The organism is Sporomusa aerivorans (assembly GCF_041428895.1).
GTDB classification, from domain to species: domain Bacteria; phylum Bacillota; class Negativicutes; order Sporomusales; family Sporomusaceae; genus Sporomusa; species Sporomusa aerivorans.
In genome coordinates this window covers 822229-937571 of record NZ_CP156926.1, presented here as the reverse complement: position 1 = coordinate 937571, position 115343 = coordinate 822229, and the positions used below count along the sequence as shown (strand labels likewise).

The following is a 115343-nucleotide window of genomic DNA, read 5'->3' as shown; positions in this document are numbered from 1 at the left end:
GGTACAAAATACACCATTATGGACATTGATAAATTCCCCGGCACTATCTAATGCCAATTCCGTAACCGCTGTTAACTTCTCGCCATAAAAACGGCTTGCCAGTTCCAGCAGAACCGCTTCTCCCATACATAAACCAGTCATAAGCGATATATCACCGTGAATGGGTTGCGAAACAAAATAAGCAGGAGTTTGCTCAACCTCATTGCCCGTTCCTGAGATATACGGCGTAGCATCTAAAAATCGGACAATGTTGCGCAGTGTTAAGCCTAAATAGTAGTATAATAATTCAGCTTTGTCGCCTGCGGCGGAAAAGTCCACTAACTTTTTTAAGACTAAAGTATCTGCTGCAGCCTGGTCCTGCTCAGTAATGCAATATTCCGCACGGAAATCCGCCAGGGCTTTCTCAAGCTCAGCCAAGGTCATAAAGCCCTTATCAGTAATTGCCTGCATGAGGGAAAGATTTCCCTTGCCCTGTATAGTCAATAGTGCTTCTACTTGCTCATGCGTAAGATAACCCAGACTTTCTGCCAAGGTTCCGAACTTTTGATCCTTAATCCGTTGCAGACTATGCACTTCTTCCACTTGCGCCGCAGTCATCAGGCCCGCGTTGACTGCCAGCGTCCCTAATCTTACTTTAACTGCATGTTCCTGCCTGAGTATCTCACAGAGCTGGTCATAAGTAAGCAGTCCGGTATTCAATAAATAATTTCCCAAAGAATGATGCAACATTGCGCTCTCCTCTTTCTACAATATTTTTTTATTTTTCTGCAGCCAGGCTATTCTGCTCCAATACCATTTGAACTACTGCTAGTAAACGGTCTTCCTTTATCGGCTTAATAATATAGTTTTTTGCGCCATTTTGCAGGGCATCCAGAACAACGTGTTTTTGCCCTAATGCACTTACCACAATAATATTGGCGTTAGGATCAGAGGCGGTAATCCGCTTAATGGTTTCCACGCCCCCTATCCCCGGCATAGTAAGGTCCATTGTTACCAGCTCCGGACGGCATTGGGAGTAGCATGCAATAGCCTGCTCGCCATTAATCGCCTCTCCTACTACCTCATGTCCTGCATTTTCCAGCAGCTTGCGTAAAGTCATCCTCATCATCAATGCATCATCCACAATTAAAACTCGCGCCATTTGTATCTTCCTTTCTTACCTTAGTAATATTTTTTAGTATATTAAGCTTAAATTCACATTTCCCAGACTGGTATAAAAGACCCATGTCGGTGTTTCAACCTGCGGATACTTGACAGAAGCATCTTCTGCTAAAATACTGACCAATGTTTCGGCAGTGATTGTACCAAGCCCACCGGGAATGTCCCTGGTTGCCTGCCCAAAGATTTTCTGAGCATGCCGGAGTAAAGCGTTTTCCATTCTCTCATCGGAAGTTTCTTCCCCGCTGTCAGGCTGACCCAGTTTTTCGAATAGATATTCTGCAACCCTCTGATCATAACTTAAGAGAATTTTTCCGTTCAGAATCCCTTTCACACCAAGGAAGTTGGAGAACTTACGCAAATTAACCTTGCCGCTTTCCCCTTCTCCCAGATAGGTAATGCGGGTAACCTGTAAACCAGCGTCATATAAACTGACTTTAGCTGCTTCAAGCAGTGCTTTACTCATGTGCTGAATGGTACCGGTAAAACTTTCTGCTGCGCTATCAAAAGGCAGGAAAAAATTAAATTGCGTACCTTTTCCCAAAGCAGTATGTACGTTAACGGAACCGCCGAGTTTGTCCAGTTCCGCCCTGACAGCGCCAAGCCCCACGCCGCGTCCTGCCAGTTCATCAATATGGCTCGCTCCGGAAAAGTTATCGGCAAAGATAAACTGAACCCAATCTTCTGCCTGCAGGGAATTTGCCTCGTCTTGTGTACAAATGCCTTTTTCCACTGCAATATCACGGATTCTTGCCGGGTCGATACCTCTGCCGTCATCGGCAATCAAAAAATGCAAGCCAGCCTCGCTTTCCGTAATGGAACAACGAACAGCGCCAAACTCCTCTTTGCCATTCTCCAGCCGCTCCGGCACACTTTCCAGTCCATGAACGACAGAATTACGGAAAACATGTCCCAGTGATTGTATAAAATCATAATATTGCATAGGGTCAACCAGGGTCTCGCCTCCCTCAATTGCGAATGCATGGACGGCTTTTTCATTCCGCTCCGCCAGACTGCATACATATTCCGGATAAGACTGCAGCAATTCTTTTATCGGCCGATAACGCAAACGTCTGAGATCGGCCAGCAGTAAGCCGGACTCTGCAGGCGGCAGCAGATGCTGTACTTTCTCTTCGATCGCCAGTAGACGTGTATTGTCAATCACCAGCGTATTTTCCCGCTGAAAAAAGTTCTCGCCCAATTTATCCTGCAATATGTCCAAATCCTCATTGAGCCAGTTAATCATTGTTTCCGGTGTATAGCCACTCATCTGTGCAAGCAACTGCGGCCTGTCCAAACCGGCTGTTTCATTTGTGCGCAGGTTGTCCAGCCAACTTTCCAAATCATGCAGTTTGGACATTATGCGTCTCATACGCAATTGGCCAAACGCACCTTTAAAGGTATGGATTATGCGAAACAAGGCTGTCAATATCTCGCCTGCCGGTTTGTTCTCCCGTAATAAGCCGGGCAGCTCTTCCTGACAGAAGCTGCGATACTGATTAACTGTGGCAAAAAAATCAGTCGAGTGTGTCACCACATGAACAATCATAGCCAAAGTATCTTTTTCATCCCGGACTTGATTTTCCATCTCCTTTTGAATCGTCAGGTCGGTAAGAATGAGCATAATTTTCGTTTGGTTTGACTCAGCTGCCTGCTGAATTAATTTATAAGCGACACCAATATAGCAGCTGCCTAATACGATTTCCTCAGGCAGCAGGGTAAGATAAGTTTCTCGCAAGAATTTATTCTTCTCCTGAAAAATTTTGCCAAAGACGGCTTCCAGAAAAGCTTGCTGGTCATCCTCGTCAGGATACAACAAGCGGGCTATGGACTCCCCGGCGAGATCACGCTGAAAGATGGCCGTACACTCCGCACTATATTCCCGGCTGACTTTGAGATCTTCCCCGAAGGAAAGAAACCCCTGTCCCGCATGGTCTAATAAATTCCGCAACGCTGCCGTCCGCTCAGTTACTGTTTGTTCCAGTTTCTGATTCCACACGGACAACTGGTCATGCGACTCCTGCACTTCTTCGTACATTTTTTGCAACGCATCCAGCGTACCGTTAATAGCCTGCGTTAAAGAGCCCATCTCATCGCGGGAATATATTTGCCCCCGGATGGCAAGGTCGCCTCTGCCGACACCTTTCATTACATGATCCAATTGGTAAACGCCTTTACGCACCGACATATCGAAGCCTAAGAAGAGATAACAGACAATTAGCAGGATTCCTCCCGAAAATATAATTATGGCATTTCTGTACTGCGTATCTTTAGCAATGCGCGCAGCCAGCATTTCGTCAATAACCTGCAGTTCTTCCTTATGTAAAACAACAGCATGATTAAACGCCTGACTGCCGGTAATGGTTAACAGTTGCCGGGGGACAGGCAAGCCTTGCTGTCCAACTGTTTTTTGTTCAAAATTCCAGGAAAAAATCGGTACAGCATCCGTGAGAGCTGTGTATAGCGACCCCAGCCTGGTTTTGATATTGTCATTATGGCGAAAAACGATCCGCACATTATAATCTGCCTGTTCCATAGAAGAACGGACCAAACCGATCACTTGCAACAAGTGATTTCTGTTCTCCGTTGAAAGATCTTCATCAAATAAATCAACTGTTAATCCCTGCGCTACACCTAATGTGTCCACCAATCCGGGCATCTTACGCAGTACGGAATCGACTAGATAGGCGATATCGGAATCGGAGTCCATAGCCAGATTGGCTCCGTACCCGGCTTGCTGCATTAGATCTGTCACTTCCCTCAGCCAGCGGCTATCCAAGTCAAAGGCAACCTGCGCCCGTTCCGCCTCAAACTGCATAGCATCCTGCTTACGGGCAAGCCAATCCTGCCGCAGCGTCTGTAATTTCCAACCGGCATCCAGCTGACTCGCGCTACCTTTTTCGATTGCCTCTACTTCATTCAATGCTGCGTCCACTTTAGCTTGTTGCGTCCGCAGCTCACTTTCCAGCGAACGGTTACCGCGTAAATAAGCATAATGGATATTGCGATAAGCCTGCCCCTCCTCAAATACCTCGAGCACGGCTTGGATAAACTGCACGCCGCTCCGCTCCTGCGCGGCCATCTCAATATTCTTATTAAGATTAGACACTAGCATGTAGATCAGTACAGCTGCCTGCAAAATGATTAATATACCAATTACAGCAAATTTATAGGCATACTTTAACCGGTTCATCAACTGAACTGCGGGCGCAAAAAAATACTTCATTCTATGTAACCCCTAAATAAAATTCCATTTGCGGAATAATTTTAAAGCTCATATATAATTGTAAAAAAATTATGCGGGGAATAGGTGAAATTTACGTTAACTTATAATTAAATTTATGAATTGATAAAAGATATTTTTGCTGCTATTGCAAAAAAAAAAGCCGCATCCTCGGCGGATACGGCTACTTTACACTTACAATAGGATTTTTCCCCGGCTAAGAACGGGGAAGCTTATAATACATACAAACCAGCGATAACAAAGTAACAACACCAACTGAAATGAGGCTATATACAGCAGCATGTAAAAACATTTTTGCTCCCACCCCCAAGTTCAAAACGTAATGAAGTATCTTCCTTCCTATGCTTTTTCACTTATTTCGCCATCAAATGCCCGATGTTTTGTGACGATCAACTTAATTCGCCACTGATCATCAACCCATTCAATGTATTCGGCATTGTTAAAATTCTGCAAAACCTGCTCATACACGGCTTTTCCCGCTAATAGCTGCAAATGCCTATCCTGCGGAATTGAAGGTTCCTTCAATTGCCTGACAATAGCATTATAGCCATCAATAGTAGCCAGCAGAGCCGTTTTAAGTTTTCGTTCCATCCCAACTCCACCCCTTCGTTTCCCGGCTGCCTTGCCAGGCATAACTTTAATTCAAATGCCGGCCCTCACAAACCGAGAGTGTTTTTACTCTAAAGGGTTGATATAATTTTATCTTAAAATTATTCTATTCTGGTTAAGAACTCGTAAATATCAAATTAAAAATATTTTTCACCCCACAAGCAGTAACAGCATGCCGTTATTTAACAGCCAGCCTGTCCTCTTCCCGAGGACAGGCTGTTTTAACCTAGGTATGCATCGGCTTCGGTGCGCAGGGCACAATCGGCGTCTTACGGTCAGGTATGACTTTAGCCAGCAAAGGAGCGCTGCCAAAATCAATAATGGCGGTAACAGCAGCCACAGCGAACGCCAGCAGCCATTCAGAGCTGCGCAGTGCGGTTGTGCCAAAAACAGAGTGCAGGGAAGGCAAATGGATTGAACCTATCACCATAGCCATTGATATAGCCACAGCGGCAAGGAGTAACGGATTACTCAGTAAACTAACCTTGCCTGCTTCTTTTTCCAGCCGGCAGTCAAAGATATGGATGAATTGACTTATCGCCAGCATAGCCAGGTTTAAAGTCCGGGCCGCAATCACATTGCCACTGGTGAATAGCTTCCAGGCATATAAGCCTAAACTGACTGTACCGATGATAATTCCCCTGGTTACTACTTTGCGGCCCAGCCCCCCTGAGAAAACGCTGTCATCCGCGCTGCGTGGCGGCTGATCCATGATATCCTTTGCCGGCGGATCATTGACTAGCGCAATCGCCGGCAAGCCATCACCCACCAGATTAATCCACAGCAGTTGAATCGGTATTAACGGCAATGGCAGACCGGCCAGCGCAGCCAAAAGCATTAAGATAACTTCACCGATGTTGGTAGCGATTAAGTACCGGATAGCCTTGCGAATATTGGCGTAAATAGAACGGCCTTCTTCCATGGCCCGGACAATGGTGGCAAAATTGTCATCGGCTAACGTCATGCAGGCTGCTTCTTTAGTTACATCGGTACCGGTTATGCCCATGGCAATACCAATATCGGCGTTCTTGACGGCAGGTGCATCGTTGACCCCGTCTCCGGTCATGGCCACTACATACCCTTTGGCTTTTAGAGCTTTGACAATCCGCAGTTTATGGTGAGGCGAAGTACGGGCATAGACAGCAACCTTTCCTGCAGTATCCGCCAGCTCGTTATCTGACATGTTATCAATTTCCTGCCCTAAGACAACCCGGTCATTAGCAGTCATCAGCCCAAGCTCGCGGGCGATCGCCCGCGCCGTATTCGGATGATCACCTGTTATCATAACCACCTTGACACCTGCCCGGCGGCATTTTTCAATAGCAGCCGGCACTTCCGGCCGCGGCGGATCTATCATTCCCATTAGACCGCAGAAAATCAGATTCTTTTCTAAATTCCCCTCATCAGAGTAATCCTCGGCAGTTTCGATGTGCTTATAGGCTATAGCTAACACTCGCAAGGCCTGGCTGGCCAGTTCATCGTTCTTTTTGAGCAGTTCACAGCGGATATGCTCATCGATTGGAACCGCCACACCCTGCGGCGATAGATAATGGGAACAAACATTTATCAACGCATCCGGAGCGCCCTTGCAATATAAGACTGCCGCTCCGTCCTGGGTCTGACAAACAACAGACATCATTCTCCGTTCTGATTCGAAAGGGATTTCTTTAACCCGATTAAACTTGGTTTCTAATGCTTCAGTTTGTATACCCGCTTTAGCCGCAGCAACCAGCAGCGCTCCCTCGGTTGGATCACCATCAACCGACCATTCGTTCCGCCGCGCCTTTATATTTACCAGTTTTTCCTTTGGTTTCCTGGCCGAAATCAACTTGGCGTTATTGCAGAGGCTTGCCGCCAATAATGTTTTCATCAAATCCGGATTCGCGTCATGGTTCACAATTGCGCCATCATAAGAGAATTGGCCTTGCGGCGAATAACCTTCGCCGCTTACCCGCCACATTTTATCGGCAGTATAAATGGCCCGCACCGTCATTTGATTTTGCGTTAACGTCCCCGTCTTATCAGAGCAAATAACACTGGCGCAACCCAGCGTCTCAATAGAAGATAGCTTACGAATAATGATATTTCGTTTACTCATGCGCTGTACTCCCATCGCCAGGGCAATGATAACAATGGCGGTAAGTCCCTCGGGAATGGCAGCTACCGCCAGACTGGCCGCCGTCTGCAGCATATTCAGAATTCTTTCTCCCCGCAGCAGGCCTATCAGAAAAACCACGCCGGAAACGCCTAAACAGCCATAAACCAGATATTTACCCAGTTCCTCCAAACGGCGCTGCAAAGGGGTTACTTCACCGCCCTGCTGATTGATAAGCTCGGCAATTTTACCCATTTCGGTTTGCATACCGGTCGCCACGACAACAGCAGTCGCTTTTCCTCTTGTTACGCTGGTACCCATAAACAGCATATTTTTCCGGTCGCCTAATGCCAGTTCATCCTGCCCGACAAAATCCACTAACTTCTTAACCGGCAGCGTTTCGCCAGTTAACGAAGATTCCTCTACTTCAAAATTGGTCGCAGTCAGCAGTCGGGCATCGGCCGGGACCCGGTCGCCGGCTTCCAGAGCAATAATGTCTCCGGGTACTAAATCCAGCGCCTTGATCTGCGAGCTTTTCCCGCCCCGGATGACCTTAGTCATGGGTGCGGCCATTCTTTGCAGCGCCGCGATCGAACGCTCCGAACGGCGTTCCTGGACAACGCCAAGCACAGCATTGGCAACAACAATGGCTACTGTAAGCAGCACATCCTTGGTTTTCCCCAGGAAGAAGGATATTCCCGCCGCTCCCAGCAATACCTTAACCATAAAATCTTCGAACTGTTTTTTAAGCAACTCCCAAAAACTTGGTCTTTTTCCCTCTGCTAACTCATTTAGCCCGTATTTTCCCCGTCGCCGGACAACTTCCTGCCCGCCTAAGCCATACCGCGGTGAAACCTCAATCTGATCGCATACGTTGGTCAGGGGCATTGTATACCAGGCAGGACTCTTACTTTGGCCTGCCGGCTGCGCTGCTACCGGTGTCAGGGCGATTGAACCTGCAGTCTGGCCAGCCGCAGCAAACTGCTGTAGGTCAAAACTCCCCTGTTGGCTGCTCGCTCGGTTGCGCACTGAGAGCAGCCGGGCAGAATTGGCAATAACGCCAAGCGTACTGACATTCAGCAGTAACGCTGCCGCTAACGGCGAAATAATATTGGCCGCTGCCAGGGCAATCCCCGCGACGTTAATCCCTACCGCAAAAGAAAGATTCTGACGGATTACTTTGTTGGTGCGCTTGCCAATGGCAATCATCTGCGGCACCTTTCTCGGGTCGTCCCCGACAATGGCAACATTGGCCGCCTTCAAGGCAAGCTCCGGGCAGTCGTCAGCCATAGTTACACCAATATCAGCCGCTGCCAGGGCCGGTGAATCGTTAATCCCGTCCCCTACCATCATAACCGGATAGCCCTTATGCCTCAGCCGGGTAACCTCCTGAATTTTATCTTCCGGCTTCATAGCACTCCAGTAGCGCTTAATCCCCAGCTCATCAGCCACTACCGTGCCCGTATTTTCTGAGTCCCCTGTCATTAAGCCGATATGCGGTATCCCGACGACTCGTAACTGTTCAACAGCCTGACGGCTTTCCGGGCGTATATGCTCCTTTACGCCAATTAACCCGATAAGCTTTTTATTGGCGGCAATATAAACAACGCTATTGCCAAGGTGTTTCATCCGTAAAGCGCGGGCCTTGCTTTTCTTTAGATCTATCTGTTCATTTTGCATGAGCGCTTCATTGCCAATTATAATATTTCGCTGCTTGATGCTGGCACGCACGCCATAGCCAACCAGGACTTCACTGTCGGCCGGGAGCAGCGTAAGCCCTTTACGCCCGGCTTCCTTAACCACCATCCTGGCCAGGGGGTGGCAGTTGTTTTGTTCAGCCGAAGCTGCCATCAGTAATACCTCCTGGTCACTTTGTTTTTGATCCAGCGATACTACTTCCGTAATTGTCGGATCCCCGGTTGTCAATGTGCCGGTTTTGTCCCACAGAACCACCTCTGTCTGCCCCGCCAGCTCCAGACACTGGGAATCCTTTATGTATATACCTTTGCGGGCTGCGTCAGCTACCGCAGTCCCCAATGCCGTATTCTTGGCTATAGATACGGCAATCGGGCAGCCTGCCAGTAATACTGTTAATGCACGGTAGAAATCGCGGGTAATTAGCAAGATAAAGGCGGCAATCCCCATTGTCAAAGGCATCAATTTCTGGGCGTAATAATCGCCCGGTTGCTGTAGTGATCCGCGGGTAGCCGCAGCCTGCTCAACCATTTGGAGCATGCGGGCCAACGAAGTATCTTTGCCGGCGCTGGTAGCCCGGATGGTAAGCCTTCCCGCTTGAATCAGCATCCCGGCATAGATGGCGTCTCCTGCATTCACGCCGACCAATTCGCTCTCACCATTTACCGCCGACTGCTTGACAATAGCTTCGCCATATGTAATTTGACCATCTACCGGAACCCGTTCTCCGGCCTTTACTATTACGCTGTCGCCAATGTTTACCTTTTCGGCCGCTACCAGTTTAAGCTCGCCGTTAGCCAAATGCCTGGCTATCAATGCTTTGTCCGACAGCATCTTATTGATCGCATGCCGTGAACGGGTTTGCATTATATAGTGAAATAAGTCGCTAAGGTATACAAGCCCCAGAACCGAAAGTCCGGTTATACTTTCCCGCATGGCCAACAGGGCGAGGGTTGTCATAAAAAGCAATAAGTCTGAGTTAATCTTTTTCTTCCGGGCCAGGGTATCTAACCCTCTTCTTAATAACGAGTAACTCCCGATAATGGTCGTAAAGGCAGCCAGGTAAAAGATTCTTGCTGATGATGCCAGCGGTGAACGCCCGACAAGCAACCGTTTGGCAAGTAACCCTGCAAGAACCCCGCCGGTCGCTAATACGTAGAGCTTCTTCACACCTCCCGGCTCGCTCACGCTCTGACTGGCTACAGGTACAGAGACTGCCTTCTCTTTATTCTCCGGTTTTACTTGCCGCCCCGCGTAATGTTCCACCGACTTTTCGATTTCCTGGCATAGTACCGGGAAACTAATTATGGCTTGATCAAAATAAATAAGAGCGCGTCCGGTCATAGAATTTGCAGTTATCGATCTAATACCCGCGACTGCACCGAGCTGCCGGACAAGCTGGGTTTCCAGCCTGGTGTTTTTTCGCAGACCGGGAATAGTTATTCTTAAGCGTCCCGGCAAAAGCCGGTAATCATTTTCCGCAAGCAAATCAAGCATTACGAGTTCCCCCTAGCCAAATTTGAAAAGTCATATCAGCTATTGTATCCATGCTGACAATGCCCTATGTGTAATTATTAACTTTAAATTAACACTACTACTCTGCATAGAAGGCTTGACATAGGGAAAAAATGAAGAAAAAGACAAGGGGGGGTTTTTTTTGTACAACATCGTTCGCTGGGGCTCTCGTGTTTTAGCCCAGGCTTCCCCGGTTATGCTTGTCGCCACAGGCGCTGCCTTAGCTTTGGCTCTGCCGCCTGTCCGTAAAGGGCTGCGCTCGGCTGCAATACTGGCAACCCGGGGTATTTTAAACATTTCTGACCAAGTACAGCATACCGGTGCCGCTATAAAGGAAGAAGTGGAAGATATTGTGGCCGAGGCACGCGAAATTCAACCTGCCGAAGCCTTATCGAACCAATTTAAAGAACTCAAAAATGACACCAGAAAACAGCTCCGGCAGATGGCAGTTACTGCAACAGGCGGCGCGTTAGCCCTTTCCGACCACGCGCAATCCCTGCGCCAAAAAGTCCAGGGAATGGTAGACGAGGCCAAGGAAGAACACCTGAACAAAAAGGACGAAAACCGTACTGAAGCGCATGATGGTTTGGAACCTGTATAGCCTCGTAAAGTACTTCGAATCTTACAAACGCCAGAGAATATTTTAATAGCAGCCAACCTAAAGAAAGACACTTTATGCGCTAGCGCGTAAAGTGTCTTTTCTTATGCCTGAGGCTGTAGCCTTGGCCTTAAAATTGACATGAATGCTATTATTCCAGCAAAAAAAGACAAAGTACTACATTTAACATTTAGTTAACAATATTTTACATGACGTGAATTGTAGGGAGTTTATATCTATGATACGTTTAAATAAAAAGAGTATTTATCTAAGGAGGAAGCTCATGGGAAAATGGATTCATAGTATTAAAGCAATTTTCCTTATTAGCGTACTAAGTGTAGTTGGCATAGTTTTTTCTATCCAGTTTATTGCTTCCATCGTCCAGTTCCGCCATTCACTTGAAGCTAACGTCAATGACACCATGAAATCCAAAGCAGGTGAGCTTGAAAATCAAATTGCCGGCCAACTGAAACAAGTCGGCAAATATACGGAATTGCTTGCCTATACCATGGAATCAATACCACAGCAAAATCCCGACATAATACTCAGCACAATTGAACGGTTTATTCCCTCCAACAAGCTTATAGTAGGCGCCGGTTTTTGGTTTGAGCCTTACGCATTTCGCTCTGACATAAAGTATTATGGCCCCTATAAATACCTGGATGACAAAGGAAAAATCATCTTAACCTGGGACTACAGCAATGAACAATATGATTACTTTAAATATGACTGGTATAAAAATACGCTTACCGCCGATAAAAATGTTGTCTGGAGTGAACCGTACCTGGATACCGTAACCAATATTCCCATGCTAACAACTTCCAGCCCCGCGCGAAAAAACGGCAAGGTATTCGCGGTCACAACCGTGGATATCGGCATTAATGAATTAACCAATTATGTCCGTGAATTAAAAGTCGGTACTACAGGCTACGCCTTTTTGCTAAGCGGCCAAGGCTACTACCTGGGACATAAAACTAAGGAAAAAGACTTAAAGGATAGAATTTCCGATGAGTCCGATTCTTCCCTAATCGCATTGGGAAAAACCGTACTGGCGGCTGATGGCATCCATACAACCAAAGCAGTTGTTGACGGTGTTCCTGCATTTATTGCTTATGGCCCCATTGCCGACACAGGCATGAAAGTGGTGTTGGTTTATCCTGAGGCCGAAGCATACGCCGGTGCAAATAAGGCCTTACTTTACAATTCGCTGATTGGGCTAGTTGGCTTTATAACCATTGTAAGCGTAATACTGTTGCTGTTCTCCCGGCGGATCGCAAAACCAATTACGACCCTTATCAAGAGTGCAACCAACATCGCGCAAGGCGATCTATCGACCAGGATTGAAGTGACAACAAAAGACGAAATTGGTACTTTAGCCGAGAACCTACAAGCTATGACCCACAGCCTGGGTGCGCTTGTTCAGAAAGCAGCCCGCTCTGCCGAAACAGTTGCTTCAGCAACGGAAGAACTGACAGCGCATGCTGACGAATCAGCCAAAGCGGCCGGCGAAGTGGCTGCTGCCATGGTCAGGGTTTCGCAAGGATCTACCCGCCAGGCATCAGTTGTCGATGAAAGTATGCAGGCGGCGATGAATATGTCCCAAAATGTCCAGCATAGTATATCCCTGAGTATGGCAGCTTCCGAAAAAGCCCAGTTTGCAAGCCAGTCGGCTGTGAACGGTTCAGCAACTGTAGAACAGGCGGTAGGGCAAATGCAAATAATTGAACAGGCCGTGGTAAAATCCTCAGAGATAATTGTCCGGTTAGGCTCCCGCTCCGAAGAAATAAAGCGGATAGTCGATACGATTTCGGGAATTTCATCCCAAACCAGTCTCTTAGCTTTAAATGCGGCGATTGAGGCGGCAAGAGCCGGCGAACAAGGGCGCGGCTTCGCAGTTGTTGCTGATGAGGTAAGAAAACTGGCCGACCAATCACAGACAGCGGCTAAAACAATTGAGCAATTGTTAAATGAAGTGGTCATAGAAACGGAATCTGCCGTTGACACAATGCGGACAGGTGCAGAGCAGGTGCAACAGGGCGGGCAGGCGGTTAGAAGCGTAGGCGCAGCCTTTGAATTTATCTCAGCAACAGTTGCCGAAGTTGCCGGACAAATAAAGGATGTGTCTGCTGCCGTCAATAACATGGGAGTCTCTACAAATGACATTATTGGCTTTATGAAAAGCATTGACGAAGAAAGCGATCAGTTGTCGTTAGAGGCCTCAGCCGTGTCAGCCGCCGCCGAGCAGCAGGCAGCAGCCATGGATGAAGTCAAAAACGCCAGTCTTGCCCTGGCGCATATGGCGGAAGAGCTGGACGAGAACATTCGTCAGTTCCGCCTGAGCTAATCAGGAAACAAAATTAAAGCAGCCTGAGTCCTAGTTGCCTAAGGATTCAGGCTGCTTAATTCTACACATGGCTGCCCTTTCCGGTCATAAGCAAGAAAAAAAGCAGGCTATTTAAATAGCCTGTAAGTTGACTCGCTCCCGGGGTACTGTTCTTGTCTTATAAAAACCATTTATTTTAACAGTATGTTCCAAGGACGTAAAATAGCTTCCATAGATGCTGTCGTACATCTCGTAAAAAACCTGAGCCGCTTTATTGCGCATAAGCAGCTTAACTCTATGTGTTACGTTAAATAAAATACCAGCCAGCTCTTGTTCCAGCTGCAAACGATATTGCTCTACCAGTAGCTTATGGTCACAGCCCACTATGCTTAGCGCAATAGTTCCCAGCTTTATCTTATTTAATATTTTTCTGATTGACGGATTCAAGACTATTTTGCTTAAGGCTTTTTCCCAGGTTTGATCACCTGCTTCGGCTGCTATCTCAGCAATTAGCAGGGTATTCCTGCACTCATCAACACTGCTTACCATTTGGCTAATTACAGCCGAATCTGCAGCAGAATATTGAAAAGCGGCGATATCGACGGATACAGCGCCAAAACATTCTTTTAGTTCAAGCTGAATGCTATGTTTCATATTCTCAAGCAACGTTGCTAGGGCTAAGGGATTTAGAAACTCTTGAAACAGGCAATTCGCAACTTTAGTTTTTCCTTGTAGAATATTAGAAGCATATAATCCAAGACATTCTGTCTCTTTCTCGATAAATTCCTTAACCAGCGCTTCGATTGCAAGGTGACAGTGTTCAACAGCCAGGGCAGTTTGCATTTCTCTCTGCCAGCGGTTACGTGCAATAGCTTCTAATAATGCTTGTTTTAGATAACGCCGTTGTTGTTTTACAATGTTGTGGGCAGCCAGGGGACGAAAGCGTCCTGACCTTTTCATGCCACTATGTAAAACATTTGCGCTGTAATTGTTATTACTGTGAACTAAAAGCTGCAGCATTTTTCTTCCCTGCTTTCCCATAAAATATGACTACTCACTAAGCATATTATAAGTAAGATGTATAAAGGCAGGGTTAAGGAATGATTAACGTTATATTAAATTTGATCAGCCTCACTTAGCTCGGTTACCCGGACCGATTCCGCAATTCCTGTTTACGTTCTTCTCCGGCTGGGCACCGCTTCGCTAGCTTCGAGATATTTGCCGCAATGACGACTGCGATTATCAACTATCGCCATTGATATGTTCATAATCAACCCGTCGAATGGCATCCATCCCTAATAACCGGGATATTTCGCGAATAATATCGTAATCCTGGTCTTCAACAGGAACGAAGCTACCAAACTCTGCAGCAAAAATCCCCAAAGCGCCTTCTTCCTGATTGGCGCTAAAAAAAGCTTCTTTTACTTTCGCCTTACTATCCGCCGAAAGACCTGCCCGGTAAGCCCAGACGGTACCGGAGCCGGGTATTGCCTCTGATGTCTGGATGATACGATAGTCGTTATCTCCCACCATTCCCTTTTCCCGCATATTACCTAAAATAATGCTTGAAACCGCGGCGGCGTCAACTGACCGCTTTTTTACTGCCTGAATCGCTGCTTCATGATGGCCAAGAAATACTGCCGATTTTATATCCTTGTCCGGATCTATACCATATTTCAACAGCATTGCTTTTGGTATCAGATAACCGGAGGTTGAACCCGGGTCGGTAAAAGCCAGACTATGCCCGGTTAACTGTCGGACACTCTCAATACCTGTTTCCGGATGAACAATAAGCATACTGTAATACACTTTGCCGCTCTTATTGTTCTCAGTACCGGCAAAAGCCTGGGCGCCGGCGATTTTCTGCGCCAGGATGTATGAAAACGGTCCGAACCAGGCGACATCAATTTGCTTTTGATACATTTTGCTGATAATACTTTTATAATCCTGTGTTACTGTTAATTCAACCCGGTAGCCGGTTTTCTTTTCCAGATACGCCATGAGCGGCTGCAACTGGTCTCGTGTCTTTTCAACACTTTCGCCTGGGCAGGCTCCTATATGCAGTACCGGACGATGGTCCACCGGCAACGTGACTGCCGGGCGCGTCGAGAATGCACAGCCACCGCTCATAATAAGGATTGCTATACAAAGACCAAACCACGCCCTCTTTAGCCAGTAATTACGGTTCAAATTCACTCGCAAATCCCAGACCTTAAGACAACCCCTTATGGCTAAGCTTTTAATCATGGCTCGCATTCCTGCCTGTTACCTTCATTTTCAGCATCTCCACAGCAGCAAATATTTCGATTCTCACCTGACCGCACCTTAAAAACATTCCTCTTTTTAGACTCTAGACGTAATAAGACTTTCTAATTATCATTGTAAGTCTATTCCTCCCGTTGTTTTGTTAAATTAGTATAAAATTTAAGTTAAATTTTGCAATTCATCCGCTCTTTAATTAAATTGACGAAATCAAAAATACAGCGCTGCATAAGCAGCTAAAATGAGTGTGACCCCGGGATACACCCCGGGGTCACACTCATCATTTTAATAAAAGAACTCAATCTTCATCATATAGGTTTTATCCAGTTTATTAGAGGTTAAATCGGTTAATCCCCTGTTCTTAATCTTGAAATCCTGATATTCCAGCGAAGCTATTACATTTTTGGCAACCACGTTTTGATAGGCCAAATACAATACATTGACATTATCTGTGCCATGCAGGTAAATATTATACGGCTGAGCGGTATTGGCGACGGCTGTAACGTCGAAAGCGCCTGCACCGCCAGGAATAGCGCCGGCATCAATACTGCGATAGGATACCATCCAGGCATCACTGCCCACCTTGGACGGATTAACAAGATTAACTGCCGGGAATATCACGTCCGGTCCCTTGCTGTTGCTGAGCTGGACAACCCAGCCTTTCGGATTATCGGGCAAACCGGCCGCACCATTGAGGGTAGTACTCACATAGTCTCCCAGGAGAGTATATTTCCCCATTTTATAGGTAACTCCGGCTGTCCACCCTTGGGAGCTTTTAAAACTGCCTACATTGGTATTAAGCGAACCCGAACCTGAGAATACTTCCGTATTTGAGCCGCTGGCCGGAGTATAAGTAGTACTGGTTCCTTTAATATCCGCCCAATAGTAACCGGTTTTTAAGTTGAAATTATCGGCCAGCTTAACATCAAGCTGACCTGTAGTCAGTTGATTGGCGTCCCCGTTTGTGCCGGCTGACTTGATATTTCCTGTCCAGCCTTTAAAATTTACATCACCGAGCTTTTTAGAGAGCGTAACACCATCTACATTGCCGGCCTTGCCAAATATACCGTTAGTATAGAAATCAAGCGCCGAACGGCCCACCCGCATACTGTCCAGACCAAATAGATTCTTGGCGGTCACATTCATCAAGTCCAGGCTTATTTCCGAACCCGAGCTATATTCAGCATTACCGAACTTATTGCTGGTATTGGTCACAAGGCGCCCGGTCCAGGCAAGATCGTCGTTAATGTTGCCCCAAAACTTTATCCGCTGCCGGAAATCGAACCGGTCAGATCCATTCAACTTCTTACCGCCGGCCGGCGTAGGATTATCGCTCACAACCCGCATGCGGGTTTCTCCGCCGATCCAGGTGTTGGTCTTGGCCTCCACTTTGGCTACCCTGGCGCCAAGCCGGTTGAGTTCAGCCGCAAACTCTGAAGACAGCTTATCAATGAGTTGTTTATTATCCTCGTCTGCCCCCTCAAACTTATCCATGGCCTTGGCGACAATAAAGGCCATTTCATACCGGCTTAGCGTCTTGTTCCCCTGGAAGGTTTTATCGCTGTAGCCATCGACAATTCCGGCCTTGGCCAGTTTGGCTACCGCATCGTACGCCCAGTGGCCTGCAGGAACATCACTAAAGGATTGTGTAACGGCGGCATGTACAGGATTAGTCAGGGCCGGCATACCGGCCAGCGTGACGCTGAGCAGGGTCAGTGGAATAATAGCAAGCCATTTTTTAGTCTTTTTCATAAATACTCCTCCCACCTTTGAACTAAGTTTGCCTGGAATTTTGGGCTATCAGGGCAGTCTCTTCTTACTGCCGGTATATTTTTTTACTGATAGTTACGGCAGCCAGAGCATCGGGGGCATAATAATCGGCCCCGGCATACTCCCGGACTTGTTCATTACAAGGAGCACCGCCAATGATCACCTGCACATCCCGGCGGATACCGGCCGCCTCCAGGGATTCTACGACGGTCTTCATCTCCGGATAGGTAAAATTGAGCAGTGCGCATAAGCCCAGCGCTTTGGCCCCTGTTTCTTTTATCTTTTTAGCAAACTCTTCTGTAGGTACATCCACCCCCATATCAATAACTTCAAAGCCTGACCCGCGCAGCAGGCTAATGACGATATTCTTGCCGATGTCGTGGATGTCACCCTTGACCGTACCGATGATTACTTTTCCCGCCGACTCCTTCTGAGCAGTTCCTTGCAGCAGCGGTTCCAGTTTCTCCATGACGGCGGTAAGAATCTCACCGGAAAAAATCAGTTCGCTCAGGAAGTATTGACCGGCCGAGAACAATTCTCCGACCGCCACCATACCCGCATTGCATTCACTAATAATATCAAGCGCCGAAGTGCCTTTTTGCACAGCCTGGTCTACCAGCTCATATACCGATTCTTCATCCAGATCCCGTAATGCGTCTGCTATTTGCCCCATACTTAGCCTCTCCCTTTCATCCAGATAGTCTTTCTCTTAAAACGCCCAGTTCCACATCCAGTTGAAGGCCATTGCCTCAAGATTATCCCACGGCTTCCTGATCATTTCCTCATCGCCCGTCACCCCGCCAAGTTCCCTCGCTCGGACTTCCCACGGCGTAATCCGGTATTGCTTGGCAATGGTGTCAATATCGGCTTTCGGTTCAGCCGGGGCTTTGGGTGCGGGTTTTAGATTCCTGTCATACCAGCCGTATTTCATAATAGCGTCAATCATGGCTCTAAAGTTCTCAGGTTTGGTATCGTAGGGAATGTTGCATCCGCCGTTGATGATAAAGCCGCCGCCTTTACCGACTGTTTCGCACAAATGGTGAACTTGTTCAGTAACCTCCTGGGGCGTCCCCAGAATAAACATGGAATCAGGAATACCGCCGGAAATGGCTTGCTGGTGACCGAAGTCGGCTTTGGCCTTAAATACATCCCCCTGGGTATCAATATCGCAGATTACTTTACCTTTAGGCAGTTCCAGGAAATGGTGCCAGTGCTGGCGCCAGTCGCCTTCCAGATAAGCCCTGACAGTATAACCGGCGTCAATGATTTTTTCCAGCGTCTTTTTGAAAGACGGCCAATAGAAGGTATCAAATTGTTTCGGTGACATAAAGCAGGCTTTGTGAGTCGGTACGAAAATAGGGTAGCGTCTGAGCGGATCGGCGGTAGACAAAGCAAACCGGACCATAACGTCAACCAGTACATCGCAGGCTGCCAGCACCTGTTTCGGCCGGCGGTATGTATCCGTTAAAGCTCCTCGCAACCCGCGCAGCACGTCGCCTAAAACATCAAACGGAGCAACAAATGCGCCGGTAGTCGGCTGGGGCATCCCGCAAACGGTCTGCAGCTGAATGGAACGGTTTCTCATAATATTGGCTGTCATCATTTGCGCCATGCCGGCTTTCAGAAAAGCCATATGGGATCGGTTTGACCCATGGTCGGCATATTCACCCAGAACCCGTGGCAAAAACTTCTCTAACATAAACAAGCCCGGATCCTTAATCAAGAGATCATATTCATCGGCCTGCATGTACTCTTCTTCCACAAATTGAAATTGCTGGCGTACAGGCAAATCCCGGCCTGGCAGCTTATAAGTCCGGCAGCCGACCGCATCATACAGCGGCGCCCACACCCGGTTGCTCCGGAGTGCATCCACTTCGGGAAAATCCTTAATAAACGTCATTTCGGCCTGCAGCCATTTATCCGGGTCATAAATAATCTCCTGATTGGTGCACCCGGAATAAACTTCCGCCAGATAGCAGGAGCCGGAAGCAATAGGTATCCGGTCAGTCGGCTCCAGCGCAATGGTAGCCTGATATCTGCCTAACCGCTCATCATAAAGTTTTTGCATATCTGTTGGCATTCGGCTTTCCCTCACTTTGCTTGTAAATTAATTGGTCTTTCAGCCGCAGGGGGACGCAAAGGCAAAAGAACTAAAATACCGATAATGGGTCCGGCCGCCATCATGTACCATACAGTGCTAAAGCTTCCGGTTAAATCGATAACGCCGCCTAGCACAAGCGGTCCTATCATGGAAGCAAGCTGGAAGATCAAATTGGTTATGCCGTTGGCGGTCGCCGCCCATTCTTTGCCGGCGAATTCCGATACCATCAGACTAAGATGCGGATTGGCGGCGTAGGAGCAAAAGCCGTAAATAAAGCCGGCAATATTCAACATGGATAAGGTCGTTTGTGAACCAAAATAGATCGTTAGGGGCGCGCTTATGGCATAGGCCAGAAGCACAATATTTTTGCGGTTGCCTAATCTGTCCGAAATCCAGCCTGATATCACCGGTGCGATTACGCCGCCAACGCTGTACCAGATAAGAACCATTCCCGCCTCTTTGACGGAAAAACCGAGCTTCTTAATATACGCATTCGCCCAGGTTGCCACACCCAGTTCCATCCACATCAGGCAGAACCCGGCGACTGCCACGAGAACGATATTCCTGTTGGCAAAAAACACTTTGAAGCCGCCAAAAAACGACTTTTCACCTTTGGGCTCATCCGAAGTCTTCACTAAGAAGTAAATCAGTATTCCCAGCAGGATCGTGGCAATTCCAATCCACTGAAAAGCCCCCTGCCAGGAAAACGCAGCATTAAGGGTAGGCACAAGATAGTTTGCGGCCAGTAAACCGCCGGACGGAGCCGCCAGTAAGAACCCGAAAGCCGTGCCGCGTTCCTGCGGCGGGAACCATTCCATTAATGCCCGGGCGCAGCTGGCCATGATGGCGCCGGCTCCCAGACCGGTAACAACCCGCAGGGTAAAGCCCATGTCAAAAGAGGTTATTGACCCCATTGCCCAGGTTGAAATGCCCTCAATGACCAAACTCACACCCAGAATGGTCCGCACGCCAAAGCGGTCGGCAAGCATCCCCGCCGGTACCTGGGTAATAACATAGCCGAAATAAAAAGCCGTCATATAGGCCCCGGCCTGAGACATGTTCATTTGCAGTACAGGTACAACAACAGGAATGAGCGGCGGCCATGCAAACCGGGCCAGAAACGTTAGCAAGAAGCTGGCAAACACAAGGGCCATAATGACCCATCGGTATTGACTGTACTCTTTCTCTTTAACCTGGCTGTCCATACATATCCCTCCTTGATATATTTTCAGCGTAACTACTGCTGCCTCCCTTATTCATCACCTCCTGATCTCAGCACACGCAATCGGCTCAATGTGTAGTTGCGCACTTGTCTACTCAAGTATTCTATAAAAACCATCAGTTTCCTGCTTAAATTTTCAATAAATTTATAATATTGTAATTTATTTTATTGGTTTTTAATATCCCATTGCACCACTTTAACCGCTAGTGGCTCACTCTGCCGCCTTTTTGCAGTGGGCCGCCAATTAGTATAAAATAGAAGTAAAAACTAAGGAGTGTACAAGCTATGTCCTTTTGGCTGGCCAAAACAGAACCTGAGACGTTTAGCTACGCCGATCTCGAACGTCTGAAAAAAGATATGTGGGATGGCGTCCGCAACTTTACGGCCGCTAAGCATATCAAAGCCATGCAGCCCGGCGACCTGATCCTGATCTATCACTCCGGCAAGGAAAAAGCCATTGTCGGTGTAGCCGAGGCCGTATCCGCGCCTTATCCTGATCCCACCGCCACCGATCCCCGTTTTGTCACCGTTGATATTGTTCCCCGCTATCGCCTTACTCGACCTGTCACCCTGCATGAAATCAAAGCCCTGGACGAATTTGCCGACTGGGAACTGGTTCGCCAGTCCCGCCTTTCGGTCATGCCTGTGCCGGCAAACCTCTGGCAGCTGATTATGAATTTAGCCGGCCAGCCCTAGTACCGTGGGGAACAACAAAAGACCTGCAAAATCTGCAGGTCTTTTGTCATCTGACATACTTCGCTCTCCATAATAGAGACAGTCTTTTTTACTCTGTTAGAACGAATACTGGATACTGCCGTGAACATAGGCGCCAAGCAGCGGCACATCCTCGTCGGTCTTATTAAAGATATTATCAATACCTAGCCGCAGCTTATGATGGTCGGAAAGCTTCTGCGACAGGGCGACATTCCAGACAGAGTAGGATTTATTGCCGCCGGGCGATACAAGATACTTGCCGAAGGTCTGACTCTGCAGGCTGGCCGTAAAGCCTTGCTGATCATGATAAGACAGTCCTGACAGCAGCACGTGCCGGGCCCGGTTTTGCAGCCGCTGCCCGGTTGCATCATTAACGGCCTCCAGATAGGTATAGCTGTTTGTCCAGGATAAGCGGTCGGATAACTCCCGGGTAAATTCCGCCTCTACCCCTTTAATCGAGGCTTTGCTGATGTTCTGATACTGCTTATTAGTCCCTGAGAGCGTGACCAGGTCAATCATGTCGGTAACATCATTATTAAAGAAGGTGAGCTTACCGGTTTTTTTTGTCCAGTCCTTCTCGATCGAGATATCATAGGATTGGGAAGTCTCTGATTTTAAATTGGGATTTCCCTGTTGCGTTGATGCGCTCTGATAAAGCTGGTTGGGGGTTGGGCTGCGGAAGCCCTGGGCCACATTCATTTTGAGGCGCGTATCATCACTTAGTTTATAGGTAAGTCCCAGTTTGGGGCTGAGATTGCTTTCAAACTTGTTGCTGTCATCGTAGCGCACCGACATAATCGCCAGTAATTTGTCGTTCACGTTCCACTCGTCCTGCACATAGGCTGCCGAATAGTTGAGATGGGCGGTTGAGCCTGTCTTAATTTGGCCGCTGGGGTGGACAACAGTAAAATATCCTTCCCCCGTATTGACGGCCGTTCCGCGGAATGTTTCCGGCCGGTATTCGGCGCCGAACGTCAGCCGGTGCTGGGGATTCAGGGTCTGGGTGTAGCGGCCTTCATACACGTTAACAGTGCGTTTGGCCCGCACCCAATTAGCCAGGGTGGCGGCATTGTATTGATCAAGACTTTTCTCCATGACCGACTGGTAATAACGCAGGAATATTTCTTTATCATCCTCTTTTTTGCTGTAGGCTAGCGCATGTTCGTCCCGTTCGACATAATCCCGGGCTTTCAATACTGCCGCCGCCGGCTTCACATACTCATACGTCGCTTCCTCGGTATAGCCTTTGGAAAAACTGACTGTCTCACTGGCCGATAAGCGGTAATCAATTTCCGCATTGAGATTTTTCCGGGTCCCGTATGGCTCATATGTTAGGCCGTTGCTTTTAAACAACGCATCATTTTCCACCTTCGATCCGGAAATCCTAACCGAGAATTTGCCTATCTGACCGGAGTCGTAAGCAAAACTATACCTGTCTTTGCCATCCCGGCCGCCGCTGTATAACCCGCTGCCAATATCAAACGTTACGGATTGCTGCTGCGATTTTTTCGTGATGATGTTGATAACCCCGCCAAGCGCTTCGGTACCGTAGAGCGAACTGACCGGTCCGCGGACAATCTCGATACGTTCAATATTCTCCAGTGGAATCCGGTCCAGTTCATAATTTTGGTCAATCTCCGAGGCCAGGCGTTTGCCGTCAATCAGAATCATGGAAAAGCGGGAGTCAAAACCGCGGATGGAGACGGCTTCACGGCTGGCCGATGTGCTGCTGCGCGTCAGTTGAATGCCGGTGGCATAGCGCAGCACATCCTCTAAGGTTTGTGCTCCTTGATTTTCGATGGTTTGCCTGGTAATCACCTGTACCGCCGACGGTAGGTCCTTGGCGCTTTTTTCCGTCCGGGTCGCGGTGACGACAACTTCGTCAAGTGTAAAATTGTCTGCCGGCGCATTTTCGGCATAACCGGTTGCCGAAATAAGCAGCATGGCTGCCACTGCCAGCAGTGCTCTTTGTCTTTTTTTCATCCATAATTCCCCCATACATACATAAAATATGTCATCATGCCCGCAAACTACGCTTGCTTCATGAAAACCAGCCATAGAGCAGACTTAACCCCATCTGAAGGTTAGTCGTCGGATAAAAGAGTATAATGAAACAGGCTCAGCGCTTCCCGCGCGATAAAGAAGACCGCAATTTCTTCTTTCAGGTGCTGTAACCGCTCTGTTTCCGTGGCCGTAATCGTACCATCATGGGTTTTGTCGGCCAAGTCCAGAAACTCCTGGGGAACTAAGCCGTGCCGCAGCCATACAATCATCGTTCTACCCGCATAGGTAACTATAAAATAATATTTGCCGTCCTGGCCGTCCGCGGCCGACGGTGCATCCTTATCTCTGGCTATTTGCTGATCAATCGACAAGAGTCCCAGAGTTTTCGCCCGTGTAGCCATTTCAATCCCGTCAACAATCCCTGGTCCGTTTACGCCAAGCACAATCTGAAACCGGCCCCGTACCAGTGTGCCGTCTGTTAACACCGCACTGACCAGTTCCAACAGCTTATAGGCCATGGCTACACCGCCAATAAATGAGCGGCCATGATATTTGATCATGTCCTCATAGGTAATATGGAGCAGGGTATTATGGTCTTTCATGCACAGCATTTTTCAGTCTCCCTTCTGTCTTTTCATATTTATTAGTACCAACAACGATAGCATAGTTTCCATCGTTATCCACCACACTGTTCAGGTCATAAAGTCCGGTAACTGCAGTGTCTGCTTAAAAACAGAAAATAAGTGTTCCCCGGACTGCCGGCTCTTCACCGCCGCCGCCGGCGCCAGCTTTGACCATTTGCTGTCAACCGGCGCCAGCCCCGCTTTCTGCCTTTCACTGATGCCGGTGCCGCCTTCACAACCGGCCCGGCAGTTATATAGCTCGGCAAAATTCGGCAATGGTTCTTTCGCCAAGGCCATTTGCTCATATTCATCCAGCCAGCGGTACACTTTGTCAGGACCGCCTATTTTAACAAACCGGCGCCCTGGTAAATGAGCTGCAATACTTTCACTGACGCCGCCGTAAACCCCCAGAGTAAGCCCTGCCCCTTCCGTCCGGTCGTCAAAATCCGCCGCTGCGTACCTGGACAAGTCAATATTGTGGCTGGCAAGATACTGCTGCAATCGGCTAATAGTAACGTTGTAGCCCTGCGGATTTAAGGCTTTAATTTCTTTTCGCTTAGCGATGCACGGCGACAGAAAGGCCAGCCTGTCGGTAAGCTGCCGGTACTTTCGCAAGTAGATCACGGTGCAAAGTACCGGACTGTGCACCGGTATGAGATACGGCTTAAGGTTTGGCTTATGCCGCCGGATATAATCCGTCACGGCTGCGCAGGGAGAAGATAGAAAGGCGGCCTGTTCGTTACACCGCATTAATTCTGTATAAGCCCAGATGGTTATATCCGCCCTGAGCAGTACATTGTGAAAAGACCTTACTCCCAGGCTGCGCAGATATCCGAATACTTGCCGGTAATCGGCAAAACTGTTGATGGCCACCGGCGCCGCCAGCAAAGCGATTGGGACCCCGTTACGCACATCGCTGATAAATCGTTCGGTGTCATCCGCATAATCGATGGCCGCCGCCGGGCACTGCGGCAGGCACGCCCCACAGTCCACACAGCCGCTGCCGGCTATGAACGGGCCTTCCTCCCCGGTCTCGTGCGGGCTGACGGGACATTCGCCGACACATAGCCGGCAGCCTGTACAATGTCTCTTTGAAACCACCATGCCAGCGCCTGCTTCTCCCTTACCCCAGACTGGAATTGAACAGTTTTCTGCGCACTGCAAAGAAAATCGCCCCCCCTCCAAAGCCGGTAATCCATTGCGGCCAGCCCAGCGTCATTGTCAGCATAGCCGCCATTTTACCGGAAATCCCGATGTATTGGATAAGACCCGCAACCGTTAAATAAACGATCATAAACTTAGCGGTTGTCGCCACACTCACAGCCAGTATTCTGTTTTGCCCTGCCAGAATCAGATACCCGCTCACGTAGGCGATATTAGCGGCAGCAACCGTTAGAATAAGTACAGGTACCGGCAGCACCTGCTGCAGATACGCCACTACCGGTGCAGCAACGGCCAGAACCATTGCGGCTTTCCAGCCTACCGTTGCGGCGGCTAGCAGCAGACAGGCGTTTACCAGACTGCCGATAATGTATACGGACACAAAAGCCGGTATTGGCAAGTAAAGCCGCAAGGATTGGAAAACAATCACGAGTGCAAGCAATAGCGCCGTCCGGTTCAGTTTTCTTAAGCTCATACTTTCGCCTCCTGATCGAGCTGACTAAGAAAATATTTTTCGATAATGAATTTCATTATCAATTGATTTTTTCAAAATTATACTATACCATAAAAATAAATACAGTATCTGGTGATACACTTTCAATTTTTGGGGAGAAATGCCATGAGTGCGTTGCTGCATGCCCTGCGACAGTCTGTATTATTTACCACAAAGACCCCTGACGAAATCGCAGGCCTATTAGCTAAGATTAACTACCGGATCCGGGAGTTTAAAGAAAATGAAATTATATTTTCCATCAACCAGCCTGCCGACACCTTGGGCATCATTCTCGAAGGCTCTGTAGATGTAAAAAAGGACTTTCTGTCCGGCAAGGTAATCACCGTTACTACCCGCGGGCAATTTGACCTGCTGGCCGATGCCGCCATGTTCGCCGGCACGCAGTATTATCCGGGAACCCTGTTTGCCTGTAAACCCAGCAGAATATTTCTGCTGCACAGAAAATACCTGCTGCAGCTCTTTACTCTTGATCAAGCCATTATGTTAAACTTTCTCTGCTCAGTTTCCAACCGCATGCTGGCTTTAAATCAAAAAATTGAGATCCTTTCCCTGTCCTCCATTCAAAGTAAAATTGCGCACTTTCTCATTACCGAAAGCCAAACCCGGCGGTCTAAGGTCATTACACTGCCATTTTCCAAAAAAGCCTGGGCCGAGCATCTTAATGTCTCCCGCACTTCCCTGTCCCGCGAACTAAAGCAGTTAGCGGCAGCCGACTTAATATCATTCCATAACCGCACCATCCATATTAACCAGTTAGACAAACTGAACGAATTACTCACCGAGCAATAATCCTCAAAACACTGTCCCTGTCCCCATGTTTTTGAACTGCCTCTTAGGTAAAACTCGGGGACAGGGACCATGTTTGGCTTTCGTTTCTGCAGGCTGCGCGGCCGATTATAAAGGCGGCATGCTGTTGAACCGCCTCTTATATTCCGCGACGGTAATGGTTATTAAAACTAAGAAACAGCCGCATGTTCATCACTGACAAGCAGCTGTTTCTCTCCATTGTGAATATCTAAACTGTGGATTTCCGTTTCAATCAGAATTCATACTTGGCACTTACACTGACGGTGCGCGGATCACCTGGCTTGATATAATCGGCATACTGGTATTCCCAGTAGCGCCTGTTGGTTACATTGTTCACGGCAACGCGCAGAGTCACATCTTTACCATGAATACGCGCGGGATAAATCGCCCCAATGTTGACTATAGTATAGCCCGGTACCTTCAAATCATTCGCCGCTCTTAGCATCGTCTCGCCGGTGTATTTCGCATCAGCGAAAAGTTTCAGCCCGGACACCCTGGGAACATTGTAAGCCACTTGTGTTGTAGCTACAAAATTGGGCGCTCCGGCAACCCGGTTGCCCTTGTAAGCAAAGCCTTGGTCATACGATGAGTCAAGCCACATCAAGTTGCCTCCCAGTTCCCACCGTGCTCCCAGGCGGGTGCTGGCGCCAAGCTCCATCCCCTGGTAAATGGCTTTGCCGTCTTGTACATAATAGTTGCCGCTGTTTGCATATTCTGCGCCACGTTCTATGCGAAAGAGCGCCGCGGTTGTACTCCACCGCCCCTGCTCGCTTTTAAGCCCGACCTCATATTGTTTGCTCTTCAAAGGATTCAGCAACTGGTCACGGTTTGCATAGGTTGTGCCTACTGTGCTGCCCGGCTCCAGGGATTGAACATAACTGGTGTAGAGAGTAGTATTGGGCCGGAGTTTATACATAACCGCCATAGTCGGAGTTGTCACGCCGTTCTTAACATAGCGCGCCGTAAGTGCGCCGGCAGTATCATAGGAACGCTGCTCATAGTCTGTATAGCGTAAGCCGGCCAATACCGACCACCGTTCGGAGAACTGCATGGTATCACTTGCGAAAATGGATTTCTGAGCGATATCACTGTTTCGATATAAATCGAAATCAATTGAACTATAATAGCTATTGTTGTTGGGGGAATAAATATTCCCACTGCCGAGAAAGCCCCAGAAGCTATTGCTGCTGTAGTTATTTACCTGGCGCTGATTGGCAGCGCCTAGTGTCAGCTGGTGCGTAACAGGTCCGGAAGTTATCTTTCCTTCCAGCATTGCCTGCCAATAATAAAACTGGTGAGCTTCACGGCTGTCGCTTCGGTAGTCGTTATAATCCCCGGTACTATTTGCCAGGTAAAGGGTACCCTCGTTGCGGTTCCGTGTCGATTTGTTGTAACTATAGCTGCTGCTCAACTTCCAGTCAGGATTGATTTGATATTGCAGACCGGTTGTATAGAGCTGTAAATCCGTATAAAGATGCTGATCATCACCGGCCAGATTCTTGCTGTCGCCGCTGATAACGCTCGGTAAGCCGCTGCTGGTATAAAGCCCTGTATAAATCGACGGTGTTTGCCCTTTCGATTTGCGATTTTGGTCAAGCATTTCGAAATTCCAGGTCAAATCCGGTGTTAGCTTGGCATCCAAAGCCAGAGAGAAGGAATCACGGTCAATTGATCCGCCATTATAAACGCCGCCTTCTTCATGGGTTGCATTAAGCCGGTAGCCAAACTTATTATCTGCACCGAAGCGTTCCCCCACATCAATATGTATGCTTCTGATACTGTCAGACTTGTAGCCGGCATCGACACTGTGAACAGGTGTATCAACCGGTTTCTTGGTAACATAATTGACAACTCCTCCCGGTGAACCAAAACCATACATAAAGCCGGACAAACCTTTTAGAAGTTCAACTTTCTCAAAGTGGTCATAAGGCAAAGTAACACCATAACTCATGAACGGCATACCATTCAGCTTGTATGCGTTTTGCCAGTCCAATAGCAGTCCGCGCACGCTTAGGTAACTGGCCCAAGCGTTGTAGCCATCACCATTGTTCGAAACAGAAGCGTCGGTAGCAAATACATCACCCAGCTTGGCAACCTGCCGGTCAGCCAGTTCTTCACCACTGACGACCGTAACAGAAAATGGTGTATCAAGCAGCGACCGGCTCCCTAAAGCTCCATTTGCGGCTTTTTCTGTTAGATGGGATTTTGCCGTCACCGGGTCAGCCGTTACCACCACCGGATCAAGATAAAACTGGTTCTTTTCTCCTGTCTGCTGGTCTTGGGCAGTTCTTTCCTCACCGGCCTGTTCTTTCGCCGCCTCGGCCCCGTGAGCTACGTCCGCTGCTTGCAGTAATAAAGTTCCACTTAGTAAAGCGCATAGAAGCACTTTCCCTTTACCTGCGGGTTTTCTCTTTCTCATCTAACATCACCTTTACTTGTTTCATTCCGCTCGCGTTTTCCAGTATAATGACACCGGTATTGCGGTTGCAGCCAATTGACTGAATAAGTCGTTTTCCTGGCGGTTATCAGCCGCTTGCCGGCGGAGAGAGCATAATTGCGGCGACTGCTGCAGATGCAATACTACCTTTTCTTTATCTGAGTGTTTTACTATTTTGATATTGATTATCATTATCGATAAATATTATAACCGTGCGCTATTTTCCAGTCAACAATTATTTATCAGGTACTTCAGCAGCATGACATTACAAAGAAAAACACGGCTGCGCGGGCCCATGGCAAACACGTACAGCCGCTGCTGCTCTTATCCGGGAGAAAAAGTTGCCCTGCCAACAGGCTGAGAAACCGCAGGGACAATCCCCTGCCTCTCATATTGACAAGCTTAGCCAGAGTATACTATACTTTTAATTGATAACGATACTCGTTATCAAATTGCAAAAAAATTATACCCCTGCAGGGGAATAAACCTTCACTGTCAGCCCGTAATTCCAGTTTGGACAAAGGATAATGAAGCTTACATAGCAACAGCCAATATCCATCTGAATGTTTGATGGAGTATTGGCTGTTGCTATAACCTCTGCTATCAGAATATATACCGCAGATTTCCCCGCAAAAGAAATGTCAGGAATTCGTTTTTTCCGTGGAGGATTTTATGGTAAATGCCAAACAGCCAGAGCTTGTGACAAATAAAAACCATAAACAGCATTCAAACGTCCTGCTCATTCTGGGGAGCGGCATTGCAGCTTTGCTGCTAGGAATAGTGCTGGCTTTATCTACAGGAGCGGCAGACATTCCGCTCGCAACAGTCGGTCAGGCCCTTGTAAGCTACGACCCCAATTCCACTCCACACCAGATTATTCATGACCTGCGTATGCCCCGGATTGCTGCCGGCGCTTTAGTGGGAGCGGCTTTCGCCGTGGCGGGAGCCATTATGCAGGGAATGACCCGCAATCCTTTAGCCGATCCCGGCTTATTAGGCATTAATGCCGGAGCCAGCTTCGCATTAGCCCTTTGTTTCGCCTTTTTCCCTGCGCTTCCCTTTGACCTTCTCATTCTCTATTCGTTTGCCGGCGCTGCCGCCAGTGCAGCGCTGGTATACGGGATTGGTTCACTGGCCAAAGGCGGGTTGAATCCGCTGCGGCTGACGTTAGCCGGGACGGCCGTAGCGTCGCTGTTCATTGCCTTAAGCGGCGGAATAGCTATCTACTATCGGGTCGATCAAGACCTGGCCTTTTGGTACGCCGGCGGGATAGCCGGTATTAAGTGGCTGCAGGTAAAAATGATATTTCCCTGGATCCTGGCGGGCTTGATCGGATCCTTAATTTTATCCAGGTTTATTACGCTGCTCAGTCTTGGCGAAGAGGTGGCAACCGGCCTTGGTCTGCAAGTAGGTGTTGTAAAATTCTGCGGTATCCTGTTAGTGCTGATTTTGGCTGGCGCCAGCGTATCGACGGCAGGGTCGATCGGTTTCGTAGGCCTGGTAATTCCTCATATCGCCCGCTATCTGGTAGGAGCAGACTATCGCTGGATTATTCCCTGCTCAGCAGTGCTGGGGAGCCTGCTCCTTGTCCTGGCCGACATTGGGGCCCGGCTGATAAATCCGCCCAATGAAGCACCGATCGGCGCAATTATAACATTGCTGGGAGCCCCGTTTTTCCTTTATTTGGCACGCCGGCAAAGGAGCGAAATATAATGCGGCAAGTTATGATCCCTGTCTCTGAGCAAGCCAGGCAGAGACGTGGCCTTGCCGTTCTGGCGGTTTTAAGTATGCTGCTCACAGCGTTCTTCGTTTTCAGTGTGACAATTGGGTATGTTCAGTTCACTCCGTTAGAAGTGCTGAAAACACTTTTCGGCGGAGGCACGCCCAAGGAAGCTTTGATTTTGCTGGATTTACGTCTGCCACGTATTTTGCTTGCGTTACTGGTGGGCGCAGCCTTGTCGTTATCAGGCTGCATTCTGCAGGGAGTCACCCGCAACGCACTTGCTGATCCGGGAATTCTTGGCATTAATGCCGGCGCCGGCATGGCGGTTGTTCTGTTTGTTGCTTTCTACCCGTTGTATGCCGGAGTATCAGTATTTCTGCTGCCTTTCATTGCCCTGGCCGGCGCAGGCCTGACGGCAAGTCTCATCTATACTCTGGCATATAGAAAAAATCAGGGTTTATCACCGGTTTCACTAATCCTGGTGGGTATTGCGGTAACAGCGGGACTTTCCGCTGCCATGCTTATCTTTACTCTACGGATGAATCCTAATGATTATCACCTCATCACGATCTGGCTGGCAGGCAGTATTTGGGGCAGTAACTGGAGTTACGTCCTGGCGCTGCTGCCCTGGCTAGTAGTGCTTATTCCGGTTGTGATTTCTAAATACCGTATTCTCAATGTACTTGCACTGGGCGATCAAGTGGCCGTTGGTTTAGGAGCTGCCCTGGAGAAAGAACGTTATATGCTGCTCGCCGCCGCTGTCGGTTTGGCCAGTTCCTGCGCCGCCGTCTGCGGGGGAATTAGTTTTGTAGGCTTAATTTGCCCTCATTTGGCGCGGCAGCTGGTAGGAAACCGGCATCAGTGGCTTCTGCCGGCTGCAGCCTTATCCGGCAGTCTCTTGCTTGTCGCAGCCGATTTATTAGCCCGTACCCTGTTACAGCCGGCGGAAATACCGACAGGTATTGTCATTGCCATTCTTGGTGCACCTTATTTCCTGTATTTGCTGGCCAGATCCAAAGCTTAATAAAACATCCGAAAGGAGCAATCTACATGCCGGAAAAATTTGAGGTCAGGCATCTGGATATCGCCTATGATGAAAGACTGATTGTAAAAGACCTGAATATACATATCCCTATGGGGAAAATCACAGTCCTGGTAGGAGCTAACGGCTCCGGCAAGTCCACCATCTTAAAAGCAATGGCCCGGTTAGTAAAACCGAAAGGCGGGGGTGTCTTTTTGGATGGCGAGTCCATCCATCACAAGTCTACCAGGGAAGTGGCCCGGCAATTGGCGATATTGCCCCAGAATCCCTCTTCCCCCGAGGGTATGACCGTATATGAACTCGTCAGCTATGGACGATTTTCCAGCCAAACAGGGTTCGGTTCGCTCACGCCGGACGACAGACAAATCATCGCCTGGGCGATTGAAGTAACAGGAATCGCCGCTTTCTGCGAGCTTCCGCTAAACCAATTATCAGGTGGTCAGCGCCAGCGCGCCTGGATTGCCATGGCACTGGCGCAACAGACCGACATCCTGTTTCTTGATGAGCCTACTACCTTCCTGGATATGGCCCATCAGTTGGAAGTACTCCAGCTCTTATACCGGCTAAACCGGAAAGAAAAGCGAACCATCGTGATGGTGGTTCATGACTTAAACCATGCCGCGCGTTATGCGGATCATCTGATTGCTGTCAGGCAGGGAAAAGTCCTGCAGCAGGGTGCGCCCCGGCAGGTGATGACTCCCGAAGTGCTGCGGGAAATATTTGGCGTCGAGGCAGATATTTTTCCTGATCCCAGAACCGGAATTCCCCTCTGTATACCGTATGGTCTGTCCACTATGCCGGCAAACTTTTAACACGCCGGCTTCCCTGAACTGACCTGGCAGAAATCTTGTACTCGTTAGGGAGGCTAACTATGCTTCGGGGAAAAGCAATATTTATAATCAGCTTATTTGCTATTGCCGCTGCCATCATTTTCTGGCTACTTTACCATAAAGGCCAGGCGCTCTGGCCTGCGGCTCAATCATTGACAAAAACCGCTGCAACACTGACTACAGGCGGACCTCCCGTTAAACCGGCTATGAAACGAGTCCGGACTGCACAGGGAGAAATTGAGATCCCGGTGGAACCCAAACGTATTGTCGCACTTTACTATCTGGGACATCTGCTAACGCTGGGCGTTACCCCGGTAGGGGCCAGCCAGGCCGAGTTAGAATATACCTTTCTTAAAGAGAAGGTTGCGGGGATTGCCAATGTCGGACAGTCCCTTGAAAAGATTGCCGCTTTGGAACCTGATCTAATTATTGCCATTGACAGACAAAACTACGAACAGCTTGCCAAAATTGCCCCCACTGTGGTCATTCCCTGGGATCATAAGGATGTTTATGAGGAATTGCGGGAACTGGCGGCTTTGCTGAACAAAAACCAGGCGGCGGAGACATGGATTACGGCTTTTGAGATAAAGGCTGAAAGAGCCCGGCAAAAGCTGGCTGGAGCCATTGCGGCAAGCGAGACGGTAGGCATATATGAGATTTGGGGTAAAGGCGTTTGGCTTATAAATATAGATTACGGCAGGGGCGCCCGCAACCTATATAAAACCTTTCAGCTTAAGCCGCCGGAAACGGCCGCAAAGTATATAATTGCGAAGGGCGACGGCATAAATCTTTCTTTGGAAACACTGCCTCAGTATGCGGCCGACCATATGTTTGTGCTTGTTTCTCCGGCGCAAGGCGGACAAAAGCAAGCCGGAGAAATCATGGAGAGCGATATCTGGCGAAACCTGCCTGCTGCTAAAAACAATCATATCTACGAGATTGACCGTAAAGAATTTTGGCCCAATGATCCAATCTCTTTGGAAAATCAACTGGACATTCAACTGGAAATGTTACTGTCGCGAAATAAAAAATAAGAAACACTGTCCCTGTCCCCGTGTTTTATCCATGGGCAAAACAAAAAACCCGCATAACATTTTTAGCGGGTTTTTAGGCTGACTCACAGTATTATTCTTTAAAAAAGGTCACATTAAGGGTGATAATTGGGTGTACGTTACATATCCCTTTTACCTGCGGACCTGCGCCTGGTAATGTGTGTGCAATAAATGGTGCGATTTTTTGCCCAGAGGTTCTCCCAGCCAGGTAGCATATAATTCCTGCACGGCCGGATTTTCGTGAGATTTGCGGATAGTTGCAGCTTCATCACATTCATAAATTGCGGCCATCCGTTGCTTGCGAATCTCAGGCGAGGTGGACAGCGGCTGGCCGCCCCCGCCGATACAGCCGCCGGGACAAGCCATGACTTCGATAAATTGATAGTCACCTTCACCTTTACGTATCTTGTCCAATATGATGCGGGCATTAGCCAACGTATGCGCAACCGCCACCTTTATTGATTTTTCACCGATAGTAACAGTTGCTTCCTTCATACCTTTAAACCCTCGTACATCATTAAATTCAATACAATCCAGCGGCTTACCCGTCAATATCTCGTATATCGTCCTTAAAGCCGCCTCCATCACCCCGCCGGTAGTGCCGAAGATGACGCCGGCGCCGGTAGATATACCTAATGGGGCATCAAACTCTTCCGGTTTCAACTTGCGGAACTCAAGTCCTGCCTCTTTGATCATCCGGGCTAATTCCCGCGTTGTCAGAGCGTAATCAACATCCCGATATCCACTGGACTGCATCTCTTCCCTGCCAGCCTCCACCTTTTTGGCAGTGCAGGGCATTATCGATACCGATACAATATTTTTGGGGTCGATATGAAATTTCTCGGCATAGTAGGTTTTTACAAGTACACCGAATATTTGTTGCGGGGATTTGGTTGTCGACAGATGCTCAAGCAATTCAGGATACATGAGTTCGACAAAATTGACCCAGCCGGGACTGCAGGATGTAATCATCGGCAGCGTTCCGCCATGAGTCAGCCGCTCGATAAATTCGGCCCCTTCCTCCATAATCGTCACATCGGCCGAGAAAGCGGTATCAAAAACCTTGTCAAAGCCAAGCCGCCTTAAAGCTGCCACCATTTGACCGGTTACAACCCGTGTGCCCGCATCCCCCAGATCTTCACCTAAGGCTACGCGAACCGCCGGGGCTGTTTGCACAACCACATGCTTGGCCGGATCATTTAGTGCGGCCCATACCTCTTTGGTATCATCTTTTTCCACAATGGCCGCAGTTGGACATACATTGGCGCATTGCCCGCAAAAGGTGCAGGCAGCCTCGTGCAGACCGGCGTTGAAGGCAGGCGCGACGGTGGTATGAAAGCCTCTGTTGGCAAAGGTATATACATTGACTCCCTGGAGTTCACTGCAGGCGCGAATACAGCGGCCGCAAAGTATGCATTTATTCTGATCCCGGACTAAAGCCGGATTGTCCGCATCCAGCCGGTAATTCTTCTTTTCGCCGTCGAACCGTACTTTACGAATACCACAGTCGGCAGCGATTTTTTGTAGCTCACAATGTAAATTCCGTTGACATGAGAGACAATCTTCCGGGTGATTGGCTAAGAGCAGTTCAACCACGGTTTTGCGGCCTTCACGTACATTAGGGGTGTTGGTTTTAACGACCATCCCTTCACTCACGGGAAAAACGCAAGAAGCTACAAGACTGCGCGCCCCCTCAACTTCAACCAGGCATATCCGGCAAGAACCTTCAGGTTTGTATTCAGGATGGTAACATAACGTAGGGATTTTTATGCCGATACTGCGTGCGGCTTCTAAAATAGTAGACTCTCCTGGTACTTGTACCTGTTGTCCGTCAATCGTTATATTCACCAGATCCAGCTAAATCACGTCCCTTCCGTGTAAAACCTCGTTCTAACCAGAAAAGCTTTAGATAGCCTACTACTATTATTTTGCTGGCAGGTTGATTAATACAAGGTAGTATCTGTATGCATTGTTAAACTCACCGTGCTTTAGCAATATTAGTCCTTAAAATAAAACAACCGGCTTGGTGTATGAGGAGTTGTTATATAGCCTTATTCCATCTGCCGGTTTCAAACCGCCACCACATTATTGCGCTCCGGACGAGGAAATCGGCCGCGGTTATCCACCAGGCCACTGTAATGGGCAGCTTCCAAATGGTGATACATAAATAGATCAGCGGCAGACGAACCAGCCAGATGCCTACTGTCGTCACATACATCGGCCACTTAGTATCGCCTGCCCCGCGCAGCGCCCCGCCCATGACATAGTTTAGAGCAAGGGTCGGCTGTTCCACTGCCGCTATTTTTACACACAACGAACCCCAGTAGAGGACTTCCGGATCTTTTATAAACAAAGCCGTCAATTGCTCAGAAAAAAAGAAAAATATTGCCCCCATGAGGCTCATAAGGCAAAAGCCAATCGAACGGGTCAGCTTAACAAACCGGGCGGCGCGGTGCGGTAAGCCCTGACCGAGCGAAATTCCTACCAGGGTCATCGCGGCCACAGAAAAGCCGAACCCTGGCAAAAAAGAAATTGATTCGACTTGCATAGCTATTTGATGGGCGGCGAATTGAACAGTGCCTACTCCTACCAGCAAAAAGGTGAAAACAATCCGGCCGCCTTGCATGGCAGCCTGTTCGAGCGCAGCCGGTATGCTCACCCGCAATATGCGTTTAACCTGGTCCTGACGGAATGTAAATATATCAGAAAATCGTAAATCGACCAGCGGAGTTCGCATCAGCATGATAACAGCCAGCGTTCCGCCCAGTGTCTGCCCCAAAACAGTTCCCCACGCCGCCCCGAATGCTTCCAGGCGCGGCAGGCCAATTCCATTAATCAGAAAATAGCTTACAACAATATTAGTCCCGTTATTAAGCATACTGACCCAGAAAGAATCAATGGTTCGCCCCACTGCCCGTAAAATAAAATTACTGACAGCCATAATCAGCAGTACCGGCGTAAACAGGAACATCATTCTCAGAAGATCGCTGGCTAGGCCGGCAACCGCGGCATCTGCATCCAATACGGTAAAGATTGCTGCTGCCGATGCATAACCACAAGCGGCAAGAATTGTTCCCAGTATGGCCGCAAGCATGACCGCCTGGCCGGCTATACTCCGCACCGCCTGATAGTTGCAGGCTCCCGCTTCGCGTGATATGATAGCCGCAGCTCCGGTACCGGCAGCAGCAAATGTTAACGTTGCCGCTATTTGCATCATAAGAGCCAGACTGACGGCTGCCAGGCTGACAGCCCCCAGATGCCCCACCATTGCAGTCACCAGTGTCCCGGCCAGCATCTGTCCTGACATATCGAGAATAACCGGCCAGGTCAGCGACCAGATTCGGGTCCGCATATATTGATTAACAGGAAGCATCAGTAACCTCCGAATTCGCCTAAGGATATTAGCCCTATAGCTATAGGTATAAAAAATCTTGACGTTGCGCTACTGGTAAAATCAGGAATGGAAAACAAAAAACAAAAAATCCGGTATTAACCCGGATGCAAAAATCATATCTCAGCTCTGTTTATAGTTATTAATCAGGGTGCTACCTTGCACCAGCGCTGTCAATGCCCTGCAGTTGCCCCAGGAACTGGCTGTAGCGCCCCGCAATCGTTTTTGTCCACCATTCGAAGATATTTAGCCACTTTATTATAGAAAATTATAATAATATTACTACTATGCGTCAAGATATAATTTTAAAACCGTGCGCTGAAGGCAACTATGCCCGTGCCTGCGTGTCAGGTGAATACGTCTGAGAAACACTGTCCCTGTCCCCGTGTTTTTACTGTTTCCCTCTCAATCGTCATTGTCCGGACGGTACTGACTTTCATCTTCACCGGTGCGTTTGGCCGCCGGCTGAGCTAAGAGCTCCAGGGGACTGCGCTGCTGCACGGTTGCTTGATCCAGAACTTTGAAGCTATAGCCCATGACGATACTGAATATTGACGAGGTAATATAATTCGAAAGCGCCGTGTTAAGCGGGGCCGGGATAGTTCCGGGAGTTTGAAACAGTGCAGTTAGTAAATAGATTACAAAGTATGGCGTAGTACCCAGCATCCAAGCCTTAAAAATAAGCTTGCGGCTGGTGACCAAAACCAGGAAATAAGCAAACAGGGAGCCGACAGCGCCGCACCAGCCAATATGAATGAATACTGAAAACAAGTGCTCGCCTGTACTGAACGGAGGCACATGACCAAAGATAAGAATTGCCGCCCAATCCGGCAGCCGCAGTGTAGTAAATCCCAAGGAATAGGAAAGATGGCTTAGTGCAGTTGCGACAACCCCGCCGATAGTTCCCGCCACAAAACCTCGATATAGTCTATCCTCCATTGTTGACGCCCCCAAGTTTGTAGTAATATTAGTATGTTGGCGGAGCGGCAGCGTTATGCAGTGCGACCGGATTGGCAGCGCGAGCGAAAAAAACAAGGTCCCTGTCCCCGTGTTTTACGAAAAAACGGTCAAAATAATTAAATGATGAGCCATAACTATAGTTTCAGTTTATTGTACAATAGTAAATAGTTATTTCACCTTAACGCCTTATTGCCTTATAGTAATACATAATATCATCGGAGCAGGAAGAGGAGCAATGGATATGAAAGAGCAAAAACCACACATCATTATCATCGGCGCAGGTTTTGGCGGTATTCGGGCAGCACGCAAATTAAGCAAATCAGACGTTCGGATTACACTCATTGATAAACATAACTATCACTTATTCCAACCATTACTATATCAGGTTTCAACAGCGACTTTGTCGATCGACGATATTGCCTATCCCGTGCGGGCAATGATCAAAAACCAGAAAAGCATTCTGTTCCGGATGGGCGAAGTTACTAAAGTGGACTTTGCTGCCAAGACTGTATTTATTGATACTAACGAACTCAGCTACGATTATCTGATATTGGCTCCCGGGGGAACAACCAATTTCTTCGGCCTGGACTCCATTGAGGAAAACAGCTTTGGTTTAAAAACGCTTGATGAAGCAGTAAACCTGAGAAACCATATACTGCATAAATTTGAACTGGCCTCTTATGAAACTGACCCTGCCAGGCGGCGCGCATTATTAACGTTTATTGTCGTCGGCGGCGGACCGACCGGCGTGGAGTCTGCCGGGGCCCTTTCAGAATTAATTTATCTTGTGATGGCTAAGGAATACCATACTCTTAATTTCAAAGAAGTGCGCATCGTGCTTGTGGAAGCCTCTGACAAAGTACTGGCCGCAATGCCGGAGGAACTACGCGAGGCAACAATTGAAAAACTAATCCGCAAACATATTGAAGTCCGTCTTTGTGTACAAGTTACTGAGTACGATGGGCAACGCCTTACTCTCAAAGGGGGCGAAATCATCCCGACCCAGACGGTAATATGGGCTGCAGGCGTAAAGGCGTCTTCCCTGGCGGCTCAGCTTAGCTGCCAGCATGATTCAGCGGGACGGATCATAGTTAATGAACATCTGCAGATACCTGATTATCCCGAAGTGTTTGCCATCGGCGATGCTGTCCATTTTCAGCAGGATGCCAGACCTTTACCCATGGTTGCCCCCGTAGCCATTCAACAGGCGGACACTGCGAGCAAAAATATAGCAAGCCTCCTTGCCAACAGGGAGTTGCAGGAATTCACGTACAAAGATGTGGGCAGCATGGCCACCATCGGCAGAAATGCCGCAGTGGTAAGTATGGGCAAACTAAAACTGGACGGCTTTATCGCCTGGGTAATCTGGTTATTTGTGCACATTTTACGGCTGGTTGATTTTCGCAACCGTTTTGTTGTATGCACGAAATGGGTTTGGGAATATTTATTTTACGAACGGCTTGTCCGGCTTATTACCCGTCAATAGCCAATTATCCCTAAAACATGAACCGGATTGCGAAGTAAGCCAATAATTCCGGTTGAATGGGATCAACAGCCAGCTAAGTAATCAAAATACTACTTGTACGACAGTAAAAAATGTGCTCCTTTGCTAGCAAACATACTATTGCAGCCAAAGGAGCGCATTCATTTTCCAAGCTTGATATTAGTGCTTCACCGGAGTTCCCTCAGCCCGGCTGGTAACACCGGTTTCGGGTCGAAGCGATTGTTCGGGCTAAGCGACTTCCGTCGGTTCTTCCGCTGTTTGATTTGATTTTTTCATTGCTGCGTAGAAAGCCACGATTGCGAAAACAATCAATATGCCGGCTGACACTTCACATAAGAACCGGTATGATGTAATGCCTGTAGTCGTTTGTATAATAAGCTGAACAAATGGCGCCAGTAAGAATCCGATATGAATACCGCTGGTTACGAACCCATATGCTGCATCCCTGTGGGCCTGTTCCACTCTCTGTGATGTTAAGTTCAAAATGTAAGGTGCAAGCATGCCAGAGCCAAAGCCAATCAAAAGGTTGGCGATAGATTGCGTTTCAAAGGAATGCGTAAAAGCCATGACTACGTAGCCGGCGGCAAAAATGGCTGCGGATATGGAAACGATATATTCTTTTGTTTTCTTGTAGAATTCAGGGAAAATGGCGCCGGATATAATGCTGGCGCCTCCCGGCAGGCAGATTGCTATGCCAATCATCCAGGGCAAGCCGATATTTTCCGTAGTCATAAACAAGGCCATGTTTTCAATATTAAAGGCAAAAAATATCCAGTTAACCGTCATGAAAGCAACTAAGGCATATACAATCTTGGGGATATTTTTACTTGGTAAATGCTGATCGGCTGCTGCCACGTGCTGCGCACTGGGGGGAGATTTTGGCAGGCCAAACATGGCAACCACCATGATGACAAGACAAACGGCAAAACATAAGAACGGATAGTTCCAGCCAAGCAGTAAAATGAAACCCACGGCAATACTATCAAGTACATTGGCAATGTTGGCCACACTGGTAGCTAAGCCAAGCATCCTTTGCCTTTCGGTACCTGTAAAATATTCGGCAATCATTGCATTCGGCAAAGGCAGTACAAGTCCAACTCCAATACCGGTAATCAAGCGGGAGATCAAAATCTGATTCATAGTTTGCGCCCAAAACGGCACTATGCCGGCGACGCCATAAATGAACAGACCTAAGAGTATCAGATTCTTTTTATCATATTTTTTCGCCAGTTTGCCGGCAATGACACTCATTGGAATTGATGTAAAAAACGGCATGATAACAATTAGCTGCAATTCGAAAGTTGAAGCACCGGGAAACGCTGCTGCCACCGAACCTAAAATAGGCGCAACTACAGAGAGTTCATATATCCAGACAAACGGTATCAACAGCATTGTAAAAACATTAAATTTTGTCAGTTTTAAATTTTTCATATATCCTCCTGCTATTTTTGTATTTCATTCAGGTTTAAAGAGGAGATCCTGGTTTTTCAGCTTTTGGGAGTATGCTAAGTTTGTAGCAGTTAAAACCTGAGGAAGGCAGGCTTTTGTGAATTTTCAGAATGAAGGGCACACAAAACAGGTGCAGCCGCAATACCGGTAAGAATCATATGCTGCTGCACCTGACTTATGCTTAACGAGCTTGGTTGACGAACCGTATTGGCCGGTTCGTCTGCTACTTATTTAGAATCCGCCATACGGATACACTCTGTCCGGAACCGGATTCAGATCATCTTCATCGATTTCGGCAACGCAGCGTGCCATGGAGCCATCGCCCAGGTACCAGCGCAGCGGGAAGCAGTAGAATCTGAAGCGCTTACCAGCAACCTTATCCAGATCGCCGCCAAGATTTTCAACACCGACGACGCCGTGCCCCAGCATGTACTTATGGCAGGGCTCCCAGGTGCCCCAGCAGCCGATAGCTTCCAGCTTGCCGAATTTTTTATCGTAGGCTTCTTTACCATGAACTTTGATATAAGTTTCTTTATCAAACTCGGCATATGCTTCAATACCGAACTGTTCGATATACTCTTCGGTGATAGGTTTGCCGGAAGCGCCTAAGAGGTTCATACGGGTCATGCCGTTGTTGCCCATTGCGGTGTGGAGAGGATGGTCCAGAGCCTGGCTATCCATAGCAACGCACTTAACCTTGTGCTCCACAAACCACTTGCCGGCATCGATGCCGGTACCAGAGGAGTAATGATAATACTCCTTGGAGTCATCGAACTTGCGATGCATACCGGTGTTCAGGCAGACAATCATGCCTTCCAGCTCGCTCGGCTTGATACCTACTTTTTCACAGGCGGCTTCAAGATGCTTGGGTCCAATCAGACCCCAGCGCTCAATCTCGATGGGGAGGCAAACGGCGTCGCCGGTGTATGCATCAACAGGCATCTCATGAGTGTAACGGGCTCTTCTGCCGTCGAATTCTACCTCCATAACGTGACGGGGAGCGTCGCAGTGCGTACCGGTGTGCATAGTGCAGGTGATCTTCTGCGTCAGAACGCCGCCCTTGGCCATAGTATGTGCATTATCGATTACCGGTTTTTCAAAATAAGGCCAGCGGGGAATTTCTGCGCTGAAGGGGTGTGTCAGATCAACAAATATTTTCTTACCCATAATAATAAAACCTCCCAGATTCTCTTTTAATTTATTTTGTTTATTAACAAGCCCAATAACCGCCTTCAACGGCGACATTTGCCCCAGTCATAAAATCACTGGCGCTGGAAGCCAGGAAAATGCAAGGTCCGATAAAATCCTCCGGCTCACCCAGACGCCCAATTGGCAGACGTTTTAAGAAGTTTTTATAAACGGCGCTTTCCGGGTCAAACATCCACTCCGTTAAATCGGAACGGAATACAGTCGGGTTAATTGTATTCACATTAATTTTGTATTTTTCGCTCCATTCGCAAGCCAGCGACTGTGCCATAAGGTCAATGCCGGCTTTGGCCGTGCAATAGCCGGTATAGCCGGCCATGCCATTTTTGGAACGGGCTGAGGACACCAGAATTAGTTTTCCGCCTTTGCCTTGCTCAACCATTTGCTGGCCGGTATATTTGCAGAACAGCCAGGTTCCCTGTACATCAGAAGACATAATTTTTTGCCATTCCGCTAAATCCTGCTCGAGAATGGGCTGGGCGTGATTGTAGCCTGCGGCGGTGACCAAGACATTGATTTCCCCGAATCTGGCGACGGCCTCCTTGACAATCCTGATAACGTCAGCCTCTACGGCCGGATCGCCGGTGGCGTAACCGCACTCAATTCCCTGCGCTTCCAACCCGGCGCACAAAGCTTTGCACTTGTCATCGCTGCGCCCGGTAACAAAGACTTTCATTCCTGCCAGACCGTAGCCAAAAGCAACAGCCCGGCCTAAAGATCCGGTTGCGCCTGTAATCACTGCTATTTTCCCTTTTACATCGAACAATTTGTTGACGAATTGTTTGTCAATCATGCTATTCTCCCTTTCATAGCGTTATGCCCGCTAACCTTATTAATAGCTAATAACGACTAAAACGGTGGCTATCTCATTGGTTTCGTTTATCATTTCCCTGCCTTCGTTTGGTCCAATAAACAAAGAGTCATTCTTCTTGAGAACAAATGTCTCCGTCTTGGACTTTACGGTGATTTCACCGTCGATAATAAAATAGATTTTTTCTGTTGGCGAATCTTCATAAGCGTACTCCGCACCGCCGCCAGGCAAGAAATACGACATCCCCATCCAGAATTTCGTGGCGCCCGTTTCTTCTGTACCTTGCAGCTTCATGGATCGCATGTCAAAATGTTTGGGCGCAAGATAGGGTTTAACATTGGCTAATTCAACCTTTTTCATGATAAATCCCTCCGTTTTTATAATAACGTCTCCATCTACCTTAGATGCCGGTATCACACTACACTTCCATTTCCTTCAGCTCAACAGAAATACTGTACTCTGCTTCGGTAGCTTCCTTGATGGTTTTGAGACTTACCCCGGGTGCGGTCTCCGTTAAAACCATTCCCTGCGGAGTTAATTTGAAAACACAATAGTCGGTTACAATCATATCGACAGCGCCGGCTGCAGTTAACGGCAGGGTACATTTCTTCAATATTTTGGCGACGCCGCCTTTGCCGACATGTTCCATAGCAACAATTACCCGTTTGGCGCCAACCACAAGATCCATAGCTCCACCCATACCAGGTACAATTTTACCAGGAACTGTCCAGTTGGCCAAATTGCCCTCCTGGTCAACCTGCAAAGCACCCAAGACCGTGGCGTCAAGATGTCCGCCGCGAACAATGGTAAAAGACATCGAGCTGTCAAAGGTTGCGCCGCCCTGTACTATTCCTGCCGGCTGACCACCGGCATTCGTCAGATCAGGATCAATTGTTTCCCCTGCAGGTCCGAGACCGACAAAACCATTTTCAGAATGCAGAATCACTTTCTTATCATTAGAAATGTAGTTGGCAACAAGCGTAGGAATACCGATGCCCAAATTCACTACATCGCCGTCATTAAGCTCTTTGGCGACCCGCCTGGCAATAAGCACTCTATTCTCCATAAACCTTCCTCCAGTCTCCCGCTAAGCTTGAACAATATAATCGACGAAGATTCCCGGCACCATCACTTCGTCAGGATCAATTTCACCCGCGGCTACAATGGTGTCGACTTCCGCAATAACAACATCGGCTGCCGTAGCGATGACCGGATTAAAATTCCGTGTTGACCTTCTAAATACCAGGTTTCCTTCCATATCGGCTTTGTTGGCCTTTACCAGAGCGACATTGGCCCGCAAAGGTTTTTCCAATAAAAAATTCTGGCCGTCAATGCTGATAGTCGGCTTGCCTTCGGCAACGATGGTCCCCACACCGGTTGCTGTGAGAACTCCGCCCAAACCGGCGCCACCTGATCGAATCCGCTCAATCAACGTGCCTTGCGGCGACAGTTCCACTTCCATTTCGTTAGCATTCATCTGGCGGCCTGTTTCAGGATTTGTGCCAACATGCGAAACAATTGCCTTTTTTACCTGCCGGTTCACGATGAGCTTGCCAATCCCCCGGTCTGGGTAGCCTGTATCATTAGCTATGACGGTTAGTTCCTTATACTCCTTATTAACCAGAGCGTCAATCAGTTTCTCCGGCGTTCCGTTGGCCAGAAAGCCGCCGATCATTACTACAAAGGAGTCTTGCACCTTTTCCACAGCCTGTTCTATGTTGATTATTTTTGACATTGTTGCCCCCTCAGTTACTAAAGTTTGAAGTTTGTCTATTCAGCCTTGTGCAATATTAATAGCAAAAACCGTGCCAAAAGGTAAAATAGTTGATTGATAATTTGATATTTTTTTATTATAGCGTAACTTTCTGATAAAAATAAACAACCACACTTTGTATGCCTTTTTTTGACCAAGTCGCAAAACAGCGTAATTTTTCAGCCCGGAAATAGCAGTTGATGATATTTATCATCACATTTTTAAGAAAATTAATACACTTTTATAGCAATGGCAATCCTTTTTAAAAGATGAAAAAACGCATCACTATTGATGCGTTTTTTCATCTTTTAAAACAATCCCCAGCCTCTTAGCCTTCTTCACAATGGTGGACTGATCGACTTTCAGTACCTTGGCCGCTTTTCTTGTACTGCCGCACAAGGCTAGCGCCTTTTCAATAGTCTTTTTTTCTATATTGTTTACAATCTCTTTAAGTCCCATTTCCTCTATAACCAGTTCGGACATATAGGAAGGATGTATGTTTAGCAAATTGCCGATCTGTTCATTGCTGATTGCCCTGCCCGGTTCAGACACGATAACAAGCCTTTCGATAATATTCTGCAACTCGCGGATATTCCCCGGCCAGGAGTATTGGCGCAGCATTTCAAAGCCAAGAGGTTCAATAACCGCGTTTTTACTATATTTCGAATTATATACCTCCATAAAATGGCGGGCTAAAATTTCGATGTCTTCCACGCGGGAGCGCAGCGGCGGAATATGGATAGGAAACACATTCAGGCGATAATACAGATCTTCCCGGAAGCGGCCCTGTTTTACCAGTTCTTTTAAGTCACAGTTGGTAGCCGACAAAATTCTCACATCCAGTTTAACCGGCTTCGCCCCGCCAATACGGGTTACCTCCTTATGCTGGATAACCCGGAGCAGTTTGGATTGCAGCTCCATAGGCATATCGCCAATCTCATCAAGCATAATGGTTCCTTTATCCGCGAGCTCAAACAAACCGGTCTTCCCGGTACTGGTAGCGCCGGTAAAGGCTCCCTTGGCATAGCCGAACAACTCGGCTTCCAGCAGATTAGACGGAATAGCTGCACAATTAACCTTAATAAACGGACCATTCTTTCTCACGCTGTTTTGATAAATTTCATCGGCTATTACTTCTTTCCCTGCGCCGGTTTCACCCGTAATCAAAACCGTAACATCCAGGCTTGCCACCTGCTCGATACTCTTGATGACCTGCCGGGTTTCCAGGCTATTGCCGATCAGCTTCTTTTGAAAATGGAGTTTTCGTAGATGTTCCACCTCCAAAGCACTTTTTATTTTATCCTTTTCTACGGCTTTGATTTGTTTTTGCGACGCTTCCAGATTAGCCTTCATTTGCAGCAAATCCGTAATTTCCCGGTCAATTATAACTACCTTCTTTACATTACCTTCGTCATCAAATACCGGACTGCCGGTAACCAGCATTTTCGTTCCGTTTCTTAAGCTTTCCCCCATAGCGTTAACTTGTTTTTTTTGTTTTAAGACTTCCGGGGTTACCGCATTGAAATAAACGCCTTCCTGTAAAAGCTCATCAACATACTTACCCAGTACTTCCTCCGGCCGAATCCCGGTAATCCTGGTATAAGCTTCATTGACGTACAACGTTTTCCCCTGACCGTCAGTAATATATATTCCGTCATACAGATGATCGCCGATCTCCCGGAAATCCAACTCCTTCGTCTCAGTAAGCTCATCAAGCACTTTCTTTAAACCTGTTGAAATTTCCCGGTATGCCGAGACATCCCAATGCTGTTTCTCTATTTTGCTGATAAGACCTTTTAGAATTGTTTCGCTTGTATTCCAGTTACTTCTCATAGTTCCCCCCAAAAAACACTGGTTTTCTGACCTCTCTCACTTCGTTAAACAAATAATACCCAATCCTGGCCAGGAAGTAAACACATGTCTATCAGATTATTCTGGCACAAAAATTGCATGTATTTTTAGCTGAACGCTTAACAACTGTCAGTTGCAGGCGACCAGCGCACAAGCCTGCGCAACTAAAAAACAGGAGGTTTAAGAATGAAAGAAGTTGTTATCGCCGCCGCCCAGCGGACAGCCATAGGCAGTTTCAATGGCAGCCTTGCCCCCTTATCGGCCCAGGACCTTGGCAGCAGGGTCATCCAGGCCACCCTGGAAAAAATCAATGTTGCCCCGGGTATGGTTGACGAAGTTATTTTAGGCAACGTACTCCAGGCCGGTCTGGGGCAGAATCCAGCCAGACAAGCCGCGCTCAAAGCCGGACTGCCTGTGGAAGTACCCGCTTACAGCATAAATAAGGTTTGCGGCTCCGGGCTAAAAGCTGTTAATCTGGCTGCTCAGGCAATTTTGGCAGGCGACGCGGAGGTCATTGTGGCCGGCGGTATGGAAAGCATGACCAATGCCCCTTATGTTCTCGACAGCAAAGCCCGCTGGGGATACCGCATGGGTAACAGCAAGGTGATTGATGTCATGATTCAGGATGGTTTGTGGTGCGCATTTAACGACTACCATATGGGTATTACCGCCGAAAATGTAGCGGAAAAATACGGTATTACCAGAGAACAGCAGGATCAGCTGGCTGCCGAGTCACAGGCAAAGGCCGTAAAGGCGATCGACAGCGGTGCATTTAAAGCGGAAATTATTCCGGTAACAATCAAAGGCAAAAAAGGCGATACCGTCATCGACACCGATGAATTTCCCAAACGGGATACAACCGTTGATACACTCGCAAAATTGCGGCCGGCTTTCAAAAAAGACGGTACGGTGACTGCCGGCAATGCTTCCGGCATTAATGACGGCGCCGCAGTACTTGTTGTTATGTCAGGAGAAAAAGCCAAAGCCCTGGGACTAAAACCGCTGGCGCGCATCATCGGCTACGGCTCAGGCGGAGTAGATCCGTCCGTCATGGGCATAGGCCCGGTGCCTGCGGTGCAAAACGCCCTCGCCAAAGCAGGTCTTACCATTGCTGATATCGACTTGTTCGAGGCAAATGAAGCCTTCGCTGCTCAATTCCTGGCCGTTGGCAAAGAATTGGGGCTTCCCAAAGAGAAAACCAACGTCAACGGCGGTGCAATCGCCTTAGGTCATCCGATTGGCGCCAGCGGCGCCCGGATTCTTGTATCTCTCCTCCATGCCCTTGAACAGCGTCAAGCCAAACGCGGCCTGGCCACACTGTGCATCGGCGGCGGTCAGGGAATTGCCACCATTGTAGAACGAATCTAAAAAAAACGACGAGGTGAATGATTATGGAAAAAACAATTATTACCGTAGCAACAACAGGCGCTTGGCCCACAAAGGAGCATAACCCCAATATCCCGCTAACCCCGCAAGAAATCGCTGAGGATGTATTCCAGTGCTGGCAGGCCGGCGCGGCTGTCGCTCACTTGCACATGCGGGACGATGAAGGCAAAGGCACCATGTGCAAAGAAAAGTTCCGGGAAACAGTCGAATTAATCAGAAGCAAATGCGATATTGTGCTCAACCTGACAACCTCCGGCGACTTACATGCCACCGATGAGACCAGAATGGCGCACTTAATTGAACTTAAGCCGGAAATGGCTTCTTATGACGCCGGTTCAATGAACTGGATGCACAACAGTCTGTTTCTTAATCCGCCACAGTTTCTGGAAAAGCTCGGCAAAACCATGATTGAAAATGGTGTAAAGCCGGAAATTGAAATTTTTGACGCCGGCATGATCTACAATTCTCTTTATTACATGAAGAAGGGCGTTATCGAGCAGCCGCCGCACTATCAGTTTGTCCTGGGAGCCGCCGGCGGTACGGCAGCCACCATCGAGAATTTAGTATATCTGAAAAGCTTGCTGCCCCAGGGGGCTACCTGGTCGGCATTAGGTATCGGCAACGGTCACGTGCCTATTATGTTTGCCGCCATCGCGATGGGCGGACATGTCCGTGTCGGCATGGAAGACAACGTCTACTATGCCAAGAATCAACTGGCAAAATCCAACGCCGAGTTTGTGGCCCGCTCCGTCAGAGTAGTCAAGGAAGCCAACCGTTCAGTAGCCACGCCGGCGGAGGCAAGAGAAATCTTAGGCCTAAAAAAGAGATAAACAGGAGATTACATTATGATTAACAATATTGGTGTTATCGGCGCAGGCACCATGGGCCATGGCATAGCCTTATCCTTTGCCCTCTATGGCTATGATGTCACCCTGTATGACGCCTACGCAAACCAACTGCAAAAAGCACTCGCAGAAATTACCGCTGAACTCGCCCTCCTGGCGGAGGAAAACTTCATTAAAACTGAGGAAATTCAGCCGGTTCTTGCCAGGATCAGGCTTTGCAGCGACCTGAAACAAGCCGTGCAGGACCGGGATTATGTAATTGAAGCCACACCGGAAATCCTGGACCTCAAACAAAAATTATTCAAAGAATTGGATGAGTTATGCCCTTGTCACACTATTTTAGCCAGCAATACATCCAGCCTTAAACTGGACAGTATGATGGCCGCGGTATCCGCCAAGCGCAAACAGCGTATGCTTGTCTGTCATTGGTATAACCCCGCTCACCTTATGCCCATTGTCGAACTGTCCTGCTTCGGCAATATGCCAATGGCAGTCTACACCGAAATTGAGCAATTACACATTGCCATAAAAAAACAAACTGTGAAAGTATTGAAAGATGTCCCGGGATTGGTAGCCAACCGGATTCAGCAAGGGGTTGCCCGCGAAGTCTTCTCGCTCATTGAGATGGGTGTCGCGGAACCGGCCGATATTGACAAGGCCCTCAAGTTCGGTCCGGCTTTCCGCTATGCTACCACCGGCCAGCTGGAAGTCGCCGATTTTGGCGGACTGGATATCTGGTGTGTTGTGGGTGATAACCTGCTGAAAGAAATGGATAGCCGCCAGGAGGCCAACGGCCTCTTGAAGCAAAAAGTAGCCGAAGGCAAACTTGGCGTTAAAACCGGTGAAGGCTTTTATAAATATGAGGAAGCAGAGCTCCCCCATATCAAAAAAGCCTTTATGAAAAAACTAATTCATCAGTTGAAAGCTTCCGAATACTATACCTAAAAAGGCGCTTTCCCTTACTGCCCCAAACTGTAAAGATAACACGGCTTGCGCCAAGCCTTTGGCGAAAGTTATACTTTCTATCAGGATTAAAAACAGCACCTGTAAAATGCACCCGTATGGGTGCATTTTACAGGTGCTAGGCCTTTTTCAGCAACTCTTCCGCCTGTTTCAATAACTGAACATCGCCGCACATTGGCACATCTTTGCAAGTCTGACTCATCAGGCACTTCTCACAGATGGAATCCGCCAGGCGAGTCAGTCCGGCAGCTACCTCTTCGTTCTGAAGCATACTGCCACCTCCCACAGTCAGTATACTCCCCCGTCTATAGGTGCACAATTATCACATTTAGGCTGTACGGCTATCCAATCTATGTTGTTGCCAGTATTTCGTCAAAAATAAACTTTCCGGACTTCTCATAAAGGAATATCCATTTTTTTACTTTCCAGTAAAAACAGGTTTCCGTTTTTCAACGAAGGCAGCCATGCCTTCTTTTTGGTCCGCTGAGGCAAAACATAAGCCAAACGTTTCCGCTTCATAAGCCACGCCTGAAGCAAGATCCATATCGAGTCCTCTATTAACAGCAGCTTTACATAGCTTAACGGCAACCTCGGCCCGGGACACAATCTTTTCAGCCATGGCCCTGGCGGCGCTAATTAGCTCGTCTGGCGGCGTAACTTTATTAACCAAACCAATCCGGTATGCTTCCTGGGCATCAATCATATCGCCGGTAAACAGCAGTTCCTTAGCCCGTCCCTTACCAACGAGACGAGGCAGGCGCTGCGTACCCCCAAAACCTGGCACGATGCCCAGACTGACTTCCGGTTGGCCAAACTTGGCCTTTTCGGACGCAAGACGGATATCGCAAGCCATAGCCAATTCGCAGCCGCCGCCCAGGGCAAAACCGTTAACAGCCGCAATAACCGGTTGTGGCAGGTTTTCCAGCTTATTAAACACCTGCTGCCCAAATTTGCCGAACTCACGTCCGGCCATAGCCGTGAGGCTTTGCATTTCCCCAATGTCCGCCCCGGCTACAAAAGCCTTGTCGCCACTGCCTGTCACAATGACAGCTTTTACATTTGCATCGCGGGCGATCTCATCCAACAAATCGTCCAATTCCTTAAGCAGTTCAGAATTCAGGGCATTTAATGCCTTAGGCCGGTTTAACGTAATCAAACCGATCCCCGCTTCACTTACATAGAGAAGATTCTTGTAGTCTTTCAAAACATGCACCTCCAAACCTTTCTCAATTATAGTCATAGAAGCCTTTGCCTGTTTTGCGGCCCAGGTAACCGGCCTGTACCATCTTCTTAAGCAACGGACAAGGACGGTACTTGGGATCGCCATATCCATTATACAACACTTCCATAATGGATAAAACGGTATCATTACCAATTAAATCCGCTAACGCCAACGGTCCCATAGGATGGTTGAAACCAAGCTTGGCTACCTGATCGATGTCTGCCGCGCTGGCCACCCCTTCCATCAGGGTATACACGGCTTCATTAATCATCGGTATCATGATGCGGTTTCCCACAAAGCCCGGAAAATCCTCCACCCGGACCGGAGATTTTCCCAGCTTTTCAGCCAGCGCCCTGACCATGGCAAAAGTAGTCTCACTGGTAGCCAATCCCTTAATAATTTCAATAAGTTTCATTACGGCGGCAGGGTTAAAAAAGTGCATGCCGATAACCTTGTCAGCCCGCTTGGTAAATGCGCCAATGGCCGTTATCGGCAAAGAAGATGTATTAGTCGCCAAAATAGTATGTTCCGGACAAAAGCTATCAAGTATCCGGAAGATTTCCCGCTTAATTTCTATGTTTTCGCTGGCGGCCTCAATAACCAGATCAACAGAGCACACTTCCCTGTTTAGGTCAACCGTTCCGGAAATACGGGTCATAGCGGCGGCTTTTTCCTCCGGAGCCATTTTTCCCTTTTCCACCAGCTTGTTCAGGCTTTTCTCGATAGCAGCCAATCCTTTTTGCACATATTCAGGCTTAATGTCACGCAGCGCAACGTTAATTCCCATTTGCGCCATTACCTGGGCAATTCCGCTGCCCATTTGTCCCGCCCCGATGATTAACACTTTCTGAATCTCCATAGCGACAACCTCCTTATACTAAACTATCCTGCCTGCTTTACTTTTTTAAATTCGTCGATCAAGGCCGGCAGCACTTCCATTACATCGCCGACAATCCCATAATCAGCGACTTTAAAAATAGGGGCATCCGCATCTTTATTAATGGCAATTACTATATCGGAGGACGACATCCCGGCAACATGCTGGATGGCGCCGGAAATGCCGCAGGCGAAATAGACTTTGGGCCCAACCGTCTTACCGGTCTGTCCTACCTGGTGCGGGTGAGGTTTCCAGCCGGCATCGATAACCGCTCTGGACGCTCCGACAGCGCCTCCCAGCACATTGGCCAGTTCCTCGATCAGGACAAAATTCTCCGGCTTGCACATGCCACGCCCGCCGGCGACAATGATTTCAGCCTCTTCCAGATTACAGGCCGCCGTACATACTTTAATAAGCTCAATGAGTTTGGTGCGGATATCCTGGCTCTTTACCCGGCCGGCAGCCCGGATCAGTTCGCCTGTACGGGAAAAATCCTGCTCCGGACGCTTAAAGACCTTGGGCCGGACTGTCCCCATCTGCGGGCGATGCTCAGGGCAGAGGATGGTGGCCATAATATTGCCGCCAAAAGCAGGCCGGGTCCAGGCGACAAGACCGGTCTCTTCATCGATCCCCAGATTAGTGCAATCAGCTGTTAAGCCTGTGCCAACCCGGCAAGCCACCCGGGGCCCCAGATCACGGCCGTCATTGGTAGCTCCAAGTAAAATAACCGAGGGCTTGTACGCATGAATCAGATCAGTAAACACAGCTGTATAGCCGTCAGTACTGTAGGTTTTAAATTCAGGCCCTTCCACAAGAAAGACTTTGTCGGCGCCGGCGGCGAAAACTTCCCTTGCAAGCGGCTCCACCTGCTCACCGATAAGAACGCCGGCCAGTTTTTGCCCCATAGCGTCAGCCAGTTTGCGTCCTTCTCCCAGCAGTTCGTAACTTACACTTTTTACTTGGCCTTCAGCCTGCTCAATGAAAACCCATACGTCTTTATAATCCGCTTTATTCATGCCTGCCGTAGTTTGTTCCGCTGCTTTGGCAATTGCATTTACAGGGCATGTATCAACACACGCCCCGCACATCGTGCACGCAATTGTTATAGAGGCTTTACCGGCCTCCATAACAATTGCGCCGAAGGGGCAAGCGCTTATGCATGCACTGCAGCCGATGCACTGTTCTTTATCCACTGTAACCGCCATGTTTGTAGCCTCCGTTATATAATCTTTGCATCTAATAATTTTTTAGTCAGCGCAGCCGCCGCTTCCCTGGCGCTGCCGGCCTGGATAATCTCGCCCTGAACCCGCTGCGGCGGCGTGAAAATACGGCGCACTTGCGTAGGCGAGCCCTTTAGACCAAGCTGCTCAGGATTAACCGTCATATCGCCCGCCGTCCAGACAGGGATTTGCTTGCGGTTGGCCTTCATGGTTCCTTTAACGGTCGGATAACGCGGCTCGTTAATCGACTTGAGCACAGTAAGCAGCACCGGGACCTGGGCTTCGATGATTTCATAGCCCTCTTCATGCTCCCTTTCCACCCGCACAGTTTGTCCTGTAACTTCAATCTTAGAAACACAGGTGACCTGCGCCATCATAAGGTGTTCAGCCATTTCCGGCCCGACCTGCGCGGTATCGCCGTCAATAGCCTGCTTGCCGCAGATAATCATGTCAACCTGCCCCAGCTTTTTAACGGCGGCAGCCAGGGTATAGCTTGTCGCCAGCGTATCCGCCCCGCCAAAGGCCCGGTCACTAATGAGCACAGCTTCATCCGCCCCCATGGCCAGGCATTCTTTGAGCGCTTCCGCAGCCTGCGGCGGGCCCATGGAAATAACAGTGACTTTGCCGCCATGCTTTTCTTTTAGCTGAAGCGCCGCTTCTACGGCATTTTTATCAAACGGATTAACAATACTGGGCACCCCCTGGCGAATGAGCGTATTCGTCGCAGGATCAATCTTTACCTCAGTAGTATCAGGTACCTGTTTCACGCAAACAACAATTTCCATACCCGTAAACCTCCTATACCCTTGGTCCGTTTTAGCGCAATACGCTGCCGGCAATAACCATCCGCTGCACCTGATTGGTGCCTTCGTAAATCTGGGTAATCTTGGCGTCCCGCATAAGCCGCTCTACCGGATATTCCCGGCTGTAACCATAGCCGCCGAAAATCTGCACGGCATCGGTGCTAACCTCCATGGCGACATCGGAAGCGTACAGCTTAGCCATCGCCGCCTCTTTGGCGTACGGCAGGCCCTGATCTTTTAAATAGGCGGCGCGGTAAACAAGCAGCCGTGCAGCCTCCACTTTGGTGGCCATATCCGCCAGCATAAAAGCAATCGCCTGATTGGCGGCAATCGGCTTGCCAAACTGTACCCGCTCCTTGGAGTATTTCACCGCATGATCCAGCGCCGCCTGGGCAATGCCCAGCGCCTGGGCCGCAACCCCGATCCGGCCGCCGTCAAGCGTAGCCATCGCAATTTTAAAGCCTTCGCCTTCTTTACCCAGCAAATTCTCTTTCGGTACTTTTACATCCTGGAAGATCAATTCATTGGTAATCGAAGAGTGGATACCCAGCTTGTGCTCTTTTTTGCCGAAAGAAAAGCCGGGCATACCTTTATCCAAAAGGAAAGCGGAAATTCCTTTAACGCCTTTTGTTTTGTCAGTCATAGCAAATACAACATACACTTCCGCTTCCCCGGCATTGGTAATAAATAGCTTACTGCCGTTTAGTACATAGTGGTCGCCGGCGTCGACCGCCACAGTCTGCTGGGAAGCGGCGTCAGTACCTGCATTGGGTTCAGTCAGACCGAAGGCGCCCAGTTTGGTACCTTCAGCCAGCGGTACAAGATATCTTTCTTTTTGCGCTTCATTGCCGAAAGCCAGGATCGGCCAGGCGCATAAAGAGACAGTCGCCGATAATGTAATGCCCACCCCGGCATCCGCCCGCGACAATTCTTCCACCGCCAGGATATAACTTAGTACATCAGCACCGGCGCCGCCATACTGCTCAGAAAAACAAATGCCGGTAAAACCCATTTCCCCCATGGCGTCGGCAAGCTCCCGGGAAAATTCTTCTTTCTCGTCGCGTTCGGCCGCCCCGGGCGCAACTTCTTTCCCCGCAAAATCACGCACCAGCTTTTGCATAACTTTTTGCTCTTCGGTAAGTTGAAACTCCATTACCATCATCTCCCGTCAAAATAGTGGATTATCTTACATACTTATTTTAAAGTGCAAAAATCGTGCCAATAGAAAAGTCCGTATAAACGTTAAAAATATCACATTTATTCCCTCTTTCGATGATATTTTTCATCAACTAAATACGAATGTGCCGTAATCATACAGCTACAACCGATGAAAAATGTCATGGAATAGATGAATTTATTCATCAAAATACTGCTTATTTTTCTGAATAAAATAGACTTAACCCCGCAGCGGGATTAAGTCTATTCTATATTTGGTTATCGCCTTGCCGAAGCGTCGCCGCTCAACAGCCACCGTTCAAGCGCCATACACAGGATTAAACCGACTATCATACCGTTTAACAGGATATAGCGAAAGACCGGCGGTAAATTGTTAAAAACCTGCTGGGGCAAAAACATGACGCCAACTCCAACCATCAGCGATATTCCCAGCACGTACATTTCCCTGTTGGTTAAGGTGACCTTGGAGAACTCCTCAATTCCCATCCCCAAAATCAGGCAAAAGACAACAAACATTACCGAATTGCCGACAGTTGGCGGCATGGCGGCGAAAAGCACGCCAACCTGCGGAAAAATGCCCAGCAGGGTGATGAGTACGGCCCCCACAATAAACGGTTTCCTGGAGGCCACACCGGTCATCGCTGTAAAGCCTATGGCCGAAGCATAGGGAATAAAACCAATTACAGCACCAAGACCGGCCAAAATATCCGATACCCCGGTAAATACAGCTCCCCGGTTGAACATAGCCGGTTTAAGAGGCTCACCCGTTACCGCGCTCATTCCCACAATACTGGCCACCAGATTGGAAAAAAGCAATACGCCCGCAATAACGCAAGCCAGAATAACCCCCAGGTCGAAGGTCGGCGCCCCCCAGGCAAATACACCAGGAACAATGGCGGCCTGCGTCTGGCTGTACTGAACATCGGGCGCAATCCCCAAAAGCAGCGCACTCAGCCAGCCGGCGCCGGCGCCGACAAGTACGGCAATGCTTTTAATAAAACCTTTGCCCCTGACAGTAATCCAGATGATCAGTCCGGTAGTGCCGGCAAAAGCCAGCAGGCTTCTGCCATCCGCCAGTTGACTGACGCTGCTTAAGCCTAACATTCCTTTCACCATGGCCGGGCTAAGCTGTAGGCACATGAGCACCAGAAACACACCGTTAACCAAAGGCGAAAACACTTTAGCCACCCTGCCGGCCATGCCGGTTGCCGCGATAATTATACAGACTATCCCGGCAACAATAAATCCCATTTCAATATCGGTACGTAAGACGGCCAGATCTTTGCCCATACCTGGCGCCGAAACAGCCAGCGTAATTAATACGCCATACCATAGGCCGGCCGGTCCCTCCATGATAGGAAACCGGTGACCCCAAACCGCCTGCAGTATGGAGACTATCCCGCACAGAATAAACGTCCTTTGGACCAGACTGGCTAATTCCGGCTGATTAAGCCCCAGATAGCCGCCGACAATAACAGGCAAAATGGCGGCGTTGGCCAAAAAGTAAGTCAAATGCTGAAGGCCGTATGATATGAGCTCCTTCACAGGCAGATCGTCGTTTAAGCCGTAGCGCATTACCGGTTGCGCCGCTGGCTTACTTTCTTCTTCCAATAGCCTCTTCCTTTCTCGAACCAGTTCCTACTGTCTAACCCTTTTATTTATTGCAATTTTCATGCCACGGTTAAGGCAACTTTGCTTTAACTTTGATCTTAGACTAATTTTTTCCTTCTCAGCAGTCAATTTAGCTGATAAACAATCACCAATCTAGCGCCAGCCGCAAAACACGGTCCCTGTCCCCATGTTTTTTCAGCTTCCATATATAAACAAATATTTAAGAAATGAGTTCAAAATACCGATAAATAACTGAGTTATAAATTTTCAAAGGGGGGACTCTTTTGATCCAAACCATTAGTAATAATCAGCTGAATTTGCTGAACAAAAATTCGACCTTAAGTAATGGAAAAAGTAAAACCGGCCAAGCAGCCAGTTTCGACAGTTATTTGCAAGCGGCCTCTGCCCAGACAACAACGGCTGCCGTTTCAGGGACAGATGATGATTATGTGATCAGCCCGGAAGATAAAGAAAAATATTGCGGTATTTGTACTTGGCCTGGTACTGGCAAAACGATCTACTACCCACCCGATAACGCTCCGGGAAGTGTCAAAAAGGCTTGGGTGGAAACGATGAAATCCCTGAGTGAAGAAGAGCGCTTCCAAGCTAAAACCACTATTCACTTAGCTATATCAGCAAATAAATCCGGAGACTATCTCAACTATGAAGAAGCCCAGTCCTATCTTTCCTCTTCAGTTTCTTCTATGTCCTCTTTGGAGGCTCTGTATCGCAAGTCCATTGAAAACAATCAAAGAGCGCTTGGTGATCCTTCAATGAGTAAAGCCAGCATCGAAGCCACTAAGAAAACAATAGAATTGGAGAAAAAAGTTCTGGACAGTTTAATGAAATATGGCAATTAAAAGAGAAAGCTTATCGCCAAACGCTTCGTGAAGAACGTTTTGCGATAAGCTTTCTCACACAGTTTAACGCCATCTAAGAGCTTTTTCATGCTCCATTTTATGAGCAAAGGGGCTGCCTCAATAAAATTTGCGACAGCCCCTTCTGAACTGTATTCTCACTGGTACTCCCGCCAAATAACCTTAAACCGCTGACTGCGGATTTCAAAGTGCCGCTGGGCGGAGTAAACCCGCCGCAGGGTTTCATTGCTTTGGCCGGCGACGCCATTTGGCCCCATCTCAGCCAGTACCTGCAGAATTTGAAAAGCCATCTCACTAAGACCAATTACATCTTTGGACCGGTGGACAACTGTCCCCAGATTCACCTGACAGGTAGCCCACAGTCCGGCCAGCTCCACTTCTTGCAGCAGCATCGCCATTTCTACGCCGTAATTGACCGGTATACGCATTTTCTGAAAATCTTCACGATAAATGGCGACCGTCCCGGCCAGTGGCTGGATATAGCCGGACAGTTGCGGCATAAAGGTATTAATCCAGGGGCGGGCTAAAATTTCCGTTACTCTCCCGCCACCCAGTTCAACCCCTGATGTCTCCACCTTAACAGGTCTGGCAAAATATCCTTTAGAAAACCGGATAGCGGGATCAGCAAACAGCGGCCCCAGCAAACCGTAAAAAAAGCGCGGCGTAATGCTTTCAATATCGGTATCAACCCACGCCAAAATATCGGCATCGGTAACAAACGCGCTTTTAAACATGGCTTCCCCTTTACCGCGATAACTCCCCAGTTCCGGGCGTACCTCCTGATGTATGAAAACAGGAATGCCATGGGATTTGGCAATCTCAACAGTATTATCAACCGAAGCCGAATCAATCAGGATTACTTCATCAATTAAACCGGCTTCCTTTACTTCCAGCGCCGTCTTAATGACATTTCCAACCGTTCTTTCTTCATTTAAGCTCGGTAATAAAACAGCAACTTTTTTGTTCAATTTCTTCTTATAATTACGCAATACGGCAAGCAAGGAAAAATCGCCGGCATCGTATGTCCGCTGCCTCACCCACCGGTATATCTCATCGCTCTCATCGGAATCCATCTCGGCATGCGGACCGCGGACAACAGTGACACTACCGCTGTATTGCTCCTTAACCTTTTGATAAAAAGGCTCTACCTCTGAAAAAGCCAACGGCGCGCCAAAAAACAGCATACTGTACTCATGACCAATGGCCTTGACTAAATCGGCCACCGACGCGTCTCGCCGCCACTTCACCGCTACACTGTCAAACATAGCATTCGCCGGCGCCACCACGGAAGACAAAAAAACAGCTTCTAACTCCGGCAGCCTTTCTTCCAAATGAAAAATCTTTAAATGTTTCACACCAGAGGCCGCTAAAACCTCCAAAACCGCTCTGGCGTTGACTCCTCCCCGCAAAACAGCTGCCGCTTCGCCCTCTTTCCAGCCGTCAGTTACTACCATTATGCCGTCATTTTTCATGCTTTTCTCACGAAGAATTTCAAAATCCTCTGTAAAAAAATCAACAGCAGTCTCATCAATTGGACGCACAAAAGGCCAGGTGTTATTTTTGTTATTGCTCATATACTATCCCCCATTGCTTCTATTCTTCCATATTTTCGATTGAGTCATAACTAACCGTTCCGTAACTCAATCCATAGAGGTAGCCAGGCACAAAAACCGATCTAGCTGCTGCTGACAAAACAGGTGAAGCCTTTGCGTCAGACTCCACCTGTTATTTTTATGGCAACATATGCTTTTGAAAGCAGTGTCAATACAAACAATTCTTATGTAAGTACAAGTTGTTTGTAGATTTTATTATACTAATTTTTTTTATGAAATGCAATAAGTTTCTCTTTTGAACTGTTTATAAAGAAAACACGGCTTGCGCCGAGCCTTTGGCGAAAGTGGAATCCGATGTTGCCCTTATCCAGGCGAAAGTTATACTTTCTATCAGGACCAGAAAACAGGCTAAGCCAAACGCTGCTGCCTCGGCTGCGGGTGTCGTAAGCCAGATCCCCACATTGCCTGCCATATAGTAAATGAAAGCCCCCGGCACACGCCAGGGGCTGCAGACTGGGAGCAATTGCTACTCTTCCTTCAATTTACGGAGAAGATTCAGGACTTCAATGTATAACCAAATGAGTGTTACTAACAGACCGAAGGCGCAAAACCACTCATAATCTTTCGGCAGTCCCTGGCGAACGCTTTGGCTGATATTCTCGTAATCAACAAACAGGTTTAGGGTAGCTACGGCAATTACCACCAGGCTAAAAACAATCCCAACAATTCCGCCTTGATGTATCTGGGGAATACGAATACCAAAGAAGCTTAAGATAAACTCAATAATATACGTTATAGCAATCCCAAGCGTAGCCATAAAAACAGCCCGCATAAAGCCTTCGTTCACCTTCACATACCCTCTGGCGTAAATAAGCGCCGAGCTAATGGCAATACCAAAGGTTATCATGACGGCATTAACGACAATACCGTGATACGTTTTAGCAAATATAGCCGACACAGCTGCCAAAAACATACCTTCCAGGATAGCGTAAAGCGGCGATAGGAAGCCGGCCCACGTTGGGCGAAAGCTTATTGCCAGAGCCGTAATAAATCCCATTATTGAGGTAACCATGGCGGTAACTGGCGTGGCGTACCCCATTACCCAGGTTATCAGCGCCGAGGCTGTAACAATTCCCACCAGCGCAAGACTCTTTATGGCTACTCCTGTATAAGTGGCAGTTTCACTGCCATAGGCATGGAGTTCTCTTACTTTTGAAATCATTGGATTGGCCACAGACAAACCAACTCCTTTTAATTTATTTTAGAGTATATTATACCATATCTGCTGAAAAATGGCATACTCTTATCTTCCTCGACTGTTGATGCCTGTGCCCCTTGCATTGCGGTCAAAACCCAATCGCCGGCGTTCTCCCGGCCTGGCTAGCTAAACAATACTAATCTGCGGCTCCGTTAAACCCGGAATTTCGTTATGGCCGACTGTAGCTCCTGCGCCATTTGCGCCAGCGCCTGACTGGAAGTCGCCACTTCTTCCATCGAAGCCAGTTGCTCCTCGGTGGCGGCGGAAACACTTTGGGCTTCCCCTGCCGACTTTTTGCTGAGTTCATCAATTTTTTTCACCGAATGAACAATCTGCTGACTGCCGGTAGCCATTTGCTGAATGGCCGCCGAAATTTCCTTCACCTGTGCGGACAGTTGGTCTACCACAGCCATAATATCTTTAAAGGCCAGGCCGGCGGTATTAACCACTTCGGCCCCCCGGCGGACTTCCTCAGTTCCTTCGTGCATGGCATCGACTGCTTTATCGGTATCGCCCTGGATCTCACCAATCAATCCGGCAATTTTCTTGGCCGCCTCCTGGGACTGCTCAGCCAGTTTCCGCACTTCTTCCGCCACCACTGCGAACCCCCGGCCCTGTTCGCCGGCTCTGGCCGCTTCAATGGCGGCATTTAAGGCTAAGAGGTTAGTCTGCCCGGCAATACCGGAAATAGTATCCACGATTTGCCCTATTTCCTTGGAACGTTCGCCCAGCTTGGCAACAAACTGAGCAGACGTATTGACAGTATTCTCAATGTGATTCATTTGCTTAACCGCCTGCGCTACCTCTTTGTCGCCATTTTTAGCCTGGTCTGCGGCCAGCGCCGACTGGCCGGCCACTTGATTGGCATTGGCGGCTATCTGTTGAATACTCGCCGATATCTGCTCTACGACAGCAGAAGATTCATTAGCCGCCTCCATTTGTGCGTTGGCCTCTTCCGCCATATTCGTAATCGACGCGGTAATCTGCTGGGCAGCCTGGGCTGATTGTTCCGAGTTGGCAGTAAGCTCCTCACTGGCGGCAGCTACTTGTTCGGCATTAACACTTACCTGTTTTATGAGAACTTTAAGCTCTAAGACCATTGTATTGAAAGCGGAAGCCAGCAGGCCGATCTCATCCTGACGATCCAATTGTACCTGCTCGGACAGATCACCTGCCGCCACTTTCCTGGCCACCTCAGCCAGCCCGTTAATCGGCCGGGCTATGCTGCGAGCCGCTATAATACCGATCAAAATCCCCAGCGCCGCGGCAAACAAAGCGGCAAAAATCGCCACCGCCCTGGCCTGATAGGCCTTATCCTCGGCCTGATTCAATATATCTGTAATCTGCCGGGTACGTTCCGCCTGGTATTGCCCCAGCTTGTCATCGACTGATTTGGCCAAAGGGGCCAGCTCACTTTCCAGGAGGTGCAGAGCCTCTTCATTCTTGTTGGCCTGCATCAGTTCAACAAATCTGGTTTCTACCACAGAGGTAAAACGATCATCCAGCTTTTTTATTTCCGCGAGTAACTGTTGCCCTTCCCCGGTGGAGGAATCCTTAATCAGTTCGTCCTCAAGCCTGGCGCTTTCTTCAGAGATCTTTTTAAAATCATTCAGCAACTGGGGCTTTTTATAAATATAATAGCCCCGGACCATAGCGATTTTATCAGAAATATTATTATTAACCCGGTCAGTTTTCAGCATAGCTGGCAGATCCCGGTTATTGATAGTACTCGCCAGGGCTGCCACATTGTTTACAGACCATATAGTATACACAAAACCCGCTGCAGCCACCACAACCACCAACAAAAAGCACATAATCATTTTTGCCGTTAAGCTCATTCTCATCATTTGCTCTCCTCGTTTGAATATACTCCATGTTTACTGTTTCCCTGACCGGATTTACCGATTAGCCCTGTAACGATAAAGTAGACTTAGCTTCAGGCGGGGTTTTAACCCTATCTGAAGGTTAGTCGTCGGATAAATAAGCACTTTCTTACCACCACCCCCTGGAATAACGTAACACAATTGATTTATGTTACATTAGCTTGGATTTATAATTACTACATCAGCTAAATATTAAAGGGGATGAGTGTCAAACCATGGAATATGTAGAACCTATTCGTAACAAACAGCAAATTAACGCAGTGAAAAGCTATTTAAGAAAGCAAAATTTACGTGATTATCTGCTATTTGTGCTTGGCATTAACAGCGGTCTGCGGATTTCGGATCTACTGCTGTTAAAAATCAAGGATGTACAGACAAGAGACCGGATTGTAATCCGGGAAAAGAAAACCGGAAAAATAAAGGATTTTCCGCTTTCGGATACATGCAAAAAGACGATAAATGAATACCTTGCGAGTATTAAAAACGAAGGAGAATGGCTTTTCAAAAGCAAGAAAGGGAACAGACCCATTACCCGTATACAAGCCTATAGAATTATGAACCACGCCGCCCGCACTGTGGGTATTAAAGAAGCGATCGGTACACATACCTTGCGAAAAACTTTTGGTTACTGGGCATATAAAAGCGGTGTCGACGTAACCAAGATACAAAAATTGCTCAACCATTCGGCGCCTAGTGTAACTTTGGCGTATATTGGCATTACCAAAGATGAGTTAGATAATATATATATAAACCTAAATCTATAAAATTTAGCAAAATTTGATAGAAAAAGAGGAACCAGGGAAAAAATCGCGTATTATTAGCATAGGCAGCATGTAACACAAATCAATTATGTTACCATAAGCAGCCTTAGTTTTGCAGTTCAAACTGAGTATAGTTTCCTTCACTGTACCGCTTCTCTGCCTTAATGACTCTTATGTTACATAAAACAACTCCTTTGTCTCCACAATAATAGTATTCCTAATTATACAAATTCTCACAGTCTCCGGAAATGCCCGGACAATTTTTTTTTACATAACAGTCATTCAGACCGAAGAAATCCCGGTACCTGCCTAACGTCTGCCGCCAGCCGGCCGAAATGATGAAAGACCCTTAGCCGATTTCTCATAATGCGATAAACACAGCAGGCAAACAGCATCGGCACTGCTTAAAGCTGAAATACAAACAACCCGCCCTAAAATATGGCGGGTTGTTTCATTGCTATTGACAAGCCAAGCGTCAGGTAAAATTTCATTAATGCTTCCTAATTCCAAATATATAAATTTATGTTAAAGCGAATAATAAGGAGGCAATCCTTGCTTTTATAAGTTAGCGGCAATATATATTCAGTTACTTTATCACGCAAAGAACGTTTATAGATGTAGAAAACATTACCTAGCGAAAAAGGAGAAGTGCCATGAACAGAAATCTTGCCCGATTGACGATCGTACTGACACTGCTGCTAGTGCTGATAACTTCAGCAGGCTGCGCCGCCAACTCCTCCCCTACCCCTCCCGGCGCCAACCTGCCGCCGGCAAATCCGGCAAGCGACCCTAACCTCCCTGCCGGTTATGTAATCTTGGACCGGCAGACCGGAACTGTTACCGCGGATGGCAAACCCAGAGATATTTTACTTATTGGCAAAAGACCCAGCGCCAATAGCATTTTCACTGACGATCTTAGTATTTTAGTGAGGGAAGAGGCAAATCCCAATACGGTCACAGTAAAGCTGCCCAATGTGGGCGGCTATGACAGCAAACTCTTTATCGGCGACTTTGATGGCGATAAAGTGAATGACGTATTGGTTACTATTCCCACTGGCGGCAGCGGCGGTCTCACTGAGCATCGTATTGTCACATTTGCCGGTGAGCCGAAAATAATTTTTGGCTCAGAAGAAAACAAGGGGCTCCTTATCAATGGGCATTTCGCGGAAAGGTTCAAGTTTGAACTGCGGGAGCTTTCTACCGGGCGGACAACAATTATGGATCTAGCCCAGAAAAAAGATACGTATGTGGAAGCAGGCCTTTATAATAGCCAAGGAAAGCTGCTAAAGGAGCAAAGCGGCTCGGTGAATCCTTTTGGCGGACTAACGCCTTTTGATGTCGGGCGTGATGGAACATACGAACTTAGAGGGCAACAACGTATTACAGGAATGTACAATGCCGACTCGATCGGCTATATCTATTCCATCTGGAAATATGAGAACGGCAAATGGGTCCCTAAGCAGATTGAAGTAGCATCCGTTCTGCTGGCTTACGGCGAAAAATAAGTTGAAAAGATATCGACAGCTTTAAAAACAAACGTCATAAATTAGGGCTTCTATAAAGTAGTCTTAGAGCAGGTTAAGCGTCAGATAAAATCAGGTCCAGATAGTTATCCAGAATGCTAAGACTCTTACTTATTGTCGATTTAGGGTATTTATGGGTAATCTTGTAGCAAACTCTTCCCGGCGGTTGATCCAATAGCTGCTGGATTGCGAACTGGCCGGACTTAACAAAAGCGGCAGCTACTGATTTAGGCACAACACTCCATTGCTTGGGGTCCTGCAGGAGCGAGAATATCAGACCTGCAGTATCTACCCGAATACGGGACGAATTGAAAGTATCCCACCAACGGTCATGCCAGATTTGGTAAGAAGGGCTCCAATTCATGTATATTTCGTGGTCACAGTTCAGTTCGTCCGGATGAACCCCGGCTTCAAGGTTCCCGGCGGTTGCCCTGCGTAGCAGCACCATCTCATCAACAAAAAAGGGGGTAACCACTATATTGGGTACGGTTCTCTCCATTTTTACGAAAGCCACGTCTACCTCCCGGCGTTCTAAGGTATCATAGAGCTCTACAGAATGCTGCGTAACAAACTGAAGCCGCATTTTGGGCATGTGTTGGCACAGCGCCCGGTAAAGCGGCGGGAGAACATACGTATTCAAGCTGTTCGACCCGCCAACTGAAAGCCTTAACTGCGAGCCACTGGCCTGTAATATCTCCGTTTCACGTTTCAGCACCTGCCAGCGTTCCGCGATATTAACAAAGTTTTCGCCGAAAGGAGTCAGCGTGATTCTCTGTACTCCCTTGCTGCGTTCTACAAGAATAGCCCCCATATCCTTTTCCAGCGTTTTCAGCCGGTAACTGACAGTGGCCTGCGTTAGGTGCAATAACTCAGCAGCCCTCTTAAGGTTATGCGTCTGGACAATCGCTAAAAAAGCTTCAATACCTAAATAATTCATACTATCCTCCCAAATATAGAACATTTATATATTTCCTGGTAAATTAATTTGATTTACATTCTATAGTTCTATATTTAAAATTAACACGTAGTGAATATAAAATCAATTTACGCAGGACTACGGGAGGAAACCATCTTGACCAAGCCAACGGATCTAAACAGGAAACCTGTCATTGTCATCTCTTTGCTTACGGCGGCATGTTTGCTCGGCGACTCTATGCTCTACATCGTGTTGCCAGTCCACTGGCAGGACGTAGGCCTTGCTTCCCTCTGGGAAGTGGGTATTCTTCTGTCCGTCAACCGTATTGTGAGACTGCCTTTGAATCCGCTTGTTGGCTGGCTATACGGAAAAATGAGCAGCCGGAACGGTATCTTATTCGCCGGAATACTGGCTACCTGTACAACCCTCTCCTATGCAGCGGCCAAAGGCTTTATCCTTTGGCTCCTGTTGCGCTGTGTCTGGGGAATTGCCTGGACATTCCTGCGTCTGGGCGCCTATTTTACCATCCTGGAAGTTTCCGGCGACAGTAACCGCGGGTACTATATGGGTATGTACAACGGCCTGTATCGGTTGGGAAGCCTGGGAGGTATGCTCCTGGGCGGCTTTTTGGCCGACCGGTTTGGTATTGGTGCTACATCACTGTTCTTTGGAGCTTTGACCTTTCTGGCCATTCCGTTTGCCTTTCTCCTGATTCCCGCTACCAACCCCCGGACACAGGCGGAAAATAAGCCGGCGGGCTTACTGGCGATCGCTGCCAATCCCAATGTGACCTGGACATTATTAACCGGCCTGTGCATAGCAATGATTTATCAAGGAGCCTTCACTGCCACATTAAGTTACCTGGTACAGGTGCATAACTCTTCAACCATTCCTATCCTCGGTCTTTCTGTCGGCGCTGCCTCGCTGGCCGGAACACTGCAGGCCCTGCGCTGGAGCTGGGAACCGTGGCTGGCGCCGTGGTTCGGCAGAATGTCAGACGGCAAGTACGGCCGCCGCACCATCTTAATAGTAACTTTCGTCCTTGCGGCAATCCTTTTTCTGCTGATTCCGCTCAAGCTTCCTTTATGGATATGGGTGTTGCTCATTCTGGCAATACTCCTTACCGCAACCATCCTGACAACCGTCATTGACGCAATTGCCTGCGATGTTGCATCCTGTTCTGCGCAAAAAACGTTCATGACCGCGTATTCCTTTGCCATTGATGTTGGCGCAGCCATCGGCCCCCTGATCAGTTTTACTCTTAACGGGATCTGGGGACCGTATACTATATATTGGCTAATCGCCGGTATCCTGTTCATCCTTTCCCTAAAGTGGCTTGTCTGGCCGATCAGTATATATAGTAAGGATAACAAGTATATCGGGCAGGAATAAGGTCAGGCAAGCACAAAGAAGCTCCACAGCGGGAATAATATCCCGTTGTGGAGCTTCTTCAATTACAGGGAAGAGAACTTATGCTGAGCAGGCTTTCTTCTTCTTCCATTGCAGCTTAGTCACAGTCCATTCCACGACAACAAACAGTACGGGAATGATAAATATGCCAAGCGCCGTAGCTACTGTCATGCCGCCGACAACCGCCGTCCCCATCGCCTGTCTTGCGCCCGCCCCGGCGCCGCTGGCCATCGCTAATGGCAGACAACCGATAATAAAGGCGAAAGAGGTCATCAGAATCGGCCGGAGCCTTAGCACGGCCGCTTCGATAGCAGCCTCAACCGGTTCCATGCCCTTATCCACTCTGACCTTGGCGAATTCAACAATCAGAATGGCATTCTTAGCGGCTAAGCCAATAAGCATAATCACGCCAATCTGCATGTAAACACTGTTTTGCAGATTCATAGTGTATTGGGACAATAATGCGCCAAAAATTCCGGTAGGTACAGAAAGCATGACCGCATACGGAACACTCCAGCTCTCATACAGCGCCGCCAGGCATAAAAAGACAAATACCAGCGCCAATGCTAAAATTTGCATGGTTGTACTGCCGGCCTTCTTTTCCTCCCGGCTTTGTCCTGACCATTCCACGTTAAAACCGGCAGGCAGCGTTTCTTTGGCCAGTTTCTCCATGGCCGCCAGCGCCTGCCCTGAACTATAGCCCTCGCCGACAGAACCGTTGATCTGAATGCTGCGCGCCGCATTGAAACGGGAAATAATGGACGGTCCGGTTGTCAGCTTCGGTTTTAACAGAGTATCGAGCGGAATCATAGCGCCATTTGAGGAACGGACATAAATAAAACGCGTCATGTCAGCTTCATTGCGGAACATGGTATCTGCCTGCATAACCACTTTATAGGTGCGGTTAAACATATTGAAATCATTCACCTGAGTACCGCCGAAATTGACTTGTAGTGCAGTAAATACATCGTTTAGGGGAATTCCCAGATTCTTTACCTTTTCCCGGTCCACCTCGAATTCATAACCAGGAGAATCACTTTTGTACGTAGAGTATACCGCAGCCACTTCCGGCTGTTGATTGGCAGCAATAACAAACTTTTTCGTAATCGCATCCAGTTCTTCCTTACTATGGCCGGACATATCCTGCAGTACCATGGTGAACCCGCCAACCATCCCCAGTCCCGGCAGCGCGGGAATATTAAAGGCCATTATCGAAGCTTCGGGAAACTGGTCCGCCTTGCCTTGAACCTGACCGATAAGGGAATTGACCTGGGTAGCGGCATCTCTACGCTTACTCCACGGTTCAAGACCGACAAAGAGGACGGAAGTACTGGCTTTTACACCATTGGACAACATATCAAAACCATCTACGGAAATAACCTGATTAACACCCGGTAATACTTTAATTTCTTCCGCCAGACGGTCGGTAACTGCCTGGGTGCGGTTCATACTCGCCCCCTCCGGCAGACTGACAACCGTCGCAAAGAACCCCTGATCTTCATCCGGGATAAACGTCGTCGGTACAATTTTGTATAAGTATACCGTTCCCACCAAAACGATCAACAAAAAGATGCAGCAGTATTTTGCTTTGGCGATTAATGATTTAACCGTTTCACTATAGGTGCGCGTGATCTGATCAAACCAATTGTTAAAATTGTTGAAAAACCTGCCCAAAGCCGTGTCTTTTGACTGCTCTTCATGGGGTTTTAACAGCATGGCGCACAGCGCCGGGGTCAACGACAGGGCGACAACAGCGGATAGAGCCATGGAAACCGCAATCGTCAAGGCAAACTGGCGATAGAGAACACCCACCATGCCGCCAATAAAAGCAACCGGAATAAATACGGCGGCCAAGACAAAGGCAATGGCAATAACCGGACCCGACACTTCGTCCATGGCTCGTTTTGTGGCTTCCGCAGGTGTCAGCTTATTATAGCGTATGTGATGCTCAACCGCTTCAATAACAACGATAGCATCATCGACAACCAGGCCAATGGCCAGCACCATAGCAAAAAGCGTTAATGTATTGATCGAAAAACCCAGAACAATAAAAGCGCCAAACGTACCAATCAGCGATACCGGAACGGCCAGCATCGGAATCAGCGTGGCCCGCCAGCTTTGCAGAAAGATAAAAACAATGAACATAACAAGCGCCATGGCTTCAAGGAAGGTTTTAACTACCTCGGACACCGATTCTGATATATAGTCGGTATTATCAAAAACAGACCGGTATTTCAGATCCGGCGGAAAATTCACTGCCGCCGCAGCCACTGCCTGTTTTATACCTTTAATGGTATTCATTGCGTTGGCATCACTGGTCAGTTGAATGCCAACCGCAGCGGCGTTGGCTCCATCCTGCTTAGTTGTGTAATTCAAATCTTTACCGGCATTTTCAATCCGCGCAATATCCTTTAGATAAACAAACGAGCCATTCGGCTGGGCTTTCACGATGATTTTCTCAAAATCCGCAATACTGGTTAAGCGGCCTTGCACTTTGGCTGTATACTGAAATTCCTGTTTCTTGGGTACAGGCATAGCGCCAATGGTACCGGCCGGCGCCTGCACATTCTGTTCCTTGATAGCCTCAATCACGTCGGCAACCGTCAATCCCAGTTCGGCCATGCGATCCGGGTTGATCCAGATGCGCCGGGAGAGCTCCGCTCCAAAAACCATGACATCGCCGACACCGTTGACCCGTTTAACTGCATCCTTTAAATATACGTTGAAATAGTTAGTTAAGAAGGTACTGTCATAGGTACCTTTGGGCGAATAGAAACTCAGCATCATAGCCATGTCCGAAGAGGCTTTTTTGGTGGTAATACCGGCTGCGGTTACTTCCGCCGGCAAAGCGGAGTTAGCCTGGGCAACACTGTTCTGCACCTTGACGGCAGCGATATCGCCATCGACTCCCAGCTCAAAAACCACTTCCAGACTATAAGCGCCCGAGTCATCGGAGTTTGAACTCATATAGTTCATACCCTGCACACCGTTAATCTGCTCTTCCAGAACCTGGGCTACCGTCTGGTTAACAACCTCGGCGTTGGCGCCGGTATAAGCTGCCGATACCGATACCGTTGGCGGTTGGATTTGCGGATACTGGGCGATAGGAAGACTCAGGCCGGCAATCGTTCCCGCTACTACAATCATAATTGAAAGAACAATTGCAAAAACGGGACGTTCTATAAAAAATCTTGCCACGATTGTCACCCCTCCTATGAGTTAATAGACAACGCCAACTCCGCCGGCGTGACGATAGTCACATCCAGCGCCGCTCCTTCCTGAACCTTGGTCAGGCCTTCGACGACAACGATGTCATTTACTGTCAATCCATCTTTTACAAGCCAGAAACTGCCTACCTTCTCCCCCAGCGTCACTGCCCGGGGCTCTGCCTTATTTTCGGCGTTGACAACCGTAACCAGCGATTTGTCCAGTATCTGCTGCACAGCCCGCTGGGGAACCAGCACCGCATTTTTAATTGGGGCGCCGGCGATTTTAACTCTGGCGAACATACCCGGAATTAAAATCCCGTCCGGATTGGCAAAAGAAGCTTTCAGCGCTAAAGTCCCGCTGTTATTGGCCAGGCTTCTGTCCGCCTGCGTCACTTTCCCGCTTAGCGGATATGCGGCGCCATTGCTTAAGGTGATCATCACGTTGTCACCCCAGCCGCTGTTGGCAAGGTTGTTTTGCGAAATCTGCCGCAGGTTAAGGTATTCGTTCTCACTCATATTAAACTGCACAAATACCGGATCTAGGGCCCCCACTGTTACTAATGCGGTACTGCCCGCCTGCACATAAGTGCCCACACTGACGTCATTTACGTCGATCCGGCCGTCGATCGGGGAAACAACTAACGTACTATTTACATCATCCTGCGCTTTTCTTACCAGGGCGCGATAGGAAGACACCAGGGCCTCATTCTGACGCTCAGCCGCTTTTTGGGTAGTCAGCCGCTGTTCCGCGATGGCTGCGGCATTGAGCAGACTCTGATAACGCTCGGTGTCGGTACGGGCATTTTCTAAATTCACCTCGGCTTGCACTAATTGCGCCTGGGCAGACAGCAATGTACTTTCATACTGCGTGCCATCGATTCGATATAAGGGCTGCCCGGCTTTAACCAGATCCCCGCCGGAAACCATTTTTTCAATAATATTGCCTGATACACGCGCCTGAATTTTTACTTCATTTTTCGCCTGTACCTGTCCGGCATATTCATTGGTTATCTGTACATTCTGCTGTAGGATCTTTATGGCTCTGACCGGTACTGCCTTCTGCTGCGCACTCTCCTGCGGCCCGCCGCAGCCGGCGGTAAGCAGCATCACCATAACCGCGCCTAATCCTATGTAGTTTTTTAACATTTTTGCTGGAAGCACACTCCTCAACCTCCCTGTTTGCAAATAAAAGCGAGCAGCATAATTTTCTGCTCAACCCAACATTAGCTATTGCTTTCTAATACCATAAGTGTTCATCGGTTATCCTCCATAATTGACTAATTTTACTATATTAAGGTATTATAAACTATACAGTAACTGTATAGTCAAGAGGAGAATATGCTATGAATGATTTTTCACAGAAACAGTTTACTACCGGACAATTCGCCGCTATCTACGGTATTAACAAACGAACGCTGATGTATTATGACAGCATCGATTTATTTAAGCCGGCTGTAGTGAACGAGAATGGCTATCGTTACTATACAATTGCTCAGACGCCATTATTTGATGCCATCCTGCTTTTGCGCAAACTCCGGGTGCCATTGGAAGAGATAAAAGAACACCTGACTAACTACACCCCGCAAAAATTACTGGAATTTCTTCACAGGCAAAATCAAATGCTGGAACAGGAATTAACCGAACTTCTCTGGCTTAAAAGGATTATACAAAATAAAATTACCAGTATGGAAACCAACCAAACGGTTGATCCTGCCAAAATCGAAATCCTGGAACTAAAAGCCCGGGCAATAGTAGTCAGCGAATCAATGTCTGATATGCCGCTTGAAAAAGCAATGAAGTTTCTCACCAAATTTATGTATGATTGCTATCATACCCATAGCTACAGCGGCTACCCATGCGGCTATATGCTGGATGCAAGAAAATTGCAGGCAAGCGGTCTCAGTCAAGACGCATTCAGCCAGGTTGCCAATTGTTTTTACCTTGTTGATGAAACCAAAGCTCCCTTAATGAATTGCGCCTATCGACCTGAAGGCCGTTACCTTGTGGGCTACTATAAAGGAAACTGGCTCCAGATTGATCAAATCTTTCAACAGCTTATGGACTATGCGGCTGAGCACAAACTTACCTTCACCGGCCATGCCTATGTGGAAAACATCCTCGATGATATCGCCGTCTTCGAAGATCCCTACTATTATGAAGCCCGGATTTCGATTCTCTTGGAATAATTCCGTATTTAGCCGGGTTGGCATATCTAAATCAACTTTCGAAAACACTTTTAAAGTCAAAGCCACTGCGAAACACGGTCCCTGTCCCCGTGTTTCTATGCAAAGGGGGCCTCTCATAGGTTGAAAAACCCATTTGAGACCCCTTTAGCCTATTGTTTGCCTGGCGGCGGCAGGAAAGCGATAATATCAGCGTCTGCCCGCAGGTGTCGGGCTTGAGCCGGCAAATCCGTAAAATCGGCTGCATAGTAAGGAGCTATGACCAGGATTTTTACTGCCGGTTCAAGCGCCTGCAATTTTTCCGCAACCCCCAGGCGGGAGCGGCTGTGAAAATCGCCCTGATAATGAACAATCTTTCTGCCCGGATTCTGCCGGTAATACCTGGCGATACTCTCAGCCATGGCATCGTCTTTTAGGCACTGGGCCCGGTAAAAAGCTTCCAGCCTCTCCGGCGCCACTTTCATCCCGCTGTTTTGGGCCGGCAGCGCCTGCAGCTGGGTATAAAAGCGCTGCTTGTATTCACCGTCCGGATAACGGTGAACAGCCGGCAAATACTGCCGCATTGCTTCAGAAACGCCGTCCAGCGAACCCTCTCTGGCATATTGTGCGGCAACGCTGCGCGGAATATTGGCGGCAATAACTCCCAGTCCCTTCTCTTTCGCCAGTTCAACCAGCGGCCGGTAAGCGACTGTGTAGTTATTCCAGGGGCGGGATCGGTCCAGAAAAACAGTTTCAGCAATCTCGCCGGCCAGATAACGGTCGAGCTCCGGCTGGACATCCCGTTCGAACATCTCCAGGGAAACAGCCAGCTGCGGGTTCCGGGCGCAAGCCGCAGCCAATACCGCCGCTTCCAGGCGGTGGAGCCGGTCATCATCATGATATTCGCCAAACAGTAAAACATCATAGCCGGTAAGGCGTTCTCCCAGCTCAACAAGCGATACCTGACGCCCGGTGACAGTATCATACAAAAGAACAGTTTCCGGCTCGCTTGCCTGCGCTATGCTGCCTGAAAGCAGCAGAAAAAGAATACTTAGCAGCCAAAGCGGTTTAAGTAAAGTTGTCATTAGAATGTATAATTTACGCCCAGTCGCCACAGGCGGCCCTCCAGGACAAGCTCATCAATCTTCTTGTCCAGAATATTATCAACGCCAAAGTAAGTACTATAGCGCTCATTCCATTTTTTATTGATTGTAAAATTCAACGTATTATAACTATAGTCGACATCGCTGTAGCGGTAATCACGCACCCACTCCTGCCAGAGGATGCCGCTCACTCCGGAATTTTGCGAATCGTCGTAATGCAATTGGACAGAATACCGGTTTTTGGCCCGGCTGTCTAGAAATTCATTGGTTTTTGCATTGCGGGCATCCAGATACGTATAGGCTGTTTTCAAGGTAAACCGGTCCGAAAGATGCCGTCCGCCTTCCAGTTCCAAGCCTTTAATTTTCGCCTTGTCGACATTTACATACTTGGAGGTATAAACCATCCCTGCCTGCGTAGTCTCTGTACTAATAAGATCGGTGACGTCATTGTTAAAATAAGTCACTTTCCCAAAGTTAGCGCCGCTTTCCCCTTCCAGACTGATGTCATAGCTCGTTGATTTTTCCGGTTTTAAATTCGGATTGCCGGAAACAATTACCGTCATCGCCGGGATAGGCCTATGGGTCATTTTCATATATAACTCGCTGATGCTAGGCGCTTTAAACCCTTTACCGAAGTTTGTCTTCAGCCGGAAATTGTCGGCGAACTTATATGTCATTCCCAGCTTCGGGCTTAAACTATCCTCAAATTTGTCGCTGTCATCATAACGCAGTGAAGGAATGAGCAGCAGTTTATCACTCAGCTTCCACTCATCCTGAACATAAGCAGCCTGATACTCCACACTTTTTTCCGATATGGCTTTACTGATGCCGTGCTCGGTTATGACCGAAGCAGCATCCCCGTTATCTTCCAGCCGGGTGCCCCGGTATTCGTTGGAACGGTATTCAGCGCCATAAGTCAGTACATGATTGTCATTTAACCTGGTTGTATTTTTCCCGTCAATAACCCAGGTTTTATACTTGGCCCGGTCAAAATCGCTGTAGGTACCGGTTGCCAGCACGGTATCATTATTTTTTTCCAGCTCATTGTAATAGGTACGCAGTTCATAATTGCCCCGGCCGGTCTGTCCCCGCAGGGTCACCCCGTAAGAATTTCTTGTATTGTTGTAATAGTCGCGGCTGTTGTCGTCGCTAAAATCGGATTTCAGATGTTCGCTCATCCGTTCATAAAATACATCCAGTTTCTTGTCTGCCGCCAGATCATAGGTCCCGCTGAGATTGTAAAACTGGCGCGGACCAAACATATTGGTACTGTCGGAGCGATTTACTTCCTTAATATCAGTAAAAGAGGTATCCAGGGACCAGGCCCATTTGCCCTGTTTGCCCATATCGAAATGATAGGACGCATTCTGCTGCCGGTTGCCGGTGGACAGGCCGATAGTGCTTTGCGGCTTTTCCGGTTTGCGCATAATTATATTAATGACGCCGCCCAACGCGTCGGAGCCATAGAGCGAACTAACCGGCCCCCGCACAATCTCAATCCGCTCGACATTATTAATATTGATGCGGTTCAATTCATAGGCATTGGCCGTCGTGCCGGTATCCTCACCGGCCAGCCGCCGTCCGTCGATCAAAATCAGCGATTGGTTAGTGTTCATCCCGCGCAGGCTGACTTGATTGCCGGTCATGCCGGCCTCGCTAAGATTGAGATTCAGAGCGAGTTTTAACGCCCCGACAACACTCTGCGCCCCCATAGTTTCGATATCCTTCCGGGTGATGACTTGCACGCCGGCCGGCGTTTCCTTCACGCCCTGCTCGGTGCGGGTAGCGGTAACCACGACTTCTTCGAGCGGAAAGACCTCTTCGGCCTGTACCGGGAAGCTCAGCGCTGAAATGATGCCGAGGCTTAAGAGCGCAACTCTGCTTGATTTCGGATACTTACTTCTTTTCACTTGGCAATCTCCTCTCAATCTATTTCCCAATTAAGGTAAAACTTATGTCATTTCCTCTCCTGGCAAAGTTTCAAGCCTCCTCACCGCTTCAATCCCGGCCGTCCGGGTATAACAACCCGGCCAGCACGGCGACCGCGTCACCGACCTGTGTGCCGGGATTTACCGCAAATAAATGATACGGCAGTTTATACACCCGGTTTTGCCGTACGGCTTCGATCCCCTGCCAGGCTGGCTGGCTGGCCAGTTGGCTGCGAAACTTCGCCTCGACCTTTTCGTCGGAGCTGTGCGTGATGAACAGAATGACCTCCGGCTTTGCTTTGACCACAAACTCCAGACTGAGCGGCGCATAGCCGCCCGCCGCTGCGGTATTTTCAGCCGCCTCGGCCACGTTGACGCCGCCCAGGCGTTTCACCAAATCACCGGCGAAACTGTTAGACAGCGCCATATTAAAACTTTCCGTCGTTCCCCACAAAATGAGCACCCGGGGCGCAGGCTTGCCTTTAGCACTTGCCACAGCAGCATTATACCGGTTTTCAATCCGCGCAATCTCGGCAGCCGCTTTATCCGGCTGCCCGGTGAGTTCGCCGTAAAATGCCAGCGTATCCAAAACCTGCTGATAACTGTCCAGCGTTTGCATAAGGATGGGGATACCTGCCTTTTCCAGAACAGGTAGCAGCACATGATGGAACGGAATATTGGCCGCCAGCACCAGATCCGGCTTCAAGGCAACCAACTGCTCCAGATTCGGGTTTGGCGGCAGGCCGACTGTCGGCACTGCCTGCACGGCGGCGCGTACAGCGGCTGGCAGGGTATTGGTTGCCGCCCGGCCGGCAAGCTTGCCGCCGGCGCCAAGATACAAATCAATGTTGGAAGCATTGAGCGCCACGACCCGCTGCGGCTGCTCAGGAACAGCAACCCGGCGCCCGGCGCCGTCGGTCACGGTCTTAAACGAGCCGGACTTAAGCGCATCCCTGCTTTCCTGGCCAAATACCAGGAAGCTGCCGGCAAGCAAAAAGAGTACAATAATGCCGCCGATTAACTTATGGACCATACGCAACACCTCCTTACTCAGCCTGTTCTGTTAAAGCGGCTGCCCCTAAAAAACACAAAAACCCCGTGCTTCACTTGCTAGCAACGGAGCTCTAGGCTCTCTGTCAATTTACAGTTATTTGCCGGGTAGCATTTTCTGTACTCAGTATATATGGTAATGATAATCATTGTCAATTAAATAATTATCATTTGCCTGCTTTATCCCTGAACCACCCCTTTTTGCATCTCCCAGGACCAGGCGCCATGCAAAAGAGCATTGATGCATTCCAGTACAGATTGCATCAGATTTACATACCAGAATTGTCCGGCAACCGTCAGGCGGGCAATGCCGCTTTCCCGGGCTACCAGGCCATTCTTCTCCCACAAGGACAGCAGCGCCTCCAGTTCGCCGATACGGGGATCAAGCTCAGCTGCAAGCTGGTTAATATCAAGATAACCGAGTTTAATTTGATTTTTGACTGCATCATGCAATTGGGCCGACACAGGCGATGACGTCATCATAATAATGGGTTTTTCCCCGCTGTCGATGCGCTGCATATACCGTTTTATATCCCGTTCCAGCATGATCGAAAAATCACCGGCTTTCCCTCCCGCCCCGGCGCCAAAGGGAAGCATGGTATGGCCCTGCTGGGCCATGATATTGTACAGATTTCGCTCACGGCTGGTTTTTGCCCAGTGGCAGACGCTGATCTGAGCGACAGGCCACCCCGACAGTACGCGGTGGGCAGCGGCGAACAGTTCAGCCTTATCCTGGACGTTTGCTGCGGCAGGCAAGCGCCCGGCGTCCGTTTCTTGCTTTAGCGCGCTGTTCTCGTAGACATTCAGTTGATACAAGTCCCAGCCGTCCACCGCCGCCGTTTTTAAGAGCGCAATGTCGTCCAGCCACACCTGGGGCGTCTGGTACGGGAGTCCGTAAATCAAATCAATGATCACGGTTGCCTGATTATAGCCTGATAAAGCCACTAGCCGTTCCAGTATGGCTTCCCGGTCATCCAGGCGGCCAACAGCCTGCCGCACTGTGGTATTAAAAGACTGTACGCCAATCGATACCCGGTTGACGCCATTCTCCAGCCAGCTTTCCATTTTAGCCGGCACCAGGTCATGGATCCGGCTTTCCAGGGTCAGTTCACAATCATTAGTTAGCGGCAGGTACGTGCCAATGGCTTTTAGCAGCCGGCCGGCGTTAGCCGGCGAAAGCGAACTGGGCGTCCCCCCGCCGATAAAGACGGCATTCACCGGAACTGCCAGATAAGGACTGCCGGCGCTCATCTTGAGTTCGGCAATCAGCCGGTCAATATAGGCGTTCTCCAGTTCCAGCTGGCTATAATTTTGGAAGAAACCGCAATACAGGCATTTGCGCTGGCAAAAAGGGATATGAATATAAGCTGAGCGTTTTTCTTTTAAACCCGGCTGTTGTAAAACAGACTGCCAGCGGCTGGCCCACTCTCCCTTGGCCAGCATGGCTCCCCGGATATCGCCGTGGAGAACACGTTTGGCCGGAAACGCTTCATAGAGCGGCTGATCGGTCTGGCAGCCAACCACCAGCGAATACAGCTCCGGTTCCATGGCCGCAAGTATTGCCTGCAAACTGCTGCCACCTCCGCCCCTGCCGGTATAGAGCGCCTTCTTCATAGACCACCCGCGTGCAGCTTCTGCCTGAATTCGGCAAATATCGTTTTGGCGTTGGCCAGATCGCTTTCATCCGGGTGCTTGGCCGCTTCCTGATGCCGGGCGGCGCGTTCCGGATTCATAGCATGCGGGTGACCTGCAGGCAGATTTTTAAATTGTTCCACCAGCTTCGGGTCAACCTTTCCCTGACAGATAAAGCTGCCAATAAACTGATTGCTGTCATCTATAAGCGCGACGGCATTGGCCATGCTTTTTTGGGCATGCTCCGAATCCGGATACGCCCCTAAGGTTGCGAACAGGGCCACCTTCTTATTGCGGAGGCCGGTAATGTAGTCCTGCGCCTTTTTATCCGCCGTACCCCGGTCCACCCAAAAACCTACGGCAACCAAATCATAGCCGTCAGCCGGCGGCTTCTCCTCTACCGGAAAAAGTTCGGCTGCCTCGCCAAAAACCTCTTGTACCGCTTCCGCCACTTTCTTTGTATTTCCTGTCAGACTTGAATAAACAATAAGTGTTTTCATTAAAAATCTCTCCTTAAGTTTTTTTGCTTACCCGCCTGGCTTATTATTCATTATACGCCGCCAGCTTTCTTATTCCCAGCCAAAACATCAGGCAGCTAATCAGCAATAAAACAGCAGCTTTTGCTAACGCCTCCTCCCCCCAGGTTGGCAGCCGCAATAACCCGTTCACCAGGCTTAACGGCAACACAGCGACGATTTCGCGCACCAAGGCCGGAAAATGCTGTTCCGGAAAAAAAGAACCACCGAAAAAAATCATGGGCGTCAGTAAAAAATTATTAACCAGCGAAAGTTCATCCGGATCGTTCACCCATAAGCCAACCGTAAGTCCAAGCGCCGCGAAGAAAAAAGCGGATAAGAAAACGCCGCAGACAGCCGTTAACGTTAAACCCGGCGCGGCAAAAAACAACCAGGCAATCCCGTAAACCAACCCGCCTAAGAGCAAGCCGCGCGTCGCTCCGGCCAAAACCAGACCGCCCGCCACCTGCGCCAGTGAAATGGGGCATAACAGCAGCGTCTGCAAAGTTTTGAAATAAATACGCCCCACACTTACCGACAGCGCCGTTTGCTGAAACGAATTCAACATAACAGTTATGCCGAGAATCCCTTTAGCCAGAAACGGGATATAGCCCCCGCTCACCTCCAGACGGGACCCCAGCCCCCAACTGAAGGCAAATAAGTAAATAACCGGAAACATAACCGAGGAAAAGACATACCCCAGTTTTCCCATTTTCTTTTGCATTAACAAGAGTTCCCGGCAGTAGACAACAAGACAGCCCATTATTCCGCCCCTCTCCGGATTAAACGTAAGAAGGCTTCTTCCAGGGTACCCGGCGAATCGCCTGCCCCGGCCGCCATACTTTTAATTCCCGCCGGTGTTCCCGTCACCAGAATCCGGCCGGCCTTAAGGAGCGCCAGCCGGTCGCAGAGCTGCTCCGCTTCATCCATGTAATGCGTGGTTAGGAATATGGTTTTGCCTTTGCCTGCCAATAGCCGGATCACCTGCCAGATGTCCTGGCGCACATCCGGATCGAGCCCCACCGACGGTTCATCTAAGAGCAGCATTTGCGGCTCAGGCAGTACCGCCCGCGCAATCAGCACCCTTCTCGCCATTCCGCCCGAGAGCATGCCGATACTCCTCCCGCTGATATCGGCCAGATTAAATTCCGCCATGATTTGTTTTACCCTCAGGCGGGCGGACGGAACGCCATACAGCAAGGCATATAAGAGCAGAGCTTCACGGACCGAGAGTTCCCGCTCCAGATTATTCTCCTGCGGCACCCAGCCGAGCCGGTGTTTGACAGCCGCTCTCCCGCCAAGACCGTCCCGGCCGAAAATAGTAATCCGGCCGCTGCCAGGCCGGCTCAAACCGGCAATAATTTTCATTAGCGTCGTTTTACCGGCGCCATTCGGTCCTACCAGTCCAAAAACCTCACCGGCATTAACCGTTACCGACACCCCCTCCAAAACCTGTTTTCCCTGATAGGTTTTTGAGATGTTCTCCAGGTTAAGCGCTTCATTATGCTCCATAGCTGCTGCAAATGTCGTGCGGGAGGCAGACAAGATGCTCGGAACCTCCCTGCTCTATCATTACCACCGTGGCTTCCACGCCGTACAGCAAGCGGAGGTTGGCCGCCGTCAGCACGTCCCCGGCTTTCCCGTCGGCAAAGATTTCGCCTTTTTTCATAGCAATAATGCGGTGACTGAAGCGGGCGGCATGATTCAAATCATGGAGTACCATAACTACTGTTAACTTTCGCTCCCGGTGCAGCGTATTGACCAATTTCATAAATTCCAGCTGGTGATGGACATCCAGGTAGGTGGTCGGCTCATCAAGCATCAGTATTTTGGGCTGCTGGGCCAGAGCCATTGCCAGCCACGCCCGCTGCCGTTCACCGCCTGACAAAGTGTCCAGCCGGCGGAATAATAAGTCCGCAATCCCGGTAGCCGTCGCCGCCGCCTGGACCGCTGCCTGATCCTCCGCCGACGGCTGGCCAAACAGGCCGATATAGGGAGCACGCCCGTTGGCAACGAGGTCACGCACTAAGAGGTCTCCCGGCGCCTGCACCGACTGGGGCACTACCGCCAGCAGCCTCGCCACTTTTTTTGGCGACAGCCGGTGAATATCAGTACCGTTTAATAATACACTGCCCGCCTCCGGCGGCAACAGCCGGCTGAGCGCTTTTAAAAAAGTGGATTTTCCTGAGCCGTTCGGCCCGATTATGGCCACAATTTCCGGCTCGCCTATGGCTATATCCAGGCAGGCGGAAATTGTTTTGCCGCTATAACCCAGCGCCAGCTTCCTGGCTTCGATGGTGCAGTTCATTTTCTCATTCCCTTCCGCAGCAAATAGATAAAGAATGGCGCCCCTAAAAACGCCATGAAAATACCGACCGGGATTTCCACAGGCCTAAAAACCGTACGTGCCGCCAAATCGGCCGCCACCACCGTTACTGCCCCGAACAGGGCCGAGCAGGGCATCAGGTACTCAAAATCGGAACCTAGCAGCATCCGGGTAATATGCGGCACAATTAAGCCCACAAATCCCAGCAGTCCGGCTACGCTCACGGCCGAAGCCGCCAGCAGCGCCGCCAGGATAATCAGGCCAAACCGGACCGTTTGCACCCGTGTTCCCAGGCTTTTCGCCACTTCGTCGCCAAGCTGCAGCAGATTTAAGTACCGGGAGGAGAAAATGACCCCCAGAACACCAAGCAGGCTGTACGGTAAAATCAGCCGGATATGATCCCAGCTTTTGCCCTGCAGGCTGCCGGCCATCCAGTTAACCGTTCCCGGCAACTTATCCGAATAAAAGATCATTAAAATGCTCATGCCGCCGCCTAAGAGTGCGGCCACAGCCACGCCGGCCAGAACCATGGGCAAGGGCTGAACGCCCTTGTTCCAGGCTAAAGCAATCACCATAGCCAGGGCCGCCAGCGCGCCGAAAAATGCGGCCATGGGCACAATCACCGTCAGTTCCGGCCAAAGAATCATTACCAGCATAGCGGCAAGACCGGCGCCGGCCGACACGCCGATAATACCGGGATCAGCCAGCGGATTGCGCAGCACCCCCTGCAGGACGCAGCCCGCCAGGGCCAGGTTCATTCCTACCAGGGCGCCGGTAAAGACACGCGGCAGACGGATATTATAAATAATTTGATACGCTTCCCCTGTTGTATTGCCAAGCAGCGACTGCGTAATCTCCTGCAGGCTGACCGGAACTGCGCCAAACAGTACCCCGGCAGCGAGAGCCAGCAGTAGAATCACCAGCGCCGCCAGGCCAATCCCATTGCGCAGCATAGCGCGCGGATCTTGCGCTATATACCTTACCGTATTCATAAAACACGACCTTTATAAAGAAAATCAGCCAGAACGCCCAACGCTTCTCCCAGCTGCGGGCCGGGATTGACCGCGAACAAATGGAACGGCAATTGGTAGACAGCCTGCCGCCGCACGGCGTTTAGCTGCTGCCAGGCCGGCTGTTTTGCCAGTTCCTGATAAAAACGGGTTCCGGTTACCGACTCAGCGCCGTGATTAACCAGTAAAATTACATCCGACTGGAAAGAAGTAAACGCTTCCAGGCGGAAAGGGGCATAACTCAAATTTTCATCAATAGCTATAACCATATCCGCCACATTGACCCCGCCCAGGCGTTTCACCAAATCCCCGACAAAACTGTGGGAGAGCGCCGTATACAGTCCGTCGGCGATTTCCCATAAAATCAGCACTTTGGGCGATGGTTTCCCCCAATGCAGCCGGACCAACTCCCTCCGTCTATTTTCAATCTCTTCAATCTTGCCGGCGGCCCGTTCGGGATTGCCGCTTAATTCGCCGTACAGACGCAGTGTTTTTAAAACATCGGTATAGTGTTCCAGCGCCTGCAGCAAAACCGGAATGCCGGTTTTCTCCAGGACGGCGGCAAGCGAATGATGCATGGGGGCATGCATCCCCAGCACCAAATCCGGCTTCATCGCAATAATCCTTGCCACATCCGGGCAGGGGGGCATGCCTACTGTCGGAATGCTCCTGACCTGTTCCGCCATATCCGGCGGCAGCATATTGGTTGACGCCCTCCCGACAACATTCCCGCCGCTGGCATAGTACAGGCCTAAATTCGATGCGTTTAATGCGATTACGCGCTCCGGACGCCCCGGTATCGCCACCATCCGGCCGGCGCTGTCGGTTACTACTCTTGGCGCTCCGCCGGACAGGGTTCCCGCCGGTTTTGCCCACCTGCGCTCCCCGCCTTTAATCAACTGCACCACACCGCATTTCGGGCATTTAATTTCAATGGTTTGGGCAACACCCCGGTAAAGCAGCCGGTTGCAGCAGGTGCAGCGTATCGCCGGCAAATCTCCCCGTAGTTCTCTTACCTTTTCGTACCCAGCCATCATTTTAATCACTCCTTTGCTTTAGCTTCCTGCAATCTTTGTACACACAGGTCCTACCGCTGAAAAAAACAAAACTCCGTGCGTATAGATTGCGCAACGGAGCTCTAGGCTCTCTTCTTTCTCATTACTGAAGAAGCAGTTTATATATGTATGTGGGTCATCTCTGATATTTATTTTAATGATAATAATTCTCATTGTCAATATGCTTTTTAAAAAATTTACATTCTGTTAATCGAAAGGCAATCTCAGGAAAACAGTGTCCCTGTCCCCGTGTTTTTTTGCCGGAAACCAAACGGGCGATACCCCACCGGAGGTATCGCCCGTTTGGTTTCCTTTATACGGTGAACTGCTGAATTGACTTTTGCAATTCGTTTGCTACATTGTCTAATTCTTTTGCCCGTTCGGCAATTTCATGAATGGTCGCGGCTTCCTCCTCCGACAAGGCGGCAACTTCCTGGGTCCCGGCGGCCGTCTTGTCGGCAATACCGGAAATTTTATTAAGAGTCTCTGCCGATGTTTTGGCATCACTGCTGAGGGCCTTTGTTTTTTCCGCAACGGTATTAATATAGCTGCCTGTGGTATTTACGGCCTCGGAAATGCTCTTGAAAATCCTGACAATATCCGTCAGGCTATGTTCCTGCTCTTTCACAACGCGGGTAACAATATCCATGTCGGTAACCGCATGGTCTACACCACCGCGAACTTCCTGAACGATTTCGATGATTTGCGAGCCTGATACGCTGACTTGTTCGGCCAGTTTGCGAACTTCTTCAGCAACTACGGCGAAGCCGCGTCCCTGCTCGCCCGCCCTGGCCGCCTCAATCGCCGCATTTAATGCCAGAAGATTGGTCTGTTTGGCAATCCCCTTGATGACTTCGACAATCTGGCTGATTTCCTGCGATTTATTCGCAAGATTCATTACGGTGGCGCTAACATTCTGATATACCTTCATATTTTCGATCATTTTTGCTTCTTGCTCACCGACAAGATCAGCTCCGGTTTTGACCGCCCTTTCCGCCTCGTTTGTCAAAATCGCCGAATTGCTCATGTCTGTACTGATGTGTTCCAGGCCGGCAACAATCGTCTGAATGTTATTGCTGCCTTCCTCAGTGGACTTAGCCTGCTCAACAGCGCCCCGCGCCAGCTCGGTGATTGTAATGGCAATTCGTTCAGACGCAACAGAAATTTCTTCGGTGGATGTGATCATCCGGTTAGATTCATTTACCACCATTTCGCTTAACTGACGGGTATTTTGCACAAGATCCCTGATATTTTTAACAACATGGTTAAAGGCCCTGGCAATCAGCCCCAGCTCGTCTTTTTGATCCAAACTGATGCTGTGCGTGAAATCATATTGTGACAGTTCATCCAGATGACTCAAAATCTCTTTAATCGACTTATTTATCGGGACAATAATTAAAACTGTTACCGTAATCAACGCAATGATTAAAACCAGCATTACAGATATAACTATTTTTTGTGCAAACGCCATTTTCACAGTATTTAAATCATCGACATAAATTCCGGTCCCAATAATCCACTGCCATGGTTCAAAACCTTTTACATAGGAAAACTTAGGCTGAGGCGCATCCTTGCCCGGTTTAGGCCACTGGTAACGTACAAGGCCCTCTCCCTGACTTTTCACAACATCTGTAAAGGCGACAAATATCTTAAACCCGCTTGGATCTTTGTAATCGCTCATATCCTGGCCATTAAGCTCCGGTTTTGCCGGATGCATAATCATGCTTGGTTTATAGTCATTAATCCAAAAATACTCGGTTTCCTCATAACGCAGCCCCTGTATTTCCTGTTTTGCATACTCCTTAGCCTGCGCTTCCGTCAGGATGCCCTTTTGCGCCTGGGAATAATAAAACGCAACAATATGATAACTTGTCTCTGTAAGGTTTTTCAGTTTTCTCTCAGCACTTTGCTCCAGGGCAGACGTTAAGGCGGGAAGAATATACAACCCAACCACACCGCTAAAAGATATAATCAACAGCACCACAATGCTAATGATTTTTGTTGTGAGTCGAAAATCTTTAAAAATATTCACAGCTTTCCGCTCCTTAGCTTACTAAGCATATTCAGGCAGTATCGCCAAGACTCTGTCTCTAAGCCCCACGTTGCCCGCTAATTTATATCATAACGGATAATAATTACAAAACTCTGACCAAACCGTGATTTAAATCTTACAAAATCTTTTGTTCCGGCTTCAATATAAAACTGCATTCAAACATTAGCTTTGCGGTCTAATGTCTGAATGCAGTCAGTCAGATAACTAATTAGATACAGAAATACAAATAAATTGCTTTCAGGTTTCTCATGCAAAAAAATGTTAAATTATCCATAAAGAAGGAACTTGCATTTTGGCAGAGAATAAAAAATTGTAAATAATTAACTTTCAGCAGAGGTTTCTTATGGATTATATTTATTTAGCCGTCATGGGCTCATCCATTGGGACATTGGCAATAGTTCTGATTTCCACATATCTGTATGTATTATACCGTGCACGCTATATGGGTATATGGGCTGTAAGTTGGCTTGTCCTTCTCATAAGATCTGCTATTTTTGATTCAGGATTACTCGCCTGGAAGCAGTCCGCCTTAGGATTGACAGTATATCAAATGCTGACTTTTATCTTTGTCCTGATGATTGTTTGGAGCACTTACAGTTTTATAAACAAACCGCTTAATAAGTGGTGGCTATACGGCACTGTCATCATTTTCATTGCAAGTACTGCAGTGAATATTCTGGCTTCCTCCTTGCTTTATAAATTGTTACTGCCCATCTATATTAGCTGTTTTTCAGGTATATGGGCTGGCTTAATTTTTATACGTCATCCGAAATTACCGATTTTCGGCCGATTAGTTACCGGCTATGCCTATATTCTGTTGAGTCTTCTCAATTTTTCTGCTCCGTTTATAATGTATGGCTCGTGGCTTCTTCCCTGGGGATACGCTGCGGGCGGAATATTGCGACTAACCATTGCTATTGGCACTCTAATGTTATACTTTGAAAAAACCAGAATCGATTTATCCCATAAGGAAATTCAGTATCGGCAACTAGCGGAAAACGCCATTGATGTAATCTACTATTATCGCCTCCCCCCGGAAGCCGCAATTGAATATATAAGCCCCGCCGCTTTGACTGTCACCGGTTACGCCCCTGAGGAATTTTACGCCGACAACAAATTAATCTTTAATTTGATCCATCCTGACGACCGTTCCCTGCTTGACGATTTCATCAAAAATCTGCCACACTCTATTGAATTGCCGCTGACCATACGCTTGCTTCGCAAAGACACTACCACCCTCTGGCTCGAACAGAAATGTGTTCCGATTTATGGTGAAAAAGGCCGGCTGGTGGCCCTGGAAGGTATTATCCGCGATATTACTGAGCGAAAAAAACTGGAACAAATGGCCTCAGCTTTCGACAGGATGAACATGGTAGGCAGTATGGCGGCCACCGTCGCACACGAAATCAGAAATCCCATGACCACGGTACGCGGCTATCTGCAGTTGCTGGGACGAAAGGAAAAATATCAAACCGATAAAGAAAATTTTAAATTAATGATCGAGGAACTGGACAGAGCCAACAATATTATCCGGGAATATCTTTCTTTATCCCACGAAAAGTTTGTTAGTTTGAAGAGCTGCTCGCTAAACAGTATTATTGAAGCGTTATTTCCTTTAATCCAGGCAGACGCCAATGCTTCCAAAGTATGTGCAACCCTTAACCTTAGCGAACTTCCCGATTTGCAGCTGGATGAGAACGAAATTCGTCAATTACTGCTGAATCTGGTACGCAATGGGATCGAAGCAATGCCGGCAGGCGGCAACCTGGTTATTCGCACCTTCCTGGACGATAGCAAAGCTGTTTTATCCGTCAGTGACCAGGGGCCGGGAATACCGTCTCACATACTGGATCGTTTGGGTACACCCTTTTTTACTACTAAAGATACCGGCACAGGGTTGGGCCTGCCAATTTGCTACCAAATCGCTCATCGACATAAGGCCAGTATCAAAATCGATACCAGCGATAACGGAACTACATTTTTCGTGTATTTTAGCCAGACCAATCCTTAAGTTATCAGCACATTAGCTAGTCCTTTTTCAGGAATATATACCTGAAAAAGGACTTTTTTAATATTTATATATATTTCTACAAATTTTACCATTTATTTTATATTATTACAGGAGATTATATTCTTTTCTCCGTAACCCCCATTAAAGGGGGGTGATAGTTATGAAAACGTAATTTTCATAAAAATTTTTGCGTTAGTAACTGTTTATAAAGGAGAGAAGAACAATGATAAACAAAGATACAAAGAATAATTCCTGGTCGGCAGAAACTCCTAATGATCCAATTAAAATTTGTATAGCTACTACCCCGGAAGAAAAAAGGGAAATATATCACTTTCGTTATAAAATCTATGTGGAGGAAATGTCCAGGCATCTTGATGAGGTGGATTATGATAATAAGCTATTATATGATGAACAGGACGAATGGGCTTTACTGCTATACGCTAAAGTTGGCTCAGAATTAATTGCCACTAAACGAATTAACATCGGTACTATTTCTGACTTTCCGCAAAAAATAATAGAACTTTTATCCCTGGAAACATTCCAGGGATATAGTAGTGTAAATGATGATAACAAATTTGCCTTTATTACAAAGGTAATGGTCACTCCCGCGCACCGGAGCTCGCCGGTGCTATATCTTCTTATGGTAAAATGCTATGAGATTTGTTGCCATAACCATGTACAATTTATTTTTGGTATTTCCAATTTTCATTTGATACCCCTTTATGAGCAAATGGGATGCCGCAGATACTACAAAAACTTTTTTTACCCAGGTCACGGCTTAGCGGTTCCTATCGTCCTGCTTACCGATGATATTCAGCACTTTCGCAAGGTACGTTCTCCTATTTTTCGCATAGCCCGCAGAAGACGCTCCCTGAATATGAAAACCATTGAATGGTTTAATGCCGTTTTCAGCAACCAAGCCTCCATTATCAATAGTCAATTGATTACCGAGGACGAATTATGGAACCTATTGTGCAAGCGCTTAAATGGCCTGCCAACTGAAAGCATGGCTGTACTGCAGGATTTATCCGAACCAGAAGCCAAAAAGTTTCTGCACAGCTGCGGCATTTTTGTCCAGTGCGATCCGGACGATATGCTGACGTTCCAGGGTGATATCAGTTATACCTACAGCATTTTACTATCCGGCAGATTAAAATCATTAACCTTTCAGCGCCCGCTGAAAGAATACCTCACACCTGGGCAGCACTTCGGGGCAAACGGGTTAACCGAGCACAACAAACACACCGAAGAGATAGCCGCCACCAGTTCTGCCGAAATATTAGCACTATCCGGTATCGCTTTTCAAAAATTTTGCCGCTCCCACCCCGATATCGCCCACAAAATTGTCCGGAATACTACCAGGGAAGCAAGGAAGAAACCCGGAACCAGATGAATTTCCAACAGAAATACTGCGTTAGCAGTATCTAAGTAAACAAACCGTCATTGCACTACATAACAGGTGCAATGACGGTTTGTTTGTCACCGGTGACAAACAACAGCAGCGAAAAACAAGGCCCCAGTCCCCATGTTTCACAGGCAAAACACGGGGACTGGGACCTTGTTTTTTGTTTTTCAAAAGTTATTCTAAGCAAACTAATAGATAATAATAAAAAATGATAATGAAGGGGAATTTTAGGATGTTTTCAACAGCTGAAAAAAATTATTTAATCAATATCGTGCTTGGGGTTATCGGGTTAGCCTGTATAGCCACCGGCTTGCTTTTAAAATTCAAGATACCTGCGTTAATGGCCTATGTCAATATCAAGGCGCTGCATGAGTGGACCGGATATATTATGGCGGCATTAGTTGTTCTGCATTTTGTCATGCATCTCAAATGGTTGCAGGCGTTAACGAAAAGCATGCGGCAGAATAAACAGAAGCTGGCGGCGGCAATGCTGGCCCTGGTTTTCTCGGTTGGCCTTTTTGCCGGGCTGATCGCCTTCAGTCCAGCCGGCAAAGCTCCGGCGGCAGGTAGAAACGGCAGCATTCCGCAAACGGATGTCCAGCGCATGCCGGCATCAGAAAAAACCAACTAACTATTTATCCTCCTCGCCGCCCTGCTTGTCCAAAGGCTTGAGCGCAGGCTGCAGCAGAGTGTTTTCCAGCGGAGCGGGCTTCCCTTCCCGGGCCGCGCTCTGCACTTGCACCACCAGGTGAAAAGCGGCCCGGGACAGTGTTGCCACAACAAACATACTGACAAAACCATAAAAATAATTCCACCGCATTAGCTGGAGGATATCCAGAGCGGACAACACCGGAAAAATCACCCCTGCTATTATGGTGGTTCCCACTGCACTCCAGGCGAAAAACTGACGCCAGTTGGGGCTATGCTGCTGAACCAGCATATATATCAGCGGTATTATCGTCCAGTCCATAAGCAAAACACTGGGGGAAAGCGGCAGAATACGGACCTTATAAATCCACAGCCCTGCCGAAACTCCAAACAGGTCAAGAAGTTCGCGCATTACGGCAATCAAAGAGCCGTAGAGCAGCAGATCCACTAAACGCCGCTTGTCGGTAAGACGGTACCACATAGTATAGGCGAATGCGATTACGCCGACCATGGCCCAGTATTTTACGGTAAGTGTATCTGCCTTCCAGTCGGCAAGCAACAATTGCCAGAGTTCTACCCTCAGTTGATATATAAGATAATCAGTATCCATTATTCATTGTCCTTCCTGTATGCTACAGTTAGGATGAGCATATTGGCGGCTGATAATACAAAAATGATGCTGAAACGACAAACACAAAAACCTATCGGCTTACATCGCTGATAGGTTTTGTTTCTCCTGATAGAAAGTATAACTTTCGCCTGGATAAGGGCAACATCGGCTTCCGCTTTCGCCAAAGTCTCGGCGCAAGTCGTGTTTTCTTTATGATCAACCGCGGTTGTACAGCGCGGCTACTCAATATTGCTATTTAAGAAAGCAAGCAAATCATCGAGGTCTTCCCCGGTGTTTTTCGCCACATCCTCTATCCGGGCAAATTTGCCGACCGTATTAAAAACAATTGGATTGTTTAAATTTTTAAATTTAGGAGAGCGTTCAATTAATTTTTCTTTCAAATGAGGATATTTTGTCAGCACCTCAGCGATTTTTTGATCTTTTGTTATCATTGGCAAGCTCCTTTCCACCGGCTTCATGAGGAATATATTTACCCTTACAGCCAAAAAATATTAGATACCTAATAAAGACAGGAGCGATAATCGATGAGCGAGTTAATAAACAACCGGGAACACAGGAAACAAATTATCAAGGAAATCCTCCTCGACTTGCATAAAGGGAAAAGTGTCGCGGAAGTTAAACCGCGGTTCGATGCGATTGCCGCGGAAATGGATGCCGCCGAACTTTCCCTGATCGAACAAAGCCTTATCAATGAAGGGATTCCTGTCGAGGAAATCCAAAACCTGTGCGATGTGCATGCGGCCGTGTTTAAAGAAGCACTAAGCGAAAAACCTAATATAGAGGTAAGCAAGGGCCATCCGCTGGATATTTTCCGGGAAGAAAACCAAGCCTTAGAAGAACTGATAGAAAAAGAGATCCGTCCGCTGGCGGCCGGGCTGCAAAGCGCTGCTCCCGGGGAGGAACCAAAAATCGTAAGTGAAACACTGGCAAAGATAAATCTGCTGTGGGACGTGGATAAACACTACGCCCGGAAAGAAAATCTTATCTTCCCCTTTCTGGAAAACTATGGTATAACGGCCCCGCCCAAAGTCATGTGGGGAGTAGATGACGAGATCCGGGAGTTGCTTAAGGAATCCAAGCGCTTAGCGCTTCACTATTCGTCAGGCGCTAAAGAAGCGTTCCTCAGCAAACTTGAAGAGACACTGCACCAGATAAACGAGATGATTTTTAAGGAAGACAAGATTCTGTTTCCCATGCTGCTAGAAACCCTGAGCGAGAACGATTGGCTGCTGATTCAGGAGGACAGTGAGGAAATTGGCTATTGCCTCATTGAGCCGGCAACAAAATGGCTGCCATCTAACTCTGCGCTCACCGCAATAGAGACCGGTAAAAATGCAAGCGCCCAGGGCGTTATCAAGTTTGCAACAGGCATTCTGACACCGAAAGAAATCGAGTTGATCTTCAGCCACCTGCCGATAGATATAACCTTTGTCGGTAAGGACGAGCTGGTCAAATTCTTTTCCGCAGCAAAGGATCGTATTTTCCATCGCACCAAAACCATTATTGGGCGGAAGGTCGAAAACTGCCACCCGCCAGCCAGCATTCACGTTGTTGAGCAGCTTGTGACAGATTTAAAATCCGGCAAAAAAGACAGTGAGAGCTTTTGGCTCCACCTGGCCGGTAAGTATGTCCATATCCAGTATATTGCCGTGCGTGATTCCGGCGGTGAATTTATCGGCGTCTTAGAGGCGACGCAGGATATAAAACAGCTGCAGGCAATAACCGGGGAAAAGCGTATTATGGACTGAAAGCAGCTTAAATTCAGCGGCTCTTAAATAACCTGTCACGGCCGGCGTCTTCCGAGATATTAGCCACATAGTGAAGTACTACCCGGAAGTACCTATGTTTAGTAACCAGTTTATTATACAGCGCCGCTACCAAAGATAAAGTACCACTGCCAATCAGCACCGGAGCCAGCAAAAAATCCAAGGGCACTCCCCCCTCCAGCATTACCAGCAGCGGATTGGCGGCAGCAGGCGGGTGCAAGATTCTTAGAATTTGCATGGCTGCAATCGCAACACCGACCCCCAGCGCATAAGTCCACCAATGCAGACCAAACACATAAGAACATACTATTCCAATCATACTGGAGACAAGATGTCCGCCAATTATATTACGGGGCCGGGCAAAAGCACTATCCGGGATGACAAACGCAATAAAACAAGTTGCCCCCAGCGGGGGCATTATGAAATTTACTCCAGTTATAGCAGATACATAGGCGATCGTCCCGATCCCGATCATCGCTCCAACAGACGAAGTAAAGATTCGCTTGATATTGAGCCGCCGATAGTACCACTTTTGATGCTTCGATATATTACTAATTGCGGCTGTCATTTTCTACTCCATTCTCACAGAAGCTGGCTTTGTGTTTAGTTGATATATAGCCATATAGAGTTGCTGATTAATTTGCTTTATCCTCCTCTTGAGTAATTTTATAGCAGGGTGCCTTATTTTTACTGTGATATTTATCACACCCAATGCTCTGAAGTGCTTTATCCTAAATGTACCTTTATCTATTGGCTCAATGGAAAAATTGTACAGACATGATAATAATCACTAAATTATTAGGCAAACATAGCCATACTGCCCATAGTAAAACACGGTGTACAAGGCGACTTGAAAATAGGCCTGCTGGTACTTAAAACCGGTATTGAAGGTTCCCTCGCTGTGGCCAAAATTAATATATCTTTAATTCAGGACGACACAGTCGCAAAGAAATTTCAAACCAGGATTGATGAAATCCGGACTAAGTTCGAAGCAATGGTAACTGAACTGCAGGCTAAATAAAACGAATGGGGACCGCAGCGCGCTGCAGTCCCCATTCGTTTTATTTAGCCGCTTATTGTAAAATTGTTTGCAGATCGTTTTCGGGCGTACTAATCGGATGCAGATTAAATTTTTCTACCAGGATGTTGAGTACATTGGGTGACAAGAAGGCCGGTAATGACGGACCGATATAGATGTTCTTGATGCCGAGCGCCAGAAGCGTGAGCAGGATGCACACCGCCTTCTGCTCATACCAGGACAGTACAAGCGTAAGCGGCAGTTCATTAACCTCGCATTTAAACGCCTCGGCAAGGGCGACGGCCACCTGAATGGCCGAATAGGCGTCATTACATTGCCCCATATCCATGATTCGCGGTAAACCGCCGATTTCGCCGATATTAAGATCATTAAACCGGTACTTGCCGCAGGCTAAGGTCAGAATAACGGTATCCTGCGGCGCTTTTCTTACAAAGTCGGTATAGTAGTTACGGCCCGGTTTGGCCCCGTCACAGCCGCCGACCAGGAAGAAGTGCTTAATCGCGCCTGCTTTTACCGCATCGATGACGGTGCCGGCAACACTCATAACTGTACCGCAGGCAAAGCCTGTCATCACTTCTTTGCCGCCGTTTATGCCGGTAAACTCTTTGTCTTCCTGCCAGCCGCCCAGTTCAACAGCTTTATTAATTAAAATTGAAAAATCCTTGATGTGGTTTGATCCCGGAATATGCTGAACACCCGGGAAACCGACAACAGAAGTGGTAAATACCCGGTCACTGTAGGAGCTCTTCGGTACCATCAGACAGTTGGTGGTAAATAAAACAGGCGCCGGTATGTTATCAAACTCTTTTTGCTGATTCTGCCAGGCTGTGCCAAAATTGCCTTTCAGATGCGGATATTTATTAAGTTCAGGATAGCCATGCGCCGGCAGCATCTCACCATGAGTATAGATGTTAACGCCTTTGCCTTCAGTCTGTTCCAGCAGTTGTTTTAAATCAAGGAGATCATGGCCGGTAACGACGATGAAAGGCCCTTTCTCCACCTTTAGAGATACCTTGGTTGGTTTGGGCTGATCATAAGCAGAGGTATTCGCTTCGTCCAGCAGCGCCATACAGGCCAGATTGGTTTTGCCAAACTCTATCAAGAGGCCAAGCCATTCATCTGCCGTATGTTCTTCGCCCAGCGCTTGCAAGCCTTTATAAAACCAAGCCGTGACTTCCGGGTTTTCTTTGCCTAAAACCGCAGCATGCTCTGCATAAGCGGCCATACCGCGCATACCCAATAATAACGTGGTCCGCAGCGATACGATATCGATGTCGCCTGTCCACAGCTCACCCGGGACAAAGTCTGCAGCGGCTGCGTTTAGTTTGTTCTTTTCCGCATGAATTTGATCAATTAAGGCTTGTACCCTCTCACTGTCAAAACAAACATTGGTAACCGTGGTAAAAAGCCCTTGCCGCACCAGTTCATCCGCCTTTTTACCGGCGCTTTTGCCCTGCGCCGCCCTGGCCAAACCAATTAAGGCACAGGTAAGCGCATCCTGACTGTTGGCTACCTCTGGCTGCTTGCCACATACCCCTACCTTGGTACAGCCTTTTCCACCTGCTGTTTGCTCACACTGAAAACAAAACATGGACATGCAATTCCCTCCCCGATTTTCTGGTTAAAAGTAATCTCTGGGTAAAACTGCGTACTTGTCTAAATAATTCCATTCTTAATGAAATTATAATCAAAAGTTCTGACAAATTCGTGACATATTTCTTACAAAATTCTGACCGGTTTTATTAATATTGGGTAACTGGGTTCACTTCCTTGGCGGCTACTGTCATGTTGTTTACAATATCCAATTTTCTTGCCTGAAACCGGCGTTTGGATATTTACAACTTTACACTCTACTATTTATAATATTTTTCAAGGATTCCGAAGGGAGAGAACTAAAATGGAGGAGTTAATCCAGAGCAGAATACATAGCTACTATTGGAATAACGATCTTAATTGTGCGGAAACAACGCTAAAAATCTTGGCCGAAATATTTAACGTGGAAATTCAACCCCAAATTCTGGCTGCCGCTGTCGGCATGCACGGCGCCGGCAAATTCGGGGCACAGTGCGGGCTGGTGGAAGGCGCGCTAATGTTTATCGGCATTCTCGGTAAGGAAAAAGGCATCGACAAAGAAAGAACCATTGCTTTATGCTATGCTTTCGCCGACGGATTCGAACAAAGATTTAAAAGCCTGCGCTGTAAAGACTTACGCCCTATGGGTTTTCGGCCTAATGATCCACCGCATCTCTGTGAAGGCAAAACCAGAATAGCAATTAAATTTTCCTCAGATTTTATCAACAAAGCGTTGGAAATTAATCCTTAAGATCAGGCTGACGGTTACTGCAAAACAGAGTCCCTGTCCCCGCGTTTTTATCAATACATAAAACACGGGGACAGGGACTCTGTTTCTTTACTAAAAACTTACGCATACCCTTGCTTTCTTTACACTTCCCTGACTTCTGCCGGCAGTATAATAAGGTTGAATTCCCGAATCTTTCAAAGGGTGGTGAGACTTGTGGATTTCAACCAGGCGCTCACGCTGGCAGTGTTTCTCTTTTTCCTGGGGTTTGCGTTAGGCATTATGTTCGCCCCTCGCATATACCGTTTTAAATAAAATTATAGGCAGGTACTGCAGTCTATTGAGCTAAAGCATCCAAGCATATTGCAAAACAAGAGCCCTGCCTGTGGAATTTATTAATATGAATTCCACAGGCAGGGCTCCTGTTTTGTGTAATCAAACTATCCCAAGCGCTTAGGAAACTGGTAGCAAACAACAGAGCTAGTGTTTTAACTCTTGCAGCTTTTCTTAGCTCCGCCGGCGACGTTAAACTGCTTTTTTTAGCCAACAGCCGGTTTGTATTTTTCCCATATTGCGTCAATTTTTGCAGTAATTTTTTAAGGAACTCTAAATAATGATATATTATGATTTGTTTGTCAAATGCTATACACCTTTGGTAAATAATATCAAAAAAGTAATGAATTTGACGAAACCATGAAAGTGAGGGATAAGCGCATGCCCGTTATAAGAAAAATTACGGTAATTATTGCAAGTTATATTATTCTTTTAAATGGCGCACTAGATATTGGCTGGGCAACTTGTTTGGCCAATCAAAATACGCTATATTCTGAAGAATTATGGGTAGAGTTGGATGTTTCCGCAGAGCAAAGAAAACGTATTGACGAAATGATTGTCCAGGCAGCCAAAGAAATATTAAAAAATCAACCAAACTTAAAAAACGCCAGCATGTTAGACCTCTTAGAATATGAAAGCCTGGTAAGCAACAGGAGAAATCAGGTAAATGAAATGATCTCAAAAATATTAACAACAGAACAGCAAAGCATATTTGATAATCAATTAGAAATACAAGAACAGACCAGAAACCTTTCAGCCCTGTCTCTACTGAGTTTAAATCTTTCTGAAAAGCAACAGCCGCTCGTACTTTATTCATTGATCGGGTCGCAAAAGCAAATTTGGTCTATTATTTCAGATAAAAAGCTCTCCTGGGAGGAACGAAGGAAAAAGCTAAAAAAAGTGAACGCCATTAACAAGCTGCAACAGCATTTGAGCAAAGACCAAATAAATACATTAAAAATATGGTCGGATTTATTAAACCGTTCTCAAACGTAGAATATGCAAAAATGATTAAAACGTTAGCTTTACTATATTAAGACAGACCAAACCAAAATTTCTGAATTTGAGGTAATTGTTATATGAAAGAGACGACGAATTTTCAAACATCATGCCTGTCTGCTAATACCGCAAATGGAAAAGGTATTGTGATTGGTCCCGGTGCCATTATCGGCAAAGATGTTGTCCTCGGAGAAGGAACTAAAATTGGAGCACATGCAATTATTACCGGCCGGACAATAGTTGGCCGCAACTGCGTTATTCACCCGCATGCGTCAATTGCTGCCGGACAGTTCAGCAACCAACACGCTAAGGAGAATTCGGTCATTATCGGTGACAACACCACAATTCGCGAATTTGTCACAATAAACGGCTCAACTGGCAAAGGCCTGCAAACGCAAATCGGCTCACATTGCTTAATATCAGCTTATAGTCAGATTGACGCCCACTGTGTTGTCGGAGATTCAGTGGTAATCTCCAACGCAGTAAGGCTTGCAGCCTATGCGGAAATAGAAAGTCAGGCAGTTATCGGTGGGCTAGCACTAATTCATCCGTTTATAAAAATCGGCAGAAATGCTATGATCGGCGGTATTTCTAAAGTAATCCATGATGTCCCGCCCTTTATTATGGTTAATGGTAATCCGGCACAGGCATTTGGCATTAATTTGCTTGGCATGAGACGTGCGGGAATAAGCGAGACTAAACGGCAGATCATAAAAAAAGCTTACAAAATTCTCTACCTGTCAGGGTTGAACATTGCCCGTGCTTTAGAGGTAATGGAAGAACAGCTTGTTCTATGTGAAGAATTAAAATATTTTATAGCTTTTTTGCGCAGCAATAACAGAGAGATTTGCAGTAAAGGCAGAGCCTCTAAATCAAAACTAAACCCCAGACAGGTTAACTGAACTAACCATATGTGCTAGCATCGTGCATTTAATACCTACTTAGACTTTAATAATCATGCGTATTGTGAGGCGGATCTATGATAAAGAAAATTCTCAGTTTGCTATTCATAATATTTAGCATCCCCTCTGCAATCTGTCTGTCAAACCCGGCATTGGATGACTACTCTGCAGGAACCTTCTCCATAGACCTGCATCTCGGCATTCCCGATAATCACAGTACTATAGACCAGTTATACACCAGCTATATCTTTACTGCCGGTTTAGGGTCCGGATTTGCCGGACAATATGTCTATCATGACGCGGAAGCAGATAACGGTGGCCGCCGAATAAAATCAACCCAGATAAATATACTTAAATCCGAACATAAAGGTCTTTCATTTATGATAGGATCTTCTCAGACTGAGCTTGTGGGTAATTATTCACGTACTGACATCATTGCAGGAGTTCAGGGCACTGTTTATATAGGCTCCAATACCCGAGCCTATACCAGTATGTCAGCCGGCCCCGGCATTACCGCCTACTCGGTCGCTATTGGCTACAGTCTCACTCCCAATACTGAACTTAAATTAAATTACAGCGACTTAAGATATAAAGATTTAGCTCCGGAAGTCATTACTGTAAAAGTTCCTTACGGAGGAATAGTCTACCGTTTTTAATTTATTATGGGCAGGAGAACACTATCATGAAGCTTACTCTATATTCCTTAGCCTTTGCTGTCCTATCGCTGTTATGTTTAATTACAAGCGCGAATGCAGCAACGCCATTACCACATAGTTTCAGAGGTCTAGTCTGGGGACAAGCCCTGGAAGACTTCGGAGAAAAAAGCAGTATGCAAGACACATCGTCAGCTATAGAAAACAAGTTTCTTGGAAAGAACGAAACGTCATACAAACGTTTGTATGATGATAATATCATTGGCGGAATAAAGTTTACCGCTGTTACCTATATTTTCTGGCGCGACAAATTCAAAGCCATAACTGCTTATACTGCGGGAAGCGATAAATTCGCTCAATTAATAAATGTAACACACAAAAAATTCGGACGTCCAAAATCAATAGAAGAAAATCAATACTGCACTCGTGTCATCTGGTCAGATAAGCAAACTGAATTGGTAATTACAATGGCAGGAGATGATAATACCATTCATCTTTATATGAAGTCACTAGCCATTGAAAATTCAGAAAATCGCTGGGAAGCTGCTGGCAGATCACCCGCTCATATTGAGTGGTGATAAAAAATAAAGCTATTTTAAAACTAGAGGAGGATTCTTTATGAAAAAGGTTATGTTGCTACTTGCATTGTTGCTCCTACTTACTGTCGGCAATGCCCTGGCAGCGCCAATCAACACTTTGGAGAAACAACAAATGACAGTAGGTATCGTCGGCGGAAATGTCACAAACGCTTACTATCTTGAGGACAAAGTGACCAATAATCTCAGTATAGGAATACAGTATATCGATGGAGACGTTGACTGTTATGGACAAATAGACTTTTCCGACAACGTCAATTCGGAAACTATTCCTAAATTGATCATTGGCAACAGGGACTATAGCTCCGGTTCAACAACATATATAGGTGCTGCTGTAAGAGCTCCCATAAATGAAGACTTTGCCGGTTATGCGATTGCTCTCTTCGGTAAGAGCCTGCAGGAATTACAACTGGGCTTTACAAGCGAATTAAACGATTCTGTGTTCATGAATGTAAACTATCGTATAGTAGAACATCATGGCACTAGTAAAGGGATAGGCCTTGGGATAGGCTGTCGGCTTTAGAGAAAGCTAGTTTTGACAAGATTTAATAAATAGTATTTACTCTCAAGGACGGTTGCTATGAAAAGAAAAGGTATCTTGTTAGCCTTAATTTTACTTCTTTTTGCTTCAGTAACTTTTGCGGCTAATATTAAAAGTTATGAAGAGTATACAGGACGGCGGACATATACCGTTACCGATACCAAATCATCCAGTATCTTTGATCTGAATAACCATTATAAGATCACAACCATATTCAGTTCGGTCTATGAAAAAGGCAGTAATGAAGCTGTCAAAAAGTTAACTTTACAGTACTATACGGCCGAAGAGGCTGTCATAGCCATCCGTCCGACAATCAAGCTTACTATTGATGATGAAACCTGGCAATTGACGGCAACCTCCCGCTCCACTGTCAACAGTGACGGCAGCATACAGTTTATTTGGATTCTGCCGGTTGCAGTAACCAAGTCACTAATGGATACTAAAAAAGCAATTACCGTAAGATTTTTTTATAATACACCCAATGGCGATTGTTTTAAGGATTATACGATCCCCCACAAAATTATTGCAGTAGTGCAAACAATGTATTTGCAGGATATAGAATCGGTAAATTCTTTATTAACGGAATAGTATCCTAATTATTTGGTATACTCTACAAATCATACCTCTATTATCGCAACTTAATATTAATAAATTATTAAAATATTGCGCAGCTAATAATGTAACGCGTATAGAAATTATCTAGACTTCCGAGTCCGATTTTTGACAGCGGGGGACTAGAAAGCACGGATGAATAATACGAACACGGATGTATCAAAGAAGGTTTCACATGAAGTTGTTATTAGTTGAAGATAATCTAAGACTCTTGGATTCATTGACCCATTTATTAAAAAAATCAGGCTATGTAGTAGACACTGCTATTGATGGTAAGGCAGGCTCTGAACTGGCATCCCTGGAGGTTTACGACATTATTATCCTAGATCGCATGCTTCCTTATCAGGATGGTTTATCTGTATTAAAAGAAATTCGCGAGCAAGGAATCGATACCCCCATTTTATTTCTAACAGCTAGGGATAGCCCTCATGAGAGAGCGGAAGGTCTGTATGCCGGCGCCGATGATTATTTAATAAAACCCTTTGCTACAAATGAGTTGCTGGCAAGATTGCGCGTTCTTATCCGGCGAAAAACCACCCGGTCCTTAGAACCCCTAATTAATGCGGCCGGGCTAACTTTAGACCCGTTTCATAATCTGGTGACTAAAGGAAAAGGAGAAAGAAAAATCCACCTTACTACCAAAGAACTGTTGCTTTTAGAGCTGCTGATGCTCAATTGCGGCCAGGTAGTAACCCGAGAATCTATTATGGCAAAAGTTTGGGGCTATAATTCCGACAGCAGCTTTGCAAGCATTGATACATATGTGCATCTTCTTCGCAAAAAACTAGATGTCTCCAATATTAAAACCGTACGTGGTATCGGTTATTACTTGCAAGAAGATGGGGAAGGCATACTGTACTGTGAATGAAACCGCCTAACAGGCCGGCACTTAAAGGCGTTTAAGGCTTCCACTTGCTCAAGCCTTAACGCCCTTTGACCCGTTGTCCCTTATTGCCGGCTGCCCCTTATGAGTCCTCATACTCTTTAGTGCTCAATTTATCCATTGCTCTATCATGCTTTTTGCACTTTTTATTGTTACCTCAAGTAAGCCCTAGTGTACTTACATAATAGCCTTCTGCCAAAGACATGAACAGAAAGCCATAGCTATAATTTCATTTAGCTATGGCTCTGCTCTTTCCCGGCATACCAATATAAACAGTAACTTTGTTAACAGGTATTATCCGTCCTGTAAAAGATAATTGTCCCCCAGCAAATATAAAACTCTCGTGGGATTTTGCATACTACGCATCGCAAGAAGCTGACTGCTACCGGCAGTATTATTTTTTATGGTTGATAGGATTTCTGCAGCGGCTATGTTCTGCATAGTACCGAGTAAAGAATTGAGATAAATTTCTCCTTTGGAGACATATGAAGCAGCATTATTTAAAATATCCATCGCGGTTTCAGGTGCATTTACTAAATCCACCTTGTTCAAGTTCAATATGTTGCCGTCAATTTTAAAGCGTGAATAACTCAACGTTCCATTTCGGGTGCTCGCTAACGTAATTGATGTTTTAGCCTGGCTATCCTGGGCCGGCCAGATAATATTAAAATGTTTTAGCGGCTGTTCACTAGGATAATAAATATCCGGAACTACAGACTCTGCCGTTTGTACAGGCCCGCCGTCCACAAATGCCCCGCCTATTCCGCCGGTATCTCCACCTAACAAAGTTTTGGTAAATTCGCAAGATTGTTCAATTTTATGAATGAAGACTGCGCCATTGCCCTTCGTAACAAAATCAGCGACAAACTCCTGGGTATTGGCATAATTCGAAACATGGCTCAGAGCCTGATCAAGATTTTCTGTAGGGTTATTTTTCAGATCAGTCATTAAGTCCTTTATTCCACCACTGTATCCCGCAGCTTGAATCTGCTCATGCAAGTAACGCACAGCCATTGCCGAGCTCGAATATTGCAAACTACTTCCAACCCAAGTTTCATCAGTTCCATTACCTAAAGCATTTTGAATTGCCGTTGCGCCTTCAATTCCTCCCCCGTTACGTGCTAAATCGGTAGCAACCCTTTCATTAGCGCCATGAATAAATTCAGCAGTTCCTTCTTTAAACCAGTTAGGCAAACTGGTAAAATTCATCGTGCGCCCCATAATCGCATGCACCATTTCATGCACTAAAACGCGATCATCATAATAAGGTTTTCTTCCGCCATCCGGTAAACTCGCCGGCAATGCGGTATCAACGGCAATACGCAGAATCTGACCGGTTGCTTTTCCGTCAGGTCCATAATGATATTCTATTGCAGCCAAATAATCTTGTGGTGTTTCATCTAAGACTAACCTTAGCTTTGCTCCGTCTGCACTTAGCCCGTAGCGATCGGCTACCACTTTTTCAGCTTCTTCTAACCATCCGCTTTTTAAGCACTGAATAATTTTTTTATCATTGGCACTTAGTTCATTTGAATCTGCAAAAAGGTTTATATTTTGATACTTCGCGGATTTACTGACTTCGTCAATTTTTTGGGCAACACTTGTTAATTCTGTCTGGAGAGCTTGTCTGTCAGAAGAGTTTTCGGTTTGAATCGCCTGTTTGGCTAGCTTTTTTGCGTATTGTAATAGTGACTGAATCGTATTTAAAGAATCAGTAGCTGTTTTTAATATTGTCATACTGCCTGTTCCGGAATTGGCAAGTGCAATCACAGGCTTGTTTGATAATTTACTGGCACGTTCAGACAAATCCAGTACAACAACATTTTCTCCGAAATTCGCCTTACTGGCATTGTTTTCTATGCAAAGCTCCCTGGTTGCTGTTTGCGTTTCTATATCGTTAATATTATTTTCCTTGGAAGATGTAGACAAAAAGCCTGCATTTAGCCTTAAAGACAAAAGCATTATGCTTCACTCCTTTTCTATATTATTTAGGTATTGTTACTTTGTCTGAACAGAGTATTAAAAATCCCCCCCTCCGCGCATGTATCGAACCCAGTCTAATAAATAAATCGGAAAGCTTTATTTGAACTACCTCAAAATTTAGGTAATAAAAAATTAAATCCGCCCCGGATTTGCCAGGGCGGATTTAATGCAATTACTTCCATCTTACCAATAGGGGGCATGCGGTCCGGTTCCAAAGTGAGGAAAATGCGGTGATCCCGGACGCCACAGGAAACTGTCGTCCATCATAACTGCCTTTCGTCCGTCACTTTTTCCGACCTTGTAGCAGCCTTGGAAAAGAATGAATTTGTGGCTTTCCGGATGCCATCCCTCTTTGCCAATATAGATGTTGCTGGATGAGGTATTCTCTCCGTCCATCAATAATTCCAGCTTGGCAAATGTGCCGTTGCTGATATTAAAATCAATCCCTGACACTTTTCCGGATGTAGTCATCTGAAATTTTAAATATTGACGTTTTTTCTCGACTTTTGCATAATCATCTTTTCCAACTATGTTCATAAAAACATTGTCAAAAAAGCCATCTGTGCGAATAACACCGGTAAATACATGTTCTTGTTCAGATGACCCGGCCCATACATGAAACCCGTCTTTATCCTGCCAAACAAAATATCCGGTATATTGTTCCGCAGTCGCTTGATCCGGCTTGCCTTCAAAACGCAATGGATTCGCTAATACATAATTTGTAAGGCAAAGCAAGATAAATGCCACTAACAAAGACAATACAGCACTTTTTTTCATTTGTCTCCCGCCCTTTCCTTGGCATTAGGATTCTTATTGATCCAACCACGCTAACATGCCGTCTTGTTAAAATTTAAAATAGACACCACTACCAAATCCCTCAAAAATTGTACCATTAGGATCATTGAATTTTCTCCAGCCTAAATTCACATTAACATTATTCTCTAAGTCATAGGTAAGGCCCAAAGCCTTGTCATAAAAATGCGTTCCTTTTTGATAGGATGCATATATCCCAACGCCGGCGGCAAGATCTTGTTTAACTGAGACTCCGCCAAAGAAGTTGCTGTCACTGTCTGCGTTATCTGAATGCAGACGCCGCTGTCCTAGCATTAGTGATATATTAGGCAGTAATGGCACGGTTTTTAAGCCGACATCGGTATAAGATTCTCCCCCTGCCTGGATTTGGTTTATAAAAACTCCATAGCCAAATCCGATACCAAAACTGCCAAATAATTCATTAAATCCTTTGTTTCCTTGTTCAGCCCCGCCTGTCGTTTTGCTTAAGTCATAATAGTTATAGCCAAACTGGATATCTCCAATTCCCGCACTCGGGTCTGGCACTGCGCATATCCCGCCTGATGACATTAGAACAAGAAATATAACCGCTAAAAATATAGACTTTTTTTTCACTTTTTTCTCCGCCCCTCTTAGTGCATCTATTAATAAATTAAAATATATGTCATATTTGTTTTAATAAACTTAAAATACAGGAAAAAAATTCTAAGATCATTAAAAAAAAGCGGGAAAAACGCGGGGACAGGGACCGTGTTTCTTCACTAAAACTTACATATACCCTGCTCCCCTTACACTTCCTTGACTCTGCCAGCAGTATGAAACAGAAGCCCTGCCTGTTAAATTCATTAAGAATTCCACAGACAGGGCTTCTGTTTTGTGTAATCAAATTAGCCCCAGGCGTTTGGGGAAATTACTTTTTAAAATGATAAGGCAGAGTCGATACAATAACATTTTCACGCAGGATCAGCAATGTTCTTAATATCCACCCGGTCTGGTTGTGAAGCAGGCGGTGCCATAACTTGGCCGGTTCGAACTCCGGTATGACAATGGTAATATAATTGTAGATAGTCTTTTGCATTTCAAGCTCGCTTACATAACCCAAAATAGGCTGGACGATAGACCGGTAGGGAGAATAAAGAACATGCAAGGTAACGCCTTCCAGGTTTAAGGCTTTCCACTTTTCCTCAAACTTCTGCCGCTCCTCCTCCTCCGAATAGATATAGAGGGCGATGATGTCGCCGCCGATAGCCTTTGAATACCTGAGGGAAGCAGCCACCACTTTGGTTATGCCGGATATCGGGACTATGATAAGATTTCTCGGCTGGTGAATGTCAAGCTGCTCCATAAAATCAGCGGTGGAAGCGCGTAATTGCTGACCCGTAGTGATGTAGTGCCTGTGGATGGTTTTAAAAATATAAATCATAGCCGGGATAAATATAAGAACAATCCATGCCCCATGGATAAATTTAGTTACTGCAATGACAATTACAACAATACCGGTGATACAGGCGCCAAAGCCATTAAGGACTGAGCGGCCAATCCAGTTCGGTCCTTTTTCTCTTACCCATTTTACCACCAGGCTGGACTGGGCAATTGTAAAAGAAAGAAACACGCCAATCGCATAAAGTGAAATCAGATGCTCAACATTGCCGTTAAAAACAATAATTAATGCGGCCGATATCAGGCTTAATAACAATATCCCCTTGCTATACCCCAACCGTTCCCCTTTCTCGCCCAGATAACGGGGAACATACAAATCCCGCGCCATTATGGATAAAAGCGGCGGCAGACCGTTATAGGCCGTATTGGCTGCCAAATATAAAATCAGCATGGTGGCTATTTGAATGTAATAGTAAGCCCAGTTCCTGCCGAAAACATTCTCAGCCAGCTGAGACAGCATGGTTACGTTTTCCTGGGGCAGAAGATGATAATGCAAAAACAAAAAGGAGATGCCGAAAATCATGCTGCCTAACAGAGCCGACATTACGTAAGTAGTCCTGATAGCATTGTTCACACTGGGTTCCTGAAACATCGGCACACCGTTGGAGATCGCCTCTATGCCGGTCATAGAGCTGCAGCCATTGGCAAAAGCGCGCATAACAATCAGTGTAATAAACCAGTCGGCCTGCTGCATTACTACCGATTCCGCCGGTATAATAGGCGCTGCTTCAGTAAGCGCCTTATATACGCCGGCGCCAATCATGCATACTATGCCGAAAATAAAAAAGTACGTAGGCCAAACAAACACATTGGAGGATTCCCTGACTCCCCTTAAATTAACAATTGTCAGTACCAGAAACAGGACTATTATGTCGATAGTCACTTCCCGCCCGATAAGAAACGGGAAAGCTGAAACCAGCGCCTCTGTTCCTGAAGATATACTTACCGCAACGGTAAGCACATAATCCGCGACCAGTGCGGCTGCGGCGATAAGTGCAGGCAGTTCACCCAAATTGTGCAGCGCAATGGAATAAGAACCGCCGCCGCCGGGATTGGCTCTGGCTACCTGCGTATAAGACAGCGTGACGACTGCCAGCAGGGCGATTACCGCCAGGGTAGCGTAGCTGAAATACCCGTAAATCAGCATCCCCGGAATGGCTAAAGTAAGAATGATTTGCTCCGGGCCATACCCTATTGAAGACAAAGCATCGGAAGAAAAAATCGACAGCGCCTTCCATTTAGGCAATTTCTCGTGAGCGGCTTCTTCTGTTTTTAGAGGTTTTCCGATTATCAGCCGTCGAAAGCTCAGCACCTGTAAAGCCCCCTTGGTAATATTGAATAAAAGCTATATGTTACCGGTGTTTCAGTTAAAGACAATACCAGGTCAACTTAGTATTGTCTTTTTTCACACCTGTTAAAACACCCTTAAAATTCTATAGCAGTCCCAACTGCAGCCTGGACAAATTTCTTCCCGAAACGGCTTTGCAATGCGGCCATCATCGCAAAGCCGGTACAATGGTTGGCCGCAATAAAGTCGGGTGAATATTGTTCCAGGGTTGCCAGCGTGGTCTCTTGCTGAGACTGTGAAACCGGTCCCAAATGAGTTCCGCCAATCCAGCCGGCCAGCCGGTTTTGTCCGGTTATTGCCAAACCTCGCTGCACGGTGTTGACCAGTCCCGAATGGCTGCAGCCGCTTATAACCACTAAGCCTTTGTCACTCGCATAGTAAAGAGCCGTATCGTCAGGAATACTATCCTGGCAGTCACAGCCGGCTTCATCACAGATAACCAGCCTGGTATCGCCCTGCTCGAATGTAGTTATGCGGGGCATGCTGCCGCTAAACCATAGCTTGGGGACTATCTTCAGCGGCTCATCCGTTAACTGCCACCTGGCCCCCAGGCAAATGCTATCCTCCTTTGTAAAGGGTACGCCTATATACGCCCGTTCACCGCCGGTGACTGCATACCGCTTGCCAAAGATCAGCCTATGGGCATAAATGGATATCGGTTTACACCGGTGCCGGAGAATATGCGGCAAACCGCCGGTATGGTCATAATGCCCGTGACTAATTGCAATAGCATCCAGTTCATGCGGGTGGACGCCCAAGAGACTCAGGTTATGGACAACAGCGGATGATTGGCCCGCATCAAGCAGCAGCTTATACGAGTCTAATTCGAGTAACAGGGATAAGCCATGCTCCCCCAGAAAAGGCTTCTTGGCACTAATAGGCACTGAATTGTCGACAACTACCGTTACTTTCATCAGGATTGCCTCCTACGCTACTAAATTTCGACTAACTATCACAAGCTATATTTTCTGGCGGTCAACCAGAAAATTCCGTTCTCACCCTACAAGCTTATAGTAAGACTTAACCGTATTTATTTCAATTGTTTAATTTAAAAACCTGATAACGGCGCAATGGCAAGAGGAGTATTCTGCAGAATTCATGGCGGCGCAAACTAGCCTCTGCTCATTGCAGTCCACAAAAAAATAGTAGTTTCATTTACAAAGCCGCTACCTTGCCTGTTGGCACGATAGCGGCTTTAAAACTGCTCTATCCTTTTTCTCCGGGTATTACATCCTGCCTTTACTGCGTACGGGAAGCCAATCTCTAAGCACATAAACCAAAATTAATACACTGCCTCCCACGGCTACCCATATAAACCGCGGGTTATTTACCCAACTATGCCAGTTGTCGCCCAGCGCCGCCCCGGCGCCTAAAAAAACGGTCAGCCAGATAAGGGCGTGTATCATATCGTAGATGAGAAATTGGACGGTAGAAATACCGCTGATGCCGGCGACATAAGGAGTTATATTACCTATCGTCGGCAGAAAACGGCCGATGATAATATAAGCCGGGGCTGACCTTTGCAAAAGCTCTAACGCTTTGTCAATACGTTCCGGGGTTAGTCTAATATACCTCCCCCATTGCTCCAGAAAAGCCCCGCCAAAATACCGCCCCAGCAGAAAGGCAGTAAGCGAACCCAAAAGATAACCTGATAAAGCTACCAGCCAGGCCGTAACAATACTAAATTCCCCTTGTTTCGCTAAAAAGCCCGCCAAAGCTACCAGCACACTGCCCGGAAAAGGCAGTCCTATTGCTTCCAGAAAAACCCCGGCAAAAATCCCTGGCAATCCCAGGCTGCTTAACATGTCAATAATCCTGTCAAACAAAATATCTCCCCTTAATCTATTATGCCTGACAAGGTTGGCGAATATCCGGCTGCAATGTCGCGCTATTATCGACATCGAAACTGATGGCAGTTAGCGCAGTTGCAAAATTCTGTAACATAACCACTCTATTTTGTAGCATAACAAGAGAATTTACATATAATGTACTAGAGTAACGTAAAGGAGGTTGTGTTAGTGGATCACTTTAATGAAGGACCTATGCAGCATGCTTGTAGACCACCAAAATGCATCGGCAAATTCAATGAAAAATATAAAGTATATGAAGTATGCTGTCGTGTACTGGTAAAAATTTGTTCCAAATGCGGCTGCGAATATGAACCCCACATGCATCCCATGTGCCCTCGCTGCAGAGAGCATGATGGTGGAGGCTTCGGCGGCTTCGGCGGCTACGGTGGTTTTGGCTCCGGTGGCTTTGGACGCCCTGGTTTCTTTGGATTTAGTCCTATGAAGAAAATGAAGAATGAAATGCTCGATGACGATGATGACGATAGTGATTGATTCTGCAGTACATTAATGTATAATAAAGTAAACACGGCTTGCGCCGAGCCTTTGGCGAAAGCAGAAGCCGATGTTGCCCTTATCCTGATAGAAAGTTATACTTTCTATCAGGATAAAAACACCCACATTCTACCTAAAAGTAGATTGCGGGTGTTTTTCTATTCTTACTGACTCGCTTGCCTAGCATATATCTGAATGACTCAAACTCCACCAACGCCGTCTCCAGCCGCCGGAAAGCCTCCGTCGTATCCAGACCTGCTTTATTCAGCCGGGAAAAATCGTCAGATGCTTCACGAATTTTGTCGTACAGCTCCCGTTCCCGTTGATGGTACTCTTTAGGTGCCTGTTTCATCATCATAGCAACTCTGCCTGCTCCCTGACACCTGCATACGGCAATATCCGTATCCACTTCCGGTTCAAAGCCCTGTCCGAAAAATAATCTTCTATCTCTATCCTGCCTGATATGACTGGTGTCAACGGAGCATAATTAAAAAAGACTTGCACCTGTATCCCCCTTATGTAACGTTGGAGCCATTGCTGACTTCCCGGTACACACCGGCTCACCCGTGCTTTACGATTCCCGCGGGAACGGCTTGCACGGCCAATAGGTCTGAATGCAGTACATTGAAGTTATCGCAGGCCTACGCTATAATAAAATAGTATCTTTATAGCCAAAATTCAGTTCTCCGCGCTGCTTATGAGTTGCGGCGCGCCCCACGCAACTTCCACGCCAGATCATGTGTGGAAGCTTATTTATTTAGGTTAACGAGATATGTCACGTCGTTAGAAGTTTTACTTCTTGTTATATTTTAGAAGTAAAACTTCTAAAAGTCAAGTACTAAAGGTGGTATTCATGTGATTATTTTTGCTGAACGATTAAAAGAATTAAGAATGAAGCACAAAGTCAGTCAAGCAGTCTTAGCCGATCTCCTCCATGTCAGTCAACGACAAATCTCGTATTACGAAACCGCCCAGGATACGCCCTCGCTCCCTTCCTTAATTGCAATTGCGGATTACTTCGATATATCTCTTGATTATTTAGTTGGCCGTTCCAATAATCCTGGCAGGCAATAAAAAATAATATGTAAACAGGCTGCTAAGTAAAATACCGTCTAAACTCCATTGACAGGGAGCTTAGACGGTATTTTTATAAATCATGTTTCCCATGCCCTTATTACCTTTTGTTATCCGGGCCGGACCCAGGAAATGATCCTGTTTTTATCAATGACCTCTACACAAACCGGACGATATCTTCAAGCGGTTTGCGCGCCTTCGGACGTACTGTTCCATCTGCCGGATATCCTGCGGCAACAAGCGCACGAATTTGTTTATCCTGTGGAATATCCAGCAACGAGCTGAGTTTTTCCCGGTCGAAAATACCCAGTATGCACGTACCGATACCTTGCGCTTCGGCCTCGAGACAAAGGTAAGCCGTACATGCTCCTATATCGCCTGCCGCAAAATATTGACTGTCAATGATGCACCTGAGCTGTGGCATCAGCTTTGCATGTTCCTCAAGCACAACAAAAAAAGCCTGTGCGCCGGAAATGTATGTATTTAAGCCAAGCTGTTGCGCGCATTGGGCCACCTCGCTTACAATCTCAGGCTTTTCCACAACGACAAAGCTCCACGGCTGGCTATTGCAGCCGGACGGAGTAAGACGGGCCGCTTCTACACAGCGTACCAGCTTTTCGTGTTCCAGCGGACGATCGGCAAAAGCCCGGCAACTCTGACGGCGCAGGCAAAGATCCATAAAATCACTCATATTCTTCCCTCCCATTATTCCATGCTAAAAATATTTTCTGCCAAATTAATGCTATTATAACACCCGAGAACATAAATTACAATATTCATATTTTGTAACTCGTAACTAAAAAATAATGCTCCCACAACCTGGAAGCATTATTTTATCTTAGCAACGAGTTTTTATTCCATTTGTAAGTAATGCAACGACAGTTTGAAAGTTCTGCTCTACATCATCATTATACCATTCGTTTACAAAAGCAGGATGGTGAAAGCGGCTTGTCGCCAAAAAGATCGCCTTAGCCGCCTGGTGAGGCTCGGCAACTGAAAATTTTCCTTCTGTTGCACCTTGAATGATGATACTTTCAAGCTGACTGACAAGCTGCTCCATATGTCTTTCTAATACTTCACTGGCCTCGGCAGCCATCGCGGTGTAATTCGCAAACATCTCAGGATCATCAAATGCGCTTTTACGTTTGCCCTGCACCAGTAATGTCAGCCAGCGGTGCAGTTTTTTTTCAACCGGCAGATCTTCATGCAAAATAGGTTCCAATGGTGCAAAGATGCGGTTAAGCCAACGCTCTGTAACAGCATTCCATAAAGCTGTTTTATTTTCAAAATATCTATAGATAGCAGCATGACTTACCTTCAAAGCTTTGGCAGCATCACATATATTCGCCTTATGGGGGCCAAAGCGTCGTATAGCCTCTTCCGCCGCATCCAATATAATATCTTTATCTAGTGAAATCGACCCCAAACTACACCATCCTTCCTATTAGGAATTAATTATATCATAGCCGTTTTCCGTTTCAAATTACATATTTTATAAATTAGCTGAAAACACTGTCCCTGTCCCCCTGTTTTTAAAAATATCTTGACAAAATTTGTAGAGTTTGGTAGCTTATAAATAATTTAAATATAGATAAATGCGTTGATAGGGAAAAAAACACTGCCGTATGGCGCTCCAGAGAGCTGTTGGTTGCTGCGAAACAGCGCGCCGGTCAGTCGCGAAACTCACCCTTGAGCAGTCCACTGAAAACAACCGCCTTTCCTGGGCTCTGCGAGTAGGTGCGAACGGTTTGCTCACCGTTATCAGCAGACGGCATTGGCTGTTTTAGCTAATCGCCGCAGAGTGGATATGGTTCATATCAACAAGAGTGGTACCACGGAAGTGCAGTGCTTTCGTCTCTTAGCAGAAATGCTCAGAGATGAAAGCTTTTTTTGTTCTTGGGTATTGCTATACTAACAGACCGGTTAGTACGTTCTAAAAAATTGTGAGGAGGATTGCAGTGAAACTCGCTTTTTCTACTCTTGGTTGTCCCAATTTCAATTGGTCCGAAATCTATTCCATGGCCAAGGATCTTGGGTTTGACGGCATTGAAATCCGTGGACAGGGCTGCGAAATATTCACCGGCCATGCCCATCCTTTCACTGCCGCCCGGCTCCCGCAAACGATCAGAAAACTCTCGGAACTGCACCTCGAAATTCCCTGCCTTTCTTCCGGCTGCTGCCTGAAATTCGCCGAAAAAGCCGAAGAAAACCATCAGGCGCTTGTGCAGTATATTTTGGTGGCCGCCCGGCTTGGCGCCCCCTATGTCCGCATTCTGGCCGACCTTGAGGCACAGCCGGGCGGCGAAGTGGATGACACCGTTGTGCTGGCCGCGTTGAATCGCCTGGTGCCCATTGCCGAAGAACATGACGTAACGTTGCTGGTGGAAACCAACGGTGTTTATGCCGATACGGCCCGCCTGGCCAGACTGCTTAATCAAGTGGCAAGCGACGCAGTGGCAGCGCTGTGGGATATCCATCATCCCTACCGTTTTGCCGGTGAAACACCCGGTCAGACGGTGCAGAATCTCGGCGCCTATATTAAATACGTGCACATTAAGGATTCCATTGTCGAAAATGGCGCCATCCGCTACCGTATGCTGGGCGAGGGAGATTTGCCGCTTGACTACGTGATGCTGGCGTTAAGCTCGATCAAATACGACGGCTATCTTTCGCTCGAATGGCTTAAGCGCTGGGCGGACGATCTGGATGACGCCGGCGTTGTTTTCCCGAATTTCGCCAATTATATGAGCCGCTTCGTGGAAAAGACCACGGCCAAAGGCCACCTGTTCGACAATAACGCCAAAACCGGTAAATATGTCTGGGAGAAAGACACGCTCATTGACTTAACTTTTCCCCAGGTGCTTGACCGCATGGTAATTGAATTTCCCGATCAGTACGCCTTCCGTTATACTACGTTGGACTATATCCGGACCTACGCCGAATTCCGCGACGATGTCGATACCTTTGCCCGGGCGCTGATTGCTCTGGGCGTCAAGCCGGGTGACCATGTTGCCGTCTGGGCAACCAATGTCCCCCAATGGTTTATAACCTTCTGGGCAACGACCAAGATTGGCGCAGTGCTTGTCACGGTAAACACCGCCTACAAGATTTACGAAGCCGAATATCTCCTGCGTCAGTCGGATACCCATACGCTGGTGATGATCGACGGTTATAAGGATTCGGACTATGTCGCTATCATTAAGGAGCTGTGCCCGGAGCTTGAAACCGCGGAGGCGGATAAGCCGCTGTACATAAAACGCCTGCCGTTCCTGCGCAATATCATTACGGTTGACTCCAGGCAGAAAGGCTGCCTGACCTGGGAAGACGCCATAGCCATGGCCGGTAAAGTCCCCATCGAAGAGGTTTACCGCCGCGAACGGTCCATTAACAAGCACGATGTCTGCAACATGCAGTATACCTCGGGAACCACCGGTTTTCCGAAGGGTGTCATGCTCAGCCACTACAATGTCGTCAATAACGGCAAAACCATCGGCGACTGCATGGACCTTTCCACAGCCGACCGCATGATGATTCATGTGCCGATGTTTCATTGCTTTGGCATGGTCCTGGCCATGACCGCCTCGATGACGCATGGCGTCACCATGTCGCCGATGCCTTATTTTTCGCCGAAACTCTCGCTGGACTGCATCAACCGGGAGAAGATAACCTGCTTCCACGGCGTTCCCACCATGTTTATCGCCATGCTGGAGCATGAAGATTTTTCGCAGACGGATTTTTCGCATATACGGACAGGCATTATGGCGGGCAGCCCTTGTCCTGTCAAGGTAATGCAGGATGTGGTCGACAAGATGAACATGTCGCAGATTACCATTGTGTTCGGCCAGACCGAAGCCGCGCCCGGCTGCACCCAGAGCCGCGTGGATGATTCCGTAGAGCTGCGCGTCAATACCGTAGGCCGTGCCTTGCCCGGCGTGGAGTGCAAGATCGTCGATCCCCAAACCGGCCAGGACCTGCCCGACAATGTGGATGGCGAGTTTGTAGCCCGCGGTTATAACATCATGAAGGGCTACTACAAAATGCCTGAAGCCACGGCCGCCGCTATTGACAAAGACGGCTGGCTGCACACCGGCGACCTGGCCAGGCGTGATGAAAACGGCTACTACAAAATTACCGGCCGCATCAAGGATATGATCATACGGGGCGGCGAAAATATCTATCCCAAGGAAATTGAGGATTTCATCTATACCCATCCCAAAGTCAGGGACGTGCAGGTAATCGGCGTGCCCGACAAGCAGTACGGCGAGGAGATTATGGCCTGCGTCATCCTCAAAGACGGCGTATCCATGACGGCGGACGAGCTTAAGGATTATATCCGCTCCCACATGGCCAAGCACAAAACTCCGCATTACATTGATTTCGTAACAGAATTCCCTATGAATGCCGCCGGCAAGATCATGAAATATAAGATGCGCGAGCAGGCGGTGCAAAAATTCGACCTGCAGGCCGACAGCCAAATTGAGACTGCCTGACAAAAAAACAAAGGAGCAAAGAATTCCGGTTCTTTGCTCCTTTCTGTCTGCCGTTTCAGTTTGGACCGTCCAGCTCCAGTTGTTGCCATATCCCGCGCCCATTATACCACCTCAGCAATCTTTTCGAGTTCATTCGCCGTAGCGCTTAAAGATTGCATCGTTGACATCGTTTGTTCAGTTGCTGCCGCCTGCTGTCTGCTAAGTTCGAAAGCACGATCAACCGTTTGGGCTACGCATTCCGTTTGATTCTGGATAGCTTGTAATATTTTTTTTATTTCGGCAACGGAATTGGCACTGTTAACAGCCATTTTACGAATCTCATCGGCAACAACTGCAAATCCTTTGCCGTGCTCTCCCGCCCTGGCAGCTTCAATTGCGGCATTGAGTCCAAGTAGGTTGGAATTGGCGGCAACATCGCTGACAAATTTTAAAATATCGCCCGTTTTATTTATTTGAGTGGCAACATTGTGTCCGCCTTCCTTAATTTTACTTAATTCCTCCGCCAAGTGCGCTGCGGTGGCTCCCAACTCCTGTGATGTTGCCGCTATTTTTTCGGCTGTGGCGGCAACAGTTTGCGCCACTCCGTAAACATTATCCTGGTTTTCCATACTTACAGTCATAGAAAAAATACCAATCAATGATCCATCAGCTTCAAATACCGGTTCGCAATGCACTTTTACTTTCATCCCTAAAATTTCTTTGGGGATTACCTCACTCACCGGCTGCTTAGATTCTATGCACTGATAGCCAATGCCTGGCGGTATACGTTTACCAGTCTCAAACATATTCGGAACATCAGGCAGAAAATCACTTTTTTTAGCACCAGCTATAATCACGCCAACACTATCAATAACGACGGCACTGCAGGGAAATGGATTTGCTGCCACAATAATAGTAATACAATCTCCCAAAGCCTCCAATTTGGTCATTATTATAACCATTCCTCTCGCAAGCGCAGTGGTAACGGTATGAAACCATTGCCACTGCGCTTATTTTACATGACAGTAAGATTTCAGACTTATATCCTCGATTTAAAGTATAAACCGTCTATTTCCCTGAAGCGGCGGAGATCATAGCCTTAACATTTTCCACCTTGGCATTGGGCGGGACGGTGCAACCGGAGGATAATATGAACCCTGTACCCATGTCGTTTATTAATTTTGTGCAGTATTCGTAAACCTTATCAGGAGTACCTAAGGTAAGCAGGCCGGCCGGGACATCCCCTTTGATACACATATGGTTGCCGAGCACCTCTTTTATTTTGTAAATATCAGTACAACTGTCAGTTTCAAAAACGCATTTTCCCCGCGGCAACGCCTTAAAATACTCCAGATCGCGTTCCCAGTTGCCGTCGATATGAAGATTCGCTATCGCGCCTTCTTCAATAACAACCTCCACAGTCTTTTGTAGGTATTTCCAGACAAACCGTTCCCACAACTTGGACGAAAAAAATTGACTGGCGCCCCGGGCAGGAGAGATAAAGACGGCCAGCGGTTTGGCCTCCTGAATTTGTTTTCGCAGGGTAGTCATAGCTTCCGCCTGGATTACATCCAAAACGGCCGCCACTTTATCCGGTATTTTGAATAAATCTCTCATAAACTTTGGAAAAGAACGGCCGCCGCCCAAAAACTCGTTTACCGTGATGGCACCACAAGGGTTATAAAATACATAACCCGCTGCTTCGACATTTTTCCCCATTTGCGGGGCAACTTTCATTTCATCCATAATGGAAGCCAGCGGTAGTTCCAGCCTTTGGGTAAAGTACTGCTCGCTAAAAGACGCCCACCCCTTGGCTAAAATGGTG

The 115343-nt window shown here is 47.6% G+C and carries 99 protein-coding genes and 1 other annotated feature (2 of these 100 only partly in view); of the genes, 33 read left to right on the top strand and 66 right to left on the bottom strand.

All coding sequences use genetic code 11. The annotated features are described in order from the left end of the window. From SATMO3_RS04235 to SATMO3_RS04215, 5 genes are all read right to left on the bottom strand, one after another. A protein-coding gene (locus SATMO3_RS04235) for a chemotaxis protein CheX (protein WP_371377939.1) crosses the window boundary here: on the bottom strand, positions 1–729 show its 5' portion. It extends 138 nt beyond the left edge of the window; the window shows 729 of its 867 coding nt (coding positions 1–729); the start codon lies at positions 727–729; its stop codon lies off the left edge, out of view. A gap of 28 nt (positions 730–757) precedes the next feature. Beyond that, complete coding sequence (locus SATMO3_RS04230; RefSeq protein ID WP_371377936.1) at positions 758–1141, bottom strand: response regulator; 384 nt, start codon at positions 1139–1141, stop codon at positions 758–760. Between the two features lie 33 nt (positions 1142–1174). Next, positions 1175–4384 carry an ATP-binding protein gene (locus SATMO3_RS04225; RefSeq protein ID WP_371377934.1) on the bottom strand — a complete coding sequence of 1070 codons (3210 nt, stop codon included), beginning with the start codon at positions 4382–4384 and terminating at the stop codon, positions 1175–1177. A gap of 357 nt (positions 4385–4741) precedes the next feature. Further along, complete coding sequence (locus SATMO3_RS04220) at positions 4742–4993, bottom strand: hypothetical protein (protein ID WP_371377931.1); 252 nt, start codon at positions 4991–4993, stop codon at positions 4742–4744. Positions 4994–5237: 244 nt separating this feature from the next. Continuing rightward, positions 5238–10298: a heavy metal translocating P-type ATPase gene (locus SATMO3_RS04215; protein ID WP_371377928.1), complete on the bottom strand. Its 5061-nt coding sequence runs from the start codon at positions 10296–10298 to the stop codon at positions 5238–5240. A gap of 160 nt (positions 10299–10458) precedes the next feature. On the opposite strand from SATMO3_RS04215, the gene SATMO3_RS04210 reads away from it, so the two are divergent. Beyond that, on the top strand, positions 10459–10917 hold the full coding sequence (locus tag SATMO3_RS04210) for a hypothetical protein (protein WP_371377925.1): 459 nt from the start codon (positions 10459–10461) through the stop codon (positions 10915–10917). A gap of 280 nt (positions 10918–11197) precedes the next feature. After that, a complete protein-coding gene (locus tag SATMO3_RS04205) occupies positions 11198–13258 on the top strand; it encodes a methyl-accepting chemotaxis protein (protein WP_371377923.1) in 2061 nt (686 codons plus the stop codon). A gap of 111 nt (positions 13259–13369) precedes the next feature. On the opposite strand, the gene SATMO3_RS04200 is transcribed toward SATMO3_RS04205, so the two are convergent. From SATMO3_RS04200 to SATMO3_RS04175, 6 genes are all read right to left on the bottom strand, one after another. Continuing rightward, the gene (locus SATMO3_RS04200; protein WP_371377920.1) at positions 13370–14257 is read right to left on the bottom strand and encodes a hypothetical protein; all 888 of its coding nucleotides are present in this window, start codon (positions 14255–14257) and stop codon (positions 13370–13372) included. Between the two features lie 222 nt (positions 14258–14479). Next, entirely contained in the window at positions 14480–15484 is a 1005-nt protein-coding gene (locus SATMO3_RS04195; RefSeq protein ID WP_371377917.1) for a phosphate/phosphite/phosphonate ABC transporter substrate-binding protein, read from the bottom strand. A gap of 300 nt (positions 15485–15784) precedes the next feature. Next, positions 15785–17251 (bottom strand): S-layer homology domain-containing protein, encoded by a 1467-nt coding sequence (locus SATMO3_RS04190; protein WP_371377914.1) that lies wholly within the window; start codon positions 17249–17251, stop codon positions 15785–15787. A gap of 64 nt (positions 17252–17315) precedes the next feature. Further along, positions 17316–17942 (bottom strand): B12-binding domain-containing protein, encoded by a 627-nt coding sequence (locus tag SATMO3_RS04185; RefSeq protein ID WP_371377912.1) that lies wholly within the window; start codon positions 17940–17942, stop codon positions 17316–17318. Positions 17943–17978: 36 nt separating this feature from the next. Further along, positions 17979–19349, bottom strand: coding sequence for a uroporphyrinogen decarboxylase family protein (locus SATMO3_RS04180; RefSeq protein ID WP_371377910.1), 1371 nt, complete (start codon positions 19347–19349; stop codon positions 17979–17981). An 11-nt stretch (positions 19350–19360) separates the two neighbouring features. Further along, positions 19361–20575, bottom strand: coding sequence for an MFS transporter (locus SATMO3_RS04175; protein WP_371377907.1), 1215 nt, complete (start codon positions 20573–20575; stop codon positions 19361–19363). A 302-nt stretch (positions 20576–20877) separates the two neighbouring features. On the opposite strand from SATMO3_RS04175, the gene SATMO3_RS04170 reads away from it, so the two are divergent. Then, positions 20878–21288 (top strand): EVE domain-containing protein, encoded by a 411-nt coding sequence (locus SATMO3_RS04170; RefSeq protein ID WP_371377904.1) that lies wholly within the window; start codon positions 20878–20880, stop codon positions 21286–21288. A gap of 96 nt (positions 21289–21384) precedes the next feature. On the opposite strand, the gene SATMO3_RS04165 is transcribed toward SATMO3_RS04170, so the two are convergent. The 4 genes from SATMO3_RS04165 to SATMO3_RS04150 form a co-directional block, all read right to left on the bottom strand. Beyond that, positions 21385–23289: a TonB-dependent receptor plug domain-containing protein gene (locus SATMO3_RS04165; protein ID WP_371377901.1), complete on the bottom strand. Its 1905-nt coding sequence runs from the start codon at positions 23287–23289 to the stop codon at positions 21385–21387. 101 nt (positions 23290–23390) lie between these two features. Continuing rightward, complete coding sequence (locus tag SATMO3_RS04160) at positions 23391–23921, bottom strand: hypothetical protein (RefSeq protein ID WP_371377899.1); 531 nt, start codon at positions 23919–23921, stop codon at positions 23391–23393. A gap of 81 nt (positions 23922–24002) precedes the next feature. Beyond that, on the bottom strand, positions 24003–25037 hold the full coding sequence (locus tag SATMO3_RS04155; RefSeq protein ID WP_371377896.1) for a [Fe-Fe] hydrogenase large subunit C-terminal domain-containing protein: 1035 nt from the start codon (positions 25035–25037) through the stop codon (positions 24003–24005). A gap of 19 nt (positions 25038–25056) precedes the next feature. After that, positions 25057–25569, bottom strand: a complete 513-nt coding sequence (locus SATMO3_RS04150; RefSeq protein WP_371377893.1) for a hypothetical protein — start codon at positions 25567–25569, stop codon at positions 25057–25059. 144 nt (positions 25570–25713) lie between these two features. Between SATMO3_RS04150 and SATMO3_RS04145 the strand changes: the two genes are divergently transcribed. Next, positions 25714–26397, top strand: coding sequence for a Crp/Fnr family transcriptional regulator (locus SATMO3_RS04145; RefSeq protein ID WP_371377891.1), 684 nt, complete (start codon positions 25714–25716; stop codon positions 26395–26397). 250 nt (positions 26398–26647) lie between these two features. On the opposite strand, the gene SATMO3_RS04140 is transcribed toward SATMO3_RS04145, so the two are convergent. Continuing rightward, on the bottom strand, positions 26648–28834 hold the full coding sequence (locus SATMO3_RS04140; RefSeq protein ID WP_371377888.1) for a TonB-dependent siderophore receptor: 2187 nt from the start codon (positions 28832–28834) through the stop codon (positions 26648–26650). A 690-nt stretch (positions 28835–29524) separates the two neighbouring features. On the opposite strand from SATMO3_RS04140, the gene SATMO3_RS04135 reads away from it, so the two are divergent. Genes SATMO3_RS04135 through SATMO3_RS04120 form a run of 4 tightly spaced genes read left to right on the top strand, consistent with a single transcriptional unit; the run spans position 29525 to position 33481 of the window. Further along, positions 29525–30565: a FecCD family ABC transporter permease gene (locus SATMO3_RS04135; protein ID WP_371377885.1), complete on the top strand. Its 1041-nt coding sequence runs from the start codon at positions 29525–29527 to the stop codon at positions 30563–30565. Next, positions 30565–31599: a FecCD family ABC transporter permease gene (locus SATMO3_RS04130; protein WP_371377882.1), complete on the top strand. Its 1035-nt coding sequence runs from the start codon at positions 30565–30567 to the stop codon at positions 31597–31599. Before SATMO3_RS04135 ends, SATMO3_RS04130 begins: the two co-directional genes overlap by 1 nt. Positions 31600–31625: 26 nt before the next feature. Beyond that, on the top strand, positions 31626–32429 hold the full coding sequence (locus SATMO3_RS04125) for an ABC transporter ATP-binding protein (RefSeq protein ID WP_371377879.1): 804 nt from the start codon (positions 31626–31628) through the stop codon (positions 32427–32429). Positions 32430–32488: 59 nt separating this feature from the next. Further along, positions 32489–33481 (top strand): ABC transporter substrate-binding protein, encoded by a 993-nt coding sequence (locus SATMO3_RS04120; RefSeq protein WP_371377876.1) that lies wholly within the window; start codon positions 32489–32491, stop codon positions 33479–33481. Between the two features lie 150 nt (positions 33482–33631). Here SATMO3_RS04120 and SATMO3_RS04115 read toward each other — a convergent pair whose 3' ends face one another. From SATMO3_RS04115 to SATMO3_RS04105, 3 genes are all read right to left on the bottom strand, one after another. Continuing rightward, positions 33632–35356: an NADH-dependent [FeFe] hydrogenase, group A6 gene (locus SATMO3_RS04115; RefSeq protein ID WP_371381669.1), complete on the bottom strand. Its 1725-nt coding sequence runs from the start codon at positions 35354–35356 to the stop codon at positions 33632–33634. A gap of 184 nt (positions 35357–35540) precedes the next feature. Continuing rightward, positions 35541–36872: an MATE family efflux transporter gene (locus SATMO3_RS04110; protein WP_371377873.1), complete on the bottom strand. Its 1332-nt coding sequence runs from the start codon at positions 36870–36872 to the stop codon at positions 35541–35543. A 423-nt stretch (positions 36873–37295) separates the two neighbouring features. Beyond that, on the bottom strand, positions 37296–37829 hold the full coding sequence (locus SATMO3_RS04105; RefSeq protein WP_371377871.1) for a hypothetical protein: 534 nt from the start codon (positions 37827–37829) through the stop codon (positions 37296–37298). Positions 37830–38091: 262 nt separating this feature from the next. On the opposite strand from SATMO3_RS04105, the gene SATMO3_RS04100 reads away from it, so the two are divergent. Further along, complete coding sequence (locus tag SATMO3_RS04100; protein WP_371377868.1) at positions 38092–39336, top strand: NAD(P)/FAD-dependent oxidoreductase; 1245 nt, start codon at positions 38092–38094, stop codon at positions 39334–39336. A 246-nt stretch (positions 39337–39582) separates the two neighbouring features. On the opposite strand, the gene SATMO3_RS04095 is transcribed toward SATMO3_RS04100, so the two are convergent. The 7 genes from SATMO3_RS04095 to SATMO3_RS04065 form a co-directional block, all read right to left on the bottom strand. Next, on the bottom strand, positions 39583–40785 hold the full coding sequence (locus tag SATMO3_RS04095; RefSeq protein ID WP_371377866.1) for an MFS transporter: 1203 nt from the start codon (positions 40783–40785) through the stop codon (positions 39583–39585). 249 nt (positions 40786–41034) lie between these two features. Then, positions 41035–41970, bottom strand: coding sequence for a cyclase family protein (locus tag SATMO3_RS04090; RefSeq protein WP_371377863.1), 936 nt, complete (start codon positions 41968–41970; stop codon positions 41035–41037). A gap of 43 nt (positions 41971–42013) precedes the next feature. Then, positions 42014–42802: an SDR family NAD(P)-dependent oxidoreductase gene (locus SATMO3_RS04085; RefSeq protein WP_371377860.1), complete on the bottom strand. Its 789-nt coding sequence runs from the start codon at positions 42800–42802 to the stop codon at positions 42014–42016. Positions 42803–42841: 39 nt separating this feature from the next. Next, on the bottom strand, positions 42842–43180 hold the full coding sequence (locus SATMO3_RS04080) for a cupin domain-containing protein (RefSeq protein ID WP_371377857.1): 339 nt from the start codon (positions 43178–43180) through the stop codon (positions 42842–42844). A 58-nt stretch (positions 43181–43238) separates the two neighbouring features. Further along, a complete protein-coding gene (locus SATMO3_RS04075; RefSeq protein WP_371377854.1) occupies positions 43239–43886 on the bottom strand; it encodes a 3-oxoacid CoA-transferase subunit B in 648 nt (215 codons plus the stop codon). Between the two features lie 21 nt (positions 43887–43907). Then, the gene (locus SATMO3_RS04070) at positions 43908–44555 is read right to left on the bottom strand and encodes a CoA transferase subunit A (RefSeq protein ID WP_371377851.1); all 648 of its coding nucleotides are present in this window, start codon (positions 44553–44555) and stop codon (positions 43908–43910) included. A gap of 303 nt (positions 44556–44858) precedes the next feature. Next, a complete protein-coding gene (locus tag SATMO3_RS04065; RefSeq protein WP_371377848.1) occupies positions 44859–46406 on the bottom strand; it encodes a sigma-54 interaction domain-containing protein in 1548 nt (515 codons plus the stop codon). A 204-nt stretch (positions 46407–46610) separates the two neighbouring features. Here SATMO3_RS04065 and SATMO3_RS04060 point away from each other — a divergent pair, with 204 nt between their 5' ends. Genes SATMO3_RS04060 through SATMO3_RS04050 form a run of 3 tightly spaced genes read left to right on the top strand, consistent with a single transcriptional unit; the run spans position 46611 to position 49600 of the window. Further along, entirely contained in the window at positions 46611–47792 is a 1182-nt protein-coding gene (locus SATMO3_RS04060) for an acetyl-CoA C-acetyltransferase (RefSeq protein WP_371377845.1), read from the top strand. A 23-nt stretch (positions 47793–47815) separates the two neighbouring features. After that, the gene (locus SATMO3_RS04055; RefSeq protein ID WP_371377843.1) at positions 47816–48640 is read left to right on the top strand and encodes a 3-keto-5-aminohexanoate cleavage protein; all 825 of its coding nucleotides are present in this window, start codon (positions 47816–47818) and stop codon (positions 48638–48640) included. Between the two features lie 15 nt (positions 48641–48655). After that, a complete protein-coding gene (locus SATMO3_RS04050; protein WP_371377840.1) occupies positions 48656–49600 on the top strand; it encodes a 3-hydroxyacyl-CoA dehydrogenase family protein in 945 nt (314 codons plus the stop codon). 136 nt (positions 49601–49736) lie between these two features. Here the strand turns inward: SATMO3_RS04050 and SATMO3_RS04045 are convergent, their stop codons facing one another. The 7 genes from SATMO3_RS04045 to SATMO3_RS04015 all read right to left on the bottom strand — a co-directional run bounded on the left by SATMO3_RS04045 (position 49737) and on the right by SATMO3_RS04015 (position 56527). Next, entirely contained in the window at positions 49737–49889 is a 153-nt protein-coding gene (locus SATMO3_RS04045; RefSeq protein ID WP_371377837.1) for a hypothetical protein, read from the bottom strand. A gap of 147 nt (positions 49890–50036) precedes the next feature. Beyond that, positions 50037–50822 (bottom strand): short-chain-enoyl-CoA hydratase, encoded by a 786-nt coding sequence (locus SATMO3_RS04040; protein ID WP_371377834.1) that lies wholly within the window; start codon positions 50820–50822, stop codon positions 50037–50039. A gap of 22 nt (positions 50823–50844) precedes the next feature. Continuing rightward, complete coding sequence (locus SATMO3_RS04035) at positions 50845–51699, bottom strand: 3-hydroxybutyryl-CoA dehydrogenase (protein ID WP_371377831.1); 855 nt, start codon at positions 51697–51699, stop codon at positions 50845–50847. Between the two features lie 23 nt (positions 51700–51722). Continuing rightward, on the bottom strand, positions 51723–52922 hold the full coding sequence (locus SATMO3_RS04030; RefSeq protein WP_371377827.1) for an FAD-binding protein: 1200 nt from the start codon (positions 52920–52922) through the stop codon (positions 51723–51725). 14 nt (positions 52923–52936) lie between these two features. Continuing rightward, a complete protein-coding gene (locus tag SATMO3_RS04025) occupies positions 52937–53722 on the bottom strand; it encodes an electron transfer flavoprotein subunit beta (protein WP_371377824.1) in 786 nt (261 codons plus the stop codon). A gap of 31 nt (positions 53723–53753) precedes the next feature. Continuing rightward, a complete protein-coding gene (locus SATMO3_RS04020) occupies positions 53754–54893 on the bottom strand; it encodes an acyl-CoA dehydrogenase (protein WP_371377822.1) in 1140 nt (379 codons plus the stop codon). Positions 54894–55174: 281 nt separating this feature from the next. After that, on the bottom strand, positions 55175–56527 hold the full coding sequence (locus SATMO3_RS04015) for a purine/pyrimidine permease (protein WP_371377820.1): 1353 nt from the start codon (positions 56525–56527) through the stop codon (positions 55175–55177). A gap of 284 nt (positions 56528–56811) precedes the next feature. Between SATMO3_RS04015 and SATMO3_RS04010 the strand changes: the two genes are divergently transcribed. Beyond that, complete coding sequence (locus tag SATMO3_RS04010; RefSeq protein WP_371377816.1) at positions 56812–57387, top strand: hypothetical protein; 576 nt, start codon at positions 56812–56814, stop codon at positions 57385–57387. 155 nt (positions 57388–57542) lie between these two features. Here SATMO3_RS04010 and SATMO3_RS04005 read toward each other — a convergent pair whose 3' ends face one another. From SATMO3_RS04005 to SATMO3_RS03990, 4 genes are all read right to left on the bottom strand, one after another. Next, on the bottom strand, positions 57543–58979 hold the full coding sequence (locus SATMO3_RS04005) for a glucosyl-3-phosphoglycerate synthase (RefSeq protein WP_371377813.1): 1437 nt from the start codon (positions 58977–58979) through the stop codon (positions 57543–57545). A gap of 283 nt (positions 58980–59262) precedes the next feature. Beyond that, positions 59263–59481 (bottom strand): hypothetical protein, encoded by a 219-nt coding sequence (locus SATMO3_RS04000; protein WP_371377810.1) that lies wholly within the window; start codon positions 59479–59481, stop codon positions 59263–59265. A gap of 3 nt (positions 59482–59484) precedes the next feature. Next, the gene (locus SATMO3_RS03995; protein WP_371377807.1) at positions 59485–60192 is read right to left on the bottom strand and encodes a Bax inhibitor-1/YccA family protein; all 708 of its coding nucleotides are present in this window, start codon (positions 60190–60192) and stop codon (positions 59485–59487) included. 176 nt (positions 60193–60368) lie between these two features. Further along, positions 60369–62063, bottom strand: coding sequence for a methyl-accepting chemotaxis protein (locus SATMO3_RS03990; protein ID WP_371377804.1), 1695 nt, complete (start codon positions 62061–62063; stop codon positions 60369–60371). A gap of 251 nt (positions 62064–62314) precedes the next feature. On the opposite strand from SATMO3_RS03990, the gene SATMO3_RS03985 reads away from it, so the two are divergent. Together SATMO3_RS03985 and SATMO3_RS03980 are read left to right on the top strand one after the other, a co-directional pair. Beyond that, the gene (locus tag SATMO3_RS03985; RefSeq protein ID WP_371377800.1) at positions 62315–62863 is read left to right on the top strand and encodes a site-specific integrase; all 549 of its coding nucleotides are present in this window, start codon (positions 62315–62317) and stop codon (positions 62861–62863) included. Between the two features lie 650 nt (positions 62864–63513). Next, positions 63514–64365: a hypothetical protein gene (locus tag SATMO3_RS03980; protein WP_371377797.1), complete on the top strand. Its 852-nt coding sequence runs from the start codon at positions 63514–63516 to the stop codon at positions 64363–64365. Positions 64366–64438: 73 nt separating this feature from the next. Here the strand turns inward: SATMO3_RS03980 and SATMO3_RS03975 are convergent, their stop codons facing one another. Beyond that, complete coding sequence (locus SATMO3_RS03975) at positions 64439–65320, bottom strand: LysR substrate-binding domain-containing protein (RefSeq protein WP_371377794.1); 882 nt, start codon at positions 65318–65320, stop codon at positions 64439–64441. Positions 65321–65455: 135 nt separating this feature from the next. On the opposite strand from SATMO3_RS03975, the gene SATMO3_RS03970 reads away from it, so the two are divergent. Further along, on the top strand, positions 65456–66691 hold the full coding sequence (locus SATMO3_RS03970; protein WP_371377791.1) for an MFS transporter: 1236 nt from the start codon (positions 65456–65458) through the stop codon (positions 66689–66691). Between the two features lie 78 nt (positions 66692–66769). Here SATMO3_RS03970 and SATMO3_RS03965 read toward each other — a convergent pair whose 3' ends face one another. Together SATMO3_RS03965 and SATMO3_RS03960 are read right to left on the bottom strand one after the other, a co-directional pair. Continuing rightward, positions 66770–69907, bottom strand: coding sequence for an efflux RND transporter permease subunit (locus SATMO3_RS03965; RefSeq protein WP_371377788.1), 3138 nt, complete (start codon positions 69905–69907; stop codon positions 66770–66772). Between the two features lie 14 nt (positions 69908–69921). Next, a complete protein-coding gene (locus tag SATMO3_RS03960; protein ID WP_371381668.1) occupies positions 69922–71064 on the bottom strand; it encodes an efflux RND transporter periplasmic adaptor subunit in 1143 nt (380 codons plus the stop codon). Between the two features lie 197 nt (positions 71065–71261). Here SATMO3_RS03960 and SATMO3_RS03955 point away from each other — a divergent pair, with 197 nt between their 5' ends. After that, a complete protein-coding gene (locus SATMO3_RS03955; protein ID WP_371377785.1) occupies positions 71262–72104 on the top strand; it encodes a MerR family DNA-binding transcriptional regulator in 843 nt (280 codons plus the stop codon). Between the two features lie 149 nt (positions 72105–72253). On the opposite strand, the gene SATMO3_RS03950 is transcribed toward SATMO3_RS03955, so the two are convergent. From SATMO3_RS03950 to SATMO3_RS03900, 11 genes are all read right to left on the bottom strand, one after another. Next, the gene (locus SATMO3_RS03950) at positions 72254–73195 is read right to left on the bottom strand and encodes a ChaN family lipoprotein (RefSeq protein WP_371377782.1); all 942 of its coding nucleotides are present in this window, start codon (positions 73193–73195) and stop codon (positions 72254–72256) included. Next, positions 73165–75093, bottom strand: coding sequence for a TonB-dependent receptor plug domain-containing protein (locus SATMO3_RS03945; RefSeq protein WP_371377779.1), 1929 nt, complete (start codon positions 75091–75093; stop codon positions 73165–73167). Before SATMO3_RS03945 ends, SATMO3_RS03950 begins: the two co-directional genes overlap by 31 nt. Before the next feature lie 88 nt (positions 75094–75181). Continuing rightward, a complete protein-coding gene (locus tag SATMO3_RS03940) occupies positions 75182–76144 on the bottom strand; it encodes an ABC transporter substrate-binding protein (protein ID WP_371377776.1) in 963 nt (320 codons plus the stop codon). Positions 76145–76341: 197 nt separating this feature from the next. Next, positions 76342–77730: a heme anaerobic degradation radical SAM methyltransferase ChuW/HutW gene (gene hutW, locus SATMO3_RS03935; protein ID WP_371377774.1), complete on the bottom strand. Its 1389-nt coding sequence runs from the start codon at positions 77728–77730 to the stop codon at positions 76342–76344. A 41-nt stretch (positions 77731–77771) separates the two neighbouring features. Next, a complete protein-coding gene (locus SATMO3_RS03930; protein WP_371377771.1) occupies positions 77772–78293 on the bottom strand; it encodes a flavodoxin family protein in 522 nt (173 codons plus the stop codon). Positions 78294–78336: 43 nt separating this feature from the next. Next, complete coding sequence (locus SATMO3_RS03925; RefSeq protein WP_371377768.1) at positions 78337–79071, bottom strand: ABC transporter permease; 735 nt, start codon at positions 79069–79071, stop codon at positions 78337–78339. Next, entirely contained in the window at positions 79071–79853 is a 783-nt protein-coding gene (locus SATMO3_RS03920) for an ABC transporter ATP-binding protein (RefSeq protein ID WP_371377765.1), read from the bottom strand. Before SATMO3_RS03920 ends, SATMO3_RS03925 begins: the two co-directional genes overlap by 1 nt. Continuing rightward, a complete protein-coding gene (locus SATMO3_RS03915; protein ID WP_371377762.1) occupies positions 79810–80616 on the bottom strand; it encodes an ABC transporter ATP-binding protein in 807 nt (268 codons plus the stop codon). Before SATMO3_RS03915 ends, SATMO3_RS03920 begins: the two co-directional genes overlap by 44 nt. Then, entirely contained in the window at positions 80613–81626 is a 1014-nt protein-coding gene (locus tag SATMO3_RS03910) for a FecCD family ABC transporter permease (protein WP_371377759.1), read from the bottom strand. Before SATMO3_RS03910 ends, SATMO3_RS03915 begins: the two co-directional genes overlap by 4 nt. After that, entirely contained in the window at positions 81623–82681 is a 1059-nt protein-coding gene (locus tag SATMO3_RS03905) for an ABC transporter substrate-binding protein (RefSeq protein ID WP_371377756.1), read from the bottom strand. The genes SATMO3_RS03910 and SATMO3_RS03905 overlap by 4 nt, the downstream gene beginning before the upstream one ends. Before the next feature lie 331 nt (positions 82682–83012). Next, positions 83013–84731, bottom strand: a complete 1719-nt coding sequence (locus tag SATMO3_RS03900) for a methyl-accepting chemotaxis protein (protein ID WP_371377753.1) — start codon at positions 84729–84731, stop codon at positions 83013–83015. Between the two features lie 364 nt (positions 84732–85095). On the opposite strand from SATMO3_RS03900, the gene SATMO3_RS03895 reads away from it, so the two are divergent. The 3 genes from SATMO3_RS03895 (at position 85096) to SATMO3_RS03885 (ending at position 88799) form a co-directional block, all read left to right on the top strand. Then, the gene (locus tag SATMO3_RS03895) at positions 85096–86763 is read left to right on the top strand and encodes an ATP-binding protein (RefSeq protein WP_371377750.1); all 1668 of its coding nucleotides are present in this window, start codon (positions 85096–85098) and stop codon (positions 86761–86763) included. Between the two features lie 223 nt (positions 86764–86986). Continuing rightward, the gene (locus tag SATMO3_RS03890) at positions 86987–88156 is read left to right on the top strand and encodes a Crp/Fnr family transcriptional regulator (protein ID WP_371377747.1); all 1170 of its coding nucleotides are present in this window, start codon (positions 86987–86989) and stop codon (positions 88154–88156) included. A gap of 244 nt (positions 88157–88400) precedes the next feature. Beyond that, positions 88401–88799 (top strand): DUF4405 domain-containing protein, encoded by a 399-nt coding sequence (locus tag SATMO3_RS03885; RefSeq protein WP_371377744.1) that lies wholly within the window; start codon positions 88401–88403, stop codon positions 88797–88799. On the opposite strand, the gene SATMO3_RS03880 is transcribed toward SATMO3_RS03885, so the two are convergent. Continuing rightward, on the bottom strand, positions 88800–89426 hold the full coding sequence (locus SATMO3_RS03880) for a CBO0543 family protein (protein WP_371377741.1): 627 nt from the start codon (positions 89424–89426) through the stop codon (positions 88800–88802). 239 nt (positions 89427–89665) lie between these two features. Then, positions 89666–89878, bottom strand: coding sequence for a DUF1858 domain-containing protein (locus tag SATMO3_RS03875; protein WP_371377738.1), 213 nt, complete (start codon positions 89876–89878; stop codon positions 89666–89668). Between the two features lie 93 nt (positions 89879–89971). Here SATMO3_RS03875 and SATMO3_RS03870 point away from each other — a divergent pair, with 93 nt between their 5' ends. Further along, positions 89972–91195, top strand: a complete 1224-nt coding sequence (locus SATMO3_RS03870; RefSeq protein WP_371377735.1) for a DUF438 domain-containing protein — start codon at positions 89972–89974, stop codon at positions 91193–91195. 13 nt (positions 91196–91208) lie between these two features. Here the strand turns inward: SATMO3_RS03870 and SATMO3_RS03865 are convergent, their stop codons facing one another. Beyond that, complete coding sequence (locus SATMO3_RS03865) at positions 91209–91781, bottom strand: HPP family protein (protein ID WP_371377732.1); 573 nt, start codon at positions 91779–91781, stop codon at positions 91209–91211. Positions 91782–92021: 240 nt separating this feature from the next. Here SATMO3_RS03865 and SATMO3_RS03860 point away from each other — a divergent pair, with 240 nt between their 5' ends. Continuing rightward, positions 92022–92234, top strand: coding sequence for a cyclodeaminase/cyclohydrolase family protein (locus SATMO3_RS03860; protein ID WP_371381667.1), 213 nt, complete (start codon positions 92022–92024; stop codon positions 92232–92234). A gap of 52 nt (positions 92235–92286) precedes the next feature. Here SATMO3_RS03860 and hcp read toward each other — a convergent pair whose 3' ends face one another. Next, a complete protein-coding gene (hcp, locus tag SATMO3_RS03855; protein WP_371377730.1) occupies positions 92287–93849 on the bottom strand; it encodes a hydroxylamine reductase in 1563 nt (520 codons plus the stop codon). A gap of 300 nt (positions 93850–94149) precedes the next feature. On the opposite strand from hcp, the gene SATMO3_RS03850 reads away from it, so the two are divergent. From SATMO3_RS03850 to SATMO3_RS03815, 8 genes are all read left to right on the top strand, one after another. After that, entirely contained in the window at positions 94150–94575 is a 426-nt protein-coding gene (locus SATMO3_RS03850) for a C-GCAxxG-C-C family protein (RefSeq protein ID WP_371377727.1), read from the top strand. A gap of 690 nt (positions 94576–95265) precedes the next feature. Beyond that, the gene (locus SATMO3_RS03845; protein ID WP_371377724.1) at positions 95266–95880 is read left to right on the top strand and encodes a hypothetical protein; all 615 of its coding nucleotides are present in this window, start codon (positions 95266–95268) and stop codon (positions 95878–95880) included. Positions 95881–95963: 83 nt separating this feature from the next. Further along, entirely contained in the window at positions 95964–96785 is an 822-nt protein-coding gene (gene lpxA, locus SATMO3_RS03840) for an acyl-ACP--UDP-N-acetylglucosamine O-acyltransferase (RefSeq protein WP_371377722.1), read from the top strand. Between the two features lie 77 nt (positions 96786–96862). Continuing rightward, positions 96863–97441, top strand: coding sequence for a hypothetical protein (locus SATMO3_RS03835; protein ID WP_371377719.1), 579 nt, complete (start codon positions 96863–96865; stop codon positions 97439–97441). Positions 97442–97467: 26 nt separating this feature from the next. Continuing rightward, positions 97468–98016, top strand: coding sequence for a hypothetical protein (locus SATMO3_RS03830; protein WP_371377717.1), 549 nt, complete (start codon positions 97468–97470; stop codon positions 98014–98016). Between the two features lie 40 nt (positions 98017–98056). Further along, positions 98057–98557, top strand: coding sequence for a hypothetical protein (locus tag SATMO3_RS03825; protein ID WP_371377714.1), 501 nt, complete (start codon positions 98057–98059; stop codon positions 98555–98557). Between the two features lie 57 nt (positions 98558–98614). Beyond that, positions 98615–99163 carry a hypothetical protein gene (locus tag SATMO3_RS03820; RefSeq protein WP_371377711.1) on the top strand — a complete coding sequence of 183 codons (549 nt, stop codon included), beginning with the start codon at positions 98615–98617 and terminating at the stop codon, positions 99161–99163. Between the two features lie 199 nt (positions 99164–99362). Beyond that, entirely contained in the window at positions 99363–100055 is a 693-nt protein-coding gene (locus SATMO3_RS03815; protein ID WP_371377708.1) for a response regulator transcription factor, read from the top strand. A gap of 309 nt (positions 100056–100364) precedes the next feature. Here SATMO3_RS03815 and SATMO3_RS03810 read toward each other — a convergent pair whose 3' ends face one another. The 6 genes from SATMO3_RS03810 to SATMO3_RS03785 form a co-directional block, all read right to left on the bottom strand. Then, positions 100365–102032, bottom strand: a complete 1668-nt coding sequence (locus SATMO3_RS03810) for a flagellinolysin (protein ID WP_371377705.1) — start codon at positions 102030–102032, stop codon at positions 100365–100367. A gap of 204 nt (positions 102033–102236) precedes the next feature. Continuing rightward, the gene (locus tag SATMO3_RS03805; protein ID WP_371377702.1) at positions 102237–102830 is read right to left on the bottom strand and encodes a hypothetical protein; all 594 of its coding nucleotides are present in this window, start codon (positions 102828–102830) and stop codon (positions 102237–102239) included. 66 nt (positions 102831–102896) lie between these two features. Continuing rightward, positions 102897–103460, bottom strand: a complete 564-nt coding sequence (locus SATMO3_RS03800) for a hypothetical protein (RefSeq protein ID WP_371377699.1) — start codon at positions 103458–103460, stop codon at positions 102897–102899. Positions 103461–103755: 295 nt separating this feature from the next. Beyond that, on the bottom strand, positions 103756–105597 hold the full coding sequence (locus tag SATMO3_RS03795) for an APC family permease (protein ID WP_371377696.1): 1842 nt from the start codon (positions 105595–105597) through the stop codon (positions 103756–103758). A gap of 113 nt (positions 105598–105710) precedes the next feature. Then, positions 105711–106547 (bottom strand): MBL fold metallo-hydrolase, encoded by an 837-nt coding sequence (locus SATMO3_RS03790; RefSeq protein ID WP_371377694.1) that lies wholly within the window; start codon positions 106545–106547, stop codon positions 105711–105713. A gap of 312 nt (positions 106548–106859) precedes the next feature. Next, positions 106860–107459: a DedA family protein gene (locus SATMO3_RS03785; RefSeq protein ID WP_371377691.1), complete on the bottom strand. Its 600-nt coding sequence runs from the start codon at positions 107457–107459 to the stop codon at positions 106860–106862. Between the two features lie 192 nt (positions 107460–107651). Between SATMO3_RS03785 and SATMO3_RS03780 the strand changes: the two genes are divergently transcribed. After that, a complete protein-coding gene (locus tag SATMO3_RS03780) occupies positions 107652–107975 on the top strand; it encodes a hypothetical protein (RefSeq protein WP_371377688.1) in 324 nt (107 codons plus the stop codon). A gap of 133 nt (positions 107976–108108) precedes the next feature. Here SATMO3_RS03780 and SATMO3_RS03775 read toward each other — a convergent pair whose 3' ends face one another. After that, positions 108109–108333 carry a hypothetical protein gene (locus SATMO3_RS03775; protein ID WP_371377686.1) on the bottom strand — a complete coding sequence of 75 codons (225 nt, stop codon included), beginning with the start codon at positions 108331–108333 and terminating at the stop codon, positions 108109–108111. Between the two features lie 497 nt (positions 108334–108830). Between SATMO3_RS03775 and SATMO3_RS03770 the strand changes: the two genes are divergently transcribed. Next, the gene (locus SATMO3_RS03770; RefSeq protein ID WP_371377684.1) at positions 108831–109049 is read left to right on the top strand and encodes a helix-turn-helix domain-containing protein; all 219 of its coding nucleotides are present in this window, start codon (positions 108831–108833) and stop codon (positions 109047–109049) included. 157 nt (positions 109050–109206) lie between these two features. Here the strand turns inward: SATMO3_RS03770 and SATMO3_RS03765 are convergent, their stop codons facing one another. Both SATMO3_RS03765 and SATMO3_RS03760 read right to left on the bottom strand, forming a co-directional pair. Continuing rightward, on the bottom strand, positions 109207–109740 hold the full coding sequence (locus tag SATMO3_RS03765; RefSeq protein ID WP_371377682.1) for a nitroreductase family protein: 534 nt from the start codon (positions 109738–109740) through the stop codon (positions 109207–109209). 147 nt (positions 109741–109887) lie between these two features. Then, complete coding sequence (locus SATMO3_RS03760; protein WP_371377680.1) at positions 109888–110475, bottom strand: TetR family transcriptional regulator; 588 nt, start codon at positions 110473–110475, stop codon at positions 109888–109890. 165 nt (positions 110476–110640) lie between these two features. Beyond that, positions 110641–110911, top strand: a binding site (T-box leader). 96 nt (positions 110912–111007) lie between these two features. Between SATMO3_RS03760 and SATMO3_RS03755 the strand changes: the two genes are divergently transcribed. Then, a complete protein-coding gene (locus tag SATMO3_RS03755) occupies positions 111008–113539 on the top strand; it encodes an AMP-binding protein (RefSeq protein WP_371377677.1) in 2532 nt (843 codons plus the stop codon). Positions 113540–113640: 101 nt separating this feature from the next. Here the strand turns inward: SATMO3_RS03755 and SATMO3_RS03750 are convergent, their stop codons facing one another. Both SATMO3_RS03750 and SATMO3_RS03745 read right to left on the bottom strand, forming a co-directional pair. After that, positions 113641–114468, bottom strand: coding sequence for a methyl-accepting chemotaxis protein (locus SATMO3_RS03750; RefSeq protein ID WP_371377674.1), 828 nt, complete (start codon positions 114466–114468; stop codon positions 113641–113643). Positions 114469–114586: 118 nt separating this feature from the next. After that, positions 114587–115343, bottom strand: partial view of a uroporphyrinogen decarboxylase family protein gene (locus tag SATMO3_RS03745; RefSeq protein WP_371377671.1) — the 3' portion only. Its footprint extends 350 nt past the window's final position; only the last 757 of its 1107 coding nucleotides appear in the window; its start codon lies beyond the right edge, outside the window — the gene reads right to left on this strand; it ends in the stop codon at positions 114587–114589.

Coding starts and splice junctions, on each gene's coding strand:
- SATMO3_RS04230 (WP_371377936.1), bottom strand. CDS start 1,141: ATGGCGCGAGTTTTAATTGTGGATGATGCATTGATGATGAGGATGACT.
- SATMO3_RS04225 (WP_371377934.1), bottom strand. CDS start 4,384: ATGAAGTATTTTTTTGCGCCCGCAGTTCAGTTGATGAACCGGTTAAAG.
- SATMO3_RS04220 (WP_371377931.1), bottom strand. CDS start 4,993: ATGGAACGAAAACTTAAAACGGCTCTGCTGGCTACTATTGATGGCTAT.
- SATMO3_RS04215 (WP_371377928.1), bottom strand. CDS start 10,298: ATGCTTGATTTGCTTGCGGAAAATGATTACCGGCTTTTGCCGGGACGC.
- SATMO3_RS04205 (WP_371377923.1), top strand. CDS start 11,198: ATGGGAAAATGGATTCATAGTATTAAAGCAATTTTCCTTATTAGCGTA.
- SATMO3_RS04200 (WP_371377920.1), bottom strand. CDS start 14,257: ATGCTGCAGCTTTTAGTTCACAGTAATAACAATTACAGCGCAAATGTT.
- SATMO3_RS04195 (WP_371377917.1), bottom strand. CDS start 15,484: ATGATTAAAAGCTTAGCCATAAGGGGTTGTCTTAAGGTCTGGGATTTG.
- SATMO3_RS04190 (WP_371377914.1), bottom strand. CDS start 17,251: ATGAAAAAGACTAAAAAATGGCTTGCTATTATTCCACTGACCCTGCTC.
- SATMO3_RS04185 (WP_371377912.1), bottom strand. CDS start 17,942: ATGGGGCAAATAGCAGACGCATTACGGGATCTGGATGAAGAATCGGTA.
- SATMO3_RS04180 (WP_371377910.1), bottom strand. CDS start 19,349: ATGCCAACAGATATGCAAAAACTTTATGATGAGCGGTTAGGCAGATAT.
- SATMO3_RS04175 (WP_371377907.1), bottom strand. CDS start 20,575: ATGGACAGCCAGGTTAAAGAGAAAGAGTACAGTCAATACCGATGGGTC.
- SATMO3_RS04170 (WP_371377904.1), top strand. CDS start 20,878: ATGTCCTTTTGGCTGGCCAAAACAGAACCTGAGACGTTTAGCTACGCC.
- SATMO3_RS04165 (WP_371377901.1), bottom strand. CDS start 23,289: ATGAAAAAAAGACAAAGAGCACTGCTGGCAGTGGCAGCCATGCTGCTT.
- SATMO3_RS04160 (WP_371377899.1), bottom strand. CDS start 23,921: ATGCTGTGCATGAAAGACCATAATACCCTGCTCCATATTACCTATGAG.
- SATMO3_RS04155 (WP_371377896.1), bottom strand. CDS start 25,037: ATGGTGGTTTCAAAGAGACATTGTACAGGCTGCCGGCTATGTGTCGGC.
- SATMO3_RS04150 (WP_371377893.1), bottom strand. CDS start 25,569: ATGAGCTTAAGAAAACTGAACCGGACGGCGCTATTGCTTGCACTCGTG.
- SATMO3_RS04145 (WP_371377891.1), top strand. CDS start 25,714: ATGAGTGCGTTGCTGCATGCCCTGCGACAGTCTGTATTATTTACCACA.
- SATMO3_RS04140 (WP_371377888.1), bottom strand. CDS start 28,834: ATGAGAAAGAGAAAACCCGCAGGTAAAGGGAAAGTGCTTCTATGCGCT.
- SATMO3_RS04135 (WP_371377885.1), top strand. CDS start 29,525: ATGGTAAATGCCAAACAGCCAGAGCTTGTGACAAATAAAAACCATAAA.
- SATMO3_RS04130 (WP_371377882.1), top strand. CDS start 30,565: ATGCGGCAAGTTATGATCCCTGTCTCTGAGCAAGCCAGGCAGAGACGT.
- SATMO3_RS04125 (WP_371377879.1), top strand. CDS start 31,626: ATGCCGGAAAAATTTGAGGTCAGGCATCTGGATATCGCCTATGATGAA.
- SATMO3_RS04120 (WP_371377876.1), top strand. CDS start 32,489: ATGCTTCGGGGAAAAGCAATATTTATAATCAGCTTATTTGCTATTGCC.
- SATMO3_RS04110 (WP_371377873.1), bottom strand. CDS start 36,872: ATGCTTCCTGTTAATCAATATATGCGGACCCGAATCTGGTCGCTGACC.
- SATMO3_RS04105 (WP_371377871.1), bottom strand. CDS start 37,829: ATGGAGGATAGACTATATCGAGGTTTTGTGGCGGGAACTATCGGCGGG.
- SATMO3_RS04100 (WP_371377868.1), top strand. CDS start 38,092: ATGAAAGAGCAAAAACCACACATCATTATCATCGGCGCAGGTTTTGGC.
- SATMO3_RS04095 (WP_371377866.1), bottom strand. CDS start 40,785: ATGAAAAATTTAAAACTGACAAAATTTAATGTTTTTACAATGCTGTTG.
- SATMO3_RS04090 (WP_371377863.1), bottom strand. CDS start 41,970: ATGGGTAAGAAAATATTTGTTGATCTGACACACCCCTTCAGCGCAGAA.
- SATMO3_RS04085 (WP_371377860.1), bottom strand. CDS start 42,802: ATGATTGACAAACAATTCGTCAACAAATTGTTCGATGTAAAAGGGAAA.
- SATMO3_RS04080 (WP_371377857.1), bottom strand. CDS start 43,180: ATGAAAAAGGTTGAATTAGCCAATGTTAAACCCTATCTTGCGCCCAAA.
- SATMO3_RS04075 (WP_371377854.1), bottom strand. CDS start 43,886: ATGGAGAATAGAGTGCTTATTGCCAGGCGGGTCGCCAAAGAGCTTAAT.
- SATMO3_RS04070 (WP_371377851.1), bottom strand. CDS start 44,555: ATGTCAAAAATAATCAACATAGAACAGGCTGTGGAAAAGGTGCAAGAC.
- SATMO3_RS04065 (WP_371377848.1), bottom strand. CDS start 46,406: ATGAGAAGTAACTGGAATACAAGCGAAACAATTCTAAAAGGTCTTATC.
- SATMO3_RS04060 (WP_371377845.1), top strand. CDS start 46,611: ATGAAAGAAGTTGTTATCGCCGCCGCCCAGCGGACAGCCATAGGCAGT.
- SATMO3_RS04055 (WP_371377843.1), top strand. CDS start 47,816: ATGGAAAAAACAATTATTACCGTAGCAACAACAGGCGCTTGGCCCACA.
- SATMO3_RS04050 (WP_371377840.1), top strand. CDS start 48,656: ATGATTAACAATATTGGTGTTATCGGCGCAGGCACCATGGGCCATGGC.
- SATMO3_RS04045 (WP_371377837.1), bottom strand. CDS start 49,889: ATGCTTCAGAACGAAGAGGTAGCTGCCGGACTGACTCGCCTGGCGGAT.
- SATMO3_RS04035 (WP_371377831.1), bottom strand. CDS start 51,699: ATGGAGATTCAGAAAGTGTTAATCATCGGGGCGGGACAAATGGGCAGC.
- SATMO3_RS04030 (WP_371377827.1), bottom strand. CDS start 52,922: ATGGCGGTTACAGTGGATAAAGAACAGTGCATCGGCTGCAGTGCATGC.
- SATMO3_RS04025 (WP_371377824.1), bottom strand. CDS start 53,722: ATGGAAATTGTTGTTTGCGTGAAACAGGTACCTGATACTACTGAGGTA.
- SATMO3_RS04020 (WP_371377822.1), bottom strand. CDS start 54,893: ATGGAGTTTCAACTTACCGAAGAGCAAAAAGTTATGCAAAAGCTGGTG.
- SATMO3_RS04005 (WP_371377813.1), bottom strand. CDS start 58,979: ATGAGCAATAACAAAAATAACACCTGGCCTTTTGTGCGTCCAATTGAT.
- SATMO3_RS03990 (WP_371377804.1), bottom strand. CDS start 62,063: ATGATGAGAATGAGCTTAACGGCAAAAATGATTATGTGCTTTTTGTTG.
- SATMO3_RS03985 (WP_371377800.1), top strand. CDS start 62,315: ATGGAATATGTAGAACCTATTCGTAACAAACAGCAAATTAACGCAGTG.
- SATMO3_RS03980 (WP_371377797.1), top strand. CDS start 63,514: ATGAACAGAAATCTTGCCCGATTGACGATCGTACTGACACTGCTGCTA.
- SATMO3_RS03975 (WP_371377794.1), bottom strand. CDS start 65,320: ATGAATTATTTAGGTATTGAAGCTTTTTTAGCGATTGTCCAGACGCAT.
- SATMO3_RS03960 (WP_371381668.1), bottom strand. CDS start 71,064: ATGTTAAAAAACTACATAGGATTAGGCGCGGTTATGGTGATGCTGCTT.
- SATMO3_RS03955 (WP_371377785.1), top strand. CDS start 71,262: ATGAATGATTTTTCACAGAAACAGTTTACTACCGGACAATTCGCCGCT.
- SATMO3_RS03940 (WP_371377776.1), bottom strand. CDS start 76,144: ATGGTCCATAAGTTAATCGGCGGCATTATTGTACTCTTTTTGCTTGCC.
- SATMO3_RS03930 (WP_371377771.1), bottom strand. CDS start 78,293: ATGAAAACACTTATTGTTTATTCAAGTCTGACAGGAAATACAAAGAAA.
- SATMO3_RS03925 (WP_371377768.1), bottom strand. CDS start 79,071: ATGGGCTGTCTTGTTGTCTACTGCCGGGAACTCTTGTTAATGCAAAAG.
- SATMO3_RS03915 (WP_371377762.1), bottom strand. CDS start 80,616: ATGAACTGCACCATCGAAGCCAGGAAGCTGGCGCTGGGTTATAGCGGC.
- SATMO3_RS03910 (WP_371377759.1), bottom strand. CDS start 81,626: ATGAATACGGTAAGGTATATAGCGCAAGATCCGCGCGCTATGCTGCGC.
- SATMO3_RS03905 (WP_371377756.1), bottom strand. CDS start 82,681: ATGATGGCTGGGTACGAAAAGGTAAGAGAACTACGGGGAGATTTGCCG.
- SATMO3_RS03895 (WP_371377750.1), top strand. CDS start 85,096: ATGGATTATATTTATTTAGCCGTCATGGGCTCATCCATTGGGACATTG.
- SATMO3_RS03890 (WP_371377747.1), top strand. CDS start 86,987: ATGATAAACAAAGATACAAAGAATAATTCCTGGTCGGCAGAAACTCCT.
- SATMO3_RS03885 (WP_371377744.1), top strand. CDS start 88,401: ATGTTTTCAACAGCTGAAAAAAATTATTTAATCAATATCGTGCTTGGG.
- SATMO3_RS03880 (WP_371377741.1), bottom strand. CDS start 89,426: ATGGATACTGATTATCTTATATATCAACTGAGGGTAGAACTCTGGCAA.
- SATMO3_RS03875 (WP_371377738.1), bottom strand. CDS start 89,878: ATGATAACAAAAGATCAAAAAATCGCTGAGGTGCTGACAAAATATCCT.
- SATMO3_RS03870 (WP_371377735.1), top strand. CDS start 89,972: ATGAGCGAGTTAATAAACAACCGGGAACACAGGAAACAAATTATCAAG.
- SATMO3_RS03865 (WP_371377732.1), bottom strand. CDS start 91,781: ATGACAGCCGCAATTAGTAATATATCGAAGCATCAAAAGTGGTACTAT.
- hcp (WP_371377730.1), bottom strand. CDS start 93,849: ATGTCCATGTTTTGTTTTCAGTGTGAGCAAACAGCAGGTGGAAAAGGC.
- SATMO3_RS03850 (WP_371377727.1), top strand. CDS start 94,150: ATGGAGGAGTTAATCCAGAGCAGAATACATAGCTACTATTGGAATAAC.
- SATMO3_RS03845 (WP_371377724.1), top strand. CDS start 95,266: ATGCCCGTTATAAGAAAAATTACGGTAATTATTGCAAGTTATATTATT.
- lpxA (WP_371377722.1), top strand. CDS start 95,964: ATGAAAGAGACGACGAATTTTCAAACATCATGCCTGTCTGCTAATACC.
- SATMO3_RS03835 (WP_371377719.1), top strand. CDS start 96,863: ATGATAAAGAAAATTCTCAGTTTGCTATTCATAATATTTAGCATCCCC.
- SATMO3_RS03830 (WP_371377717.1), top strand. CDS start 97,468: ATGAAGCTTACTCTATATTCCTTAGCCTTTGCTGTCCTATCGCTGTTA.
- SATMO3_RS03825 (WP_371377714.1), top strand. CDS start 98,057: ATGAAAAAGGTTATGTTGCTACTTGCATTGTTGCTCCTACTTACTGTC.
- SATMO3_RS03820 (WP_371377711.1), top strand. CDS start 98,615: ATGAAAAGAAAAGGTATCTTGTTAGCCTTAATTTTACTTCTTTTTGCT.
- SATMO3_RS03815 (WP_371377708.1), top strand. CDS start 99,363: ATGAAGTTGTTATTAGTTGAAGATAATCTAAGACTCTTGGATTCATTG.
- SATMO3_RS03810 (WP_371377705.1), bottom strand. CDS start 102,032: ATGCTTTTGTCTTTAAGGCTAAATGCAGGCTTTTTGTCTACATCTTCC.
- SATMO3_RS03805 (WP_371377702.1), bottom strand. CDS start 102,830: ATGAAAAAAAGTGCTGTATTGTCTTTGTTAGTGGCATTTATCTTGCTT.
- SATMO3_RS03790 (WP_371377694.1), bottom strand. CDS start 106,547: ATGAAAGTAACGGTAGTTGTCGACAATTCAGTGCCTATTAGTGCCAAG.
- SATMO3_RS03775 (WP_371377686.1), bottom strand. CDS start 108,333: ATGATGATGAAACAGGCACCTAAAGAGTACCATCAACGGGAACGGGAG.
- SATMO3_RS03765 (WP_371377682.1), bottom strand. CDS start 109,740: ATGAGTGATTTTATGGATCTTTGCCTGCGCCGTCAGAGTTGCCGGGCT.
- SATMO3_RS03750 (WP_371377674.1), bottom strand. CDS start 114,468: ATGACCAAATTGGAGGCTTTGGGAGATTGTATTACTATTATTGTGGCA.